The 115343-nt window shown below is 72.2% G+C and carries 104 protein-coding genes and 1 pseudogene (2 of these 105 running past the window's edge); 51 read left to right on the top strand and 54 right to left on the bottom strand.

The window, feature by feature from the left end; genetic code table 11:
• Window positions 1-892: the 5' portion of a serine/threonine-protein kinase gene (locus DB32_RS14275; RefSeq protein ID WP_053233009.1), read on the bottom strand. The gene continues 881 nt to the left of window position 1, outside the view; 892 of the gene's 1773 nt are visible here — the first part of the coding sequence; its start codon is at window positions 890-892; its stop codon lies off the left edge, out of view.
• Window positions 893-965: 73 nt separating this feature from the next.
• Here DB32_RS14275 and DB32_RS14270 point away from each other — a divergent pair, with 73 nt between their 5' ends.
• A complete protein-coding gene (locus DB32_RS14270; RefSeq protein WP_053233008.1) occupies window positions 966-2321 on the top strand; it encodes a flavin monoamine oxidase family protein in 1356 nt (451 codons plus the stop codon).
• On the opposite strand, the gene DB32_RS14265 is transcribed toward DB32_RS14270, so the two are convergent.
• A complete protein-coding gene (locus DB32_RS14265; protein ID WP_053233007.1) occupies window positions 2300-2791 on the bottom strand; it encodes a GNAT family N-acetyltransferase in 492 nt (163 codons plus the stop codon). The genes DB32_RS14270 and DB32_RS14265 overlap by 22 nt on opposite strands.
• Window positions 2792-2866: 75 nt before the next feature.
• Between DB32_RS14265 and DB32_RS14260 the strand changes: the two genes are divergently transcribed.
• Complete coding sequence (locus DB32_RS14260) at window positions 2867-3778, top strand: LysR family transcriptional regulator (RefSeq protein WP_053233006.1); 912 nt, start codon at window positions 2867-2869, stop codon at window positions 3776-3778.
• A 3-nt stretch (window positions 3779-3781) separates the two neighbouring features.
• Here DB32_RS14260 and fabD read toward each other — a convergent pair whose 3' ends face one another.
• The 5 genes from fabD to DB32_RS14235 form a co-directional block, all read right to left on the bottom strand.
• The gene (gene fabD / locus DB32_RS14255) at window positions 3782-4741 is read right to left on the bottom strand and encodes an ACP S-malonyltransferase (RefSeq protein ID WP_053233005.1); all 960 of its coding nucleotides are present in this window, start codon (window positions 4739-4741) and stop codon (window positions 3782-3784) included.
• 1 nt (window position 4742) lies between these two features.
• A complete protein-coding gene (locus tag DB32_RS14250) occupies window positions 4743-5360 on the bottom strand; it encodes a hypothetical protein (RefSeq protein WP_053233004.1) in 618 nt (205 codons plus the stop codon).
• 19 nt (window positions 5361-5379) lie between these two features.
• A complete protein-coding gene (locus DB32_RS14245; RefSeq protein ID WP_053233003.1) occupies window positions 5380-5820 on the bottom strand; it encodes a DUF6918 family protein in 441 nt (146 codons plus the stop codon).
• Window positions 5821-5922: 102 nt separating this feature from the next.
• Window positions 5923-7407 carry a hypothetical protein gene (locus DB32_RS14240; RefSeq protein WP_053233002.1) on the bottom strand — a complete coding sequence of 495 codons (1485 nt, stop codon included), beginning with the start codon at window positions 7405-7407 and terminating at the stop codon, window positions 5923-5925.
• A gap of 17 nt (window positions 7408-7424) precedes the next feature.
• Window positions 7425-9911, bottom strand: a complete 2487-nt coding sequence (locus DB32_RS14235) for a hypothetical protein (RefSeq protein WP_053233001.1) — start codon at window positions 9909-9911, stop codon at window positions 7425-7427.
• Between the two features lie 161 nt (window positions 9912-10072).
• On the opposite strand from DB32_RS14235, the gene DB32_RS14230 reads away from it, so the two are divergent.
• Window positions 10073-11245 carry a winged helix-turn-helix domain-containing protein gene (locus DB32_RS14230; RefSeq protein WP_053238813.1) on the top strand — a complete coding sequence of 391 codons (1173 nt, stop codon included), beginning with the start codon at window positions 10073-10075 and terminating at the stop codon, window positions 11243-11245.
• 4 nt (window positions 11246-11249) lie between these two features.
• On the opposite strand, the gene DB32_RS14225 is transcribed toward DB32_RS14230, so the two are convergent.
• The 12 genes from DB32_RS14225 to DB32_RS14170 all read right to left on the bottom strand — a co-directional run bounded on the left by DB32_RS14225 (window position 11250) and on the right by DB32_RS14170 (window position 23626).
• Window positions 11250-12101 (bottom strand): class I SAM-dependent methyltransferase, encoded by an 852-nt coding sequence (locus DB32_RS14225; RefSeq protein WP_169791448.1) that lies wholly within the window; start codon window positions 12099-12101, stop codon window positions 11250-11252.
• Window positions 12102-12303: 202 nt separating this feature from the next.
• Window positions 12304-12597 carry a 4a-hydroxytetrahydrobiopterin dehydratase gene (locus DB32_RS14220; protein WP_053232999.1) on the bottom strand — a complete coding sequence of 98 codons (294 nt, stop codon included), beginning with the start codon at window positions 12595-12597 and terminating at the stop codon, window positions 12304-12306.
• 38 nt (window positions 12598-12635) lie between these two features.
• Window positions 12636-13973, bottom strand: coding sequence for a DUF58 domain-containing protein (locus DB32_RS14215; RefSeq protein WP_053232998.1), 1338 nt, complete (start codon window positions 13971-13973; stop codon window positions 12636-12638).
• A complete protein-coding gene (locus tag DB32_RS14210) occupies window positions 13970-14929 on the bottom strand; it encodes an AAA family ATPase (RefSeq protein WP_053232997.1) in 960 nt (319 codons plus the stop codon). Before DB32_RS14210 ends, DB32_RS14215 begins: the two co-directional genes overlap by 4 nt.
• Window positions 14930-14941: 12 nt before the next feature.
• Entirely contained in the window at window positions 14942-16231 is a 1290-nt protein-coding gene (locus DB32_RS14205) for a DUF4350 domain-containing protein (RefSeq protein ID WP_157069038.1), read from the bottom strand.
• On the bottom strand, window positions 16228-17904 hold the full coding sequence (locus tag DB32_RS14200) for a DUF4129 domain-containing protein (protein ID WP_053232995.1): 1677 nt from the start codon (window positions 17902-17904) through the stop codon (window positions 16228-16230). Before DB32_RS14200 ends, DB32_RS14205 begins: the two co-directional genes overlap by 4 nt.
• A 6-nt stretch (window positions 17905-17910) precedes the next feature.
• The gene (locus DB32_RS14195; protein WP_053232994.1) at window positions 17911-18180 is read right to left on the bottom strand and encodes a hypothetical protein; all 270 of its coding nucleotides are present in this window, start codon (window positions 18178-18180) and stop codon (window positions 17911-17913) included.
• A gap of 54 nt (window positions 18181-18234) precedes the next feature.
• On the bottom strand, window positions 18235-19029 hold the full coding sequence (locus DB32_RS14190; RefSeq protein WP_053232993.1) for a hypothetical protein: 795 nt from the start codon (window positions 19027-19029) through the stop codon (window positions 18235-18237).
• 51 nt (window positions 19030-19080) lie between these two features.
• Window positions 19081-19890 (bottom strand): hypothetical protein, encoded by an 810-nt coding sequence (locus DB32_RS14185; RefSeq protein ID WP_157069037.1) that lies wholly within the window; start codon window positions 19888-19890, stop codon window positions 19081-19083.
• A 182-nt stretch (window positions 19891-20072) separates the two neighbouring features.
• Complete coding sequence (locus DB32_RS14180) at window positions 20073-20432, bottom strand: hypothetical protein (protein ID WP_157069036.1); 360 nt, start codon at window positions 20430-20432, stop codon at window positions 20073-20075.
• Window positions 20433-20677: 245 nt separating this feature from the next.
• Window positions 20678-21415: a hypothetical protein gene (locus DB32_RS14175; RefSeq protein WP_053232990.1), complete on the bottom strand. Its 738-nt coding sequence runs from the start codon at window positions 21413-21415 to the stop codon at window positions 20678-20680.
• A gap of 537 nt (window positions 21416-21952) precedes the next feature.
• Entirely contained in the window at window positions 21953-23626 is a 1674-nt protein-coding gene (locus DB32_RS14170) for a CTP synthase (RefSeq protein ID WP_053232989.1), read from the bottom strand.
• Between the two features lie 450 nt (window positions 23627-24076).
• On the opposite strand from DB32_RS14170, the gene DB32_RS14165 reads away from it, so the two are divergent.
• From DB32_RS14165 to DB32_RS14155, 3 genes are all read left to right on the top strand, one after another.
• Window positions 24077-24679: a 3-hydroxyacyl-CoA dehydrogenase NAD-binding domain-containing protein gene (locus DB32_RS14165; RefSeq protein WP_053232988.1), complete on the top strand. Its 603-nt coding sequence runs from the start codon at window positions 24077-24079 to the stop codon at window positions 24677-24679.
• Window positions 24680-24760: 81 nt separating this feature from the next.
• Window positions 24761-25648 (top strand): hypothetical protein, encoded by an 888-nt coding sequence (locus tag DB32_RS14160; protein WP_053232987.1) that lies wholly within the window; start codon window positions 24761-24763, stop codon window positions 25646-25648.
• 38 nt (window positions 25649-25686) lie between these two features.
• A complete protein-coding gene (locus DB32_RS14155; RefSeq protein ID WP_053232986.1) occupies window positions 25687-26010 on the top strand; it encodes a hypothetical protein in 324 nt (107 codons plus the stop codon).
• Window positions 26011-26014: 4 nt separating this feature from the next.
• Here the strand turns inward: DB32_RS14155 and DB32_RS14150 are convergent, their stop codons facing one another.
• A complete protein-coding gene (locus DB32_RS14150; protein ID WP_053232985.1) occupies window positions 26015-27130 on the bottom strand; it encodes a metallophosphoesterase in 1116 nt (371 codons plus the stop codon).
• Window positions 27131-27238: 108 nt separating this feature from the next.
• Here DB32_RS14150 and DB32_RS14145 point away from each other — a divergent pair, with 108 nt between their 5' ends.
• Window positions 27239-28948 (top strand): metallophosphoesterase family protein, encoded by a 1710-nt coding sequence (locus tag DB32_RS14145; protein ID WP_053238812.1) that lies wholly within the window; start codon window positions 27239-27241, stop codon window positions 28946-28948.
• Window positions 28949-28982: 34 nt separating this feature from the next.
• Entirely contained in the window at window positions 28983-30497 is a 1515-nt protein-coding gene (locus tag DB32_RS14140; protein WP_157069035.1) for a tetratricopeptide repeat protein, read from the top strand.
• On the opposite strand, the gene DB32_RS14135 is transcribed toward DB32_RS14140, so the two are convergent.
• The 5 genes from DB32_RS14135 to DB32_RS14115 form a co-directional block, all read right to left on the bottom strand.
• Window positions 30487-30903 (bottom strand): DUF7793 family protein, encoded by a 417-nt coding sequence (locus tag DB32_RS14135; RefSeq protein ID WP_053232983.1) that lies wholly within the window; start codon window positions 30901-30903, stop codon window positions 30487-30489. The genes DB32_RS14140 and DB32_RS14135 overlap by 11 nt on opposite strands.
• The gene (locus DB32_RS14130; protein WP_053232982.1) at window positions 30900-31364 is read right to left on the bottom strand and encodes a DUF7793 family protein; all 465 of its coding nucleotides are present in this window, start codon (window positions 31362-31364) and stop codon (window positions 30900-30902) included. Before DB32_RS14130 ends, DB32_RS14135 begins: the two co-directional genes overlap by 4 nt.
• 8 nt (window positions 31365-31372) lie before the next feature.
• Window positions 31373-33406: an excinuclease ABC subunit UvrC gene (gene uvrC / locus DB32_RS14125; RefSeq protein WP_053232981.1), complete on the bottom strand. Its 2034-nt coding sequence runs from the start codon at window positions 33404-33406 to the stop codon at window positions 31373-31375.
• A gap of 68 nt (window positions 33407-33474) precedes the next feature.
• Window positions 33475-34074 (bottom strand): 5-formyltetrahydrofolate cyclo-ligase, encoded by a 600-nt coding sequence (locus tag DB32_RS14120; protein ID WP_053232980.1) that lies wholly within the window; start codon window positions 34072-34074, stop codon window positions 33475-33477.
• Window positions 34075-34078: 4 nt separating this feature from the next.
• Window positions 34079-34390 carry a cell division protein ZapA gene (locus tag DB32_RS14115; protein WP_053232979.1) on the bottom strand — a complete coding sequence of 104 codons (312 nt, stop codon included), beginning with the start codon at window positions 34388-34390 and terminating at the stop codon, window positions 34079-34081.
• 207 nt (window positions 34391-34597) lie between these two features.
• On the opposite strand from DB32_RS14115, the pseudogene DB32_RS50255 reads away from it, so the two are divergent.
• Both DB32_RS50255 and DB32_RS14105 read left to right on the top strand, forming a co-directional pair.
• A pseudogene (locus tag DB32_RS50255) lies at window positions 34598-34699 on the top strand (zinc-ribbon domain-containing protein); the annotation flags it as partial.
• 1117 nt (window positions 34700-35816) lie between these two features.
• Window positions 35817-38792, top strand: a complete 2976-nt coding sequence (locus tag DB32_RS14105; RefSeq protein ID WP_053232977.1) for a tetratricopeptide repeat protein — start codon at window positions 35817-35819, stop codon at window positions 38790-38792.
• A gap of 881 nt (window positions 38793-39673) precedes the next feature.
• Here DB32_RS14105 and DB32_RS14095 read toward each other — a convergent pair.
• From DB32_RS14095 to DB32_RS14085, 3 genes are read right to left on the bottom strand one after another with little or no spacing between them, the layout of a single operon-like run.
• Window positions 39674-41059, bottom strand: coding sequence for a 5'-deoxyadenosine deaminase (locus DB32_RS14095; protein ID WP_240481200.1), 1386 nt, complete (start codon window positions 41057-41059; stop codon window positions 39674-39676).
• Complete coding sequence (locus DB32_RS14090) at window positions 41056-41481, bottom strand: cytidine deaminase (RefSeq protein WP_053232975.1); 426 nt, start codon at window positions 41479-41481, stop codon at window positions 41056-41058. The genes DB32_RS14095 and DB32_RS14090 overlap by 4 nt, the downstream gene beginning before the upstream one ends.
• Window positions 41478-42323 (bottom strand): purine-nucleoside phosphorylase, encoded by an 846-nt coding sequence (locus DB32_RS14085; RefSeq protein ID WP_053232974.1) that lies wholly within the window; start codon window positions 42321-42323, stop codon window positions 41478-41480. The genes DB32_RS14090 and DB32_RS14085 overlap by 4 nt, the downstream gene beginning before the upstream one ends.
• Before the next feature lie 88 nt (window positions 42324-42411).
• On the opposite strand from DB32_RS14085, the gene DB32_RS14080 reads away from it, so the two are divergent.
• The 6 genes from DB32_RS14080 (at window position 42412) to DB32_RS14055 (ending at window position 46711) form a co-directional block, all read left to right on the top strand.
• The gene (locus DB32_RS14080; RefSeq protein ID WP_157069034.1) at window positions 42412-42675 is read left to right on the top strand and encodes a NifU family protein; all 264 of its coding nucleotides are present in this window, start codon (window positions 42412-42414) and stop codon (window positions 42673-42675) included.
• Window positions 42676-42751: 76 nt separating this feature from the next.
• Entirely contained in the window at window positions 42752-43015 is a 264-nt protein-coding gene (locus DB32_RS14075) for a hypothetical protein (protein ID WP_053232972.1), read from the top strand.
• On the top strand, window positions 43012-44001 hold the full coding sequence (locus DB32_RS14070; protein WP_053238810.1) for an RluA family pseudouridine synthase: 990 nt from the start codon (window positions 43012-43014) through the stop codon (window positions 43999-44001). The genes DB32_RS14075 and DB32_RS14070 overlap by 4 nt, the downstream gene beginning before the upstream one ends.
• Window positions 44002-44039: 38 nt before the next feature.
• The gene (locus tag DB32_RS14065) at window positions 44040-45755 is read left to right on the top strand and encodes an OmpA family protein (RefSeq protein ID WP_169791447.1); all 1716 of its coding nucleotides are present in this window, start codon (window positions 44040-44042) and stop codon (window positions 45753-45755) included.
• Entirely contained in the window at window positions 45752-46429 is a 678-nt protein-coding gene (locus DB32_RS14060; RefSeq protein WP_053232970.1) for a hypothetical protein, read from the top strand. The genes DB32_RS14065 and DB32_RS14060 overlap by 4 nt, the downstream gene beginning before the upstream one ends.
• Before the next feature lie 9 nt (window positions 46430-46438).
• Window positions 46439-46711, top strand: coding sequence for a hypothetical protein (locus tag DB32_RS14055; protein ID WP_053232969.1), 273 nt, complete (start codon window positions 46439-46441; stop codon window positions 46709-46711).
• Between the two features lie 3 nt (window positions 46712-46714).
• On the opposite strand, the gene DB32_RS14050 is transcribed toward DB32_RS14055, so the two are convergent.
• Window positions 46715-47065, bottom strand: coding sequence for an ArsR/SmtB family transcription factor (locus DB32_RS14050; protein ID WP_053238809.1), 351 nt, complete (start codon window positions 47063-47065; stop codon window positions 46715-46717).
• A 171-nt stretch (window positions 47066-47236) separates the two neighbouring features.
• Between DB32_RS14050 and DB32_RS14045 the strand changes: the two genes are divergently transcribed.
• Together DB32_RS14045 and DB32_RS14040 are read left to right on the top strand one after the other, a co-directional pair.
• Window positions 47237-50962, top strand: coding sequence for a tetratricopeptide repeat protein (locus DB32_RS14045; protein ID WP_053232968.1), 3726 nt, complete (start codon window positions 47237-47239; stop codon window positions 50960-50962).
• 2 nt (window positions 50963-50964) lie between these two features.
• Window positions 50965-52185, top strand: a complete 1221-nt coding sequence (locus DB32_RS14040; RefSeq protein ID WP_075097518.1) for a DUF6986 family protein — start codon at window positions 50965-50967, stop codon at window positions 52183-52185.
• Between the two features lie 2 nt (window positions 52186-52187).
• On the opposite strand, the gene DB32_RS14035 is transcribed toward DB32_RS14040, so the two are convergent.
• Complete coding sequence (locus DB32_RS14035) at window positions 52188-52877, bottom strand: CAP domain-containing protein (RefSeq protein ID WP_053232967.1); 690 nt, start codon at window positions 52875-52877, stop codon at window positions 52188-52190.
• A gap of 80 nt (window positions 52878-52957) precedes the next feature.
• On the opposite strand from DB32_RS14035, the gene DB32_RS14030 reads away from it, so the two are divergent.
• A complete protein-coding gene (locus DB32_RS14030; RefSeq protein WP_169791445.1) occupies window positions 52958-54508 on the top strand; it encodes a CapA family protein in 1551 nt (516 codons plus the stop codon).
• Here DB32_RS14030 and DB32_RS48185 read toward each other — a convergent pair whose 3' ends face one another.
• Window positions 54509-55237 (bottom strand): hypothetical protein, encoded by a 729-nt coding sequence (locus DB32_RS48185; protein WP_169791444.1) that lies wholly within the window; start codon window positions 55235-55237, stop codon window positions 54509-54511.
• A gap of 160 nt (window positions 55238-55397) precedes the next feature.
• Here DB32_RS48185 and DB32_RS48180 point away from each other — a divergent pair, with 160 nt between their 5' ends.
• From DB32_RS48180 to DB32_RS13990, 7 genes are all read left to right on the top strand, one after another.
• On the top strand, window positions 55398-56357 hold the full coding sequence (locus DB32_RS48180) for an alpha/beta fold hydrolase (RefSeq protein WP_169791443.1): 960 nt from the start codon (window positions 55398-55400) through the stop codon (window positions 56355-56357).
• 35 nt (window positions 56358-56392) lie between these two features.
• Window positions 56393-58072 (top strand): fatty acyl-AMP ligase, encoded by a 1680-nt coding sequence (locus tag DB32_RS14015; protein ID WP_053232963.1) that lies wholly within the window; start codon window positions 56393-56395, stop codon window positions 58070-58072.
• Between the two features lie 40 nt (window positions 58073-58112).
• Complete coding sequence (locus tag DB32_RS14010) at window positions 58113-58361, top strand: acyl carrier protein (RefSeq protein ID WP_053232962.1); 249 nt, start codon at window positions 58113-58115, stop codon at window positions 58359-58361.
• Between the two features lie 44 nt (window positions 58362-58405).
• Entirely contained in the window at window positions 58406-58648 is a 243-nt protein-coding gene (locus tag DB32_RS14005; RefSeq protein WP_053232961.1) for an acyl carrier protein, read from the top strand.
• 147 nt (window positions 58649-58795) lie between these two features.
• A complete protein-coding gene (locus tag DB32_RS14000) occupies window positions 58796-59206 on the top strand; it encodes an acyl-CoA thioesterase (protein ID WP_053238808.1) in 411 nt (136 codons plus the stop codon).
• The gene (locus DB32_RS13995; RefSeq protein WP_053232960.1) at window positions 59193-59927 is read left to right on the top strand and encodes a carbohydrate-binding family 9-like protein; all 735 of its coding nucleotides are present in this window, start codon (window positions 59193-59195) and stop codon (window positions 59925-59927) included. The genes DB32_RS14000 and DB32_RS13995 overlap by 14 nt, the downstream gene beginning before the upstream one ends.
• A 102-nt stretch (window positions 59928-60029) precedes the next feature.
• Entirely contained in the window at window positions 60030-60941 is a 912-nt protein-coding gene (locus tag DB32_RS13990; RefSeq protein WP_053232959.1) for a hypothetical protein, read from the top strand.
• A gap of 469 nt (window positions 60942-61410) precedes the next feature.
• On the opposite strand, the gene DB32_RS13985 is transcribed toward DB32_RS13990, so the two are convergent.
• Window positions 61411-63822, bottom strand: a complete 2412-nt coding sequence (locus DB32_RS13985) for a serine/threonine-protein kinase (protein ID WP_053232958.1) — start codon at window positions 63820-63822, stop codon at window positions 61411-61413.
• A gap of 152 nt (window positions 63823-63974) precedes the next feature.
• Between DB32_RS13985 and DB32_RS13980 the strand changes: the two genes are divergently transcribed.
• Both DB32_RS13980 and DB32_RS13975 read left to right on the top strand, forming a co-directional pair.
• Window positions 63975-65024, top strand: coding sequence for a PP2C family protein-serine/threonine phosphatase (locus tag DB32_RS13980; protein WP_083457371.1), 1050 nt, complete (start codon window positions 63975-63977; stop codon window positions 65022-65024).
• A 505-nt stretch (window positions 65025-65529) separates the two neighbouring features.
• Window positions 65530-66612 carry a putative metal-binding motif-containing protein gene (locus DB32_RS13975; protein ID WP_157069031.1) on the top strand — a complete coding sequence of 361 codons (1083 nt, stop codon included), beginning with the start codon at window positions 65530-65532 and terminating at the stop codon, window positions 66610-66612.
• An 8-nt stretch (window positions 66613-66620) separates the two neighbouring features.
• On the opposite strand, the gene DB32_RS13970 is transcribed toward DB32_RS13975, so the two are convergent.
• Window positions 66621-67184, bottom strand: coding sequence for a hypothetical protein (locus DB32_RS13970; RefSeq protein ID WP_157069030.1), 564 nt, complete (start codon window positions 67182-67184; stop codon window positions 66621-66623).
• 59 nt (window positions 67185-67243) lie between these two features.
• On the opposite strand from DB32_RS13970, the gene DB32_RS13965 reads away from it, so the two are divergent.
• Entirely contained in the window at window positions 67244-67768 is a 525-nt protein-coding gene (locus tag DB32_RS13965) for an O-acetyl-ADP-ribose deacetylase (RefSeq protein ID WP_053232955.1), read from the top strand.
• A 116-nt stretch (window positions 67769-67884) separates the two neighbouring features.
• Here DB32_RS13965 and DB32_RS13960 read toward each other — a convergent pair whose 3' ends face one another.
• Genes DB32_RS13960 through DB32_RS13940 form a run of 5 tightly spaced genes read right to left on the bottom strand, consistent with a single transcriptional unit; the run spans window position 67885 to window position 73089 of the window.
• Entirely contained in the window at window positions 67885-68550 is a 666-nt protein-coding gene (locus DB32_RS13960; RefSeq protein WP_053232954.1) for a hypothetical protein, read from the bottom strand.
• 11 nt (window positions 68551-68561) lie between these two features.
• The gene (locus DB32_RS13955) at window positions 68562-69338 is read right to left on the bottom strand and encodes a methyltransferase domain-containing protein (protein WP_053238806.1); all 777 of its coding nucleotides are present in this window, start codon (window positions 69336-69338) and stop codon (window positions 68562-68564) included.
• Window positions 69335-70249: an ROK family protein gene (locus DB32_RS13950; RefSeq protein WP_053232953.1), complete on the bottom strand. Its 915-nt coding sequence runs from the start codon at window positions 70247-70249 to the stop codon at window positions 69335-69337. Before DB32_RS13950 ends, DB32_RS13955 begins: the two co-directional genes overlap by 4 nt.
• Before the next feature lie 18 nt (window positions 70250-70267).
• Complete coding sequence (locus DB32_RS13945) at window positions 70268-72616, bottom strand: hypothetical protein (RefSeq protein ID WP_053232952.1); 2349 nt, start codon at window positions 72614-72616, stop codon at window positions 70268-70270.
• 50 nt (window positions 72617-72666) lie between these two features.
• Window positions 72667-73089, bottom strand: coding sequence for a hemerythrin domain-containing protein (locus DB32_RS13940; protein ID WP_053232951.1), 423 nt, complete (start codon window positions 73087-73089; stop codon window positions 72667-72669).
• 150 nt (window positions 73090-73239) lie between these two features.
• Between DB32_RS13940 and DB32_RS13935 the strand changes: the two genes are divergently transcribed.
• Window positions 73240-73692 carry a hypothetical protein gene (locus DB32_RS13935; RefSeq protein WP_157069029.1) on the top strand — a complete coding sequence of 151 codons (453 nt, stop codon included), beginning with the start codon at window positions 73240-73242 and terminating at the stop codon, window positions 73690-73692.
• Here the strand turns inward: DB32_RS13935 and DB32_RS13930 are convergent, their stop codons facing one another.
• On the bottom strand, window positions 73693-75186 hold the full coding sequence (locus DB32_RS13930; protein ID WP_053232949.1) for an amino acid permease: 1494 nt from the start codon (window positions 75184-75186) through the stop codon (window positions 73693-73695).
• 415 nt (window positions 75187-75601) lie between these two features.
• On the opposite strand from DB32_RS13930, the gene DB32_RS13925 reads away from it, so the two are divergent.
• On the top strand, window positions 75602-76063 hold the full coding sequence (locus DB32_RS13925; protein WP_053232948.1) for a hypothetical protein: 462 nt from the start codon (window positions 75602-75604) through the stop codon (window positions 76061-76063).
• Between the two features lie 201 nt (window positions 76064-76264).
• Here DB32_RS13925 and DB32_RS13920 read toward each other — a convergent pair whose 3' ends face one another.
• Window positions 76265-77005, bottom strand: coding sequence for an amino acid ABC transporter ATP-binding protein (locus DB32_RS13920; RefSeq protein ID WP_053238805.1), 741 nt, complete (start codon window positions 77003-77005; stop codon window positions 76265-76267).
• 8 nt (window positions 77006-77013) lie between these two features.
• Complete coding sequence (locus DB32_RS13915) at window positions 77014-78525, bottom strand: ABC transporter substrate-binding protein/permease (RefSeq protein WP_205627053.1); 1512 nt, start codon at window positions 78523-78525, stop codon at window positions 77014-77016.
• An 83-nt stretch (window positions 78526-78608) separates the two neighbouring features.
• Between DB32_RS13915 and DB32_RS13910 the strand changes: the two genes are divergently transcribed.
• Window positions 78609-79214, top strand: coding sequence for a glutathione S-transferase family protein (locus tag DB32_RS13910; protein ID WP_053232947.1), 606 nt, complete (start codon window positions 78609-78611; stop codon window positions 79212-79214).
• A gap of 88 nt (window positions 79215-79302) precedes the next feature.
• Entirely contained in the window at window positions 79303-80835 is a 1533-nt protein-coding gene (locus tag DB32_RS13905; protein ID WP_053232946.1) for a long-chain-fatty-acid--CoA ligase, read from the top strand.
• 6 nt (window positions 80836-80841) lie between these two features.
• Here the strand turns inward: DB32_RS13905 and DB32_RS13900 are convergent, their stop codons facing one another.
• Window positions 80842-82047 (bottom strand): hypothetical protein, encoded by a 1206-nt coding sequence (locus DB32_RS13900; RefSeq protein WP_053232945.1) that lies wholly within the window; start codon window positions 82045-82047, stop codon window positions 80842-80844.
• Window positions 82048-82116: 69 nt separating this feature from the next.
• On the bottom strand, window positions 82117-83229 hold the full coding sequence (locus DB32_RS13895; protein ID WP_083457370.1) for a M20/M25/M40 family metallo-hydrolase: 1113 nt from the start codon (window positions 83227-83229) through the stop codon (window positions 82117-82119).
• Between DB32_RS13895 and DB32_RS46700 the strand changes: the two genes are divergently transcribed.
• Together DB32_RS46700 and DB32_RS13885 are read left to right on the top strand one after the other, a co-directional pair.
• Entirely contained in the window at window positions 83228-84064 is an 837-nt protein-coding gene (locus DB32_RS46700) for an AraC family transcriptional regulator (protein ID WP_053232943.1), read from the top strand. The genes DB32_RS13895 and DB32_RS46700 overlap by 2 nt on opposite strands.
• 65 nt (window positions 84065-84129) lie before the next feature.
• Window positions 84130-84525: a VOC family protein gene (locus DB32_RS13885; RefSeq protein WP_053238803.1), complete on the top strand. Its 396-nt coding sequence runs from the start codon at window positions 84130-84132 to the stop codon at window positions 84523-84525.
• Between the two features lie 49 nt (window positions 84526-84574).
• Here the strand turns inward: DB32_RS13885 and DB32_RS13880 are convergent, their stop codons facing one another.
• From DB32_RS13880 to DB32_RS13870, 3 genes are read right to left on the bottom strand one after another with little or no spacing between them, the layout of a single operon-like run.
• A complete protein-coding gene (locus tag DB32_RS13880; protein WP_157069026.1) occupies window positions 84575-85180 on the bottom strand; it encodes a hypothetical protein in 606 nt (201 codons plus the stop codon).
• 43 nt (window positions 85181-85223) lie between these two features.
• Window positions 85224-87770 (bottom strand): response regulator, encoded by a 2547-nt coding sequence (locus DB32_RS13875; protein ID WP_053232941.1) that lies wholly within the window; start codon window positions 87768-87770, stop codon window positions 85224-85226.
• Window positions 87770-93430 carry a HAMP domain-containing protein gene (locus tag DB32_RS13870; protein ID WP_275935474.1) on the bottom strand — a complete coding sequence of 1887 codons (5661 nt, stop codon included), beginning with the start codon at window positions 93428-93430 and terminating at the stop codon, window positions 87770-87772. Before DB32_RS13870 ends, DB32_RS13875 begins: the two co-directional genes overlap by 1 nt.
• Window positions 93431-93746: 316 nt before the next feature.
• On the opposite strand from DB32_RS13870, the gene DB32_RS13865 reads away from it, so the two are divergent.
• From DB32_RS13865 to DB32_RS13840, 6 genes are all read left to right on the top strand, one after another.
• Window positions 93747-94076, top strand: a complete 330-nt coding sequence (locus tag DB32_RS13865) for a hypothetical protein (RefSeq protein ID WP_240481198.1) — start codon at window positions 93747-93749, stop codon at window positions 94074-94076.
• The gene (locus DB32_RS13860) at window positions 94073-94342 is read left to right on the top strand and encodes a DUF5985 family protein (protein WP_275935473.1); all 270 of its coding nucleotides are present in this window, start codon (window positions 94073-94075) and stop codon (window positions 94340-94342) included. Before DB32_RS13865 ends, DB32_RS13860 begins: the two co-directional genes overlap by 4 nt.
• Complete coding sequence (locus tag DB32_RS13855; protein ID WP_053232940.1) at window positions 94339-94608, top strand: DUF5985 family protein; 270 nt, start codon at window positions 94339-94341, stop codon at window positions 94606-94608. Before DB32_RS13860 ends, DB32_RS13855 begins: the two co-directional genes overlap by 4 nt.
• A 200-nt stretch (window positions 94609-94808) precedes the next feature.
• Window positions 94809-96821 (top strand): FUSC family protein, encoded by a 2013-nt coding sequence (locus tag DB32_RS13850; RefSeq protein WP_053232939.1) that lies wholly within the window; start codon window positions 94809-94811, stop codon window positions 96819-96821.
• A 74-nt stretch (window positions 96822-96895) separates the two neighbouring features.
• The gene (locus tag DB32_RS13845; protein WP_053232938.1) at window positions 96896-97564 is read left to right on the top strand and encodes a TetR/AcrR family transcriptional regulator; all 669 of its coding nucleotides are present in this window, start codon (window positions 96896-96898) and stop codon (window positions 97562-97564) included.
• Between the two features lie 5 nt (window positions 97565-97569).
• Complete coding sequence (locus DB32_RS13840) at window positions 97570-98799, top strand: oxygenase MpaB family protein (RefSeq protein WP_240481352.1); 1230 nt, start codon at window positions 97570-97572, stop codon at window positions 98797-98799.
• Here the strand turns inward: DB32_RS13840 and DB32_RS13835 are convergent.
• From DB32_RS13835 to DB32_RS13805, 7 genes are all read right to left on the bottom strand, one after another.
• The gene (locus DB32_RS13835; protein ID WP_053232936.1) at window positions 98777-100429 is read right to left on the bottom strand and encodes an ABC1 kinase family protein; all 1653 of its coding nucleotides are present in this window, start codon (window positions 100427-100429) and stop codon (window positions 98777-98779) included. The genes DB32_RS13840 and DB32_RS13835 overlap by 23 nt on opposite strands.
• 19 nt (window positions 100430-100448) lie before the next feature.
• A complete protein-coding gene (locus tag DB32_RS13830) occupies window positions 100449-100874 on the bottom strand; it encodes a hypothetical protein (RefSeq protein WP_053232935.1) in 426 nt (141 codons plus the stop codon).
• A 151-nt stretch (window positions 100875-101025) separates the two neighbouring features.
• A complete protein-coding gene (locus DB32_RS13825; protein WP_169791442.1) occupies window positions 101026-101907 on the bottom strand; it encodes a hypothetical protein in 882 nt (293 codons plus the stop codon).
• Between the two features lie 162 nt (window positions 101908-102069).
• Window positions 102070-102891 carry an SDR family oxidoreductase gene (locus tag DB32_RS13820; protein WP_053232933.1) on the bottom strand — a complete coding sequence of 274 codons (822 nt, stop codon included), beginning with the start codon at window positions 102889-102891 and terminating at the stop codon, window positions 102070-102072.
• 61 nt (window positions 102892-102952) lie between these two features.
• Window positions 102953-104203, bottom strand: a complete 1251-nt coding sequence (locus DB32_RS13815) for a metal-dependent hydrolase (protein WP_053232932.1) — start codon at window positions 104201-104203, stop codon at window positions 102953-102955.
• Between the two features lie 15 nt (window positions 104204-104218).
• Entirely contained in the window at window positions 104219-105259 is a 1041-nt protein-coding gene (locus tag DB32_RS13810; RefSeq protein WP_053232931.1) for a hypothetical protein, read from the bottom strand.
• 47 nt (window positions 105260-105306) lie between these two features.
• Complete coding sequence (locus DB32_RS13805; RefSeq protein WP_053232930.1) at window positions 105307-106197, bottom strand: isoaspartyl peptidase/L-asparaginase family protein; 891 nt, start codon at window positions 106195-106197, stop codon at window positions 105307-105309.
• Between the two features lie 55 nt (window positions 106198-106252).
• On the opposite strand from DB32_RS13805, the gene DB32_RS13800 reads away from it, so the two are divergent.
• Window positions 106253-106840, top strand: a complete 588-nt coding sequence (locus DB32_RS13800; protein ID WP_053232929.1) for a HEAT repeat domain-containing protein — start codon at window positions 106253-106255, stop codon at window positions 106838-106840.
• A 72-nt stretch (window positions 106841-106912) separates the two neighbouring features.
• Here the strand turns inward: DB32_RS13800 and DB32_RS49510 are convergent, their stop codons facing one another.
• Entirely contained in the window at window positions 106913-108130 is a 1218-nt protein-coding gene (locus tag DB32_RS49510) for a hypothetical protein (protein WP_053232928.1), read from the bottom strand.
• A gap of 129 nt (window positions 108131-108259) precedes the next feature.
• Here DB32_RS49510 and DB32_RS13790 point away from each other — a divergent pair, with 129 nt between their 5' ends.
• The 9 genes from DB32_RS13790 to DB32_RS13750 form a co-directional block, all read left to right on the top strand.
• Entirely contained in the window at window positions 108260-109369 is a 1110-nt protein-coding gene (locus tag DB32_RS13790) for a hypothetical protein (protein ID WP_053232927.1), read from the top strand.
• A 56-nt stretch (window positions 109370-109425) separates the two neighbouring features.
• Window positions 109426-110004: an RNA polymerase sigma factor gene (locus DB32_RS13785; protein ID WP_169791441.1), complete on the top strand. Its 579-nt coding sequence runs from the start codon at window positions 109426-109428 to the stop codon at window positions 110002-110004.
• On the top strand, window positions 110001-110747 hold the full coding sequence (locus DB32_RS13780) for a hypothetical protein (RefSeq protein ID WP_157069025.1): 747 nt from the start codon (window positions 110001-110003) through the stop codon (window positions 110745-110747). The genes DB32_RS13785 and DB32_RS13780 overlap by 4 nt, the downstream gene beginning before the upstream one ends.
• 43 nt (window positions 110748-110790) lie before the next feature.
• A complete protein-coding gene (locus DB32_RS13775) occupies window positions 110791-111366 on the top strand; it encodes a hypothetical protein (protein ID WP_053232924.1) in 576 nt (191 codons plus the stop codon).
• 182 nt (window positions 111367-111548) lie between these two features.
• A complete protein-coding gene (locus tag DB32_RS13770) occupies window positions 111549-111887 on the top strand; it encodes a P-II family nitrogen regulator (RefSeq protein ID WP_053232923.1) in 339 nt (112 codons plus the stop codon).
• Window positions 111888-111962: 75 nt separating this feature from the next.
• Entirely contained in the window at window positions 111963-113369 is a 1407-nt protein-coding gene (gene glnA / locus DB32_RS13765) for a type I glutamate--ammonia ligase (protein ID WP_275935472.1), read from the top strand.
• A gap of 54 nt (window positions 113370-113423) precedes the next feature.
• Window positions 113424-114257, top strand: coding sequence for a class I SAM-dependent methyltransferase (locus DB32_RS13760; RefSeq protein WP_053232921.1), 834 nt, complete (start codon window positions 113424-113426; stop codon window positions 114255-114257).
• Window positions 114258-114413: 156 nt separating this feature from the next.
• Window positions 114414-115289, top strand: a complete 876-nt coding sequence (gene asd, locus DB32_RS13755) for an archaetidylserine decarboxylase (protein ID WP_053232920.1) — start codon at window positions 114414-114416, stop codon at window positions 115287-115289.
• Window positions 115286-115343, top strand: partial view of a class I SAM-dependent methyltransferase gene (locus DB32_RS13750; RefSeq protein ID WP_053232919.1) — the 5' end (the start) only. The gene runs 2048 nt beyond the window's last position; 58 of the gene's 2106 nt are visible here — the first part of the coding sequence; the start codon lies at window positions 115286-115288; its stop codon lies off the right edge, out of view. The genes asd and DB32_RS13750 overlap by 4 nt, the downstream gene beginning before the upstream one ends.

Below are 115343 nucleotides of genomic sequence, written 5' to 3'. Positions count from 1 at the left end.
GCACGTCGATCGACGGGGCGATCGGGTTCCAAGCGCGCAGCGCGCGCTCGATCGCGTCGCGCAGCTCGTCCATCGTCGCCCAGCGACGGTCGCGCTCGCGCAGCAGCGCGCGATCGATCGCCGCGGCGAGCGCCGAAGGCGCGGAAGGCGCGCGGCTCGCGAGCGGAGGAGGACGCCCTTCGACGATCCGGAACGCGACGTCCGCGACGCGATCTCCCTCGAACGGAAGACGTCCCGAGAGCGCCTGGTACCAGACGACGCCCATCGACCAGACGTCGGTCTGCGGGCCGACCTCCTTGGGCGCGACGAGCTGCTCGGGCGACATGTGGCTCGGCGTGCCGACGACGAGACCGGTCGCGGTGTAGTCGCCGTCGTCCTGCTCGAACGACTTCGTGAGCCCGAAGTCGATCAGCTTCGGCACGATCTCGTCCGAGCCGCGACCGCGCGACGCGAGATGGATGTTCGACGGCTTCACGTCGCGATGCACGAGCCCCGCGCCGTGCGCCGCAGAGAGCGCGTCCATCACCGGCACGAGCAGCTGCGCGGCTTGCGCCGGCGGCAGGGGCCCTCGACGTCGCAGGCACGTCATCAGGTCCTCGCCGACGAGGAGCTCCTGCACGAGATAGAGCCAGCCACGATCGAGATCGCGATCCGCGTCGAGCACCGTGACGACGTTCGGATGCACCAGGCGCGCGGTGTGGCGCGCCTCGCGGAGGAAGCGCGCCGTCGCGGCCTCGTCGTGCTCGGGCGCGGCGAGCAGCTTGATCGCGACGCGTCGCTCGGTCGCCTCGTTCTCGGCCTCGAACACGACGCCGAACGCGCCTCGCCCGAGCTCCCGCACGACGCGGTACTTGCGTGCGATCCTCGCGCCTCGCTCGAGCCCGAAGTGCATGCGCGCCGTCGAGGATACCAGTCCTGACCGGGCGCTTGCGGCGCGCGCGCGCATGCTCTTTCATTCGCCGCGCATGGCGACCCGAGCACGTGTCCTCGTCATCGGCGCCGGCCTCGCCGGCCTGCGCACCGCCGACCTCCTCGTGCGCCGTGGCGAGACCGACGTATTGGTGCTCGAAGCGCGCGATCGCGTGGGCGGTCGCACGCTCTCGCGCGCGCTCGGCAAGGCGACGTTCGATCTCGGTGGGCAGTGGATCGGCCCCTCGCAACGGCGCGCGCAGGCGCTGGTGCGCGAGCTCGGGATCGCGACGTTCCCGACCTACGACACCGGCGCGAAGGTGCTCGATCTCGCGGGCAAGCTCTCGCGCTACGAGGGCACGATCCCGCGGCTCGATCCGCTCTCGCTGCTCGAGCTGCAGGTCGTGCTCTCGCGCATCGACGCGCGCCGCAAGGCCGTGCGCACCGACGCGCCGCACGAGTCGCCGCGCGCGGCGGAGGACGACTCGCGCACCGCCGCGTCGTGGGCGCGCACGCGCGTCCGATCGCCGCACGTTCGCGCGCTGCTCGAGGCCTCGGCGCGTGTGGTGTTCGGCGCGGAGCTCGGCGAGATCTCGCTGTTGCACTTCTTGTTCTACGCGCAGGCGGCGGGCGGGCTCATGCCGCTCGTCGAGATCCAGGGCGGCGCCCAGGAGACGCGCTTCGTGAACGGAGCGCAGGAGATCTCGACGCGCATCGCGAGCTCGCTCGGCGATCGGGTGCGGCTCTCCACCCCGGTGCGGCGCATCTCGGTGCGCGGCGGCGACGTGATGGTCGACTCCGATCGCGGCACGTACCTCGCAGAGCGCGTGGTGGTCGCGGTGCCGCCGGTGCTCGCGCGCACGATCGAATTCGATCCACGGCTGCCGGCGCAGCGCGCGCATCTGCTCGAGCGCGCGTTCCAGGGCAGCACGATCAAGTGCCTCGCGCTCTACGATCGCCCGTTCTGGCGCGAGCGCGGCTTGTCCGGCGAGGCGGTGAGCGATGGGGGACCGCTCGCCGTCGCGTTCGACAACACCTCGCACGACGGCGCGCAGCCGGCGCTGCTCGGGTTCTCGGTGGGTGCGCTCGCGCGAGAGCACGCGGCGCGATCGCGCGCGGATCGCCGGCGCGTGGTGCTCGAGAGGTTCGCGCGCTGGTACGGCGAGGAGGCGCTGCGCCCGGTCGAGTACGTCGAGCACGACTGGAGCGAGGAGCCGTGGAGCCGCGGCTGTCCGATCAGCCTCTTCGGCACCGGCGCGCTGAGCGAGAGCGGCGCCGCGCTGCGCACGCCGTGCGGGCCGATCCACTGGGCGGGCGCCGAGACCGCGCGCGAGCACCACGGGTTCCTCGAGGGCGCGCTCGAGAGCGCGGAGCGCGTCACCGACGAGCTTCAGAGCGCCTTCTGCAGGTAGACGACGTCGAGCCAGCGGTCGAACTTGCGCCCGACCTCGCGCAGGCGCGCGACCTCGACGAACCCGTGCGCGGCGTGGAGCGCGATGCTCGCGTCCTGGTCCGCCGACGCGCCCGCGATGATCGTGTGGTGGCCGAGCGCTCGCGCGCGCTCGATCAACGTCGAGAGCAGCTCGCCGCCGATGCCCGTCCCTCGCCGATCGTCGCGCACGTAGATCGAGTCCTCGACCGTGCGCGCATAGCCGCGGCGCGGGTTGTACGTCGAGAGCGAGCCCCACGCGACGATCTCGCCCTGCTCTTCCACGACGAGCACCGGGTGCATCGGTCCGTGCGCGTCGAGCCACGCGTGGCGCTCGTCGAGCGTCTCTTCCTCGAGCGCGTACGTGCAGGTCGAGGTCCTCACGTAGAAGTTGTAGATGCGCGAGATTGCCGCGGCGTCCGCGGGTGTCGCGTCCCGGATCGTGCGAGCCATGTGCGGAGTCTGGTGATGGCGCGTGCGATGCGTCCAAGACATCGTTCGCATCGGATCGATACCCGGAGGGTATGGATGGAGCTGCGGCACCTGCGCTACTTCGTGGCCGTCGCGGAGGAGGGGAACGTCGGTCGCGCCGCGCGACGGCTCCACATCACGCAGCCACCGCTGAGCCGACAGATCCAGGAGCTCGAGGCGGAGATCGGCGCGCCGCTCTTCGAGCGCATGCCGCGCGGTGTGGTGCTCACCGCGGCGGGCGAGGAGCTGCTGCGCAGCGCGCGCGAGCTGCTCGCGTCGGCGGATCGCGCCGTCGATCGCACGCGGCGCGTCGCGAGCGGCGAGCTCGGTCACCTGCGCGTCGCGTTCGTCGACACGGCGACGTACGACGGCGCTCCGATCGCCGTGTTCCGGCGCTTTCGCCAGCGATTTCCGGGCATCGCGCTCGAGCTGCTGCCCTCGACGTCGATGGCGCAGTGGCAGGCGCTGCGCGATGGGCGCATCGACCTCGGGTTCCTCTATCACCTGCCGCCGAAAGATCGCGGCATCGCGTCGCGCGCGATCAGCCGCGACGAGGTCGTGCTCGCGATCCCCAAGGGGCACCCGCTCTCGCGCTGTCGCAGCGTCTCGGTGAAGCAGCTCGACGGCGAGCCGATGGTGTGGTTCCCGCGCGCGATCAGCCCGGCGTACCAGGACGCGATCCTCGGGCAGTGTCAGGCGAAGGGCGTGACCATCCGGATCGTGCAGGAGGCGATCACCGACGCGACCGTGCTGAGCCTCGTCGCGGGCGGGATGGGCATGGCGTTCGCGGTCGGCGCGACACGGCATCGGAAGCCGCCGTCGGTCGTGACGCGCCCGATCCGCGACCTCTCGATGCCGCTCACGGTCTCGGTGGTGTGGCGGCGCGACGAGCGCAGCGCGGCGGTGCGCTCGTTCCTGCAGGTCGTCGACGAGGTCGTCGCGAGCGCCCGCCGCCGCGCCGTGAAGTGACGCTCAGGCGCGCGCCGAGGCGATCGCCTCGCGCGCCGCGACGAAGTCGCTCGGCGTCTGCACGCTCACCGACACCGCGCGATCGGTCGTGCGCTTGATCATGCCCGAGAGCGCGCTGCCGACGCCGATCTCGACGAAGAGCGTCACGCCGTCCTCGACCATGCGGAGCACCGACTCGTCCCAGCGCACCGGGCGCGAGACCTGGCGCACCAGCGCGTCGCGCGCGACGTCGCCCTTCGTCACCGGCGCCGCGTCGACGTTCACGTAAACCGGCACGCGCGGATCGACGAACGCGATCGCAGCGAGGTGCGGCGCGAGCTTCTCTTCGGCGGGCTTCATCAGCGACGAGTGGAACGGCGCGCTCACCGGGAGCGGCATCATGCGGCCGCCCGCGGCTTTGCACTTCTCGCCCGCGAGCTCGACCGCGCGCGTCTCGCCCGCGATGACGATCTGCCCCGGCGAGTTGTAGTTCACCGGCTGCACGATCCCGTCGATCGAGCGGCAGATCTCCTCGAGCGGCGCGCGCTCCATCTTGAGCACCGCCGCCATCGCGCCCTGCCCGACCGGCACCGCTTCCTGCATGAGCTCGCCGCGGATGCGCACGAGGCGCACTGCGTCCTCGAACGCCATCGTGCCCGCGGCGACGTGCGCGCTGTACTCGCCGAGCGAGTGCCCCGCGACGACGTCGGGCGTCTCGGCACCGCTCTCCGACAGGAGCGCGCGCAGCAGCGCGACCGAGCTCGTCAGCACCGCGGGCTGCGTGTTGCGCGTGAGGCGCAGCTGCTCGTCGGGCCCCTCGAAACAGAGCTTCGAGAGCGCTTCGCCCAGCGCGCGATCGGCCGCCTCGAACACCGCGCGCGACGCGTCCGACGCGTCGAACGCCTCGCGGCCCATGCCGACCTTCTGCGAGCCCTGTCCCGGGAAGACGAACGCCACCTTCCCCTTCGCGATCGACTTGCTCATCTCAACCCTTGAAGTCGTGCTTCTTCAGGCGCTTCAGCACGAAGAAGCTCACCGGGATCCGCACCGGACCGAGCGCGAGATACGCCTTGCCGAGCAGCAGATCGGGATCGTCCGGATACACCTGCACGATGTAGTCGCGCAGCGGCGGCCCGAAGATACCGTTGCCCCCGAGCCCGTAGTCGAGCAGCAGCGCGTTCGGATAGCGGCTGTCGCGCGCCTGCGGATCGACCGCGTGCACGCGATAGAAGCCGTGGCGCTTCGGCGCGGCGTCGCTCGGCACGTACTCGTGCGGCGCCTCGTCGCCGTTCTGACGCACGACGATGTTGTAGCCCTGCACGAACGGCGAAGGCCCGTCGCTGCGCGGCGGACCTTCGTAGAAGCCCTTCGTGAACTTCCGGATGCCGATGAGCTTCGTGAGCCCGAGCGCGTTCGCGCCCGCGAACTCCCAGCCGACGAGATCCTCGAAGCGCGGCGCAGTGCCGCGCATCATCAGCGTCTCGCGCTCGCCCTGGCCGATCTCGCGGAGGATCTCGATCCACGAGTAGCGCTTGCGCGGCTCGATCGCGCCTGTGGTCGGGTTCGACGGGACGATCGCCGCGGAGCCGGTGTCGGTGCTCATGGGCGCGGAGAGTATCCGATCAGCCCGCGTGCTTCTCGATCAGCTTGCCGAGGCGCGGGACCGCCGACTCGACGTTCTTCTTCGCGGTGCCGCGCAGGCGCTCGTAGGTCGCCTTCACGACGCCGCTCTTGGTGCGCTTGGCCTTGTCGTCGGTGATCGCGAGCAGCCCGTCGGCGACGCGCCCCGCGTTCGACGTGAAGTGATCGCTCACGCCGCGGGACTGCGACTTCGCCTCTTGGTAGACGGGGTCGAGCGCCTTCGCGAACTCGGGCAGCAGATCGGTGACGACCTGCTTCACGAACCCCGGGCGGATGCTCTTCACCGCGGCGTAGCCGGCCTTGATGGCCATGCCCGAGATGCCGCCCTTGTCCTCGACCTCCTGGTCGATGAGCACGAGGCAGTCGTCGACCACCTGCGCCTTCTTCGCGTCGCTCGTCAGGACCTCGGCCAAGGCTGCCATCGCGATTCGTCCTCCAGGTAGGCGGCGCCAGTGAAACCACGGATCACGCGGTGCGTCCAGCGCGCGGCTGCGCGCGCTCACCGCATCACGAGGGCGTGCGTGTCAACGGGCGCGCCCGCGGCGCGGCGGTGCGCCCTCCTCGGGACATCCGTCGGAGTCCTCGAAGCCGTCGCGATCCTCGGCTTGCTCCGGGCACTGATCGGACTCGTCGGGCACGCGGTCGTCGTCGAAGTCGGTCTCGGGACATCCGTCCTCGTCGGCGAGACCGTCGGTGTCCTCCGCGGCATCGGGGCACGGGTCGCGCGCGTCGTCGATGCGGTCGCGATCGCGATCGTCCTCGGGGCATCCGTCGTTGTCGCGATCGCCGTCGCGATCCTCCGCGACGCCGGGGCACGAGTCGTATCCGTCGGCGATGCCGTCGCCGTCGTCGTCGCCGTCGGGGCAGCCGTCGTCGTCCTCGTGGTCGTCGCGATCCTCGGCCTCCGTCGCGCAGCGATCCTGCTCGTCGGGGATGCCGTCGCGATCGTCGTCGAGATCGGGGCAGCCGTCCTCGTCGGCGCGGCCGTCGCGATCCTCCGCGTCGCTCGGACAGGAGTCGCGATCGTCGGCGAGCCCGTCCTGATCGGCATCGCCGCGCGGGCGCGGCTCCCACTGCACGCCGCCGAGGACGCGCACGACCGGAACGCCGATCGCGTACATGACGCCGACGCCCGCGCCGAGCGTGAACGTGAGATCACCGACGCGCGCGTAGCCCGCGGCGCGCACCTCGGTGGGCGCTTCGTCGTCGAAGACGAGACCGAACGTGGTCTGCATCTGGATCTCGACGAGCGCGCCCCAGACCTCGTCGAAGTCGTACGCGGCGGCCGCGCCCCACGCGAACTCCGACACGCGACGGCTCTCGAGGATCTGCGCGTCCTCGCGGATCTGCGCGCCGACGTTGAGCGCCACGCGCAGTCGCTCGATGCCGAAGCCGAGCACGACGTGGCCGCCGCCCGCGACGCTCGGCTCGCCGACGTAACGTCCGGGCGCGATCGCCTGCGCGACCGGGAACGTGACGTAGCCGACGACGCCGAGCCCGAGGTGCGCGCCGGCGCCGAGCTGCTCGTCGAAGATCTTCACCTTCGCGTGGATGCGCGGATCGCCGAGCGTCGTCGCGCTGCCCGAGAGGATGCGACGCGGCGCGCCGCCCTCGGTCCACTGGTGCCCGTCGCCGAACGTGTAGGCGATGAACGGGACGTTGACGCCGATCTGCACGCGATCCGCGAACGCGATCGCGGCGGTGAGCTGGAGCACGAACGTGCCCCCGACGACGTCGAGCTCGCGGCCGGTGCACGCGGCGGACGTGCCGGTGAGGCAGTCGTAGTCGTCGAGCGCGAAGGGGCGGTGGCCGTAGTCCGCGAGCAGGCCGATGCTGGGCTCCCACTCGCGCCCGATCGCGAGCGAGTCGACGCCGAGGAACGTGTCGGGCCCGGGGCTCTGGTAGAAGCGGTACGCCGATGGCTCGCCGAGCACGGCTTGCGCGTGCGCGGTCGAGGTCAGCGTGAGGAGCGTGAGCGCGAGGATCGAAGCGAAGGACTGCGGTCGCATCTGCGGCGGAGGTTAGATCACATGACGCCGTCGCACCGCACGTCTCGGACGATGCTCACGTTGTTGCCCTCGCGGCACTCGCCCGCCTCACCGGCGGGGTCGGCGACGATCCACACGTCGGTCGCGGTGGTCGGCGGCGAGGCCCACACGCACGAGAGCGGCTCGCACGCGCCGGGGCGCAGATCACCGGTCGTGATCGCGCTGCAGATCGCGGTGCCGCCGGCCGCGGGATCGCCCGCGTAGAACGTCGCGCTCACGCCCGCGCCGATCGGCGATGCGCCGCGGTTGCAGAGCGTCGCGCGCAGCGTCGCGGTGCCGCCCGTCGCGTCGCAGAGGCGCGTGTCGCCGCGCGAGGTGAGATCGGGCGCGGCGCCCGGGATCGCGTCGCCCTGCACGTTCGCGCGGAAGTTGTTGAGCTCTTCCTCGCGCCAGTTGAGGCGCACGTCGGACGTGCGCGGGATCGTTCCGTCGTCGCCCACGTTCGTGACGTGGTAGGCGTGCTGGTTCCAGATCATGCGCGAGCGCACCCAGCGATCGCCGCCGTCGCGGAACACGCGGATGCCGCGCGTGCCGATCGGGCGCGACGCGCGACAGGTGTTGCCGGTGCCCGGGGTGCCCGCGGGAGGCACCTCGCACACGAACGCGGCGGCGGCGCAGCCGGCACCGACGCAGCACTGATCATCGGTGGTGCAGCGACAGAAGCCCGCGTCGCACACGCCCGAGACGCAGTCCGCTCCGTCCGCGCAGCGCAGCCCCGCGAAGAGCGGATCGGTGTTACGCGGGCCGAGGCCGAACGCGCTGCAGTCGCGGCCGAGCTCCGCGGAGCCGCAGTTGAAGTTGTCGCCCATGACGATCTCGGCGTTGAAGTCACCGTCGACGTCCGCGATCACCGGGTTCTCGTACCAGGTGCACGACGAGCGCGACTGGCTGAAGAGCACCGCGCCGCTCTCGCCGTCGTACACGCGGACGAAGCACTCGTCGCCGTAGACGACCTCCGCGCGCCCGTCACCTTCGAAGTCGAACACGCTCGAGCCGGTGACGTTGCTCGACTGATCCTGCGAGGGCTGCGTCCAGAGCACGCCGGTCGTGCTCGCCGACGTGCACTCGCCGCCGGGTCGCGGCGCGGCCGTGCAGTCGGGATCGAACACCGAGTACGCGCTGCCGCCCGCGCTCGCGAACTCGGGGAGACCGTCGCCGTCGAAGTCGGCGATCGTCGGAGGGCCACCGCTGCCGCCGCCCGGGAGCGCGATCGGAGGCAGCACGATCGTTCCGTCGAGCGTCTGGATGCGCGCGTTGCCGGCCGTGATCACCGCGACCTCGGGCGCCTCGGCGGGCCACGACGCGGTGCCGGGGAACGCGCCGAAGTCCGCGATCGCGACGTGGCCGTGAGGCTGACCTCCCGTCGCCCACGTCTCTGCGACCCACGTGCGCGACGTGCGATCCCACGCCCACACGCCGTGCCCGCCGACGAGCTCGACGTCCGCGTCGGCGTCGACGTTCGCGACGACCGCGAACGTGCCCGAGCCGTAGTTGAGGAGCGCCGCGCTGCTCTCGTCGATCAGCATGCCGTTCGCGTCGAGCACGATGGCGCCGCGCAGCACCTCGGGGCGTCCGTCGTCGTCGAGATCGTAGATCGACGGGCCGGCCCATCCGCCGCCGACCGGCTCGTAGGGGCTGCCGTCGGCGCGCGTCGACCGCCACAGGACGCGCCACGCGCTCGTGTCCTCGTCGTACGTGAACGCGACGAGCCCGCCGCGCGTCGCGGGCGTCTCGCCGTCGGTCGGCGGCTCGGCCTTGTACGCCACGATCTCGGCGCGACCGTCGCCGTCGAGATCGCCCACCGCGACCGGCGCGCTGTGCGCGACCATCTGCAGCGATCCGAGCTCCGCGATCTGCGTGCACGTCTCGCCGTCGAGGATGCGGATCACGCCCGTCGCGACCTCGGACGAGCCGTCGACTCCGTCGTCGAACACCGCGACGATCGACGGGCGGTGCGGCTCGTCGGGCCCGCGACCGATCGCGAAGTCGACGACCATCGGCGTCGAGAGCACGTGCAGGTGCGCGGGGAACGGATCGCCCGCCGGCGCGGCGGTGAACTCGCACTGCACCGACGGCGCGAAGGTGCCCGCGGCGACGAGGCGCGAGCACGTCGAGTCCGCGACGTAGCCCGCCGGCACGCCGTACGGCACGCAGCGCATGTGCGTGGGCTCGCAGTAGCTGTCGCCGCTGCACTCGCCGGACGACGCGCAGGGCCCGAGGTCGGGCGCGCAGACGCTCGCGACGCAGAGCTCGCCGTCGTCGCACGCGGGCGAGCACGATCCGATGGCGCCGTCGTCGCGCGACGCGTCGAGCACGCCCGTCGTGGTGCACGTTCCGTCGACGCAGCGCTGGCCGGCGCGACAGTCGTTCGTGGAGTCACACGCGCCGATCGGCGTGTCGCCGCACTCGCATCCGGCGAGCGAGAGGAAGCAGGCGAAGAGAACGAAAGAGCCACGGCGAGACATCACGCCCCAGCTTCGCAAGACGAGTGCCTCGCGCGGAAGCGGTCACGCGCGCGTGATGTGAGCGATGCAGGGTGCCTGCGAACGCCGCTGCGCAGTCCGAAGCGGCCCATCGATCCGGCCTGCGGTCCCCAGCGCCGGTGACGCTAGACTCCACCGCGTCGATGCCGACGACCACGCTCTCTCGCGACGAAGCGCGCGCGTACCTCGTCTCGCAGCTCGGGCTCGCGCGGCCGCGCCGCGAGCGCGGTGGACGCGGCGTGCGCGCGATGCTCGATGCGCTGCGCTGCGTGCAGCTCGATCCGCTCGACCCGATGGGCACCAACGCGGACCTGGTCGCGCTCGCGCGCATCGACGGGATCGCGAAGGGCGACCTGTACGCGCACACCCTGCCCGGCCACGCGTTCGAGCACTTCGCGAAGGAGCGCTGCCTGCTGCCCGCGCGCGCGTTCCCGCACTACCGCGATCAAGCCGCGGAGACGCCGTGGTGGCGGCTCGGGGATCGGCTGCGCCGGCTGCCGGACGGCGTGCTCGACGCGGTGCGCGAGGAGATCGCCGCGCGCGGTCCGATCACGGCGGGCGAGCTCGAGGATCGCGGGCGCGTCGAGCCGATCGACTGGAGCGGCTGGAAGGGCACCGGACGCGCGGCATCGATGGCGATCGAGGTGCTCTGGACGCGCTGCGAGATCGTCGTCGCGGGGCGGACGACGCGCGCGAAGCTCTGGGACGTGCCGCGGCGCGCGCTGCCCGATCAGCACGACGTCGACGTCGCGGGGCACGGCTTCGCCGCCTGGGCGCTGCGCGAGCGCGTCGAGGCCGCGGGCCTGCTCTCGCGTGCCGGCGGCGCGACGTGGTCGATGCTGCGCGACGCGCGCACCGACGGAACGATCGAGCAGCTGATCGACGAGGGCGCGATCGAAGAGGTCGCCGTCGAGGGCGCGCGACGCACGTACCTCGCGCCGCGCGGGTTCCAGGAGCGACGCGTGATCGCGCCCGACGATCGCATGCGCATCCTCGGGCCGCTCGATCCCGTGCTGTGGGATCGCGACCTGGTGCGGCACGCGTTCGGGTTCGACTACGTGTGGGAGGTCTACAAGCCCGCGGAGGAGCGGCGCTTCGGGTGGTACGTCGTGCCGCTGCTGCACCGCGGGCGCTTCGTCGGACGCCTCGAAGGGCGCGTCGACGGGACCACGCTCGTGATCGAGCGCCTGTGGCGCGAGGAGGGCGTCGCGCTCGACGAGGACGCGCTCGACGCTGCGCTCGAGCGACACGCGATCGCGTGCGGATGCGATCGCGTGGTGCGCCGTCCGGGCGCGCGACGACGCGCGAAACGCTGAGCGATCAGGGCTTCACGAAGATGCGGCTCGTGCTCGGTCGCGCGAGCAAGCGGCCGACCTCGGTGCGCACCACGTCGCGCAGCCGTGTGGTCGCGTGCGCGCGCATGATCGGCGCGGGCTCGAGCCCGACCGCGCGCGCCATGCGCTCGAGCGTCTCCGGGGTGAACCCGTTCACGTGCTCGAGCGGGTGCACCCAGCGCATGTGCTCGAACGTGCGCGGCGGACCGTCGATGCCGCGCGTGTCCGGCGTCTCGATGAGGATCACGCCGCCCGGCCGCATCGCGGCGACCAGCGAAGACAACACGCGGCGCGGCTCGACGAGGTGCTCGAGCACCTCGCTCATCAGGATCGCGTCGACGCGCCCGCCGATGTCGGCGAGCGCGTCCTCGAGCGTCGGGTGCACCGCGCCGCCGCCGTCGCTCGCGCGCTCGCTGCGGGTCACGCTGGGATCGACCCCGACCGCGCGCAGCCCGAGCGCCGACGCGATGCGCAGCGCGCGCCCGTCGCCGCAGCCGAAGTCGAGCAGCCGCATCTCGCTCGGCGCGCCCGCGAGCGCGTGCATGCTCAGCAGGTCCTTCACGACGTGGCGCCCGACGGCGAACGGCTCGCGTCGATCGGCGGGGACGTGCTCCGCCTCGAACCGCTCGATCTGCATCGCGTCGATCCAGCTCCCGTAGAGGAGCGCGAGGCCGTTCGCGTCGAGCACGCGCGCGTGATAGCGCAGCGCGCACGCGTGACAGCGCACGAGCTCGAAGCGCTCGTCCGCGAGCACCGCGAGCGGATCGCCCGCGTAGTGATGCGCGGCAATGAACGCGCGGACCTCGGGGTCGCCGAAACGACCGGCCCAGAGTGTCATGCGACGGTCGCCGTCGCAGAGCGGACAACGCCGTCGTTCTTCCATCCCGAACGCGGCGGGGTGCAGGCCCTGGGCGAGAGGGTCCCGTGCTCGCTCGATCCGGATGATCTCGGCCCCCATGAGCACGACGATGGGCGCCGCGATCACGCGGAAAAAGCCGCGAACAGCGGTGGTGCAGCGCGCCCCGCCGCGCCCACGCGGATCACACCCAGGAGAAGGACTCGATCGCGCGCGCGAGCTCGACGTCCGCGCGCGTCACGCGGTTGCCCGCGTCGTGCGTGCGCAGCACGAGCTCGACCGTCGCGTAGACGTTGTGGATCTCGGCGTGGTGATCGCGCTGCTCGGCCTCGTACGAGAGGCGCACGAGGAAGCTCATCGCCTCGCGATGATTCTGGAACCGGAACGTCTTGCGCAGCGCGTCGCCTTCGTGCGCCCAGCCGGGGAGGTCCCGGAGCGCGCTCGTGATCTCGTCTGCCTGGAGCGGTGTGCGTGCCATGCGACGAACATGCACGAGCGCCGCATCGCGCGCGAGCGTCAGAGCGCGCTGCGCGACTTGAGCTCGAGGTAGCGTCCGACCGCCGCGACCGCGAGCTCTCCCGGCGGCGCCTCGACGACGCCGATCCCGGCGCGCCTCAGGTGGGCCTTCACGGCGGCGCGCTCCGCGACGAGATCGGCCGCGGCGGCGCGCACGTACGCGTCGTGCTCGCGCGCCGCGGGCGCGGACGCGAGCTCCTCGGCGACGGGATCGCGCATCGTCACGCAGATCGGCAGGTGCTTGCGGCGGAGCACCGCTGCGTGCGTCGCGAGCGGCATGGCGTGCGATTCGTCGAGCAGGTCGCTGAACACCACGACGAGCGCGCGCTTCGGCACGCGCGCGCGCACGAAGTCGACGAGACGACGCACGTCGACGTGCGTGAGCTCGGCCTGCACCGCGAACACCGCCTCGAGCAAGCGGCGGTATTGCGCAGCGCCACGCCCCGGCGGGACGAACGCGCGCACGTCATCGGAGAACACGACGAGCCCGACGCGATCACCCTGTCGCAGCGCGACGTACGCGAGCAGCAGCGCCGCGTGGATCGCGTGATCGAGCTTCGTGGCCCCGTCGCCCGCGCGGCTCGCCATCATGCGCCCCGCGTCGATCGCGAGGAGCACTTGCTGGCTGCGCTCCTGCTGCAGCACGCGGGTGATCGGGCGATGTCGCTTCGCCGTCGACTTCCAGTCGAGGTCGCGGAACGGATCGCCGTGCACGTACTCGCGCAGCTGCTCGAATTCACCGCCGCCGCCGAGCACGCGCACGCTGCGCATCCCCGGCGCGGCGACGCGCGAGAGGCGCATCGCGAGCTCGCGGCGTCGCGTGCCGAGCACGTTCGGATAGACGCGCGTCTCCTCGCTCGCGGCGATGCTCGCGATGGCGGCGCCGAGGCCGAGCCCGCCCTCGATGCGCACGTGCAGGTCGCCGAAGCGCGCGACGCCGCGCGCGGGCGGCACGACGTCGTACGCGAGCTCGCGCCGCGCATGCGCAGGGATCTCCGCGACGAGCTCGTCGGGGTCCGCGTGCCAGCCCTCCGGCAGATCGTCGCGCACGGTCACGCGGATCGCGTGCTCGCTCGCGTTGTGGAGGCGGATCACGACGCGGTTGCGCGCACCGAGCACGAGCCGCGCGTCGTGGTGTCGCTCGGCGTGCGGCGCGCGCGCTGCGAGCCGGCGTGCGTCGATCGCGGCACCGATCACGAGCGCAGCGTCGAACGCGAGGGAGCCGACGAAGCCGAGCGTGCCACCGCCGAGCGCGAGCGGGATGCCCGCGAGCGCTGCGGGCGCGAGCCGCGCGCCGGGCGCCCATCGCGTCGTCGTCGCGCGCTCGTCGTCGCTCAACGCGGCACCTCGACCGTCGCGGCGACGCGTTCGATCACCTCGCTCGCCGAGAGGCCGTCGAGCTCGACCTCGGGCGCGAGCACGAGGCGGTGTCCGATCACCGGACGCAGCGCGCGCCGCACGTCGTCGGGCGTCACGAACCGACGCCCTTCGAGCGCGGCGTACCAGCGCGACGCGACGAGCAGGTGCACGCCCGCGCGCGGTCCGGCGCCGAGCAGGATCGCCGGCGTGTGGCGCGTCGCGCGCACGAGCTCGCGCACGTAGCCCCGCACGCGATCCTCGATCAGCACCTGATGGCCGAGCTCGCGCACCGCGGCGATCCGCTCGCGCGTCGCGACGCGATCGATGCCCGCCGCGGCGACGTCGACCGAGCCGACGCCGACGCTCGCGTGCGCGAGGATCCGATCCTCGTCCTCGACGCTCGGGTACCCGACGACGATCTTGAGCAAGAAGCGATCGAGCTGCGCCTCGGGCAGCGGGTACGTGCCCTCCTGCTCGACCGGGTTCTGCGTCGCGAACACCGTGAAGTCCGCGCCGAGCGCGTGGCGCTGACCGTCGAGCGAGACCTGTCGCTCCTGCATCGCCTCGAGCAGCGCGCTCTGTGTCTTCGCGGGCGCGCGGTTGATCTCGTCTGCGAGCAGCAGCTCCGTGAAGATCGGCCCCTTCGTGAGCTGGAAGCGCCCGCGCTCGAAGTCGAACACGTTCGTGCCGAGGATGTCGCTCGGCATCAGATCGGGCGTGAACTGGATTCGCCCGAACGCGAGACCCATCGTCGCGGCGAGCGCGCGCACCATCAGCGTCTTCGCCGTGCCGGGCACGCCCTCGAGCAGCACGTGCCCCTGCGCGAGCAGCGCGACGAGCATCCCCTCGATCGCCTCGTCCTGCCCCACGACCACCTTGCGCACCTCGCGCGCGACGTCGCGCTTCAGGCTCGCGAGCTCCTCGACGTGATCCATGCGCTCCGTCCTCTACACCCGATCGCGCGTCGCGCGCGCGACCTCCGCGTCGATCTCGCGCGTCCGCCGCGTGAGATCGATCGTTCCTTCTCGCGCCGAGGTGATCCGACGCACCGCGTCCGCCGCGTCGTGACGCTTCCTGCGCGCGAGCTCGTCCGCGAGACGCTCGTGCGGGATGCCGTCGAGCCGATGGTGCGCCGCGATCCGCGAGAGCGCGTGGCGCGTGATCAGCACGAGCGCGCCCGCTGCGTCCTCCGACTTCGCGAACAGATTGCCGACCGCGCCCACGAAGCTCGCGGTGGTCGCCGGCGCGCGCTCCACGTCGCGCTGCGTGTCTCCGAAGCGCGCTCCCGCGCGCCACAGGAAGAACAGCAGCACGACCAGCAGCTGCAGCGCGACCGGGAGCAACCCGATCTCCGCGACCCAGCGCATGAACGAGCGCGGCGCGCCGATGCCGAGGTGGTACTCGTCGAAGTAGACGGGACCCTCGTGCGACGCGAGCAGCCGCGCGAACAGCGCGGCACCTCCCGCGCTCGCGAGATCGCGGTTCTGCAGCGCGCTCGCCGACGCGAGCGCGATCACCGTGCCGCGCCCGCGCGCGACGGACACGCCTGCGGTGCGCTCCTCGACGCGCAGCAGGATCGTCGCGCTCGCAGGATCGTCGACGTGCACGGACGCGGCGCGACGCAGCCCGACGGGCGCCATCCCGCGCAGCGAGCCTCCGACCGCGTGCGCCCAGGTGATCGGCGGCGCTGCGTCCTCGGGCGCGAGCTCGTCCGCCGCGCGCGTCGGATCGCGCGCGATGCGCCCGGTGACGTCGCGCACCTCCTCGCCGTCGTCTTCCTCGGCGCGCTCCCACGCGCGCACGATCATCCCGAACGCGCCAGTGCGCCCGAAGCACGCCTCACCGGCGGGCCCGCTCAGCGCGACGCCGAGCTCGCGCGGCAGGTACTCGTCCGCACCCGCGACGACCAGCGTCCCACCGGCGTCGACCCAGCGCACCAGCCGCTCGCGCTCCGGACGCGACAGCGATCGAGCGCCGAAGTGATCGCACCCACCGAGCGCGACGAGCATCCCGCCGTCCGGGAGCGCCCCGAGATCTTCCGACCAACGACGCACCGGCACACCGCGCTCGTGCGCGAAGAGATAGAGACCACGCGCGCCCTCGGGCCCCGCGCCGTGCGTCGAGTACGAGAGCGCCCAGCGCCCTCGGTCCGCCACGCGCGCGCAGACGAGCCCGCTCGCGCCGAGAGCGATCACGATCGCGAGCGCGACCGCGACGCGACGCAGCACCACCCTCACGCGTGCCCTCCGCGCGCATGCGCGACGATGCGCTCCGCGAGGTCGCGACACGCACGATAGTCGTGCTCGCTCGCGGGCTCGCGCCCGTACCACGTGCGGTCGAACCGACGCGTGAAGTCGCGGAAGTCGACGCGCGCCTCGCCGTCCGGCATCTGCCGGAGGTACTGCCCGTTCGTGAGCGTCTTCTCGAAGCGGATCAGGCGTCGCCGATCGAGCGCGACCAGCGTCGCGAGGTAGAGCGCGCGCAGCGCCTCGCGATGTCGTCCTTCGGCCGCGAGCCGAGCCGCGTCGTCGACCCACTCGTCGGGCGCACGCTCTCGCGGGTCGGCGACCGCGTCGGGCGTGAGCTGCGGCGCCTCGACCACGCGCGCGCCGCGACGCAGCGGTCGCGTGACGTGCAGCAGGATCGCGACGAGCAGCGCCACGACGATCGCCATCGCGAGGAACACGAGCGGCCCCGGGAGCGGGATCTCCGGCGCGCGCGGTGTGATCGGCGCCTCGATCGGATCGCGATGGCGGAAGAGCCACTCGAGCAAGCGCTCGATCAGCTCGCGCACGCCGCGCCCGCGCGCGTCGCCGTGGTCCTGGAACTCGGGGCGCGCGAGGATCGCCGCGGCGTCTTCGCGCGCCCGTGCGTCCTCTTCGCTGTCCTCGGCGACCACCTCGGGCTCGGGCTCGCTCGGCGCAGCGCTCTGCCCGAACCCCGGCGGCAGCGGTGGAGGCGGCGGCAGCGCCTGCGCGTCGACGCGGCCCGCCGCGAGCGCGACCGTGATCGCGATCCCCGCGGCGATGCGCGCACCGGCACGCCGCGGGCGCGATCGCGCGATCGCGTCGTCGATCGCGATGCGCAGATCCAGCCCTTCCTCGCGCACGCGCGCCTCGACCCACGTGAGCGCGGAGAGCGCCGCCCGCAGCGGCTCGATCGCGACGAGCACGATCATCGCGACCACCACGAGCACGAACGTGTTGCGCACCGACAGGAACGCATCGAGCGTCGCGACGTCGAGCCCGAAGAACGATCGCGCGAGCAACATCCCCACCGCGATCGTCGCGAGCGCATTCACGTACAGCCCGAGCGCGCCGACCAGCACGAGCAGCTCCGCGATCATCCCCACGAAGCGCTGCCCGCTCGAGTCGCCGATCGCGCGGCGCAGCGCCGCGACGCCTGCCTCAGCAGCGCATGCGCTGCGCGCGAGCCACGACGGTGCGATCGCGCCGCGCACCGCGAAGAGCGGCAGAACCAGCACCACACCGAGCGGCCCCGCGAGCGCTCCGATCGCGAGCGCCCAGCCGCCCGCCCACAGCCCGATCGCCGCCCATCCCGCGGTGCGCGCCACGTCACGCGCGCGTCCCGCGTCGGCAGGGATCGGCGCGTCCGCCCACAGCCGCACGACGTGCGCCCGCGCGACGCGACCCAGCGAGACTGCGCGCGCCCACCACGCCAGCGCCGCCGCGAGCACGAGCAGCGGACGCAGCGCGCGCACCCCTTCGATCGCCTCGAGGTACCACGACGCGATCACCGCCACGGCGACGAGCGCGCCCGCGCCCCACGCGCGCGCCGCGAGCACGACACCGCCGGCACGCGCGAGCGCGAACGCGCGATCGAGCCGATCGATCGCGCCGGCGGGCGAGAGGTCCCGGCGCCCGATCGTCTCGCGATGCGACGCGTCCATCGGCGCTCAGCGCGGCAGCGCGATCTCGACGAGCGCCCACCACATCAGCGTCGCGCCACCGAGCACGACGCCCGCCGCGACGCGTCCGCGCCACGCGCTGGACGCCGCGCGCTGCGTCGCATCCGTCGCGTTCCCCGCGAGCGTCGCGAGGCACTCGACGCAGTGGTTCACGCCTTCGATCTTCGTGCTGCACTCCGCGCAGACGCGCGCGCGGCACTTCACGCAGACGCCGATCGCCTCGCGCGCGGGATGGTTCCGGCAGGCGACGATCTGCACTCGAACCTTGTAGAAAAACCGGCGCGACCGGTCAATCGCGCGCCGAGCGGAGCCCTACATCCGCGAGGCGCTCGCGACGCACACGCCCGAGCCCGGCGGCGAGTACGCCTGCGCCACGCAGCGCCCTTCTTCGAGCGGACAGCTCGACGCGTCGTCGATGCGGCACACGCGCACGCACGTGCGCGACGGCACGCCACCGCAGAAGAACCCCGGCCCGCAGTCGCGCGCCTCGACACACGGCGCGCCCACGCCACCCTCGCCCGCCCAGCGGCACACCGTGCGCGCGGGATCGGTCTCGATGTAGCAGCCCTCGCCCGGCGCGCAGTCGCGCTCCGGCGCGAGCACGTCGCACGCGCGGGGCGGACCGCAGCGTCCCCACTGCGTCGGCACCCCGGTCACGAGCACCGCGTCGGCGCGACAGTCGACCTCGCGCTCGTCGCCGCACACGCCGCGATCCGCGGGACAACAGATCCGCGCGCACACGCCTTCGCCCGACGCGCCCACGCCGAAGCACGCGAGCGCGGGCGCGCACTCGTCGTCGCTCGCGCAGGTCTCGGCCTCACGGCGATCACCGACGCCCTGCACGCACTCCGCGACGCGATCGACCAGCGCGCACACCCCGGCGTCGCCATCTCCGCACGAGCTCGGCGCGCGCGGATCGCACACCGACGATCCACACGCGCCCCCGCCCGCATCGCCGCCGCTGCTCGCGTCGCTCGTGATCGTCCCCGCATCGATCGCGGCGGCGTCGCTCGGATTGACGCCGCCCTCCGCGAGGGCGGCGTCCCGCAGCGTGCCCGCATCGCGCTCGTCGTGCGGCGCCTCCCCGCACGCGCCCAGCGCGAGCATCAGAAGGGGCAGGATTGCGACCGAGCGGCGAATACGATCAGCCTTTCGCGATCAGGAGCCCGACGGCATGGGGACGCACACACCGTGCGTCTCGGGGAACGTGTCGACCCCGCCGCACACCATGCCGTCCGCGCAGTCGCCGTCCTCGTCCATCCTGCAGATCGGCGCGCAGATCGCAGTCCCGCCAGGCGGGGTCACGCACGCGCTGCCGGCCTGACAGAGGTTGCCCGCGCCGCACGCGCCGCCCGGCGCGACGCTGCCCGCCGTCCGACAATCGGTGGAGCCGTCCATGCTGATGAACACGCAGCCCTCACCCGCTTCGCACCCGCTCTGCGGCACGACACCGCAGCCGGAGGGCAGCTCGCAGATGCCCAGCGGCATCGCGTTGCCGTACTGCGTGCACAGCTGCCCGCTCCCGGCGGCGCAGTCGCTCGCGCGTCCCTCGCAGCAGTAGCGGCGGCACACGCGGTCGTCGCTGCAGCCGAAGCCCGGGAGACACCCGGTCACCTCCGCCGGATCGCACGCCTCGCCCTCGTCCGCCGTGCCCGCCTCGGAGCAGAACGTCGTGGGCTCGCCGCCTTCCTCGATGATCGCGATGTAGCAGCCCTGCGTGGCCTGCGGGCAGTTCTGGAGGATCACGTCGCACGCGCCTCCCGCGATCGAGCAGACGCGACCTCCGCCGCCGCCCCCATCGCCTGCGTCGGTGCCGCCACCGCCACCGCCGTCGGTGCCTCCGCCCGTCCCGGAGTCGACGCCCGAGTCCATCAGGCCCGGGCGATCGTCATCATCGCCGCCGCACGCGACGAGCGTCACTGCCACGACCAGCGCGAGCAAACCGCGCTGCCATTTGCGTTCAAGCACCATCCGAGCCTCCGAGCAGAAAGTCGTCGTCATCGAAATCGGACTCGAACGTATCGCGGCTGTCAACGATGCAGGGCGCGCAACAGCACGGAGCGGGCCACCAGCGAAAACCCTTGGTTCACGCTGGCGAGGTCTGACTTCGCTGTCGCGATCGAGCGGTTCGCCGCGGTCGCTGCGACGAGTCAGCGGCAGCGTTGGCGTGTGGGCACCCACTCCGCGTCGCACTCGGCGACCACGCACCTCGCAACTTCGCCGTCGGCACCGCAGGCAGGCGCGACCTCGCCGCGCCATCGGCCGGGGAATCCGATCGCGCACGTGCTCGGGTCACCCCAGCACGCCTCGACGTTTCCCGCCGTACGATCGATCTCCGCAGCCTCCGTCCCGTCGCAGTCGTAGTCGAAGTCGATCGCCGCCGGCGCACCCGCGATCGCCGTCGAGCCCGCGTCGCCGAACCCATCCCCGTCGGCGTCCTCGTAGAGCGTCGTCGGCGCGCACGCGTCCTCGCGATCCATCGGCGCGTCGGGCCTCGCGCCGTCGAGCATGCTCTCGAGCGTCGACGTGCTGCCGTCCGGGAGCACGCACAGTTTCGCCTGCTTGCGCGCCGAGACGCGATTCCGCGCGCCGCGCACGGCCTCCGGCGCCACGGAACGCGGCGCCGCGTGCGGACGCGACGCCCGCGGCGCGGAGACGCGACTTCCGCCAGGAAATCGCCCTCCGGCGCCGCGGAGCGCGATGTTCCCGCCGAACACGCAATGCTGCGGCAAAAAGCGCGATTCCGCGGAACGACTCAGCTCTCGGGCGCGTCCGGATTGCTCGCCGTGCCGCGGCGCCGGAGCATGGGCAGCACGTGGTCCGCCAGCGTCCCCAGGCGCGCGAGCTCGAGCAGCGCGATCGTGATCGAGGACGCTGCGGCGATGCTCTCCTCGGCGCGCTCGAACGCCGCGTTCTTCTCGAGGAGCGCCTCCTGGTTCTCCTTGCCCTCGCGCTCGAGCCCGGCGACCGCCTCCGCGAGCGCGCGCGCGAGCGGCTCGATCCGATCCGCGAAGAGCTCTCGATCGATCTTCACACCCTCGCGCCGCACCTTCAGCTTCACGCCGCTGCGCAGCGCGTCGGCGACGGCGCTCGCGAGGCGCGCCAGCGGCTTCGGATCCTTCGTGGCGGGCTCGGAGAGCTTCAGCGCGGCGAGCCCCGCTGCGCCGTACACCGGCAGCAGCGTGTCGCGGAGATCGACGAGCGTCGGGTACAGCTCCGCGACCGCCTCGTCGCGCGCAGCACGCAGCGGCACGTCGTCGGCGAGCTCCGCCTCGTTCGCGTCGTCCTTCTCGGTCAGCACGGCCGCGTCGGCGACGACGAGGCGCCCGAGCAGCTTCAGCGCGAGGGCGATGTCGGGCATCGCCTCGCCGCGCTGGAGCAACGGACGCATGCGTGGCTCGAGCGCCGCCTGGATCCGATCGGCGTAGGTCGTGATCGCCTCGGCGACGCTGCGCGCGGCGTTCTCGTGCGTGAGCACCATCTTCGACGGCATGTTCGAACCCTCCCTTCGAACGAGTGACCACGCTCTAGCACGAGAGCTCCGCGGGCGATCGCATCCCGCGTCACCGCGACGCGCGTGGTCTCGAGATCGCCTACGCCGCGCAAAGCCGCTCGTCTCGACACCGCCGCGCCGCGCGAGACCGCGCGTCTCGACACCACCGCGCCGCGCAAGACCGCGCGTCTCGACACCGCCGCGCGGCGAGACCGCTCGTCTCGACACCACCGCGCGGCGAGACCGCTCGTCTCGACACCGCCGCACCGCGCGAGATCGCTCGTCTCGACACCGCCGCACCGCGCGAGACCGCTCGTCTCGACACCGCCGCACCGCGCGAGACCGCTCGTCGCGACACCGCCGCACCGCGCGAGACCGCTCGTCTCGACACCGCCGCACCGCGCGAGACCGGTCTGCGATCAGGCCGCCGATCGAGAGCAAGCGGGGCTGGGGCCCCGCGCGCAGCGTTTGGGGAGGGGGCCCCGATCGGGCTTTGCCGGTCGGGGGGAGGGGTCTTCCAAGACCCCTCCCGCGAGCTCAGTGCACGAGCTTGCTGGTCGCGCTCTCGCTGACGTCGGTGCGCGTCTCGGTGCGCGAGCGCGCGTCACGGCGCGAGAGCGACGCGCGGACGAAGCGCGTGAAGAGCGGGTGCGCCGCGTGCGGGCGGCTCTTGAACTCGGGGTGGAACTGGCATCCCACGAAGTGCACGTGCTTCGGCAGCTCGATCATCTCGACGAGCCCGAGCTCCGGCGAGAGCCCCGACATCACCATGCCGGACTGCTCGAGCCGCTCCTTGTACGCGTTGTTGAACTCGTAGCGGTGGCGGTGGCGCTCGCTCACCTCGCTCGAGCCGTACATCTCGGCCGCGAGGCTGCCCGGCACGAGCGCGCAGCGGTACGCGCCGAGGCGCATCGTGCCGCCCTTCGCCTTCACGCCGCGCTGATCGGGCATGAGGTCGATCACCGGATCGCCCGCGTTCGGATCGAACTCGGTCGAGTTCGCGCCCGCGACACCGCACACGTGACGCGCGAATTCCACGACCGCCATCTGCATGCCGAGGCAGATGCCGAAGAACGGGATGCCGTTCTCGCGCGCGTGGCGGATCGCCTGGATCTTCCCCTCCGCGCCGCGCCCGCCGAAGCCGCCGGGCACCAGCACGCCGTCGACGCCCGCGAGCTCGCGCTCGACGTTCGACGCGTCGATCGTCTCGCTGTCGAGGTACTTCACCTCGATCTTGCACTCGTTCGCGAGGCCGCCGTGCGAGAGCGCTTCGTGCAGCGACTTGTACGAGTCGCGCAGGTGCACGTACTTGCCGACGAGCGCGATCGTCGCGATCCCGCGCGGCGGGTTCTTCATGATCTCGACGGTGCGGTGCCACGCACCGAGATCCGGCGGACGCGACCAGATGTTCAGCCGCTCCGTGATCTGCTCGTCGATCTTCTCCGCGTGGAGCGCGATCGGCAGCTCGTAGATCACGCTCACGTCGGGCGCCGAGATCACGGCGCCGACCGGCACGTTGCAGAAGTGCGCGATCTTCTCCTTGATCGACCGCGAGAGCTGCTTCTCGGTGCGGCAGATCAGGATCTCGGGCTGGATGCCGAGGCCGAGCAGCTCCTTCACCGAGTGCTGCGTGGGCTTCGTCTTGAGCTCGCCCGCCGCCGCGATGTTCGGCACGAGCGTGACGTGCACCGAGATCGCGTTCTGCGGGCCCGCCTCGTGGCGCAGCTGGCGCACCGCCTCGAGGAACGGCAGCGACTCGATGTCGCCGACCGTGCCGCCGACCTCGACGATCGCCACGTCGGCGCGCGAGGCGACGTCGATCACGCGCGCTTTGATCTCGTCGGTGATGTGCGGGATCACCTGGATCGTCGCGCCGAGGTACTCGCCGCGCCGCTCCTTCGAGATGACCGCGTCGTAGATGCGCCCGGTCGTGAAGTTGTTCGCGCGCGTCATGCGCGTCGACGTGAAGCGCTCGTAGTGACCGAGATCGAGATCCGCCTCGGCGCCGTCGTCGGTCACGAAGACCTCGCCGTGCTGGTACGGCGACATCGTGCCGGGGTCGACGTTGATATAGGGGTCGAGCTTGACGTTCGTGACCTTCAGGCCGCGCGCCTCGAGCAGCGCGCCGATCGACGCCGCCGCGAGCCCCTTGCCGATGGAGCTGACGACGCCGCCCGTCACGAAGATGTACTTGGTGCGTCGGGTGCTCATCGGTCGTGGTCCTCCGCGAGAGGTCCGGTCGCGGACCCTCGTCTCGTTCGAGCTGGTGTCGTTCCGGGCCGGGCGTCCCGGGAACGAGCGCTGGATGTCTCCGTCGAACGCCCGCGAGGAGCGGCCGACGTCGCCGTGCTGTAGGTCAGTGCCGTGGAGTCGACGAGGCGGGTCGGGGAGGTGCCTCGTCCGGCCGTTTCTCCTGGAACGCCAGGAGACACGGCGCTGCAAACACGGAGCGCGACTGTACGGAGGCGTGGACCGACGCGCAAGCCAACCCCGGTCGGGGACCGTGATTGACATCGCGTTTACAGGGCTCGAGGAGCAGGACCCGACGAGCACGACGTAGAACGTCGCGTTGACGTCACGCCACCAGCGTCTAGATCCCGGTGTGAACGTGTAAACTGCTCCGGGCGATCGCGACGCACTCGATAGAAAGAACAGAGCGGCATGTCCTTCAGCACCGTGAGCGTCGTTGGCTCGGGCCCAGTCGGTTGCCGCATCGCGCTCGCGTGCGCCGTCGAAGGCATGCCCGTTCGTCTGCTGCGCGCGTCGCGCGGCGATCTCGCGGCGATCCGGACGCGCGTGACGCGCCGGCTCGGGATCGCGGTCGAGCGCGCCGAGATCACGATCGCGCAGCGCGCGCGCATCGAGTCGCACGTCGAGGTGACGCACGATCTCTCGCGCGTCGCCGACGTCGATCTCGTGATCGACGCGACGCCCTCGGATCCGCGCACGCGTCGCGCGCTGCTCGCGACGCTCGAGGCGCGGATGAGCGGCGGCGCCGTGCTCGCGACGGCCTCGCCGCCGGAGCGGCTCGCGGAGATCGCGGAGGTGCTGCGCCGTCCGGATCAGCTCGTCGCGATCCAGTTCCGCGGCGAAGCGCACGATCTCGGGATCGAGCTCTCGGTGCTCCCGGAGACCGCGCCGGGTGTCGTCGCCGCGGCGCGTGCGTTCTGCGCGCTGCTCCGTCACACGCCGCTCGAGCAGCAGAGCCAGGCGCCGCGCGTCGGCTACCGCGAGTGGCTCTCGCAGCCCGTCGCCGCGGAGTGAGCTGAACCTTCTCGCGCGCCCGCGCGTCTTGACGCGCACGTTCGCGGCGTAGTCCGCTGAGCGTGCGGAGGGGACGGGCGCATGAGGACGACGGTGCTGGCGATCGCGGCGGCGGTCGCGATGCTCGCGATCACACCCGAGCGCGCGAGCGCGCAGTACGGCGGCATCATCCCGCGGCACTGCGGGATGAGCGCGGGCTACGAGACGTACGGTCCGCTCACCGTGGGCTCGGTCGTCGTGCTCGCGATGCACACGCCGTGGGCGGGTGATGCGAACTGGACGCCCGAGATGAACGGCTTCGTCGGGCGCACCGCGCGCGTCACGCAGCTCGCGGGCGTCGACACCGCGGGCTGTCCCGGCGTGCGCGTCGACGCGGACGGCGGCCAATACTTCTGGCGGATCCGCGATGCCCAGATCGCGGGCGGCTTCGCGATGGACATCCCGCGCGGCTGCGACATGAGCGCGGCCCAGTACGGACCGATCGGCCCGGGCACGATGGTGATGCTCGGCATGCACGCGCCCTGGCGCGGTGATGCGAACTGGGCGGCCGAGATGAACGCGTGGGTCGGGCGCATGGCGCGCGTCACGTCGCTCGAGGGTGTCGACGGAGTGGGCTGTCCGGTCGTGCGCGTCGACGTCGACGGCGGGCAGCACTACTGGCGCGTGCGCGACATGCAGCTCGCGGGGACGAGCATGCCGATGGGCGTCGGCGCCGCGCTGCCGCGCTGGTGTGGGATGACCGACGCGAGCACGTCGTACGGCCCGATCGTGCCGGGCGCGGTGATCGTGCTCGGTCGTCACTCGCCGTGGAACGGCGACACGAACTGGGCGGTCGAGATGGAGCGCTACGTCGGCGTGCGCGCGCGCGTCACGCAGCTCTCGGGCATCGACACGATGGGCTGCCCGGGGGTGCGCGTGGACGTCGACGGCGGCCAGTTCTTCTGGCGGCTCCGCGACGTGGGCTTCTGACCGGAGTCCCTCGCGCTTCGCGGTGATAGGGAGATCGGATGGCCCGGACGTCCGATCCCCTCGCAGCGCACCTCGGCAGGACCGGCACCCGCCTCGCGTACGGCGAGCCCGTCTCGATCGGCGGTGTCGACACCGTTCCGGTCGCGATCGTCGGCTACGGGTTCGGCAGCGGCGAGGACACGCAGGGCCATCGCGGCGGAGGCGGGGGCAGCTGGGCCGTGCCGCTCGGCGTCTACGTGCCGGGCGCGCGCGGGAGGCCGACGTTCCAGCCGAACCCGATCACGCTGCTCGCCGTCGGCATCCCCTTCCTCTGGGTCGCCGGCCACGCCATCCGCGAGATCGTGAGCGCGCTGAAGAATTGACCCGCTAGCGCTCGGGATCGCGGAACGTCGGGAGCTCGCGCGCGGGGCCGTCGAGCGTCGCGAGATCGTCGAGCCCCTCGGGCGGAGCCGGCGGCGACGAGAGATCGTCGGTCTCCGACGGCGGCGGAGGCGGCGACGAGAGCCCGCGGCCCTGCTTCTTGAGCTCCGCGAGGTACTTGCGGGCTTCGCGGATCTCGCGCTGCAGCTCGCGCTTGAACACGTAGTCCTGGCGCTTCTGCGTCAGCTCGGGCGACGGCTTCCGGCCCACGTGCGCGACTTGCTCGTCGTGGTGCTCGTCGAAGTCGTGCACGTCCGCGCCGAGCTCGAAGATCGCGAGCTCGCGCCGACCGCGCTCGCCGATGCGCAGCGGCATCACGGCCGCGCCGATGCCCGCGCCCACGTAGACGGCGCCGAGCGGCGCGCCCGCGCGCTTGCCGTAGAGGCCGTGCACGTACTTGTGCCCGACGATGCGGCCGAGCGCGAGCTCGTGCAGGCGCGCGAGCGTGACCTGCCCCGCGTGCGTGTGCCCCGCGAGCACGAGCGGCACGCCGTGGTGCCACAGCGCGTCCGCTTCCTCCGCGATGTGCGAGAGGCCGAGCGACGGCAGATCACGGCGCAAGCCCTTGAGCGCCTTCTCGCGATCGCAGTGGCCCGTGTACGAGTCGTCGAGCCCGACGACCTGGATGCGCTGGTGGTCGAGCGTGATGACGGTGTGCTGGTTGCGCAGCACCTCGACGTCCGCCTTCTTCAGCGCGCGCGCGACCTCGGGCGCGCCCGACCAGTAGTCGTGGTTCCCGAGCACCGCGATCGTCGGCGCCTGGAGCGCGCCGAGCGTCTCGACGAGCTGATCGAGATAGAGCTGGCTGTGGCACACGAAGTCGCCGGTGATGACGACGAGGTCCGGCTTCGCCTCGTTCGTGAGCTCGACCGCGCGGCGCTGCACGGCCATCGGCGTGACGCGACCGAAGTGCAGGTCGGTCAGGTGCGCGACGCGCATGTGCGCGAGCTGCTCCGCGTGCTTGGCCGTGCCCTGGAAGCGACGTACCTCGATGCGCGGCTTGCGCGCCACCGCCTGCTTGCGCTGGTCGTCCAGCGCCTCGTTCGTCTCTCGGGGGCTCATGGAGCGGTGGGCCTGCCATCCCCGCGCCGAGTCGATGCGGACCGCATTCGCAACAGGAGCGATTGTAGGGACCGAATCGGCTTCCGTCGATCCGGTATGATCGCGCTCATGCTGACCTTCAGCCGCGATCCGCAGGTCGCCGAGAAGCAGATGCAGGCGATCATCTTCTCGCTCACGACGTTCGGGCACATCGACGGTGACTTCGATGATCGCGAGCGCGCGTTCGTGAAGGAGTTCATCGGCAAGCTCGTCACGCACCGGGTGGCGACCGGCATGCCCGACGCGACGACCGAGGTGAAACGCGACGTGGCGGAGCGCTTCACCAAGCACTTCCACGAGACCTTCGAGAACATCGAGCGCTGGGTCGCGGAGGTGATGAGCGAGCCGATCAGCAAGGACGACTCGCGCGACGCAGTGGTGCACGCGAAGCTGAAGCTGCGCTGCTTCGAGCTCTTCAAGGGCTTCGATCGCGCGAGCCAGGAAGCGGTGCTCGAGACGGTCGACGAGTTCATCCTCGCCGACGGCCACTCGCACCCCGCCGAGACGAAGTTCCGCAGCGAGCTCGCGGCGCTGCTCGGCGCGAGCGACGAGGTGCCGCTCGAGATCGTCGACGACGCGACGGGCGTGCCGGCGCGGCTCTCGGAGCCGATCGATCTGAAGCTGCGCGTCGAGCGCGGGGACAAGGCGGATCACCCGTTCTTCAAGCAGTTCGAGCACCACTACTCGAGCCAGCCCGACCGCATCCAGAAGCAGGTGCAGGCGGATCTCGCGCTCGTCGATCGGATGATCGAGGTGCTCGAGGAGCAGCGCGCGAAGGGCGCGGGGAAGCTCGAGGGCAAGAAGACGGTGCAGGAGCTCGAGGGCGGCGACGCGTTCCTCGACGGGCACGTCTACGTGATGCCGATGAAGCCCGGGCGACGCTACGAGCTCGTCGTGCTCGGCGATCTGCACGGCTGCTACTCGTGCCTCAAGGCCGCGATCATGCAGACGCGCTTCTTCGAGAAGGTCGAAGCGTTCCGTCGCGATCCGCAGAACGCGCCCGAGCCGAAGCTCGTGCTGCTCGGCGACTACATCGATCGCGGCATCTTCAGCCTCAACGGCGTGCTGCGCACGGTGATGCAGCTCTTCGTGACCGCGCCGGATCACGTCGTCGTGCTGCGCGGCAACCACGAGTACTACGTCGAGTACAAGGGACAGATCTACGGAGGCGTGAAGCCCGCCGAGGCGATCAACACGCTGAAGCCGTACCTGCCGCTCGACGTGTTCCGTCGCTACATGGCGCTCTTCGAGGCGATGCCGAACGTGCTGCTCGCGGGCAGCACGATGTTCGTGCACGCGGGCATCCCGCGCGATCGACTGATCAAGGAGCGCTGGAAGGACCTCTCGTCGCTCAACGATCAGGACATGCGCTTCCAGATGATGTGGAGCGATCCCGCGCACGCCGACGTGATCCCCGCGGCGCTGCAGGAGCAGACCGCGCGCTTCCCGTTCGGGAGGCTGCAGCTGCAGGCGTTCCTGTCGCGCATCGGGTGCAACGCGCTGGTGCGAGGCCACGAGAAGGTCGAAGCGGGCTACGAGCGGGTCTACGACGATCCGAACGGGACGCTGATCACGCTGTTCTCCGCGGGCGGCGCGGAGAACCAGGATCTGCCGGAGGGCTCGAGCTATCGCGGCGTCACGCCCAAGGCGATGCTGGTGACGCACCAGGACGGGGCGACGGAGATGGCGCCTTTCGATCTCGACTGGCGTTCCTACAACGACCCTGCGCACAACGCGTTCTTCAAGAACCCCATGGAGATCGAGCATCGCGTCGAGTGACGGAGACGCGCGCGCCGCTCGGGCGATCGCGGTGGTGATCGCGATCGTGGTGGGCGGCGTCGCGCACGTGGCGCGCGCCCAGGAGGGCGCCGCCGAGGCGGAGCGCGCGATCACGCTGCTCGAGCGCGCCTGCGAGGACGATGACGCCGCGGCGTGCGAGGCGCTCGCGGATCGTGAGGAGAGCGACCCGCGGCAGCGCATCGTGTGGCTCGGACGCGCGTGCGAGGGCGGGCGGCTCGCGGCATGCGAGCGATGGGGCGCGGCGCTGCGCGAGAGCGACGCGGAGCGCGCGGCGAGCGCGTTTCGTCGCGCGTGCGACGGCGGGGTGCTCCCGGCGTGCAACGGGCTCGGGCTGATGCACGAGGACGGCGCGGGCATCGCGCGAGACGTCGAGCGCGCGCTCGCGCTGTTCCGGCGCGCATGCGAGGGCGGCGTGGCCCTCGCGTGCAACAACGTCGGGCGCTTCGTCGAGGACGGGATCGGCGGGGCGCGGGCGGACGCGGTCGCAGCCGCGGCGCTCTACCAGCGCGCGTGCGAGGGCGGCGCGCCGGTCGGGTGCAACAACCTCGGGCTGCTGCACGAAGAAGGTCGCGGCGTCGCGCAGGATCCGACGCGCGCGAGAGAGCTCTACGAGCGCGCGTGCGAGGGCGGCGCGATGCTCGGCTGTTACCACCTCGCGATCGTGCTCGACGAAGGACGCGGCGGGCCTCGCGACGCACGGCGCGCCACCGAGCTGCTCACGCGCTCGTGCAGCGAGGAGGTCGCGATCGCGTGCACCACGCTGGGCGCGCGCTTCGAGGCCGGACGCGGCGTGATGCAGGATCTCGCGCAGGCGTCCGCGCTCTACTCGCGCGCGTGCAACGAAGAGGATCGGCTCGGCTGCGTCGCGCTCGGATCGATGATGCAGGACGGGCGCGGCGTGCCGCGCGATCTCGTCGGCGCGGCGAGGCTCTTCGCGCACGCGTGCGACGCGGGCGAGCTCGCGGGGTGCACGCGGCTCGGGCTGATGCACCAGTCCGGCGAGGGCGTGGAGGAGGACGCGGGACGCGCGGTGACGCTCTTCCGCCGCGCGTGCGAAGGCGGCGAGCTCCGCGGGTGCAACAGCCTCGGGTTCATGTTCGAGCGCGGCCTCGGGGTGAGCACGGACGCGGTGCGTGCGCGTGACCTCTATGCGCGAGCGTGCGACGGCGGCGTGCTGCGCGGGTGCAGCAACCTCGCGGTGCTGCACCTCCGCGGCGAGGGCGGCGTGCCGCAGGACGCGGCGCGCGCGGTCGCGCTCTTCGAGCGCGCCTGCGACGGGCGCAACGGGCTCGCGTGCACGAACCTCGGGGCGCTCGTCGAGAGCGGCGGCGCGGGCATCGCCGCCGATCCGGCGCGCGCTGCATCGCTCTATCGCCGCGCGTGCGAGATCGGCCACGCGCGCGGCTGCGCGCAGCTCGCCGAGATGCTCGACGCAGGACGTGGCGTGCCGCGTGACGCCGAGCGTGCGAGCGCGCTCCGCGCCCAGGCGTGCGGCCAGGGCTACGAGCGCGCGTGCGTCAGCCGTTGACGGAGCGCACCCACTCGAGCGCGCTCTCGTACGTCGCGAAGACGCGCGTCGGCGCGGACGGTCGCGTGAGCCCGAGGAACACCGACGCCGCCGCGCGCCCGAACACGGTCCCGCCCACGAGCGCGAAGCACGTGATCAGCGCCGGGTCGGGCACGCTCGTGTAGACCTTGCGCGCGCCGGGCCGCTGATCGACGAGCCGATCCATGAACACGATCGCCCCGCCGCGCGCGCCGCGCGCGCGCCAGTGCGCGTGCTGCAGCTCGACGCTCTCGCGCGCCGTGCGCTCGTCGTCGATCGAGCGCTCGTGCGGGACGATCGCGATCACGCGTGGCTCGATCTCGTAGAAGTGCGCGTTGCTCGTGCTCCCGAGCAGCGCCCATCGCGTGACGTCGGGCTCGAGGCTCACGATGCGCGCTCCACGAGCGTGCGATCCGCGCTCTGGTTGATCTGGCCGCACCACGCGAGCGCCGCGTCGAACGTCGCGAACAGCTTGATGGGCATGCTCGGCCGCGACAGCCCGAGGAAGAACGACGCCATCGCGCGCGTGAGCATCGTGCCTCCGACCAGCGCGGTGCACGTGAGCACGTCGCCCATCGACTGATACACGACGCGCGCGTCTTTGTTCTGCGACGTCATGCGATCGAAGAAGATGACGATCGCGCCCTTCTTGCCCGCCGCGCGGAAGACGTCGCGCTGCATCGAGGCGTTCTCGCGCGCCGTCGCGCCGTCGTCCTGCGAGCCCTGGTGCGGGATCGCGACGAGCACGTCGTCGTCGAGCCGGTAGTACGCGGTGTTGCGACTGTCTCCGACGTGCGTGAGCGCGTGGCTCTGGACGAGCGAGCGAACGAGATCGTCGGGCTCCGGCATCGTGTTCCTCAGGATGCCTCAGTCTCCCACTCTTCGAACGCGTTGGAGAGCGCGACCTCCTCGGCGTCCGCGCCCGCCTCGTCGGCCGTCGTCTCGTGCGCCGCGACGCGCATCGGGTCCGCGTCGGTGCCGCTCTCCTGCTCGATCGGGTACTCGCCGAGCTCCTCGGCCGCGCGATCGATCTCGCCCTCGCTCGCGACGACGCTCGTGCTGAGGTCCGGGCGGAACGCCGCGTGGATCGCCCTCGCCTGCTTCGGCGATGCGCCCGCGGCGACCAGCGCGGTCTCGTCCGCGTCGATCACCGCCTTGAGCGAGCCGAGGTTCTTGAGCAGCGCCGCGCGCGTCTTCGGGCCGATCCCGGGCACGTCGTCGAGCCCGCTGCGCAGGCGGCGACGCCGGCCGAGCTTCTTGCGCAGCTCGTTCGACACGCGGTGCGCCTCGTCGCGCACGAGGCCGAGGAACCATCGCGCCGCGCTGCGCTCCCGAAGCACGATCGGGTTCTTCTGCCCGGGCAGGTACACGCGCTCCTGGCGCTGCTCGCCGCCGAGCTCCTTCTCCTTCGCGAGGCCGCAGACCGGAAGATCGCGGATGCCGAGCTCGTTCAGCACCGCGACCGCGACGCCGAGCTGTCCCTTGCCGCCGTCCACGACGAGCAGATCCGGCAGCTCCCACGCGGCCTCGCCCGCGCGCCCGAGCCGGCGCGTGAGCACTTCCTTCATCGCGCCGAAGTCGTCGCCGCCGGAGACGCTGCGCACGTGGAAGCTCTTGTAGCGACGTCGATCGGGCTCGCCGTCACAGAGCGCCGTGATCGCCGCGACGGTGTCGGTGCCGCCGGTGTGCGAGACGTCGACGCACTCGATGCGGCGCGGCGGCTTCGGCAGGCGCAACAATCGCTGCACCTCGGCGAGGCGCGCGTCGAGGTCTTCCTTCTCGCGCTGCTTCTCCTTGAACGCGTGCGCCGCGTTCTCGCTCGCCATGCGCAGGAGCGCGGCCTTCGCGCCGCGCTTCGGCACCACGATGCGCACGCGCCGCGCGCGCCGCTCGGTGAGCACCGCGGCGAGGCCCTCCATCGCCTCGACCTCGGTGGGCAGCACGATCTCGTCGGGCAGGTGCGCGCCCTGCGCGTAGTAGGCCGAGACGAACGACGCGAGGATCTCGTCGTCGGGCAGACCGACCGATCCGAGATCGAACGTGCGCACGTTCGTCATGCGCCCGTTGCGCACCATGATCAGCGCGAGCTCCGCGCGATCGCCCTGCACGTAGAGGCCGATCACGTCCTGATCGACGTCCTCGAGCGAGTCGATGCGCTGATCGTCCTGCACGCGCTCGACCGCGCGCAGCTGATCGCGATACGCGGCGGCGCGCTCGTACTCCATGCCGCCCGCGGCGTCGCGCATGCGCCCCTCGAGATCGCGCACCAGCTCGTCGTGGCGACCGTCGAGGAAGAGCGCGACGAGGCGCGCCTGCTCGAGGTACTCGTCGCGGTTCACGTCGAGCACGCACGGCGCGGGGCAGCGCTTGATCTGGTACTGCAGGCACGGCCGCACGCGCGACTTGAAGTCGCCCTCCTTGCACGTGCGCAGCTTGAAGAAGCGGTTGACGAGGCGGAGCGTCTTGCGCGCGGCCGTCGCGGAGTCGTAGGGCCCGAAGTACTGCGCGCCGTCCTGCTTCGGGCGGCGCACGACGTGGAGCTTCGGCCAGGGCTCGCGCGTGTCGAGGCGCAGCGAGAGGAAGTCCTTGTCGTCGCGCAGCTTGAAGTTGTAGCGAGGCTTGTGCTCCTTGATCAGCGCGTTCTCGAGGAGCGCGGCCTCCTTCTCGTTCTCGACGACGAAGGTCTCGAGGTCGCCGATCTCGCGCGGAAGGCGCGCGATGAAGAAGCGCGTGTCGCTCGAGCTCGGCTGGAAGTAGCTGCGCACGCGCGAGCGCAGCGAGCGCGCCTTGCCGACGTAGAGCACGCCCCCCTTCTTGTCGCGGAAGACGTACACGCCCGGCGCGCTCGGGAGCGCGTCCAGCTTGGCGTCGACGATCTCGGGAAGGGCCACGAGCGCGAATATGGGGCGCGCCGTCGTGATGCGCCTCCGAGCGCGAGGCGCATGCTGACGTGCTCGTGTCAGGTGGTGACGTCGATCGCGCGCTCGTCGGTGACCACCACGTGCACGCGCTCGTCGCCCGCGGTCTCGGGCACCTCGGCCACGAGCTGGAAGTCGAACACCACGCCGATGCGCGTCGCGCGCGTCAGCCGCGGCAGCAGATGATCGTAGTAGCCCGCGCCGTACCCGATGCGCGCCCCGCGCTCGTCGAGCACCAGCGCCGGCACGATCACGAGATCGACCTCGCCCGGATCCACGAGCGGCGCGTCCTCGGGCGGCTCGGGCACCCGCATCGAGCCCGACTCGACCGGCACCACGTCGCGCGCCCACTCGTGCACCGCGAGGCCGCTCTCGGTCACGCGCGGCGCGCACACGCGCTTGCCCGCGTTCCACGCCGCCTTCGCGGGCGTGCTCGTGTCGACCTCGGTGCGCATCGACAGGAAGAGCATCACCGTCTTCGCGCCCGCCCACTCGTCGCGCGCCAGCACGCGCTCCCAGATGCGCTCGCTGCGCGCCGCCCGCGCCTCCGCGGGCAGCGCGCGACGCACGCCGCGCATGCGCGTACGGAGCTCCGCCTTCACGCGCCTCCGAAGCGCGTCTTCTTCTGCGCTCGGCGTCATCGGTTCAGCCCTCCGAGTCGCTCGCTGCGTCGGTCTCGAGGCGCCGGTCGATCCGCGCGATCGCCCGCGCGAGCGCGTCGCGCGTGCTCGACTCGAGCTCGCGACGGCGGTTCTCGCTCTGCACCAGCTCGTCCGCCAGCCCCAGCGCGACCACCGCGAGGAGCTGCGCCGGCGTCGCGCTCTTCGTGGCCTTCGGGCCGAGCGCGGCGATGCGCTCGTTCACGAGATCGGCGAGCCGACGCAGGTGCTCCTCGTCGGCGTCGGACGCCATCCGATAGCGCGCGCCCGCGATCTCCAGGGTGACGGTTCTCTTCACGGAATCCGCACGAACCTACGGGGGCCGCCGAGCCCGCGTCAAGGATGGTGCTGCCCCGCCGAAGAGGGAGGTCCAGCCCCGAGCCCGCGAGGTTCGCTGGCCCGGCGCCCGAAGGCCCGTGATACCCTCGCTCCGCGTCTCACCTGCCGCATCGGCGCGCGTCCGAGCGCGCCTCGCCGGGGACGGCTCACCGAGGAATCCCGCGGAATGATCAAGGTCGCCTGCCTCTCCTGCGCCGCCCCGTACGACCTCGACGAGCGCCGCCTGCCTGCGACCGGGCTGAAGATGCGCTGCCCCAAGTGCGGCACGACGTTCCAGGTCTTCCCCGACGGGCGCGTCACCGAGGCCGCGGCCGCAGCGCCCAAGAAGACGCAGGTCGGCGTCGCACCTCCGGCGCCCGCCGTCGCGAAGCCCGCACCTCCCGCGCCCGCCGTCGCGAAGCCCGCACCTCCCGCGCCCGCCGCCGTCGCCGCGCCCCCGAAGCCCGCTGCGCCGCTCGACGATCTCGACCTCGATCTCCCCGCGCCCGCCGCGCCGAAGCGCGCGCCGATCGCGATGGGGCCCACGCCCGCGCAGCCCGCGACCGCGCCCGCCGCGCCGAAGCGCGCGCCGATCGCGATGGGCCCCACCCCCCCGCAGCCCGCTGCGCCCGCGAAGCGCGCCCCGATCGCGATGGGCCCCACGCCGCAGGCCTCTCCTGCGCCGCAGGGACGCGCGCCCGTCGCGCCCGCGTTCGACGCGTCGCTCGATCTCGATCTCCCCGCCCCGCGCGGCGCCGTGAAGCCCGCGCCCGCCAAGCCCGCGGCGCTCGACGACGATCTCGACCTCGATCTCCCCGCCCCGCGCGCCGCCGCGAAGCCGCCCCCGCGAAGCCCGCCCCGCGAAGCCCGCCCCCGCGAAGCCCGCCCTCGACGACCTCGACCTCGACCTCCCCGCGCCGCGCAGCGCCGCGAAGAAGCCCGCGCCGATCGACGACGGCTTCGATCTCGATCTCCCCGCGCCGCGCTCCTCCGCGAAGCCCGCGCTCGGCGGCGACGTCGACCTGCCCGCGCCGCGCGCCGCGACGCCTCGCAAGCCGCTCGCCCCGGCGTTCGCGCCCGCTCCCGCGCCCGCGCGCGGCGCGCTCGACGACGGCCTCGATCTCGATCTGCCCGCGCCGCGCGGCGCGTCGAGCGGTCTCGAGCTCGATCTCCCTGCGCCTCGCGCCGCCGCGCCCCAGCCCGCGCGCGGACCGGCGCTCGCCGACGCGTCGCGCACGCCCTTCGACGACGACCTCGACCTCCCCGCGATCCGCCCCGAGGCCGAGCTGCCCGCGCCGAAGGGCGCCTTCGATCTCGAGCTCGATCTCCCCGCGACGCGCGAGCCCGCCGCCGCGCGCCCCGCGCTCTCGGCCGCCGACGACGCGTTCGGCGATCTCGATCTCCCGATGCCCGGCGGTCGCAGCGCCCCGCCCGGCGCCGGCGCGCTCAGCTTCGGCGACCTCGATCTCCCCGCGCCGCGCGACGGCGGCGTCGACCTCCCCACCCCTGCGACCGGCCGGGCCGACCTCCCCACCCCTGCGACCGGCCGGGCCGACCTCCCCGCGCTGCGCGCCGACGCCGATCTCCCGATCCCGCGCGCCGGGCACTCCGATCTCCCGCTGCCCGGCGCCGACTCGTCGTTCGGCGACCTCGAGCTGCCGATGCCCAACGCGCCCGCCGGGCGCGCGTCGCTCCCGTCGGACGACGAGCTCGAGCTCCCCATGCCCGCCCCGCGCGCCGGCCAAGCCACGCGCGGCCACGGCGAGGTCGACCTCGGCGGCGGCGGCGACGACGAGATGGAGTTCGCCGACATCCCGCAGGCGAGCCCCGGCAGCGCGCCCGCGACCCCCGGCGTCGCGCCGACCGCGCGCCAGTCGACGCCGCGCGCCCGCGACAAGGCCGCGACCCCGCCCAAGCGCGGCCGCACCGCCGCGATCCTGATCGGCCTCATGGTGCTCGTGGTCGGCGCCGGCGCGGCGCTCGGCCTCACGCCGCTCGGTCCGTTCGGCATCTTCGCGCTCGAGCCGTTCCTGCCGGGCGCAGGAGATCCCGCGACCGTCGCGCGCGTGATCACCGACGCCGACGCGCTCGTCACCCACGACGTGCGCAGCGACTCGTGGCGCGCGCTCGAGCAGCTCAGCGTCGCGCGACGCGACGCCGGCCTCCACCGCGAGCTCCTCGCGCGCAGCCTGCTGCACGAGTCGCTCTACCAGATCCGGTTCGGCGCCGACGCCGGAGGCGCGACGCGCGCTGCCGCGATCCGCGAGCGCCTCACCCAGCGCGAGGTCGACGACCCGCGCGCCGCGCTCGCGCTCGCCGCCGATCAGCTGCGCGGCGGCAACGCGGCCGTGGGCTCGCGCATCGCGACGGCGCGCCAGCACACGCCGGCCGACCCCTTCGTCGACATCGTCGAGGGCGAGGCCGCGCTCGCCGACGGACGCCCCGCCGACGCGGCGACCGCGTTCCGCGCCGCGCTCGATCACGGCGGCGGCGCTGCCGCGCAGTGGGGCCTCACGCGCGCGCTCACGAGCGGCGAGGACCAGGCCGCGATCGACGCCGCGATCGAGGCGACGCTCGCCGCGAGCCCGATGCACGCGGGCGCGCGCGTCACCAAGGCGCGCCGCCTCTGGGAGAACGCGTCGGACGAGGCAGGCGCGCTCGCGCTCGCGCGCCAGGTCGCGGGCATGGAGCCCGTCGACGGACAGACGCTGCGCGCCTCCGCCGCCGATCGCGCCGACGCGCTCGTGCTGCTCGGCCGCATCCACGAGCGCCGCGGGCGCATCCACCAGGCGCTCCAGTCGTACGAGGCCGCGCGCGAGACCGACGGTCGTCGCGTCGAGGCCGCGCTCGGCGCCGGCCGCATGCTGCTCGAGCAGAGCCCGTCGGAGGCCCTCGCGCGCTTCGAGGCGGTGCTCGGCGTCGAGGGAGCGGCCGAGGTGATCGTGCAGCCGAGCGGGCGCACCGCGCAGCAGGAAGCGCAGCTCGGCGCGGCGCGCGCGAAGCTCTCCGTCGGACGCGTCGAAGAGGCGCGCGGCAACCTCGAGACGCTCGCCGCGCAGCGCCCCGAGGACCCCGAGGTCTTCCTCTGGCTCGGCCGCGCGGAGCAGCAGCTCCAGCACCCCGAGGCCGCGGAGCAGCAGTTCCGCGAGGCGATCCGCCTCGGCCCCTCGGTGTTCGAGAGCTACCTCGCCCTCGCGCGTCTCTACGTCGACGTCGATCGCGGCGCCGACGCGCTCGCGGTGCTCGAGCAGGCGCGCACCCAGGTGCCGGAGAGCGCGGAGATGCGGCAATCGCTCGGCATGTTCGAGCTCGGCCGCAACCGCCTGCCCGAGGCGATCCGCGAGCTGCGCCGCGCGCTCGAGCTCGACGCGCAGCTCCCCGGCGCGAGCTTCGGGCTCGGCGTCGCGCTGCGTCGCTCGAACCGCCTCGACGACGCCGCCGAGGTCTTCGAGCGGCTCGCGACGATCGACCCCGGCCACCCCGGCCTCGCGCTCGAGCGCGGCCTGCTCTACGAGGCGCGCGGCGAGTCCGATCGCGCCGTGCGCTTCTACTCCGACGCGCTCGCGGAGTCGCCCGACGACCCCGAGCTCCTGCTGCGCCTCGGCGCCGCGCAGGTCGCCGCGAATCAGATCGAAGCCGCCGAGGAGTCGCTCACGCGCGCGCAGCGCCTCACGCCGAGCTCGGCCGAGGTCGAGCACTTCCTCGGTCGCGTCGCGTTCGCGCGGCAGAACCTCCCGACCGCGAGCCAGCACTTCGAGCGCGCGCTCGCGCTCGACGCGACGCGCGGCGAGTTCCACCTCTACGCGGGCTGGGCCGCGCTCGAGGAAGGCCAGATCGGGCGCGCGCGCGAGCGCGTGCAGGAGGCCATCCGCCGCGATCCGACGCTCGGCGACGCGTACTGGATCCGCGGCGCGGTCAGCCTGCGCACCGGCGCGGTGCGCGACGCGCTCGTCGACCTGCAGCGCGCGATCGAGCTGCGCCCCGAGCGCACCGAGGCGATCGCGCTGATGGGCGAGTGCTACGACCAGGTCCGCCAGCTCCCGCAGGCGATCGCGGCGTACGAGCGCGCGGTCGCGGCGCGCGACACCCAGGGCGAGTGGTGGTACCGCCTCGGGCGGCTGCGCCTCGATGCCGGGCAGCGCGCGGAGGCGGCGCGCGCGCTCGCGCGGGCGACGTTGCTCGGCGAGGCGGCGACGCCGCAGCCCGGATGGCTCGCGGACGCGCATCGCCTCCAGGGCGACGCGCTGCGCCTGGGCGGCGAGCGCGCGGGCGCGATCGAGCACTACCGCCGTTACCTCGAGATCGCGCCGGCGAGCGCGATCGATCGCAGCGAGGTGCGCGACGCGATGATGGATCTCGGAGCGGTCCCGCCCGGCGAGTGAAGGACGCCGCGGAGCGCGGCCATCGATGCTCCGTGGAACGCTGGGGACGGGACGACGAGCACACGCGGACGTTCGACGTGGAGCGGGTACGCGCCGTGAGCGCGCCCGCCGTGTCGAACGCGCCGCCTTCCGAAGGCCGACTGCGGATCGTCGAGGTCGACGAGGGGCGCGCGACGAGGCGCGATCCGCGGCGCGAGTAGCGCTGGCGAGCACGCGCAGGCGGCACGCGGACGAGCACGGGGGCGTGCACGTGCACGAGCACGGTGCGCGACGCGTCCGGCGCGGTCACGAGCGCCGCTCGGGGACGCGAAATGCGCTCGATCACGCGCGAGAACGACGCGAAGAGCGGCCTCGCGAGCTCGAGATCGCGCGTCCGATCGCGCGACTTCGATCGAAATTCGTGTCCGCTCGCGTGATCTCGGCGCGAGAATCCGTCGTTTCACCGAGCAATTCGGCAAGTTTTCAGATTGGGGTCACTCCACCCCAATCGAGACCCCCGAGCTGGCCTCCCGAGCCCACCGAGCTGGCCTCCGATGGCCCCGAGCTGGCCTCCGCTGGCCCCGAGCTGGCCAACCGAGCCCGCCGAGCTGGGCTCCGCTGGCCCCGAGCTGGCCTCCGATGGCCCCGAGCTGACCACCGGACGCCCCGACGGTGACCTCGCGAGGCTCCGCGCGAGCCGCGCGACCCATCGTCGCGGTCCTGACGAGCCTCCGCCGCGACCGTCCGCGCCCACGCGCGAGGCTCGCGTCGACCGACCCACGCTCACGCCGACCTCGCCCGCGCCGAGCACGACCGTGCTCGTGCACGTGCTCGTCCCGCGTGCTCGTCCACGTGCCACCTGCACGTGCTCGGCCGTCAGCCGACTCTGCGCGCCTCGGAAGTCAGCGAATCTCCGCGCGCTTCCGGAGCCGCCACGCCTCGCGTCGCGCCTCCTCCCGCACCGCGCCCTCTTCCATCGCGCGCAGCACCCCGCCGCGCACGACCGCGCGCCCGTCGACCAGCACGTCGGTCACGTCGCTCGCGGTCGCGGAGTACACCAGCCTCGCGACCGGATCGCCGCCCGCCTCGCCGTCCTCGTACGGCTCTCCGCTCGGGAGCGGCTCGCAGTGCAGCCCGTCGAGCCGCACCACCGCGAGGTCCGCCTTCTTGCCGACCTCGATCGAGCCCACGTCCGCGTCGATGCCGAGCGCCTTCGCGCCGTCGATCGTGAGCATCGCGAGCGCGTCGATCGGCGCCAGCGCGGCCGCGTCCTCGCGGCGCACCTTCGCGAGCAGCGCCGCCTGACGCAGCTCGGTGAACGGGTCCATCCGGTTGTTGCAGGGCGCTCCGTCCGCGCCGATCCCCACGACGAGCCCGGCCTCGCGCATCGCGACCACGTCCGCGATGCCGCTCGCGAGCTTCAGGTTCGCGCTCGGACAGTGCGCGAGGCGCGTGCCGCGCTCGGCCATGCGCTTCATCTGCGCGCGCCCGAGCTGAACGCCGTGCGCGAGGATCACGTCGGGCCCCGCGATGCCCCAGCCCGCGAGCACGTCGACGTCGTCCTTGCCGAGGATCTTGCGCACCTCGTCGCGCTCGCCCTTGTGCTCGCTCGCGTGCGAGTGGATGCGCGCGCCCCTCTCGCGCGCGAGCGTCGCGGTGTCGCGCAGGAGGCCCTCGCTGCACGAGAGGATGAAGCGCGGACCGAACGCGTAGCCGAGCCGTCCGCCCTCCGCGCGGTGCCACTTCGCGCAGAGGCGCTCGCTCTCGCGCAGGCTCTCGCGCGTCGTCTCGCGCAGGCCCTTCGGCACGCCCTGGCCGCGATCCATCATCGCCTTGCCGGAGAAGCCGCGCATGCCGGACTCGGCCATCGCCTCGAACACGACGTCCTCGTGGTGCACCGTGCCGATGTCGAGGATCGTCGTGGTGCCCGCGCGCATCATCTCGGCGAGCCCGAGGCGCGCGCTCGCGCGCAGCGAGGCCTCGTCGTGCGCGGCCTCGAGCGGCCAGATGCGGCGCCGCAGCCAGTCCATCAGCGGCAGGTCGTCGGCCATGCCGCGGAAGAGCGCCTGGCAGAGGTGCACGTGCGCCTGCACGAAGCCCGGCACGACGACGCACCCATCGGCGTCGACCACGCGCGCCTGCATGCCGGCCGTCGCGATGGCCCCGCGTGGCTCGATCGCGACGATGCGATCGCCGCGCACGACCACGTCGCCGCGCAGCACGCGACGCGCGGGGTCCATCGTGATCACCGTGCCGCCACGGATCACGACGTCGATGTCGAGGGTCACGCCTTCGCCCTTCCGCGCTCGAGCACCGAGGGTCCGAACGCGCCCGGGAGCAGCGACGCGACGTCGCTCTCGATCGCCGCGCCGCGCTCGGGGTAACAGCGCACCGGGAACGACGGCGGGAACTCCGCGAGCACCTGCCGGCACATGCCGCACGGCGTGGCCGCGACGTCGCCCGGCGACGCGACCGCGATCGCGCGGAAGCGCTTCACGCCCGCCGCGACGGCAGCCGCGACCGCGCTGCGCTCGGCGCAGAGGCAGAGCCCGTAGCTCGCGTTCTCGACGTTGCAGCCGACGAAGACGCGCCCGTCCTCCGCGAGCAGCGCCGCGCCGACCGTGAAGCCCGAGTACGGCGCGTACGCGCGGCCGCGGATGTCGTGCGCGGCGCGCGCGAGCGCGTCCCAGTCGATCGCCGGCGGGCTCAACCGCTCTCCTTCGCGAGCGCAGCGAGCACGCCGCGCAGCAGCGCCACGAAGCGGTCGCGCACCCGATCCGCGACCTCCTGCACCTCGGCGTGATCGAGGAGCTGCGCGGAGAGCCCCGCGCCCTTGTTCGTGATGCACGAGATGCCGAGCACGCGCGCGCCCGCGTGGCGCGCCGCGATCGTCTCGAGCACGGTGCTCATGCCGACCGCGTCGGCGCCGAGGCGCTGGAGCATGCGGATCTCGGCGGGCGTCTCGTAGCTCGGCCCGAGCAGCCCCGCGTAGACGCCGCCGCGCAGCGGGATGCCGAGCTCGCCGGCGACCTTGCGCGCGAGGCGGCGCAGGCCGGGATCGTAGGCCTCGCTCATGTCGGGGAAGCGCGGGCCGAGCGCCTCGTCGTTGGGCCCGAGCAGCGGCGTGCGCCCGGTCATGTTGAGGTGATCCTCGATCAGCATGAGATCGCCGGGCTCGAGCGCGGGGTTCGCGCCGCCCGCGGCGTTCGTCACGACGAGGACCTTCGCGCCGAGCCGCATCATCAGGCGCAGGCCGAACACGACGTCGCCGGGATCGTGCCCTTCGTAGAGGTGCACGCGGCCCTGCATCGCGACGCACGGCACGCCCTCGGCGCGGCCGATCACGAGGCGACCGGCGTGGCCCGCGACGCCGCTGACCGGCATGCCGGGGATGTCTTCGTAGGGGATGCGCGTCGCGCCCTCGAGCGTGTCCGCGAAGCTGCCGAGCCCCGAGCCGAGAACGAGCGCGACGCGCGGGCACGCGTCGGTGCGGGCCCGGACGGCGGCGACCGCCTCCTCGAGCCGCGCGGCGGAAGAGACCGCATGAGCCATATCCGCGCATCGAAGCCCGGTCGCGCGCGGAGGTCAAGCGATTGGATCCTTCGCGCGGCCGTGTTCAGCGAGGTATGCTCGCGCCGTCTTGAGCCCTCGCGCCGACCTCGAACGGATGATCGACGAGATCCTGCGGCCGCTGCTGGAGGCCGATGGAGGCGGCATCGAGCTCGTGTCGTTCGACGGCGACGAGCTCGTGCTCTCGCTGACCGGCGCGTTCCGGGGGGATCCCGGCGCGCCCTACGTGCAGCAGCGCATCGTGCGGCCGGCGGTGCGGAAGGCGCTGGGGCGCGACGTGAAGATCAAGTACGTGGTCGCGCGCGACGAGCGCGTGTCGCCGAGCCGCAGTTAGCTCGCCGAGCCGCAGTTAGTTCACTCTCCCGCGCGCACCGCGTTAGGATGCGAGTCGCTTTCGGAAGCAGGAGCCCATGGCGCTGATCGAGACCGAAGAGGCTGCACGTCGTCTGGCACGCGCGATCGCGAGCGATCTCTCGCTCTACAACGAGGAGAAGATCGTGCAGGGCATCCAGAGCGACAACCTCTTCGAGGTGCTCGCCGAGGAGATCGAGGAGGGCCGCGCGCTCTTCAAGAGCCGCGTCGCGCCCGAGCTCTACGCGCGTGGCTTCTACGATCGCGCGATCATCGACATCCTCGTGCGCTCGAAGGGCCACGTGCAGTCGAAGATGTGGTGAGCGATCCGAGCGCTCCGTTCGATCTCGAGATCTCGGAGGCGCACGACGGAGACCGGCTCGATCGCGTGCTCGCCGCGATGTGCCCGTCGATCTCGCGCTCCACGTTCCAGCGCTGGATCGACGAAGGGCGCGTGACGATCGCGGGCGCGCCGGTGATCTCGAAGACGCGGGCCAAGGCGGGCGCGAAGGTGCACGTGGTGCCCGCCCCGCCGCCGCCGAGCGATGCGACGCCGCAGGACATCCCGCTCGTCGTGCTGCACGAGGACGAGCACCTCGCGGTGATCGACAAGCCCGCGGGGCTCGTGGTGCATCCCGCGCCGGGCCACGCCGACGGCACGCTGGTGAACGCGCTGCTCTTCCGGTTCGGGATCACGATCGACGAGCCGGCCGTCGCCTCGAGCGACGACGACGACGCGATCCCCGTGGGGCCGCCGCGGCCCGGCATCGTGCACCGGCTCGATCGGTTCACGAGCGGCGTGATGGTCGTCGCGCGCACGCCCGCGGCGCGCGAAGGCCTGACCGCGCAATTCGCGACGCACTCGATCGAGCGCGCGTACCTCGCGATCTGTGAGGGCGAGCACCCGCCGCGCGCGACCTACGACACGCTGCACGGCCGTCACCCGCGCGATCGCAAGAAGTTCAGCGGCAAGGTCGTGCGCGGGAAGCGCGCGGTGACGCACGTCGAGCGCGTCGAGGGCCTGCACGGCGCGACGCTGGTGCGGTGCCGGCTCGAGACCGGACGCACCCATCAGATCCGCGTGCACCTCTCGGAAGCGGGGTTTCCCCTGCTCGGCGATCCGCTCTACGGGCGCGCGCCGCGCGATCCGTTCGTGCGCGAGATCGCGGAGACGCTCGGAGGACGGCAGGCGCTGCACGCCGCGGTGCTCGGCTTCGTGCACCCGATCACGAAGGCGACGATGCGCTTCGAGACGCCGCTGCCGCCGGACCTGCGCGACGCGCTGGAAGCACTGCGCAGCCGCGCATGACTTTCATCGCGACGCGATGCGCGGTTAGCATCGCGCTCGTGATCTCTTCTCTTCGCGCGGCGAGCCGGGGGCTCGGGCGCGCGCTGATCGCAGCGCTCGTCGCCGCCGCCTTCGCGGGCGCTCCAGCCGTCGCCGAGGCGCAGCCTCCACGCGGCTTCGATCTGCAGCTCTACACACCGCCCGCCGCGGTCGGCTCGACGTTCGTCATCGATCGTCCGGGCGTGCCGCGGCACCTGAACGCGGTGTTCGGCATTGCGGCGAGCTACGCGGGCGAGCCGTTCGTGCGCGTCGACGCCGACGGCTCGACGCAGGCCGTGATGTCGCATCTGTTCCAGGGCGAGCTGCTCGCGGCGATCGGTCTGTTCGAGTGGATCGAGCTCGGGCTCGCGCTGCCGGTCGCGGTCGCGGAGGTCGCCGACGACCCGCTCGCGCCGCAGCTCTCGCGCTCGCTCGTCGCGGGCCTCTCGGATCTGCGCCTGTCGATGAAGATGCCGATCGTGCGCGGCGCGTTCTCGCTCGCAGGACGGCTCGTCGTCGGGCTGCCCACCGGCGACTCGGGCGCGTATCTCGGGATGGGCTACTGGACGACGCTGCCCGAGATCGTCGCGGCGTGGGATCTCGGCGTCGTGCGCCTCGCGGGCGAGCTCGGCTATCGGTTCCGCCAGCGTCGATCGCTGCCCGGCTTCGAGCAGGACGACGAGCTGCAGATCGCGCTCGGCGGCGAGGTGCCGATCGTGCCCGAGGTCTCGATCGTCGTGGACACGCAGGTGCGCGTGGGCACGGGCGGTCGCACGGTGCGCGAGAACGAGGTGCCGTGGGACGCGAACGCGGGCGCGCGCATCGCGCTCGGCGACGGGATGACGCTCGAAGCGGCGGCGGGCTTCGGCATCCACGGCGGGTATGGCGCGCCGATCGCGCGCGGCGTGCTGACGTTCCGCTACGCGACCGAGCGCGATCCCTGCGTGGGCGGCCCCGAGGACTTCGACGGCTTCGAGGACGGAGATTTCTGCGCCGATCTCGACAACGATCGCGACGGGCTCGAGGACGTCGTCGACGCGTGCCGCAACGATCCCGAGGACGTCGACGAGTTCGCCGACGACGACGGCTGCCCCGACACCGACAACGACGCGGACGGAGTGCTCGACGCGAACGACGCGTGCCCGATGCTCTCGGAGGACGTCGACGCGTTCCGCGACGACGACGGCTGCCCCGAGCCCGACAACGACGAGGACGGCGTCGCCGACGGCAGCGATCAGTGCCCGATGGAGCCCGAGGACGCCGATCGCTTCCAGGACGAAGACGGCTGCCCCGAGCCCGGCCCGAACGCCATCGCGGTGACGGTCACCGACACGCGCATCCTGATCTCCGAGCGCATCTACTTCGAGTTCGACACCGACACGATCCGCTCGGTGAGCACGCCCTTGCTCGATCAGGTCGCGGAGGTCATCGGTCAGCTCTCGCCGGAGCTCCGCGTGCGCATCGAAGGTCACACCGACGATCAGGGCGTCGCGCAGTACAACACCGACCTCTCGTTCCGTCGGGCGCGCGCGGTGGTCGAGTACCTCGTGTCGCGCGGCGTGCCGCGCGAGCGGCTCGAGTTCCGCGGGTACGGCTCGCAGCACCCGGTCGCGCCGAACGACTCGCCCGAAGGGCGCGCGCTGAACCGGCGCGTCGAGTTCACGATCCTGCATCCCACCGACAGCGCGGCGCCCGAGGCGCGACGGCGCAGAGGGCGCGAGGGCGGCGAGCGATGATCCGTGGTGCTCGTGCGCTGATCGCCGCCGCGCTGATCTCGAGCGCGGCGGCGTGCGGCGGAGGTGCCGCGACGGCGAGCCCCGAGCAGGCGCTCGCGTCGTTCGCACGTGCGCTGCGCGAGGGTGATGCGTCGCGCGCGTACGCGCTGACGTCGGAGGGCTATCGACGCCGGGTGCGCGAAGAGGACTTCGCGCGCTGGATGCGCGAGAGCCCCGACGAGATCCGCGCGCTGGCAGAGGCGCTCGAGCGCCCGGCGGGGCCGGCCGAGCAAGAAGCGACGGTCGCGATCGAGGGCGAAGATCCGGTGCGCTTCGTGCGCGATCCCTCGGGATGGCGCGTCGCGAGCGACGTCGTCGACTACTACGGGCAGCACACGCCGCGTCAGGCGCTGCGCTCGTTCGTGCGCGCGATCGGGCGGCGTCGCTGGGACGTGGTGCTGCGGCTCGTGCCCGCCGCGGACGCCGAGGGGATGAGCGAGGAGACGCTGCGCGCACGCTGGGAGGGCGAGTCGCGCGAGGAGATCGAGCGGCTCGCGGCGGGGCTGCGCGCGGCGCTCGACGGAGGCGCGCCGATCGAAGAGCGCGGCGATCACGCGGTGATGCCGTGGGGCGAGCGCTACCGCGCGCAGCTCGTGCGCGAGGACGGCGTCTGGAAGATCGAAGATCCGGACTGAGGAGCGGCGATGAAGAACGTGCAGAGCGTCGTGACCGGGATCGCGCTGGTGATCGCAGGCGTGTCGATCGGCGCGCTGCTCTCGGGCCAGCCAGCAGCCGGACAGAGTGCCGAGCGTTGGCACTCGTGCATCGCGGCCGACCTCGACGCGGTCGACGGCAACAACGCGCGCGCGATGCTCGAGGCGAGCGGTGACCAGCGCGTGATGGTCCCGCGGGACTACGTTCCCGTGGGCGGCGGCGGGCGGCAGGCGTCCGCCGTCGTGATCCTCTGCCGTCGCTAGCGGCTAGAGCGAGCCGACCAGCGCCTTCAGCCTTCGCAGCCGATGCACGTCCGCGCGGTACGGGTTGCGCGGCGCTTCGCCCTCGCTCGCGTGCACCAGGCCGGCCTCGCGCAGCACGCGCAGGTGCTCGGAGACGGTCGACTGCGCGAGGCCGAGCTCACCGACGAGCTCGGTGCACGTGCAGCCGTCGCGCACGCGGACGCGGCGCAGGATCATCACGCGCGTCGGATGGCCGAGCGCCTTCGCCAGTCGGGCGAGGTCCTCGTCGGCCTCCGGGCCCTCGACCGGGCGGAGATCGGGCGCCGGCTCGGCGCGCACGTCGTCGGGATCACGCGAAAACACCGCGTCCTTCATCGACACGGGACGATAACAAAAGCGCGCTCGCGCGCGCAATGAAAGCGAATCGGGATTCTGCACATCGCCGTAAAACGATAGACGCGCACACCTGCCGCGTCGGTCGGGCGGGCTCCCCCCGCGCGCGCGAATGAGGGGCGCGCGCGCGACCCCTTTTGGTAGGATGCCGCCGTGGCGAAGCCCCCCGGCACCAGCTCGGCGCACGAGCTCGACACGCGGCTCCTGCGGTTCCGCACCCGTCCGGGCAGCGAGGACGCGAGCCGACTCGCCGCCGATCTCCTCCAGGCCGACCGCGCGGTCGACGCGATCGACGTGACCGCGGCCGGGCTGCGCGGTGCGCCGGACGACCTCTCGCTGCTCGTGCTCGATGGACGGGCGCACTACGCGGCGGGCGACCTGCTGCGCGCGCAAGCGGCGTTGCTCAAGGCCGCGCGCATCGCGCCGGCGCAGAAAGAGCCGTTCCGCTGGCTCGGCGAGGTGCTGCTGAAGCGCGGCGATCCCCAGCGCGCGATCAAGGTGCTCGAGCGGGCGCGCGCGATCGACGCGGACGACCGCACGGTGCAGGCGCTGCACCAGCGCGCGGAGCGCCTCGCGCGCATCGCGGACAGCGAGGCCGACGCGGATCTCGGCGTGCCTTCTCTCGCGTCCGACGGCGACCTGCCCGAAGAGCGCACGGTGGTGCGCGCCGAGGTCTCGGCGCAGCTCGCGAACAGCACGCGGCCGCCCTCCCCCGCGCCGGTGCGACGCGCGGAGCACGATCTCCCGGAAGAAGAGGACTCGCCGACCTCGCTGATGGATCGGCAGGACATCGTGAAGGCGCTGCAGCCCCTCAAGGGCGCGCCCGCGACCGCGACGCGTCCGCTCGAGCCCCGCGGAGACGAGCCGCGCGCCGCGACGCCGGGCCTCGGCGCGCCCGATCGTCCGGTGACGCGCCCGCACAAGGCGACGCTCCCGCTCGGCGCGGGGATCGTGCCCGCCGCGCGGCCCGCGCCCGCTGCGAAGCCGACGCCCGCGCCCGCCGTGAAGCCGATGGCCGCGGCGCCGATGCCCGCCGCACCGATGCCCGCCGCGTCGCGACCGACGCCGCGGGGGCCTGCGTCGGCGATGCCACCGCCGCTCGCACCGCGTGCGACGCCGCCCGCGCCGACGCGACCGGCCGAGCCGCCTCGCGCATCGACGCCGCCGCCGCTGAGGCCCGCGGAGCCGCCGCGCGCGTCGGCGCCGCCCGCCCTGCGATCCGCCGAGCCGCCGCCCCCCGAGCCGTTCGCTGCGCGTCCGTCGCCCGTGCCGGCGCGCCGAGCTCTCGACGACGTGCCCGCCGCGCCGCCGCGCCTCGCCGAGCCCGTCGTCTCCCCCGCGCCGCCTGCCGCCGAGAGCGTGCGTCCGCCGCTCGCGCGCGCGTCGTCGCGTCCGCCCGCGCCGGAGCCCGAGGACGCCGAGCTCGTCGCGCCCGACGACGATGCAGTGCCGCGGCCGGCGCCCGACTTCGAGACCGGTGAGCGCGCCGGCCACCCCGAGGACGTCGACGAGATCCTCGGGATGCTCGAGTCGCAGGGCATCTTCGAGCCGCCGACCGGCGACGTGGCCGCGTGGGCGCCGCGCAAGGAAGCGGGCGTCACCGGCACGCGCATCGGCGTGTGGATGGCGGCCGCGTGGGTGCTCACCGCGGGGCTCGCCGCGGGTGGCTGGTTCGGCTGGCAGAAGTACGTCGAGCAGCGCCACGCGCGCGCCGCCGAGCTCGTCGCGCAGGCGCGCGAGGAAGCGCGCATCGGCGACCACCAGCGCCTCGTCGACGCCGAGCGCCACCTGCGCGAGGCGCGCGAGCTCAACCCGAACGACGCGACCAACTCCACGGTGCTGCTCTTCGTGCAGGCACAGCTCGCGCTGGAGGACGGCGCGTTCGAGGTGGGCTATCTGCGCCCGGCGATCGCGCGCGCCGAGCGCATGGAGGCCGACGCGCAGTGGCTGCACGCGGCGCGCGCGGTGATCGCGGCCGGCGAAGGCGATCGCGAGGCGGCGCGCACCGCGATCGGGCACGCGCTCGAGAACGGCGGCGCGGAGCAGGCGGGCATCCTCTACGTCGCAGGGCGTCTCGAGCAGCGGCTCGGCGTGGACACGGCGCTCGAGCACCTGCAGCAGGCCGTCGAGCGCGACGCGCAGCTGACCGCGGCGGCGATCGCGCTCGCCGAGGCGCGCCACGACGAGGGCCGTCCCGAGGAGGCCGTCACGCTGATCGATCAGGTCCTCGCGCGCGACGCCGAGAACCTCCGCGCGCAGCTGTGGCGCGCGTTCCTCACGGCCGACGATCGCGATCCCGGCGAGGCGATCGCGGCGCTCGCGCCGATCGAGGCGCGGCTCGAGCACGGCGCGCCGACGGATCGTGTGCTCACCGAGCTCACGCGCGCGCGGCTGATGCGTCGCCAGGGCGAGCACGAGCGCGCGGCCGAGGCCGTCGATGCGGCGCTCCGCGCGGGCGCGCAGGAGCCGCGCCTGCTCGCGCTGATGGCGCGCGCGGCGATGAACGCGGGGCGCCTCGTGCAGGCCGAGTACGCGGCGACGGCCGCGGTGCGCGGGAGCCCGTCGAGCGTCGATTTCCGGAAGCTTCTCGCGAACATCCACCTCGAGCGCCGCAACGGCGAGCGCGCCATCGCGACGCTCGCGCAGCTGCCGGCCGACGATCCCGACGTCGTGCTGATGACGGGTCGCGCCGCGATCCTCGTGGGCAGCGACGAAGCGCTCGCGGGCGCGGGCGCCGCGCTCGATCAGTACGTGCAGGAGCACGAGGACGCGAACGTCGAGCTGCGCGCGCTGCGCATCCGCATCGGCGTGCAGACGGGCGACCCCGCGCCGATGCTCGCGGCGGCGCGACAGCTCGCGCGCGACAACCCGGGGGATCCGGTGGCCAGCCTGGCGCTCGGCGAGGCCGCGCTGCGCGCGCGTGATCCCGAGACCGCGGCGCGCGCGCTCGAGCAGGTCGTGCAGGCCTCGCCCGACGACGCCGAGGGCCACTATCTCCTCGGCCGCGCGCGACGCATGCAGGGCGACGGCGAGGGCGCGAAGCGCAGCCTCGAGCGCGCGATCGCGCTGCGCTCCGAGCACGTCGACGCGAAGATCGCGCTCGGCGGGCTGCTGCTCGACATGGGCGAGGACGAGGCCGCGGAGCGCCTCTACGGCGAGCTCTCGCGCGCGGCGGGCAGCGCGGGCGGGCTCTCGCTCGCGGCGGCGGGTCGGCTCGGGCGCGTCGAAGCGCTGATCGGGCTCGGTCGCCTCGACGACGCGCAGGTGCAGATGGAGGGCGTGCGCGAGGGCGATCGCGAGACCGCCGCGGCGCGCTTGACCGGCGCGCGCCTCGCGCTCGCGCGCGGTCGAGCCGGCGATGCGATCCGCGATCTCCGCGCGCTGCTCCCCGCGGAAGGAAGCGGACAGCAAGCGTCGCCGACGGTGCTGGCGCTCTACGGCGACGCACTGCTCGCGGCGGGTCAGGTCGAGCCCTCGGCAGCCGCGTACGAGCAGGCGCTCGCGACCGACTCGGAGCTGCCCGAGGCGCTGATCGGACGCGCCGAGCTGTACGTGCGCGGCGAGGCCGAGCGCGATGCTGCGCCGCTCCTCGCGCGCGCTCGCGCGTCGCTTCGCACGCGCATCCGCCCGCCGCGCCTGCAGGCGCGCTTGACGATGCTCGAGGGGCGCGTCGCGCTGATGAGCCGCGACATGGACACCGCGCGCACCAAGCTGCGCGAGGCCACCGCGATCGCCGGCGTACCGGTCGAAGCGTTCTTCCATCTCGGCGAAGCGCTCGCGGGTGAGAACGCGCCCGAGGCGCGCGCCGCGTACGAGCGCTACCTCGCGCTCGCGCCCGAAGGCAGCTTCGCGAGCCGCGCCCGACGCGCCATCCGTTGATCATGCTCGAGGACGATCCCGACATCGCGCGATCGCTCGCCGCGCTCGCGCCGACGAAGGCCACGCCGGTGCGGCGTCAGCCGATCCACGTGGTGTACGCGGGCGCGCCGCGCTTCACGGCGGAGCTCTCGACGAAGCTCGGCGCGATCGCGCTCCGCGCCCTCGACGAGCACGCGAGCGACCCGCTCGAGCTCGCGCGCGCGCTCGGCAACGATCCGCGCTCGGCGGCGCGGGTGCACGAGCGCGTCCGTCAGAAGCTCGAGCGCGAGCCGGTCGAGGACTTCCGCATCGACTTCGAGGACGGCTACGGGCCGCACTCCGACGACGAAGAGGACGCGGACGCGCGCCGGGCCGCGGCCGAGCTCGTGCGAGGGCTCGATGCCGGCACGCTCCCGCCGTCGATCGGCATCCGCATCCGCCCGCTCGAGGGCGAGAGCGCACGTCGCGCGCTGCGCACGCTCGAGCTCTTCGTGACCGAGGCCGGGCGCTTGCCCTCGCCGTTCGTCGTCACGCTCCCCAAGGTCGAGTCGGAGGACGCGCTGCGTCTGCTCGCGCGCGCGCTCGATCGCCTCGAGGCGCAGCTCGGCCTCGCGCGCGGCGCGATCACGATCGAGGCGATGATGGAGACGCCGCGTGCGCTGCTCGACGCGCGCGGCGCGTGCCCGCTCTCGCGATGGCCCGACGCATGTGACGGTCGGCTCTCCGGCGTGCACCTCGGCGCGTACGATCTCTCGGCGTCGATCGACGTGCCCGCGCCGCACCAGACGCTGCACCACCCGATCTGCGTCGACGCGCTCCTGCGCGCGCAGCTCGCGCTCGCGGGCCGCGACGTGCACGTCTCCGACGGCGCGACCACGCGGCTCCCGCTCGCGCCCAAGAACGCAAGCCACGACGACGCACGCGCCGCGGTGCACGGAGGCTGGCGCGAGCACGCGGAGCACGTGCGCGAGGCGATCGCGCTCGGCGTGTGGCAGGGCTGGGATCTCCATCCCGCGCAGATCGTCGCGCGGCTCGGCGCGCTGCACGGGTTCTTCCTGGGCTCGCTCGCGGACGCGACGGCGCGCATGGCGAACTTCCGCGCCGAGCGAGAGCGCGCGACGCGCGTCGGCGCGACGTTCGACGATGCGGCCACCGGGCGCGGCCTGCGAGGGTTCTTCGCGCGCGGTCTCGCGTGTGGCGCGCTCACGCGAGACGATCTCGCTGCCGCGGGCCTCGACGGCTGATCTCAGTCGGCGAAGTCCTGCGTCCAGTACGGCCCGTTGCCGCCGCACGCGACGTGCCCGATCCCGATGCGGCCGAACTGCTCGCCGAGGATGTTCGCGCGGTGGCCCGAGCTGTCCATCCACGCATCGTGCACCGCCTGCGGCGTCGGCTGGCCTCGCGCGATGTTCTCGCCGATCGCGCGCCAGGAGACGCCCTGCGCGTCGATGCGATCGCGGAACGTGCGCCCGTCGAGCGAGTCGTGCTCGAAGTAGCCCTGATCGCACATGTCCTGCGAGTGCAGGCGCGCCGCGCGCGTCAGCCCGGGATCGCACTCCAGCGGTGAGAGCCCCGCGCGCGTGCGCTCCTCGTTCGTGATCCGCAGCTGCTCCTGCTCGATCGGATCGCCGCACTCCGGCGGCGGCGGGTCCGTGCAGCGATGTCGGCCCGCGACGACGCCGCACACGCGCGCGTCGTCCGCGCAGCGCTCTTCGCGCACGGCGCCACCCTCGCACCAGCGCGCCGTCGTCCCGTTGCACGCGCCGATCTCGCCGAGCGTCTCGCACTCGTCGCCGGTCGCTGGGCCCGCGTCCGCGCCTCCCATCGCTCCGTCGAGCGACACGCGCGGCCGATCGTCGTCGACCGATCCCTCGCAGCCCGTCATCACCACCACGAGCACGATCGCGCACACCGCGACGCTCCTCGAGCACGACATCGATACCACCTCGCGCGCGCGAGCATAGGGTGGCTCGCTCTCCGCGCGGAAGAGGGCTCGGCTCGGTGTACCGTCGCGGCGTGCGTGCCCTCGCCTGCCGCGCCGTCGTCCTCGCCGCGCTCGTGCTCGCGCTCGCGCCGGTGCGCGCGCAGGACGCGGACGGCCCCGAGCTCGCGCTGGGCGGCGACGTCATCTTCGACGGCCACATCACCTACGCGATCGAGCGCTTCTTCGGCGACGCGCCCGGGCCCGCGCTGCGCGAGCTCCTCGCCGAGACGACGCCCGCGCTGTCGCGCGCGGACCTCGCGATCGTGAACCTCGAGACGCCGGTCGGACCGCGCACCCACGAGCGCGGCCCCGAGCACGACGCGCCCACGTTCGCCGCACCGCCCGAGCTGCTCGACGCGCTCGCGCAAGCGGGCGTCGACGCGCTCACCGTGGCGAACAACCACGCGTACGATCAGGGCGTCGCCGGCCTCGCGAGCACGCTCGAGCACACCGCGCGCGCTCGGCTCCCCGCGATCGGCGCAGGGCGCGATCTCGACGACGCAGCGCGCGCGATCGTGCTCGACGCGCGGGGACATCGCATCGCGATCGCGGCGTTCAGCGAGGGCACGAACCGGCGCGTGCGCGACGGAGATCCCGACGCGCCGCGCATCGCGATCGCGAGCGACGAGCGCATCGATGCATCGGTGCGCGCGGCGCGGCGCGATGCCGACTTCGTCGTCGTGAGCCTGCACTGGACGAGCCCGCTCGACGATCGCCCCACCCGCACGATGCAGCGCTTCGCGCGCGTCGCGGCCGACGCCGGTGCCGATCTCGTGTACGCGCACGGCCCGCACCAGCCCGCGCCCGCGGGTCGGATCACGACGAGCGACGGGCGTGTCGTTCCCGTGCTCTGGTCCCTCGGCAATCTCGTCGCCGTCATGGACGTCGACGACGATCGCGTGCACGCGCCCGAGCCCTCCGTGCGCGACGCGATCGTGGCGCGAGTGCGCACGCGTCGCAGCGATCACGGCCGCCTCGAGGTCGCGTCGATCGCGAGCGACGCGTACTGGATCGCGACCCCGCAGCGCGCGTGGTGGAGCGACCCCACGAGCGCGATGGTGCGCCCGCTCTCGCTGCGTGCCGAGCTCGCCCGGATCGCGCGCGCGGCGTGCGGCCCGCGTTGTGATCGCTACGCCGCGTCGTACCGCGCGCGGGAGCGCATGCTCGCGTCGCTGCTCGGCGCGGAGACGCCCGTCGAGAGCGCCTCGCCCGAGCTCGCCTCCACGACGCCGATCGCGAGGCCGCGGAGCGCTCCGCGCATCGAGCACGAGCCTCCCACGATCCCACCCGAGCTCGCGCGAGGCGTCGCGCTGCGCATCGAGTTCCCGCACGACGGCGCGGTCGAGTCCTCGGTCGATCGCGCGCAGATCCGAGCGATCGCCGATCTCCTGCTCGCGGATCGCAGCCTGCGCGTGGAGATCGTCGCGCGTCCCGCGCGGACCGAGCGCGCCGGGATCGCGCTCCAGCGCGCCCACCGCGCGCGCGGCCTCGTCGCGATCCTCGGCCCCTCGCGCGCCCGCTTCACCCTGCGCGACGCGCCGCCCGCCGCGACCGCGTCGATCACGCTGCGCGTGTCGCGCTGATCAACGGAGCGGCACGGCCGCCGAGAACGGCGAGACCTGTCCGTACGCGTCGACGAACGCGATGCGCCCGCTCGCGCCCTCGCCCTCCGGCGGCGCGACGGTCCCCTCGGGCGCGCTCGCGCACCGCGCCGGCTCGCTCCACACGACGACCTCGCGCTGCCCCTCGATGGCCGGCTGCCACGCCGCGGGCGCGCCATCCTCGCCCCACGCGACGACGATCGCGACGATCCCCGCCGGCACCGGGAATTCCAGCGTCGCGCGAACCTCCGTGCGCGGCGTGCGGCGCGACGACATCCCCGTCGCCGCGACCCGTCGCAGCTCGCTCACCGAGGGCCGCGTCGGCACGCCCGGCAGCGGCGAGCGCCCCACCGCGATCGAGCTCGTCGCGCCCAGCGCCGGCGCGCTGAACGTGCCCGGCGTCAGCCGCGTCGCGGCCGCGAACCGCACGAGCCCCGGCGCGAGCTCGCGCGCCACCAGATCCTGCGTCCGGCGCCCGCGCACGAGCTGGACCCCGCTCGGCATCGCCACGTTCTCGCCGCTGCTCGAGCCGACCATCGCCACGACGATGCCGCCACCGTCGCGCGGAAGGCTCGCGGTGACCGGCGTGAGCACGCGCGGCGCCAGCCCCTGCGGCGCGCATCTCGCGTCCGCGCGCGTCGCCCAGCCCGCGGCGACGGTCCACACCAAGCTGGCCAGAACGACGAACGACGACACGGCTCGAAGACGCATGGCCTCGACCTTCGGCGATCGAGCAGCCCACATCAACCCCGTCGTTCTCCGCGAAGCGCTCGACGCAGTGCGTAGCGAGCCACGCGCTCCGGCGCGGCTCTCAGGCCCGAAACATCATGAATTCCGCTCGGCACGCGACGTGTATCATCGTCGTGCCATCGTGCCGCACAGGTTCATGCAGCTCTCGGATCGCTTCCTCGTCGGCCAGCTCCAGCTCCGCGGCTTCACGAGCCGCCGAGTCCGTACGAGCGCCGGCCACGTGCACGTGCTGGAGGCCGCCGGCCGCGGCTCGCTGCCGCCGCTCCTCGTGCTCCACGGGTTCTCCGCCGCCGGCCACCTCTACGACGGCGTCATGCTGCGGATGCGCCCGCACGCGCGACGCATCGTCGCGCCCGACATGCTCGGCCACGGCCTCAGCGACATGCCCGCGGCGGGCCTCTGCGAGAGCGCGTGCCGCAGCGCGCTGCTCGAGACGATCGACCGCATCGTCGACGAGCCCTGCATCGTCTTCGGCAACTCGCTCGGCGGCGCGGCCGCGCTCACCCTCGCGATCGACCGCCCCGAGAAGGTGCGCGGCCTCTTCCTCGTCGCCCCCGGCGGCGCGCCGATGGACGCCGCCGAGCTCGGCGCGTTCGTCGATCGTTTCCGCCTGCGCACCCACGACGAGGCGCTCGACTTCGTCGACCGCCTCTTCGCGAAGCCGCACCCGATGCGCCAGGTGCTCGCGTGGGGCACGCGCAAGCAGTTCGGCCGCCCCGGCCTGCGCGACCTGCTCGAGCGCGTGAAGCCCGAGGATCTCCTCTGCCCGCGCGAGCTCGGTCGCCTCCGCATGCCGATCCAGGTCGTCTGGGGCGCCGCCGACCGCATCCTGCACCCGACGCACCTCGACTTCTTCCGCCGGCACCTGCCCGCCCACGCGAAGCTGCAGGTCGTCGAGCACTACGGGCACACGCCGCACATGGATCACCCCGAGGAGCTGCATCGACGGCTGCTCGCGTTCGCTCGGCTCGTGCACGCGCGCACGCCGCAGCGCGAGGTCGTCACGAGCCCGGGCGTCGAGCTCTCGGCTTCGGCCGAACGGCCGGAATTGCCGGGCATTTCGGCCTCCGTCGCTCCTTGACAGCCTCTTCACCGCCCCATAGAAAGCGCGCGCCCATGACGGCCTATCCCTCGACGCTCGTCGAAGCGCTCGACCGCCTGCCGGGCGGCGAGGCGCGCGGCTTCCGGTTCTACGGAGCCGATCGCCAGGAGCGTTACTTCCCGTACGAGGCGATGCGCGCCGAGGCCCACCGTCGGGCCGCGTTCCTCGCCGCGCTGGGCATGCGGAAAGGCGACTGCGTCGCGCTCGTGCTCCCCGAGAACCACGAGTTCGTGCTGAGCTTCCTCGGCGCGAGCGTCGGTGGGTTCGTCCCGGTGCCGATCTTCCCGCGCGCGTCGTTCAAGGGCGCGGATCAGTACGTCGACACGCTCGAGCACATCGTGAAGGCCTCGCACGCGAAGGCCGTCATCTGCATGCAGCAGAACCGCGACATCGTGGATCAGCTGCGCGGCCGCGAGGGGCTCGAGAACCTGCCGATCCTCGACACCGAGACCGGGTTCACCGGGCAGGCGCCGCCCTTCGCGCCGCCGGTCGTCACGCCCGACGATCTCTGCTTCCTCCAGTTCACGAGTGGATCCACCAACCGCCCGAAGGGCGTGATGGTGAAGCACCACAACCTCGTCGCGAACACGACGTCGTTCCTCGGGCCCCACGGCCTGGCGCGCACGCCGGACGACGTCGGGGTCTCGTGGCTGCCGCTCTTCCACGACATGGGCCTGATCGGCTTCGTGCTCGGCACGCTGATCGTCGATCTGCCCGTCGTGCTGATGCCCACGCCGACGTTCGCGCGCATGCCGCGCATGTGGCTCGAGCTCATCACGAAGCACCGCGGCACGATCACGTACGCGCCGAACTTCGCGTACCAGCTCGTCACGAAGCGCTGCAACGAGAAGGACCTCGCGGCGCTCGACCTCTCGAGCCTGCGTGTCGCGGGCTGCGGCGCCGAGCCGATCCGCGCGCGCACGCTGATCGAGTTCGCCGAGAAGTTCCGCCCGGCGGGGTTCAAGAGCCACGCGCTCCTGCCGAGCTACGGCATGGCGGAGAGCTGCCTCGCGATCACGTTCCACCAGCGCAGCACCGAGATGATCGTCGATCGCGTCGACGGCGCGGCGATGAAGAGCGGTCGCGCGACGCCGAGCGCCTCGCCCGACGCGCTCGAGCTCGTCTCGTGCGGCGTGCCCTTCCCGGGCCACGAGCTCGCGATCGTCGACGAGAGCGGCCAGCCAGTCGGCGAGCGCGTCGTCGGTCAGATCCTCAGCAAGGGCCCGAGCGTCACCGAGGGCTACTTCGAGAACCCCGAGGCGAGCGCCGAGTCGTTCAAGCACGGCTGGCTCTGGACCGGGGACCTCGGGTACGTCGCGGATGGCAACGTGTACATCTGCGGGCGCGTGAAGGACCTGATCATCCTGAACGGCGCGAACCACTACCCGCAGGATCTCGAGTGGGCCGTCGGCGAGATCGAGGGCGTGCGCCGCGGGAACGTCGTCGCGTTCAGCGTGATGAAGGACGGCGTCGAGCAGCTCGTGATCGCCGCCGAGGGCAACAGCGGCGACGCCGCGCGCCTGCGCACCGAGATCGCCGAGGCGATCCAGAAGAGCTTCGGCCTCACGCCCGCGCACGTCGCGATCTGCGCGGTGGGCGCGCTGCCCAAGACGTCGAGCGGCAAGGCCCAGCGTCGCAAGACCCGCGCGATGTGGGAGAGCGGCGAGCTCGAAGAGCATCCGGTGTCGGCCTGAGCGGCCGATCGCCTCCGGCCAGATCGAGAGAAGAAGACCGATGAACCGTTCCGAGCTGATCAAGACGTTCCAGCGGATGGCGAGCGAGATCGCCGAGAAGGACTTCAGCCACGTCACCGAGGACGCGAAGATCGCGGCGCTCGGCATCGACTCGCTCGGCATGCTCGAGCTCGTCGGTCAGATGGAGCGCGAGCTCGGCGTGCAGATCCCGGACGAGCAGCTCGTCGGCATCCAGACCGTCCGTCAGCTCCTCGATCTCGTCGAGAAGCGCGCGGTCGCGGCGCGTTGAGCCCAGACCCGTAGCGCCCCAAGCGGCGAGAAAGAGCAGTCGCGATGTCGGACAGCGACCTGAGGGAGAAGCTCCGCGAGATCATCGCCGAGGTGAGCGAGGTCGACGAGATCCCGGACGAGACTCCCTTCAAGGAGCTCGGGATCGACTCGATGATGGCGATCGAGATCGTCGCGGAGGTGGAGCGCACCTTCAAGCTCTCGATCCCCGAGGACGAGCTCAAGAAGATGACGCACTTCACGGCGGTATACGACCTCGTGAAGAGCAAGCTCGCCGCCGCGGCTTGAGCTTGCGGGAGGGGTCTTGGGAAGACCCCTCCCCCCGACCGGCGGAGCCGGATCGGGGCCCCCACCCAAACACTGCGCGCGGGGCCCCAACCCCGCTTGCTCTCGAGCGCCGACGCCGTCGTGAACCGAGGTCGCTTCGTTCCCCACGTGCCGGACGATCGCACCGCGGTCGTCCGGCATCGTGCTCGTGTGGGCTACGTCGACACCGACAAGGCCGGTGTCGTGCACCACACGGTCTATCTCGTGTGGATGGAGGCCGGGCGCATCGAGTACCTGCGCGCGCGCGGCGTCGACTATCGACGCTTCGAGGTGGAGCGCGGGCTCGCGATGCCGGTCGTGGAAGCGAACCTCGCGTATCGCTCGCCCGCGCGCTTCGACGACGAGGTCGTGATCGAGACGTGGGTCTCGTCGGTCACGCGCGCGCGGATCGTGTTCGAGGCGCGTGTGCTGCGCGACGGCGAGGTGCTGTGCGAGGGCGCGATCACGACCGCCGTCGTGCACCTCGCCGAAGCACGACCGGTGAGCGTGCCGGAGGAGCTCCGTGATGCGTGCTCGTGAGCTGGTGATCGCGGCGTCGCTCGTCGCGAGCGGATGCACCTGCGCGACGCCTCCGCCTCGCACCGAGATCCCGACGCTGCGCGTGCCGCGCGCGAGCGCACCGCCCACCCTCGATGGTCGCCTCGACGACGCGACCTGGCGCGACGCCGCGCGGACCGAGCGCTTCGTCGACACGATGGACGGCTCGCACGCGCAGCCCGAGGTCACCGCGCGGATGGCGTGGGACGACGACGCGCTCTACGTCGCATTCGAGGTCGACGATGCGCTGCTGCGCTGCGATCTCGAGGGGCACGACGCGCACCTCTGGGAGCAGGACGCGGTCGAGCTGATGATCGATCCCGACGGCGACGGGCGCAGCTACGCGGAGCTGCAGGTCTCGCCGACGCACCTGGTGTTCGACACGTGGTTCGATGCGCGGCGCGTGCCCCAGCCCTTCGGTCACGTGACGTGGTCGAGCGAGCTGCGCTCCGCGGTGTCGACCGACGGCACGCCCAACGACGACGCAGCGGACGACGGATGGACCGCCGAGATCGCGATCCCGTGGAGCGCGTTCGAGCGCCTCGGCACGCCGGCGTCGCGCCCTTCGCGCGGCGACACCTGGCGCATCGCGCTGTACGTGCTCGACGTGCGCGCGCAGGGACAGCTCGGCGTCGGATGGTCCCCGCCGCTCGTCGGCGACTTCCACGTCCCGGACCGCTTCGGACGCGTGACGTTCGAGTGAGGTCGAGCACCGCGCGGGCGTGGATCGGTCCGGCACGCGCGCTGACCGCGCCACGGCGCGCGTCGTGCGAAACCATCGCGGGCGCGGCATGTCTCAGCCGGCATGCGACACGTCCTCTTCCTCGGTCTGACCGCGTGTGCCTCGACGCTCCCTGCCGCGTCGGAGACGGCTGCGTCCACGCAGCCGCCCGCAGAGGAGGCAGCGCCTCCGGCCGACGAGCGAACGACGCAGGCGCGGGGCCTCCGTGCCGACGAGCTCCTCGAAGCGGCGGGGGTCGCGACGTTCCTCGAGGACCACGAGCTGCACGTCGCCGCGGTGGACGAGGCGGCGATCGAGCGCTGGCTGTCGCGGAAGCCGAGCGCGGTGTTCCTCTACACCGAGCGATCGCTGGAGATCGCCGAGGGAGCGAGCTTGCGCGGCGAGTGCCAGCGAGTCGCCGTGTGGGACGACGTCGTGGTGAACCAGCTCTCGATCGTCGTGTCACGGCACGGCGACGAGCGCGTCGTGGTCGACCTCGGACAAGAGAGCGTCTCGGTCGTCGAGCAGCGGCTCGAGCAGCGGCGCTGGCAGGCGAGCGGTGTGCGCCGGCTCCCCGTCGGCGTGATCGCGTGGGACGATGCGCACGTCGCCTACGCCGAGGGCGCGGAGATCCACGAGCTCGCGTGCGTGCCGACGCTCCGCCCCGTCCCGTGCGTCGAGGATCGGTGGGACGGCCCGCGCGGTCACTGCGTCGACCACGCGCTCGTCGTGCGCCCGTGGCGCGCGCCGACGGTGCTCCACGTGGGCGGCGTGATCCCCGGCCACCGAGATCCGATCCCCGAGATCCCCTCGGAAGAGTGCGAGGTCACGTGCGCGCCGAGCGCGTGCGACGAGGCGCTGCGCACCGCGCACCTGCCGCGCGCGCCGCTCTACGCGGAGCAAGATCCGGTGTTGGCGGTATTCCGCACGCAGACTGCCTGTCGCGCGTTCGTGGCATCGCGCGGACCGCGCACGCCGGACGCCGCGACGTGGTGAGCGTGTGATGCGCGCAGGCGGCGATCTCGGTCCGACCCAGCGCCGGCGAGCTCGGTCTCGATGGGTCCGACCCATCGACGCCGACTTCCAGCTCGATCGGCATGGGTCCGACCCATCCACGCCGACTTCCAGCTCGATCTCGATGGGTCCGACCCATCCACGCCGACTTCCAACTCGATCTCGATGGGTCCGACCCATCGCGGGGCGAGCTCGAAGTCGATCTCGATGGGTCCGACCCATCACCCGACGACTTTCGAGTCGATCTCGATGGGTCCGACCCATCACCTCACGACTTTCGAGTCGACCTCCGATGGGTCCGACCCATCACCTGACGACTTTCGAGTCGATCTCGATGGGTCCGACCCATCACCGCCGAGCCTGAACTCGATCTCGATGGGTCCGAGCCATCACCGGCGATACCTGACGGGCCCGACCCAGCACCGGCGATCCGAAGATCGCGCCGGCGTCCTCAAGGCGTGACGGGATCGGCGCTCGCGCCCTCGGGCGCGCGCACGTCGAGCGTGCCGGTGTCCTGGGGCCTTCGCGCCGGCTGCTCGCCCGGATCGAGGATCTCGCGCAGCTGCGCCACGCGACGCCGCAGCGTGACGAGCTCCTCCATCGCGCGCTCGCGCGCCGCTTCGGACTCGCGCAGCTGGTTGTCGAGCGACTCCGCGCGCGCGGTCACCTCGCGTCGCGCGGCGCGCGAGATCTCGAGCTGATCCTCGAGCTGCTCGACGCGCCCGCGCGTCTGCTCGAGCTCGCCCTCGAGCTCCGCGGTGACGCGCTCCGAGTCGATGCGCAGCTCGTCGATGTGCCGCGTCAGGTCGCGCACGCGCGTGAGCTCGGTGTCGAGCTGCCGGCGCTGCGTCAGGAAGGTCTCCTGCATCGTCGCGAGCGCCTCGCGCGTCTCGTCGAGCGACGCGCTGAGCGACTCGCGGTCGCCGATCAGCTGACCGATCTGATCGCCGAGGATGCGGATCTGGCCTTCCGCGGTCGCGAGCTGATCCGCGAGCTGCTGGCGCGTGAGGCGGTTCTGCTCGTAGCGCTCGAGCAGCGCCGCGTGGTCGGCGTCGAGCGCCTCGAGGCGCGCCGCTTCGACCATCAGATCGGCGCGCGCGGCCTGGGCCTCGGTGCGCGCGCGGCTGATCTCGAGCTCCTGCAGCTCGGTCTCGCGGACGAACACGTAGACGAGCGCGCCGAACGCCGCGCCGAGACCGACGAGGAGCGGCACGAGCCACTGCAGCACCGCGCGACGTCGCGCGCGTCGCTCCTCGGGCCGCGTGAGCACCGCGAGCTCTCGCGCGAGCTCTTCCGCGCTCGGCCGCTGATCGGGATCCATCGCGAGCCAGCGCTCGAACGAGGGCGCGAGCCAGCGCAGCTCCTTCGCGCGCGGCAGCGGCGGACGCTCGCGCGCGCGCCGCTCGATGAACGCCTCGATCGCGCCCGCGGGCACGTCCTCTTCCGTGTCGGGCTCGAGCGCGTTGCGCAGCGTGAGCGCGAGCGCGAACACGTCCGCCTTCGGGCCGATCGGTCGCTCGTCGTCGACGTTCGCGTAGTGCGACGCGACCTCGGGCGCGAAGTACACCGGCGTGCCGCCGATCAGCGCTTCGTGCTCCTTCGCCGCGACGCCGAGATCGAGCAGCACCGGGATGCTCTCCTCGTGCTCGCCGTCGGGGCCGAAGCCCTTGATGCGCGCGAGGAACACGTTGTCCGGCTTGATGTCCTGATGCCGGATGCCGTTCGCGTGCAGCGCCGCGAGCGCGCGCGCGAGCGGCTCGAAGATGCGCCGCGCCTCGGCGCGCGCGAGCGGACCGCGCTGCATGCGCTGGTCGAGCGTCTCGCCCTCGTACCACGGCATCACGAACCACAGCCGATCCTCGTGCCAGCCGTGGTCCTTGAACTGCACGACCGACGGGTGGAACACCGCCGCGATCAGCTTGAGCTCGCGCAGCGCGGCCTCGCGCGCCGCGGTCGAGAGCGAGGGCTCGCGCAGCATCTTGAGCGCGACGCGGTGCCCGGGGACGTCGGCGTCGTCCGCCATGTACACGTCGCCGAACGCGCCGATGCCGACGCGCTTCACGACGCGATACCGCGCGCCGATCAGCGTGCCCGGTGGGAGCGCGGCGAGCGACTCGCCCTCGGCGGTGCGCGTCGCGCTCCCCTGCGCGCCCTTCGCGAGCGCGAACGCGTCGACCAGCGGACCGCCGCGCGTGGCGTGCGGATCGGGCGCGTGCGCGCCGAGCAGGTCGAACGCGCGTGCGGTCGCGCGCGCCAGGCGCAGCTCGACGTCGACCAGCGGCTGCTCGACGACGCACGCGATCTCGGCGGGCGAGAGCTCGCGCGCGAAGCGCAGCTCCACGAGCTCGGCATCGTCGCCCGACAGCGAGCGCCGCACGCGCTGCAGCGCGTCGGCGTAGCCGCGCGTCGCGTCGGGCGGATCGCGGAACGCGAGCGCCTCGCGACCGCGCGCGGACACCGGTCGCTGCGCCTCGAGGTCGAGCGCGATGCGCCGCGCGAGGCGGTAGACGTGCGCCTTCGGGCCCGGCTCGCGCACGAGCTCCGACGCGGGCATCGCCGACACGAGACGCCTCAGCTCACGGAACGCGTCCCCGGCGCGCTGCGGGTCACCGAGCCTCAGCGCGAGGTACTGGCGCAGGCCGAGCGCCCACGGTCCGAGCAGGCGTCGACGGAGCGCGTCGGGCGACGTCGCGAGGACGCCCGAGAGCTCGACCGACGCGAGGCTCGCGACCGACGACATCCGCGCCCCACCCTCTTCCCGGCGCGCCTCCGCGTCCTCGCCGCGCCGTCGCACGACCAGCGGCACGACCGTCTCGTCGGGCCCGGGCCGGAGCGGCGATCGCGCCGTGGGGCGGGAGAGCACCCGCAGGAGAGTTACGCGCCCGCGAAAAACACGCAAGAAACCGGTCGGGCTGCGCAGGAGTGTCCTCACCGACGTGGGAGGGCTTACCGCAACGGGACCGAATTGGGCTCCCACCGCACCGTGAGACCTTGTTAGGATGCGAATCGCCCCGGATGACGACTTGGATCATCGCAGGCGTCGCTGGCCTCGTGCTGGCGGCCGTTCTCTTCCTCCTGCTCGGCAGGCGCCGTGACGGAGGCGCGCGCGAGCCTGCTGCCGTCGGCGTGGGCGCGGCGGGGCTCGCCGCGGGCCCGATGCCGCGTCGTCGCGACGCGACGGGCGAGGAGAACGGGACGAAGCTCGCGTCGAGCCCGCCGCCCGGAGCGTCGGCGCACGCGAACGCGAATTCGAACGTCGGCAGCATGGAGATCGAGATCTCCGAGACCGGGCTGCCCGGAGAGATCGAGGAGGACGAGCCCACGGGGCCTCAGCCTCGGATCCTCGTGACCGCGGTCGGCCAGACCGACGCGGGCCGGCGCCGCAAGCACAACGAGGACGCGTACCTCGTGCTGCAGGCGCACTCGCTCTTCGCGATCGCCGACGGCATGGGCGGCTACGCGGCGGGCGAGGTCGCGAGCCAGATGGCGATCGACGTGATCACCGCGTCGTTCGAGACCGGGCACTTCGGCGGCTCGCCGATCCCCGGGCTGCCGCGCCGCGGCGACGAGCTCGTGCGCGCGATCCAGAGCGCGAACGCCGCGATCCTGAAGCAGGCGCGCGCGAACGAGGCCCAGGCGGGCATGGGCACGACGCTCGTCGCGGCGCGCTTCTCGCCGAACCGCAAGCGCGTGTACATCGCGCACGTCGGCGACAGCCGTCTCTATCGACTGCGCGACGGCGAGCTCACGCAGCTCACGACCGATCACACGCTCGGCGCGATGGGCATCCAGGGGCCGAGCGCGAACAAGCTCAGCCGAGCGGTCGGCGTGTTCGACGAGGTCGAGGTCGATCTCAACGTCGACGAGCCGCACAACGGCGACTACTACCTGCTCTGCTCCGACGGGCTGTCGAAGATGGTCCCCGAGGACGACATCGCGAAGCTCATCCGCAGCACGCACGACGATCTCGACGCGGCGGTGCGGAAGCTGATCAGCGATGCCAACGAGCGCGGCGGCAAGGACAACGTCAGCGTGATCCTGATCCGCGTCGACGAGCCGCGCTGAGCTGCCCCGGGGGGCTGAGTTTCCCCGGGGGGCTGTGCGCCCCCCTGTCGACCCCCGAGCTGCGCGCGGGTCCTCAGCCCGCTTGCGATCTCGCGCGCTGCGCCGCGCGTCGAGACGTCGCGCTGAGTTTCCCCGGAGGGCTGTGCGCCCCCCTGTCGACCCCCGAGCTGCGCGCGGGTCCTCAACCCGCTTGCGATCACGCGCTGCGCCGCGTGGCGAGACGTGCCGCGCTGGGTTGCCCCGGGGGGCTGCGCGCCCCCCTGTCGACCCCCGAGCTGCGCGCGGGTGCCCAACCCGCTTGCGATCGCGCGCGCTGGGCGGCGGGTCGAGACCTGCGCCGCGCGCTTCGCGACGAACCAGCCTTCGTCGCGTCGGCGGGCGGGGGTTTCCGGGCGCGTGGTGGTCTGTGATAGCCTCGCATTCGACGCGCGATGTCCGCGCGATTTCACCGCCTCCGACGCGCATCGCGTTGCGATCGTGCCTCGACGGGCAGAGGTGCTTGGCCGTGCCGACGCAAGCTGAGAAGGCCGTCTCGCTGGTCTCGTCGATCGCTGCCCTGCTCGTCGTGACAGGCGCGCTGGCGGGCTGCGGTGGCGGGGGCGGCGACGATGGTGACGACGTGGACGCCGGCACGCGCGACGCGCAGGTCAGCGGCATCGACGGCGGACGACGCGACTCGGGGCCGCCCGTCGATGCGATGGCGCCGCCGTCGTGCGAAGGCGTGAGCTGCGAGCCGTTCGAGTACTGCTTCGAGGGCGAGTGCGCGCCGTACCCGCCGTGCGCGGGCGACGGGACCTGCCGCGCAGGCTCGACCTGCCACGCGCGCTACTGCGTGCCCGACGACGTCGACGTCGACGGTGACGGCTCGCCGGCGGGCGAGGACTGCGACGAGACCGATCCCGAGAAGAGCCCGCTGCTCGACGAGATCTGCGACGGCGACGACGAGGACTGCGACACGAACGTCGACGAAGGCGACCCCGCGGCGATCTGCGAGTACTACCCGGGCGGCGGCGTGTGCATCGACGGCTCGTGCGGATGCCCGAGCGGCACGTTCGATCTCGATCGCACCGTGCCGGGCTGCGAGTGCGCCGCGATGCCCGACCTCGGCCAGGGCGTGACGTGCGAGACCGCGATCGACCTCGGTGACTTCCCCGACTCGCCGGGACGCACGCACGTCGTGACCGGCAACGTGCTGCCCGACGATCGCGTCGTCTGGTACCGCTTCACGGCGACCGACGTCGCCGACACGACCTGCGACAACTTCCACGTGCGCGCGCAGCTGATGACGAACCCCGACGACACGTTCGAGATCACCGTGTCGCGCGGGAGCTGCGGCGGCGTCGCGTGCCCCGGGCCGGCCACGCCGACGATCGACTACTCGTGGGCGACCGACTTCCGCGGCGACGTGGGAGGCGTGGTGTCCGGGCAGTGCCCGTGCTGGGCGTCGCCCACGGCGCCGAGCGATGCGGCCGCGCACTGCACCGACGACACCGCGACGTTCTTCGTGCGCGTGCGGCGTCGCCCCGGCGCTGCGCTCAGCTGCGCGACCTACGCGCTCGAGATCTCGAACGGGATGTACGACAGCTGAGCGCTCGCTCAGGGCAGGTCGACGGTCAGCGCGCCGCCGAACGTCCACGCGCTCTCGGAGAGCGAGCTCGTCGCGGGCAGGCCGAAGTACCAGCCGTGATGGACGCGCGCTTCGACGGCGACGCCGGTCACGATCGTGACGCCGATGCCACCGCCGATGCCCGCCGACCACGCGTCGACGAGGCCGTCGCCGCGGCTCGGCAGCTGGAGCCGCGAGCCGGTGATCTCGAGGTGCGGCACGAACCCGAGCTCCGGTAGATCGGGGCGCAGCGTGAGCAACACGCCGCCGCCGAACGCCGGCGCGTCGCTCATGCCGCCATCGGCGAACGCGACCTGGAGGAAGCCGCCGGCCGCGAGCGGTCCCGCGACGTTGAACGCGACCTCGGCGCGCACCAGCGGGCGGAACGCGAGCGACCCTGCGTCGTCGCCCGCGAGGGCGCCGCCGCTCACGGAGACGTGACCGCTCTCGGGATCGACCTCGGGCGCGTCCTCGGCGTGCGCCGCGCATGGGACCGCGATCCCGACGAGCGCGGCGCCGAGCACGGCGCTCCACCTGGACGTACTGCGGCCCATGTGGGCGCGAGCCTTACCACGCGTGCCCACGACCTGCAAAAGCGCACTACGCTGCGCGCATGGCGATCACGGTCGAGCGCGGTGACATCACCGAGGTCGAGGTCGAGGCCATCGTCAACGCAGCGAACGAGACGCTGCTCGGCGGCGGCGGCGTGGACGGAGCGATCCATCGCGCCGCCGGGCGCGAGCTGCTCGACGCGTGTCGCGCGCTGCCGATCGTCGAGCCGCCGCGCGTGCGGTGCCCGGTCGGCGAGGCACGCATCACACCGGCGTTCGGCAAGCTGCGCGCGACGTGGGTGATCCACGCGGTCGGGCCGCGCTATCGCGGCGTGTCGGAGGACGCGCGACTGCTCGCGTCGGCGTTCCGCTCGTCGCTCGCGCTCGCCGAGGCGAACGAGGCGAAGAGCGTCGCGCTGCCCGCGATCTCGTGTGGCGTGTTCGGGTATCCGATCGACGCAGCGGCGCGCATCGCGATCGGCGTCGCGCGCGAGCGCGCGTGGCGCATCGACGCGATCCGCTTCGTGCTCTTCAGCGACGACGTGCTCCGCGCCTTCCAGGACGCGCTCGCGAAGAGCGCCCCCTAGGAAGGGCCGAGGCCCTGCGCGCGCGCCGCTGCCCCCCGACCCCGGCGCGCGCGCAGGACTCCGGGGATAGCGCACTGCGTCGTAGCCGTCGCTCGCCCGACCGGGTGATCCCCGCGTCAGGGTCGCCGCATGCGTGGGCGCGCGACGGTCTCGTCGAGCGTGTCCGACCAGCCGTCGTAGTGGATCCGCGCACTTCCGTCGTCGTAGGTCTGGAGCACGGTCGCGCGATACCAGGTGCCGTTCCACTCGACCCAGACCGGCGCGCCGACGCTGAGCGCGTCGCTCGGCGCGAGCGCGGTGCCGGGCGTGGTGTACGCGCCGGGCACCGACGCCGGCGCGTCGCTCCCTCTCACGAGCACGATCACCGCCGCGATCGCGACTGCGAGCAGCGCGAGCAGCACGAGCACCGCGCGCCCTGCGCCCTTCCCCGCGCGCGGGCCCGGCGGCGTCGCGCCGCGCGGCAGGATGCGCATCGGCCCGACGTCCTCGTCCCACGAGCTCGACCAACCGTCGTAGTGGATGCGCCACTCGCGCGGGCCGACGACACCGACGACCGTCGCGTCCCACCACGAGCCGCGCCACTCGACGATCACCTTCTCGCCCGCGCGATACGCGCTGTGCGGTGCGTCGATGATCTCGCCCTTCCGCGCGCGCTCCGCATCGGCGAGCGCGCGGTCGCGCGCCTCGCTCGCGGCGTCGCGCTCGGCGCGCAGCGCTTCGACCTCGCGCTCGAGCGCCTCGTTGCGATGACGGAGCGCGTCGCGATCGTCGCGGAACGACATGCGCTGCGATCCTACTCCGATCGCGCGGCGCGGAAGAGGACGCGCTCGAACGGGAAGAAGAACGGTCGCTCGTCGGGCAGGCGCGCGCGGAGGAGCTCGCGATATCGCGCTTCGAACGGCGCGTGGAGCTCGCTCGGGAGGCGCGCGAAGTACGCCGTGAGCAGCGTGCCGCGCGTCCAGTCCGCGACCGCGTCGCGCGTGTCGAGCACGTGCGGATGGACCTGTCTCCGCACGTGCACGTCGACGAGACCGAGCGTGTGGAGCGCGCGCGCGTAGTCGGCGATCTCGAGCACCGGCGAGACGCGCGTCCATCCGGCGAGCGCGTCGCGGAACGGAGGCTCGAGCGCGACCTCGGCGGCGACGGTGTGGGAGGGATGACGTTCGTTCGCGGGCACCTGCACCGCGAGCTGTCCACCGGGCGCGAGGAACGACGCGAGCCGCGCGAGGAGCGCGGGATGATCGTCGACCCAGTGGAGCGCGGCGTTGGAGAAGATCAGGTCGAGCGGCGCGTCGGGCGTGAACGACTCGATCGAGCCACGCGCGAACGAGAGCCCGGGCGCGAGGTGCGCCGCGCTCTTCGCGAGCATCGTCTCGCTCGAGTCGATGCCGAGCGTCGTCGCAGCCGCGAGCGTGTCGTGCAGCACGCGCGTGAGCTCGCCGGTGCCGCACCCGAGATCGACGGCGCGCATCGCCGCGCGCGGACGTACGAGCGCGAGCAGATCGTGGAACGGCTGCGCGCGCTCGCGCGCGAAGCGCGCGTAGAGGTCGGGGCGCCACTCGCTCGTCATCGCGCGCCCTCGATCGGCCAGAGCCACGCCGCGCCGCGCACGCCGCTCGAGTCGCCGTGCTGCGGAGGCACGATGCGCGTCGTGACCACGTCGCTGAACACCCACGCGGGCAGGCGCGCGGGCAGGTCGCGATAGAGCTGCGCGATCGACCCCACGCCGCCCCCAAGCACGATCACGTCGGGATCGACGAGGTCGATCACGATCGCGAGCGAGCGCGCGAGGCGATCGACGTAGCGCGCGAGCGTGGCGACGCACGCGGGATCGCCGGCGTCGGCGCGCGCCGCGATCGTCGGCCCGTCGATTCTCTCGCCGGTGTGCGCACGGTGATCCTCGGCGAGCGCGGGCCCCGAGCACCACGTCTCGACGCAGCCGTGACGCCCGCAGTAACACGCGCGGCCGGGGCGCTCGTCGTCGCGCGGCCAGGGCAGCGGTGTGTGGCCCCACTCGCCGGCGACGCCGTGGCGACCATTCAGCACGTCGCCGCGCACCACGACGCCACCGCCGACGCCGGTGCCGAGGATCACGCCGAAGACGATCTCCGCGCCCGCGGCCGCTCCGTCGCTCGCTTCCGAGAGAGCGAAGCAGTTCGCGTCGTTCGCGATGCGCAGCGGACGACCGAGCGCGACCGAGAGATCGCGATCGAGCGGGCGGCCGTTGAGGCACACCGTGTTCGAGTTGCGGAGGAGCCCGGTCGCGGGCGAGAGCGCGCCCGGCGTGCCCACGCCGACGCTCGCACCCGCGCAGCCCGCGTCGCGCTCGACCGTGCGCACGAGCTCCGCGATCGCGCCGATGATCGCGTCGTACCCCTCGCGCGCCGGCGTCGCGACGCGCCGGCGGACGGCGATGGTCCCGTCGTCCGCGAGCGCGATCGCTTCGATCTTCGTCCCGCCGAGGTCGACCCCGATCCGCATGGCGCAACGGTAGCCGGCTCAGGGCTCGTCGTCGCCGTCGTCGTCGTCGTCGAGCTGCGCCCAGCGCGCTTCGAGCAGCGCGGCGCGCCGCTCGAGGCGCTCGGCCCACCACGGCTCGCCGAGCTTCTCGGTCTCCGCCGCGACGCCGTCCGCCATCTCGCGCTCGAGCTCTTCGAACCGCGCGACGAACGTGCCGCCCTCGTCGCCCTCGATCTCGAGGTCCGACGTGTCGCTGCGGAAGTCCGCGAGGTGCGCGCGCAGCTCGAAGAGCGCAGCCGCCGCGTGATCGAGATCGGCGCGGGCGATCGCCGAGCGGAAGCGGCCGCGCGCGAGCGTGAGGAACGCATCGATCGCGTCCTCCCAGCGCGTGAGCCACGTCCACAGCACGTCGAGCACGCGGCCCGAGAGCTCGAACACGCGCTCGCCGTCGCCGAGGTCCTCGTTCACCTCGATCGCGCGCACCAGGGCCTCGTGCGCGCGGCGGTGTGCCTCGTCGAGCGTCTCGCTCGTCGCGTCGCCCGACTCGAAGAGCGCGTCGGCCTCGGCCTGCCAGAGATCCGCGATCCGCTCCCAGATCTCGTCCTCGCGGCGGCGGCCGTCGGGCACGCGATCGTAGAGCGCGAGCGCGCGCCGCAGCCACGCCTCGCCGACCTCGGGATCGCTGGTGCGCAGCGCGACGGCGATCGCGCGCTCGGCCTGCTCCTCGGCCTGCATCGGATCGCTCGGCTCGGGGAGATCCTGCGCCGGGAGCTGCACCCGACCGCCGGGACGGAAGCCGCTGCGCGCCGCGCGTCCCGCGGCGGCGAGACGGCCGGTCTGCTTCGCGAGCATCGCGCAGCGCTCGATCGCGCGCACCCAGCGCTCGTGATCGCGCGCCTCGAAGTACGTCGCGAGCTCCTCGAAGAGCGCGAGCGCGCCCGCGAGATCGCCCTCGAGCTCGAGCGCGCCGGCGAGGATCTCCTTCGCCTCCATCGCGAGCGCGCGATCCTCCGAGGTGATCGCGTGCTCGAGCCAGCGGCGCGCGAGCGCGATCGTGCCGCGCTCGATCTCGCGGTCTCCACCGCTGCCCGACGAGCACAGCGCGCTGCGATCGACGAGCGCAGCCACGAGGTCGAGCGTGTCCTCGTCGGGCGCGACGAGCGCTCCGTCGACCCCGAGCCGCGATGCCGAGAGAATCTCGGCGTCGCTCGGGGGGAGCAGCGGATCCGCGACGAGCGCCGCGATCACGCGCGCGTCGGCGTCGTCGGTGATCGACGCGCGCAGCCGCGCGAGGCGCGCGCCGCGCGCCGCCTCGGACCACGGCGCCTCATCGAGGAGCTCGCGCACGCGCGCGGCGTCGACGGGATGCATCGCCTCGAGCGCGTCGGGGCGCAGCGCCGCGAGCACGTCGAGCATCTGCTCGTGCGCGGTCACGCGCGCACGCAGCGCGAGCTTCTCCGCGTCGCGCGCGAGCGCGAGATCGGCGAGCCGATCGAGCAGCATCAGCACGCGCCCGCCGTCCTCGAGCAGCGCGGGCCGCGGCAGCGGATCGCTCGCGAGCGCGGCGCGGGCGGCGAGGGCCTCGCCGACGCGATCGACGAGCGCCTCGAGCGTCGCGACCGTGGGCTCGCGGAGCCGCGACTCGAGCTCCGCCTCGAGCGCCTCGTCCCACGGGAAGAAGAGCGTCGACGCGATGTCCCACGCGAGCAAGCGCCCCTCGCGCTCGGGGTGCCCCGCGACGCGCGGCGCGAGCTCCGCGACGAGCGTGCGCACCGGCGCGACCTCGAGCCATCCCGTCAGCTCGTCGAGCAGGCGATCGATCTCGACGTCGGGCAGCCCGCCGTCGCGCACCAGCGCGTGGTAGTCGCGCACCGCCTGGCGCGCCTCGCCGAGCTCGCGCGCGGCGAACGCCCAGCTCGCGCGCTGCCTCAGCCACTCGAAGCGCTGCGTGGGGCGCGCGCCGAGGTACCCGAGCGGCAGCTCCGACGCGGCGAGCATCGACGCGCCGTGCGCGTACCAGCCGAGCTCGACGAACGCGCGCGACAGCGCGATCGCGCGCTCCACCTCGAGCTCCAGCGCGCGGCGGACGTCCTCCGGGAAGCGCACCGCGCGCCGCAGCGCGGGCAGCGTGCGATCGACGCGCTCGCGGAACCCGAGCAGCGCGTGCACGCGCGGGCGCTCGACGTGGCGCACGCCGAGCCCGCCTCCGCGCACGCCACCGAACCCCGCGCCGAGCTCGCTCTCGGCGCGCACCAGCGCTTCGATCCCGTCGAGCGCCTGCCCCGACTCGAGCGCGCGATCGGCCTCGCGGAGCGCGGCATCGACCACCTCGTCGGGCGCCGCCCCCGCACGGAACGACGCGAGCGCCTCGTCCAGCGTGCTCGCCATGAGGCGCGCGCTCTAGCACCTCGCGCGGGCGGGGGCGAGAAGCGAGGCCCTCAGCGCACCAGCGCGTCGACGACCGGGTAGAGCTGCTTGTTCTCCGTCGCCATGCGGCGTCGCAACATCTCGAACGTCTCCAGCGTGGAGACCACGAACGCGCGCGGCTCGATCGAGATCGCGTGCGCGCTGGACCAGCGCGCCTCGTACGCGTCGAATCCCTCGTACACGGGACCGAGCTCGCGGACGAGACGCTCGGCGAGCTGGCGCACCTGCGGATCGTCGTGGCGCAGCAGCTCGGGATAGAGCGCGTCGTTCTCCATCGCGGCGTGAACCCGCAGCTTCCCCGCGAAGCGCGCGACGAGGCGCCGGCAGACCGACGCGTCCTGCTCGAGCACCTCGACCCGGAGATGCGTGCCGATCTCCACCGCGAGCTCCTGGAGCTCCTGGTGCTGCCGCCGGAACTGATCGCTTCGTCGCATCGCTCGGCTCCCCTCGAGCGACCTACGAGCGAGCCGGCGCGGTGGATCGCGGATGGCGCGGATCACCTGCGAAACGAGGGCGAAAACGCGACATGTAGCGGTCGTTCGCACCCGTTGACAGCGATCGATCGCGCGAAGAATCTCGCCCGCATGACCCTGGGGGACGCGCTCGCGGCGCCGGTCGATCCGGCGCGCGAGAGGACTGGGATCCGCATCGAGATCGAAGCGTGGCCGCGCGTGCGGCTCACGTGGCCCGCGGGTGTCCGTCACGACGCGGAGGTCGCGGACGCGCTGCGCGCGCTCGAGGCGATCGCGCAGCGGGGTCGGCCCTTCGTGCTGCTCGTCGACGCGCGCGACGCGCGGCCGCCGACGCGGGTGCAGCTCGGGATGATCCTCGACGCGATGCGCCGCATCGGTCCCGACGCGCGCTGCCTCGCGCACGCGGTGGTGACGCGCTCGATCCCGGTGCGCGCGTTCGTCGACTCGCTGCGCTGGATGCGCCTCACGCCGTCGGCGTGGGCGTACTTCGACGACGAGGCGAGCGCGATCGCGTGGCTCGATCGCGAGCTCCCGCACCGTCGCAGCGATCGTCCGAGCGCGTGATCAGCCGCCGGCTTTCTTGCCGAGCACCGAGTTGCGCCAGCCGTAGGCGAAGTAGAGCGCGAGACCGATCACGAGCCACACCGCGAAGCGCTCCCACGCCGACGCAGGCAGGCCCGCCATCGTCCAGAGGCACGCGACCGCGCCGAGCGGCGCGACCACCCACACGAACGGCACGCGGAACGGGCGCGGTCGGCTCGGGTCGACGACGCGCAGCACCATCACGCCGATGCACACGAGCAGGAACGCGAAGAGCGTTCCGATGTTCGTGAGGTCGTACGTCGCGTCGTCGTCGGCGACGAGCGCGCCCACGCCGACGAGCAGGCCGGTGAGGATCGTGAGCGTCCACGGCGTCTTGTACTTCGGGTGCACGCTGGCCATGCGCTTCGGGAGCAGCCCGTCGCGCGCCATCGCGAGCAGGATGCGCGGCTGGCCGTACTGGAAGACGAGCAGCACCGCGCTCAGCGAGATCACCGCGCCCGCCGCGACGAGCCACTGCACGACCGGAAGGCCCGCGGTCTCGAGCGCGTGCGCGAGCGGATCGGACACGCGCATCGAGTCCCATGGCGCGAGGCCCGTCATCACCGCGCCGACGACCACGTAGATCACGGTGCAGATCGCGAGGCCGGCGAGGATGCCGATCGGCATGTTGCGCTGCGGGTCCTTCGTCTCCTCGGCCGCAGTGGAGATCGCGTCGAAGCCGATGTACGCGAAGAACACGATCGCGGCGCCCTGGTGAATGCCGGTCCAGCCGTTCGGCGCGAAGGGCGTGTAGTGCGCGGGATCGACGTGCATCGCGCCGACGAACACGAACAGCGCGAGCACGACGAGCTTCACGATCACCATGACCGTGTTGGCGCGCGCGCTCTCCTTCACGCCGATCAGCAGCAGCCACGTCACGACGCCGACGATCAGGAACGCGGGGAGGTTGATCAGGATCGGGATGCCCGCGACGTGCGGCGCGGTCTCGAGCAGCGCGCGCACCTCGGGGTGGCTGCTCGCGGCGACGTCGAAGTAACCGTGGATGAGCCAGCCGGGCATGTGGATGCCGAAGCCCGAGAGCATCGAGTCGAGATATCCGGCCCACGCGATCGCGACGGCGACGTTGCCGACCGCGTACTCGAGGATGAGATCCCACCCGATGATCCACGCGACGAGCTCGCCGAGCGTCGCGTAGGCGTACGCGTACGCGCTGCCCGCCTGCGGGATCATCGACGCGAGCTCCGCGTAGCAGAGCGCCGCGAGGCCGCAGACGACGCCGAGCAGGACGAACGACACGACGACCGCGGGGCCCGCGCCGTACCGCACGACCTCGCCGGTCTCGCGCACCTCGCCCGCGACGGCGGTGCCGATCGAGCTGAAGATGCCCGCGCCGATCACCGCGCCGATCGCGAGGAAGATCAGATCGCGCGCGCCGAGCGCGCGATGCAGCGAGTGCGGGGAGTCGCCGGGCTCGAGGTCGGCGATCGGCTTGCGCGAGAGAAGACGCCTGAGCATCGAGCCGCGCAGGATAGCCGAAAGAGTATCCAAGTCGGCTCGCCCACTCCGGGCCCTCCCGTCCGCGTGCTCCGCACGCTCCCCTTGCGGGCCCTGCGCGAGCGAGCACTCCAGCTGCCCCGAGTGCGCTGACGTACGGGTGAGCACGGTCACGCGCGCGAAGGAGGACGTGCGGACCTGCCGTCGCGGGAGGACGCCATGCCCGCCGGACCGCACGACGCGGCGAGCGAGGTCCTCGCGCGCACGCGGCAGCTGACGCGTCGCTACGCGCCGCCCGAGGGCGCGACGGCACGACAGCGCGTCGCTGGACGCGCTCGATCGCGATCTCGTGCGGCACATCTCGCTCGAGGACGACGTGCTCTTCCCGATGCTCGCCGATTGACGCGAGCCGCGAGGTCGTGCGCACTCTCCGCGCATGCGCGCCGTGATCGCGATCTCGATGTTCCTCGTCGCGTGCTCCGCGTCGTCGGGCCCGTGCGAGGGGGATGTGTGCGAGTGCCGTGGCGGCGAGCGCTGCGACTACGCCTGCGGTGTTCCAGGGTGCTCGGGCCTCTGCCAGTCGCTGTCGGACTGCGACGGTCGCTGCGGCGATGCGTGCGATCTGACGTGCGCGGACGTGTCGACGTGCACGCTCACCTGCGACGACGCGTGCGTCGTGACCTGCGAGCGCCTCTCGACGTGCGACGTCGAGTGCGGCGCGGACTGCGACGTCGTGTGCGAGGACGCGAGCACGTGCCGCGTGCGCATGATCTCGGGCGTCGCGCGCTGCGCGCGGGTGAGCGAGTGCGACGTCGCGTGCATCACGCCGGCGGGCGACGTCGACGCGACGGATTGCGGCGGCGGCGTCTTCGGCTGCGGCGAGTGCGCGGTGCCCTGATCGGCGCGCGACCCGCGGACGGGCCAACGTCGCGCCCGCCGCGCCGCGGTGCCCGCTCCGCCGTGCCGCTGCGCCCACTCCGCCGCGCGCGTCGCGCCGCCGCTCAACACCAACCCCGCCGTCGAAGAGCAAGCGGGGCTGGGGCCCCGCGCGCAGCGCGAAGCGGCCGGGGGTCGAGGGGGGGCGGAGCCCCCTGGGAAACTAGTCCTCGAGACCGAGAAATGCGCGGGTGCGCGAATCCTTGGGGCTCGCGAGCACCTCGCCGGGCGCGCCGTCTTCGATGACGTTCCCCTCGTACAGCACGAGCGCGCGATCGCAGAGCTTCTCCGCGAAGCGCATCTCGTGGGTGACGATCACGAGCGTGAGCTTCGCTTCCTCGGTGAGCTGATCGAGGAGCTCGACGAGATCGCCGACACGCTGGGGATCGAGCGCCGACGTCGGCTCGTCCATGAAGAGCACCTTCGGGTCCATCGCGAGCGCGCGTGCGATCGCGCAGCGCTGCTGCTCGCCGCCCGACATGCTGCGCGGCATCGCGCTCTCGCGGTGCGACAGCCCCACCTTCGCGAGCAGCTCGCTCGCGCGCGCCCTCGCTTTCTCGGGCGCATCGCCGCGCACGTGGATCGGCGCCTCGCACACGTTCTCCAGCGCCGTGCGGTGCGGGAACAGGTGCCACTGCTGGAACACCATGCCCGCCTGCGCGTGCAGCACCTTCAGCGGGGCCGCGTTCTTGCGCAGCGTGCCCGGCGCGAGGTGCGCATCGGCGACCCGCACGCTCCCGCCTTCGAACGGCTCGAGCCCGATCATGCAGCGCAGCATCGTCGACTTGCCGCCGCCGCTCGGCCCGACGAGCGCGACCGCCTGCCCCGCCGCGATCTCGAACGAGATCTCGCGCAAGACCGTGCGCTCGCCGTAGCGCTTCACGATCTTCGTCACCTCGATCACGGGCGCGCTCATCGCGACTCCTGCCTCGCGAGCTTCTGCTCGAGGTGCTGCGACAGACGCGAGAGCGGATAGCTCATCGCCATGTAGAACGCGGCGCAGAGGAGCCCGGGCAGGAGCCAGCTGCGCACGTCGATCGCGGTGATCGTCATCCGCTTCGTCAGCTCGACCACCGTGATCACCGACACGAGCGAGCTGTCCTTCAGCAGCGCGATGAAGTCGTTGGTCACGCCGGGGAGCGCGATGCGGAACGCCTGCGGCACCACGACGCGCCGCAATGCGAGCATCGTGCCCATGCCGAGCACCTTCGCGGCCTCCATCTGGCCCGGCGGGATCGCCTGGATGCCGGCGCGATAGATCTCCGCTTCGTACGCCGCGTAGTTGAGCCCGAGGCCGACCACCGCCGCGACCAGCGCGTCCGACTCGATACCCGCGTGCCAGCCGAGCGCCTGGCGCACCGCGGGCATGATCCCGAAGTAGAGCAGGTAGAGCTGCAGCAGCACCGGCGTGCCGCGGAAGAGCTCGACGTAGAACGTCGCGGGCACCGCGAGCGCGCGCGGCCCGTACATGCGCGCGAGCGCGAGCAGCAGCCCGAGCCCGATCGCGAGCACCATCGCGGACGCGCTCACGAGCAGCGTGACGATCGCGCCCTGCAGGAAGAGCCACACGTGGTGCAGCGAGAAGTGCGCGTGGCCGTGCACGCGCAACATCGCGCGCGTGTCGTCGTCGGTCCACGTCGCGAGGCGCGCCTGGCGCTCGTGGTCGATCTCCCAGCGCGAGAGGATGCGGCGCAGCTCGCCGCTCTCGGCGAGGCGCGCGATCGCGCGATCGATCGCGTCGCGCAGATCGCCCTCGCCCTGACGCGCCGCGACCGCGTAGAACCCCTCGCCGCTGTCCTCGACCAGGCGCAGCGAGGGCCGCACGAGCCCGTATCGCGACGCGATGATGTCGTCGAGCAGCACCGCGTCGAGGCGCCCGCCCTCGAGATCCGCGTAGGGCTCTTCCACGCCCTCGTACGCGACGACCTCGACGCCCGCCGCGTTGAGCATGTCCCACGAGAACGAGTTCGCGAGCGTGCCCACGCGACGTCCGCGCAAGGACTCGAGGCTCGTCACGCTCGTGTCCTCGGCGCGCGCGACGAGCTGCGCCGCGAACACGAAGTACGGGCGCGTGAAGAGCACGCTGTCGGCGCGCGCGGGCGTGACCTCGAGCCCGTTCATCGCGACGTCGAACGAGCCGCGCTCGAGCGAGGGCACGAGGTTCGACCAGTCGTTCTGGACGAACTGCGCGCGCACGCCCATCTCGCGCGCGATCGCGTCCGCGAGCTCGACCTCGAACCCGATCAGCGTGCCCGGGCGCGCGGGATCCTCGAACACGTAGGGCTCGCCGCCCTGCACGTCGCCGCCCCAGCGCAGCACGCCGGTGCGCCGCACGCGCTCGAGCCCCGACTCGCTCGGCTCGTCGCACGACGCGAGCAGCGCCGCGATCAGCGCCAGCCCGAGGAACGCCGGAGATCGCCGCATCGTGGCGCGAGAGGTATCGCAGTCCTCCGGCGCTGGGAAGAGGCCAGGGGCGGCTATAGGACGGGCCCAGGAGGCGACGAACGATGATCACCGTCCACGGCAACCCGCACAGCACCTGCACGCGCAAGGTCCTCACGACGCTCGAGGAGAAGGGCGCGAAGTACGATCTGCGCGTCGTCGATCTCGCGACGAAGCAGCAGAAGTCGAGCGAGCACCTCGCGCGTCAGCCGTTCGGCGTCGTGCCGGTGCTCGATCACGACGGCTTCGAGCTGTACGAGTCGCGCGCGATCGTGCGCTACCTCGACCGCGCGCTCCCCGGCGTGTCGCTCACGCCGAGCGACGTGCGCGACTACGCGCGGATGGAGCAGTTCATCTCGATCGAGCAGTCGTACTTCAGCGGCCCGACGATCCAGCTGCTCTACCAGGCGCGCGGAGGTCAGCCCGACGCGAAGATCGTCGACGAGAACCGCGCGAAGCTCGCGCACACCGCGGACGTCCTCGAGCGCCGGCTCGGCGAAGCGAAGTACGTCGGCGGCGCGTCGTTCTCGCTCGGCGACATCTCGTTCATGCCGTACTTCGCGCTGCTCGAGCGTCTCGGGCACGGCGACATCGCGTCGTCGCGCAAGAACGTGTCGCGCTGGTGGACGGACGTGTCGGCGCGCGAGAGCTGGAAGAAGGTGAGCGGCTGATCGCGCAGCGTCTTCGGGTCTCCCATCGCGACAGCGCGCGGTGTTACCATCGCGCGCTCTTCACCCGAACGAAACAGGGGGATTCTCGATGACGCTGAACATCGCCACGCTGCTTCGCGAGAGCGCCAAGCGGTACGAGGCCAAGCCCGCGATGGTGCTGGGCGACGTCACCCTTCCGTACGCGATGCTGCACGGGATGGTGCAGCGCTTCGCGGGCGGCCTCGCGAAGCTCGGCGTGCACCGCGGGCAGCACGTCGCGCTGATGCTGCCGAACGTGCCGCACTTCACGATCGCGTACTACGGCGGTCACTACGCGGGCACGCCGATCGTGCCGCTCAACGTGCTGCTGACCGCCGACGAGATCGCGTACCACCTCGACGACTCGGACGCGGTCGCGCTCGTCGTGTGGGAGGGCTTCCTGCCGCAGGCGCAGGCCGCGTTCGCGCGCACCGACGCGTGCAAGCACCTCATCGTGTGCAAGGCGGATCGCACCGACCTCTCGGCGCCCGAGGGCGCGGTCAACTTCACGGCGCTCGTCACCGGAAGCGATCCCGTCACCGACGTCGCGGCGACGATGCCCGACGACACCGCGGTCATCCTCTACACGTCGGGCACGACCGGCCGTCCGAAGGGCGCGGAGCTCACGCACTTCAACCTGTTCTTCAACGCGCACTTCGTCCGTACGCAGCTCTTGCCGATCACGCACGAGACGATCGCGCTCGGCGTGCTGCCGCTCTTCCACTCGTTCGGGCAGACGTGCATCCAGAACGCGACGCTCGCCGCGGGCGGCACCGTCGTGCTGATGCCGCGCTTCGATCCCGACGGCGCGATGCAGATCATGCAGAAGCACCGCGTGAACCTCTTCGCCGGCGTGCCGACGATGTTCTTCGCGCTGCTGCACCACCCCGAGTCGGCGAAGTACGACCTCGCGTCGCTGCGCCACTGCATCTCGGGCGGATCGGCGATGCCGGTCGAGGTGATGAAGGCGTTCGATCAGAAGTACGGCGTGAACACGCTCGAGGGCTACGGCCTCAGCGAGACGTCGCCGGTCGCGTCGTTCAACACGCTCGACAAGCCGAAGAAGGCGGGCTCGATCGGCGTGCCGATCTGGGGCTGCGAGTTCCGCCTCGAGGACGATCAGGGCAACGTCGTGACCGAGAACGACAAGCCCGGCGAGATCTGCATCAAGGGCCACAACGTCATGAAGGGGTACTGGAAGCGCCCCGAGGCGACGGCCGAGGCGATCAAGGACGGCTGGTTCCACTCGGGCGACGTCGCGACGCGCGACGCGGACGGCTACTACTTCATCGTCGATCGCAAGAAGGACATGATCATCCGCGGCGGGTTCAACGTGTACCCGCGCGAGATCGAAGAGGTCCTGTACGCGCACCCCGCGGTCGCCGAGGCCGCGGTGATCGGCATCCCGCACGCGAGCCACGGCGAAGAAGTGAAGGCCGTGATCGCGAAGAAGCCGGGCCACGAAGCGGTCGGCGCCGAGGACATCATCGCGTACTGCAAGGAGCGGCTCGCGGCGTACAAGTACCCGCGCGTCGTCGAGTTCCGCGACGCGCTGCCGAAGGGCCCGACGGGCAAGATCCTGAAGCGCGAGCTCCGCGCCTGAGGGAGCTCAGGGACACGCGCCGTCGTCGGGGGGCGGCGGCGCGTACGGCAGCGTGACGTTCGCCGTGATGATCCAATCGGACGGCGCGGGCGGCAGCCCGAACGGCGTGTCGCTGTAGAAGACGTCGTCCGCGATCGTCAGGCTGCGCGTCGTGGTCGGGCTCACGATCGCGATGCCGTTCGTGCCGGTGTAGTGGAGCGTGCTCCGGACGATCCACGCGTGATCGATCGCGTCGCCGGGCTCGTTGCCGAGCATGAAGCCGGTGCCGACGAGCGTGCTGTCGCCGAGGTACGCGAGCGACGAGACGCCGTGCACCCGCCAGTTGTGCTTGCCGGGGTTGGTCAGCGTCGAGCGCGCGACGACCGCGCGCTCGACCTCGTGGAAGCGCACGGTCGCCTCGGGGCCGGCCGAGCGCAGCACGCTGTGCGCGACGATCACGTCCTCGCTGTGCAGCGGCGCGATGAGCCCGGTGAAGAGCGCGTAGCGCGCCGCGATCACGTCGGCGCCGACGATCGCGATGCGGCGGCCGTGCAGGAAGAACGCGGTGTCGCTCGAGCGCACGTCCACGCACTCGATCGTCACGTCGCTGACCATCAGATGCTCCTGCGGCGCGCGCGACGGTGCGTTGAAGTCGATCGGCAGCGCGATCTGGATCGTGTCGAACGTCCCTCCGGCGATGCGGATCCGCTGCTGGCTCCACGCGATCGTGAGCGCCTCGATCGAGGCGTCGGCGTCGAGGAGCACCTCCACGTCGGAGCCTCGGACCGTGTAGAAGCCGGCGTGGTCGCCGTGCACGCGGACGGTCACGTTCGAGAAGCCGTCGAGCGCGGCGCGCAGCTCCGAGTCGGTGTCGACGTCGATCACGGTCGTCGTGATCGGGAGCGCCGGCCACGCGAGCGTCGCGAGCTCGGTCGGGAGCGCACCGAGATCGCGCGTCGCGCACGCGCAGGTCGGCTGACCCGCGTCGGGCTCGCTCGTCCCTGCGTCGACGCCCGCGTCGAGCGCTGCATCGAGACCGGCGTCTGCGCTCGCGTCCTCGCCCGCATCGACGTCGCCGGATGGACCGGCGTCGGTGTCCTCGCACGACTCGGGCGCGGACGACGTGACGAGACCGGCGCCGAGATCCGCGCAGCCAGCGCTGACGAGAGCGACGAGGACCGCGAGCGTGCGACGCACGACGCGGACCGACGCGAACGATCGAGGGCTCGACATGCGGCGCCATGTCGGCGCGTGTCGGTGCCGCTCAACGCTCCACGACGTGTCGACGCCGAGCGCGCGCGCTCAGGGCGCGTCGAGCGCCGTCGCCGCGGCGGCGACCACCGAGCGCACCACACGAGACGCGAACTCGAAGTCGAGCTGCGACGTGACGTCGGGGCCCGCCGCGCAGTGGTAGCGGTCGTATCGGAAGTTCGCGGTGTCGGTCACCATCAGCGCGGGATACTCGCGCTGCCAGAACGCCGCGTGATCGGAGCGACGCAGGTCGGCAGCCGCGGGCGAAGCGAGCAACGAAGCCGGCACGTCGAGGCGGATGAACGGCAGACCGATGCGGTCCGCGTGCGCCTCGAGCGCGTCGATCGCGGATCGCGATCCCGGATCGCCCACCACCGCGATGAAGTCGCCGCGCGACTCGCGCTCCTCCACCTCGCGCGCTGCCTCGCGGAACACGACGTCGACGCCGACCGGGAGGCTCTGCGAGCCCGGCGTGTCGTCGGTGTACCCGATCATCTCGAGCACGAAGGCGACGTCGATCACCTCGTCCGCCTCGCGCGCGCGCGTCGCGTGCGCGATCGAGCCGATCAGACCGCGCTCCTCCTCGTCCCAGCACGCGACGACCAGCGTGCGAGCGTGATCGCTCTGCGCGAGCACACGCGCGACCTCGAGCGCGCCCGCGACGCCGCTCGCGTTGTCGTCCGCGCCCTCGCAGCCCGCGACGTGATCGTAGTGCGCGCCGACGATCACGCGGCGCTCGGGCGTCGTCGTGCCGAGGCGCGTGCCGATCACGTTGATGCCGGTGCCGTAGTCGTGTCGCTCCACGTCGAAGCCGAGCGCCTCGAGCCGCGACGCGCAGAGGTCCTGCACCGACTGCCAGTGCGCCGACTCCGGCTCGCGCGGCTGCGCGATCCTCTCGACGTCGGCCTCGTAGCGCGCGCGCTCGACGCAGCTGGCGAGCGCGAGCGGCGAGCCCGTGCCGCACTCGGGCAGCGGCCCCGCGTCGGTGCCGCCGTCACGGCCGGCGTCGAGCCCTGCGTCGTGTCCCGCGTCGACGGCGACGTCGTCGTCGGATCCACACGCCACCACGAAGAGCATCAGCAACGAACGAGCGATCACGCGCATCCGCGAAGAGGACCACGAGCGTCGACGTCCGTCGAGCATGCTAGACGTGGCGAGGCGCATGGCCCGACACGCGTCCACCGAGATCGACTACCGCGCACGCATCGCGCGCGCGCAGCGCGCGATCGAAGCGCGCCTCGACGCGCCCCCCGTCCCCGCCGAGCTCGCCGAGCTCGCGGGGTTCTCGCTGCATCACTTCCATCGCGTGTTCCGCGGTGTGGTCGGTGAGTCGGTCGAAGAGCACGCGCGCCGCCTTCGTCTCGAGCGCGCTGCGCGACGCCTCCGCGCGTCCGAGCTGCCCGTCGTGCAGATCGCGCTCGAGGCGGGCTACGGATCCCACGAGGCGTTCACGCGCGCGTTCCGCGATCTGTTCGGGATGCCGCCCTCGCGCTATCGCGGTGAGTCGTCGCTGCGCGCGGTGGGATCGATCCAGGAGCGCGCCGTCGAGCTCCGGGACATCGCGCCGTTCGACGTGGTGGTTCGGCGTCACGTCGGCTCGTGCAGCATGCTCGACGAAGCGTTCGGGCACGTCTTCGCGTGGGCCGGGGCGCGCGGCGTGGTGCCCGGCGCGGCGCGCGTCGTCGGCCTCTATCACGACGATCCCGAGGTCACCGCGCGCGATCGCCTGCGCAGCGACGTGGGCATCGAGACCTCGCTCGCGCCCGGCCCCGCGAGCGGCCTCGAGCGACGCACGATCCCCGGCGGACGCTACGCCGTCGCGCTGCACGTCGGGCCGTACCACACGATCGGCTCGACGTACCTCGCGCTCCTCGGGCGCTGGGCGCCGACGACCCGCGCCGAGCTCGCGCCCGAGCCGGTGATCGAGCACTACCTCACGCCGCAGGACACACCGCCCGACCAGCATCGCACCGAGGTCTGGATCCGCCTCCGGTCGTGATGCGCACGGACGGTCAAGCGTCGCGCGCGTCGCGGTGCTCTCCTCGGGCGCAGGAGGACCCGACGATGATCGATCACCTGAGCACCTACGCGACCGACTACGCCGCCACGAAGCGCTTCTACGACGCGGTGATGCCCGCGCTCGGCCATCGGTGCGTCATGGAGCTCACCGCGAGCTGGAACCCGGAGTGGCCCGAGCAGCGCATGTGCGCGTACGGACCGGGCGAGAAGCCGATCTACTGGGTCATCGAAGCGCGCGGGTCGTCCACCCCGCGGCACGTCGCGTTCGTCGCGGGCACGCGCGCCGCGGTCGACGCGTTCCATCGCATCGGGCTCGAGGCGGGCGCGAAGGATCACGGCGCGCCGGGGATCCGCGCGCACTACCACCCGACGTACTACGGCGCGTTCCTGCTCGATCCCGACGGCAACAACGTCGAAGCCGTCTGTCACGCGCCCGGCTGAGCACGTGACGCCGAGGAGCGCATCCTGCGCTCCTCGGCCGATCGTCACGTCACGACGTCGCGCGCTGCGCGACGTCGCGCTGCACGTGCAGCACGCGATTGCGCATCGCCTGCACCTGATCGCGCAGAGCGCTCGCCTCGCGCACCAGATCGGGCCAGTTGCCCTCGCGCGCGAGCCCCGCGATCGCCTCGGCCTCGGTGATCACCGAGTCCATGCGCCCGCGCACCTCGTTGAGGGCCGGCAGGAGCTCGTCCGCGGTCGCGCCCTGCGCCTGCCGCTCCGCGACCTGCGCCACCGGCCCGTGCACCTCGCGCGCGGCCGCGCCGAGCTTCGTGAACCGATCGAGCAGCGTCTGCAGCTCCGCCGCGCGCACCTGCATGCGCTTCGCCGCGCCGAGCACGTGCTCCATGCTCGTCTGCTGCGTGTCGCGCGCGCCGTTCATCGCGGCGAGCAGACCGCCCAGCAGACCACCGAGGCGCTGCTCCGACTCCGACGCATCGGCGAGCAGCTTCTTGCTGCGCGCCAGCGTCTTCTCGGAGCTCACCTCGGTGCGCTGCAGCTCCGACGCGAGCCGCTCGTAGCGCTCGAGCTCGCGCTCGAACTCCAGCGCCGCCGCGGCCAGCGCGCCTTCCGCCTTCTTCGCTCCCGTGCTCATCGACACGCTCCCTCGCCCGAGATCCTAGACCCGAAGGAGCTTGTTACGCGCTGCCGAACGAGCGACCGCCGAGGTTCGCCACGAGCGAGACGAGCTTCGAGAGGTCCACCGGCTTCTCGACGTGCCGCTGGAAGCCCGCGGAGAAGGCGCGCTCGACGTCCTCGCTGCGTGCGTACGCCGTGAGCGCGACCGCGGGCGTGCGCCCGCCGCGGGACGCCGGGAGCTTCCGGATCGCGCGGATCAGCGAGTACCCGTCGCGATCCGGCATGCCGATGTCGCTCACCAGGACGTCGGGGCACGCTGCCTCGAACAGCGAGAGCGCCTCGCCCGCGCTCGACGCGCTGCGCACCTTCGCGCCGCGCGCGCCGAGCACCTCGGCGACGAGCGTGCGTGCGTCCTCCTCGTCGTCGACCACGAGGATGTCGAGGCCATCGAGCCGCACGTCCGGCGTGCCGTGCAGCACGACCGGCTCGCGATCGAGCCCGGTCACGCCGTGCTGCAGCGTCGGGCGCGATCCGATCGGGAGCTCCACGAGGAACGTCGCGCCGCGCCCGAGCCCTTCGCTCAGCGCGCGCACCGTGCCGCCGTGCGCAGCCGCGAGCTGCTTCACGATCGCGAGGCCGAGGCCGAGGCCGCCGTGGCGGCGCGTCGTCGATCCGTCCGCCTGGCGGAAGGGATCGAACACGCGCGGCAGGAACGCGGGATCGATGCCCTGGCCGCTGTCGATCACCTCGATGCACGCGATCTCGCCCTGGCGCTTCGCACGCAGCGCGACGCGTCCGCCGCGCGGCGTGAACTTGATCGCGTTGGCGAGCAGGTTCCACACGATCTGCTGGAGCCGCTCGGGATCCGCGACGAGCGTGACGTCCTGCGCGACGTCGATCTCGAGCGCGATCTCCTTCGTCTCCGCGCCGGGCCGCACCGACTCGACCGCCGCGGAGAGCGGATCGGCGAGCTGCAGCGCGCGCGGCTCGAGGCGCAGCTGGCCGCTGATGATGCGCGAGACGTCGAGGACGTCCTCGATGATCCGCGCCTGCGACCGCGCGTTGCGCTCGATGATCGTGAGCGCGCGATCGAGCTCCGCCGGCGCCTGCGCGCGCGCGATCGCGGTCCACCCGATGATCGCGTTGAGCGGCGTGCGCAGCTCGTGCGAGACCGTCGCGAGGAACTCGTCCTTCGCGCGGTTCGCGACCTCCGCCTCCTGGCGCGCGGCGCGCTCGCTCTCGAGGAGACGCGCGCGCTCGGCCTGATGGTTCTCGAGGTCCTGCCTCGCGCGCACTTGCGCGGTCACGTCGACCGCGAACACGAGCAGCTCGTCCGCCGCGCCGATCGGCGTGCGGAGGCGCTGCGCCGTCACGTCGAGATAGCGCGTGTCGGGCGGCTCGCCGGGACGCCAGTCGACGACCAGCGGCAGCTCGCGCGAGCTCACCATCTCGCCCGAGCGGTACACGTGATCGAGCACCGCGAGCGCGGCGCCCGTCATGCCGAGCGTCGCGAGGCGCACCCCCGTACGGCCCGCGTCGTTGAAGAACTCCTTGAACGCCGGGTTCGCGAACTCGGAGCAGTGATCGGGCCCGCGCGTGATCGCGATCAGCGCCGGCGACGCCTCGAGCACGTCGCGCAGGCGCGTGCGCTCCTCGTACTTCGCGACCGCCCACGACGCGCGCTCCGCGACCGCGAGGAAGAGCCGCTTGTCGCGCTGCGCGAACGCGCCGGTGTGGCTCGACGCGAGGAACGCGACGCCGAGCACCTCGCCGTCGTTCGTCAGCGGCACGCCGAAGATCGCGCGCGTGTCGCCGCCGCGGACCCACGGGCTCACGACGATCGGCGAGCTCGCCGCTTCGCCGATCTCCCACGGCTGTCCGGTCGCGGCGATGCGACCCGCGAAGCCCTCGCCGATCTTCTCCGACGCCCGCGCGAGATCGTGCTGCGCGATGCGCCCGACCGCCGCGCGGAGGCGCAGCTCGTCGCGCTGTCGCAGCAGGATCGCCGCGGAGTCGACCTCGTCGGTCGCGCCCGCGAAGATGTCGAGCAGCTCGTGCAGGAACGCGTCGAGGTCCTGTCGCTCGAGCACCGCGGTCGCGATGCGCTCGAACGCGACGAGCCGACGCACCGCCTCGTCGCGCTCCTCGGTGCGGAGCGCGAGCTGCGCGCGACGCACCTCTTCGCGCTGGCGGAAGAGATCGACGAACGCCTTCACACGCGCGCGCAGGATGTCGGCGTCGAAGGGCTTCGTCATGTAGTCGGCGGCGCCCTTCGCGTAGCCACGCCGCGCGTAGAGCTCGTCGCGATGGATCGCCGTCAGGAAGATGATCGGGACCTCGCGGCCGTGATCGAGCTTGCGGATGTGCTCGGCGACCTCGAAGCCGTCCATCTCCGGCATCTGCGCGTCGAGCAGCACGACCGCGAAGGGCTCGTGCGTCACGCGCTCGAGCGCCTCCCGCCCGTTGCGCGCCTCGACGAGGCGCACTCCGAGCGGGCTCAGCACCGCCGAGAGCGCGATCAGGTTCGCGGGGGTGTCGTCGACCAGCAGCACGCTGGGACGGATCGCGGCGAGCGGATCGCCGTTGCTCACGCGGATGTCGGGCATCACGACGGCACGCTCGCTGCGCTACGGCGCTTCGGGAGCCAACGGTGCACGACCGCCAGCAGGTTGTCGGGGTCGACCGGCTTCGTCACGTAATCAGTGGCTCCCGCTTCGATCGCCTTCTCGCGATCACCCTTCATCGCCTTCGCGGTCAGCGAGACGATCGGTAGCGTCTGGAACTGCAGGATGTCTCGGATGGCCCGCGTCGCGGAGAGGCCGTCCATCTCGGGCATCATCGTGTCCATCAGCACGAGATCGACGTCGGGATGCGTCTGCAGCATCTCGAGCGCGATCCGACCGTTCTCGGCGTGCAGGACGTGGATGTTCCGCGCCTCGAGGATCGTCCGCAGCGCGAACAGGTTCCGCACGTCGTCGTCGACGAGCAGGACCTTCGTCCCCGCGAAGCTCGCGTCCTCGGGCAGCATCATCACGGTGCCGTCGACCACGCTCGGGCCGTCTTCGAGCGCGCGGACCGACTCCGCGCCGGCGTAGCTCGCCGGGATGTAGAGCGTGAACGTGCTGCCGTGATCGATCTCGCTCTTCACCTCGATGGTGCCTCCGAGGAGACGTGCGATCTCGCGGCTGATGGTGAGGCCGAGGCCCGTGCCGCCGTACTTGCGGCTCGTCGTTCCGTCGGCCTGCTGGAACGCCTCGAAGATCAGCTTCTGCTTGTCGTGCGCGATGCCGATGCCGGTATCCGTCACCGCGAAGCTGACCACGTTCTCGCCGCGATCCTTCGGCGCGCGGCCGATGGTGAGCGTGACGCCGCCCTGCGCGGTGAACTTGAACGCGTTCGACAGCAGGTTCTTGAGGATCTGCTGGAGACGCGAGATGTCGGTGTAGAGCTCGGGCGGCACGCCCTGCTCCATCCGGATGTCGAACGAGAGCGACTTCTGCTGCGCGACGTGCCGGAACGTCTGCTCGAGGTAGTCGCGCACCTCGTCGGTCGGCGCGATGCGCGGATCGATCGGCATCTTGCCCGCCTCGACCTTCGACAGATCGAGGATCTCGTTGATCAGCGAGAGCAGATCGTTGCCCGACGTGTAGACCGTCTGCGCGAACTTCACCTGCTCGGGCGTCAGGTTCCCCTGCACGTTGTCGGCGAGCATCTTCGACAGGATCAGCAGGCTGTTCAGCGGCGTCCGCAGCTCGTGCGACATGTTCGCGAGGAACTCGGACTTGTACTTCGAGATCAGCTGGAGCTGCTCCGCCTTCTCTTCCAGCGAGCGGCTCGCGAGCTCGACCTCGTTGTTCTTCACCTCGAGCAGCTTCGCCTTGTCGTTCAGCTCGGCCGCCTGCGCCTCGAGCTCCGCGTTGGACTTCTTGAGCTGCTGGAGCAGCTCTTCCGTCCGCATGCTCGACGAGATCATGTTCAGGATGACGCCGATGGAGTCCATCAGCTGATCGAGGAACGTGAGGTGGTTCGCGCTGAACGTCTTGAACGACGCCAGCTCGATGACCGCCTTCGTCTCGCCCTCGAAGAGCACCGGCAGCACGACGACGCTGCGCGGCGGCGCCTCGCCCATCCCGGTCGCGATGTAGATGAAGCCCTCGGGCACGTCACCGAGCAGCACGCGCTTCTTCTCGAACGCACACTGACCGATCAGGCTCTCGCGCAGCTTGTACTTGTTCGCGAGGCTCTTACGCCCGCCGAACCCGTAGCTCGCGATGAGGTGCAGCAGCGGCTCGCGCGGCTCCTCTTCCTCCATGAGGTAGAAGGCGCCGTGCTGCGCATCCACGAGCGGCGTCAGCTCGCTCATGATCAGCTGCGCGACCGAGACGATGTTGCGCTGGCCCTGCATCATGCCGGAGAAGCGGGCCAGGTTCGTCTTCAGCCAGTCCTGCTCCTGGTTCTTGTCGGTCGTGTCCTTCAGGTTCCCGATCATCTGGTTGATCGTGTCCTTCAGGGCAGCGAGCTCTCCCTGCGCCTCGACCGTGATCGAGCGCGAGAGATCGCCCTTCGCGACTGCGGTGCTGACTTCGGCGATCGCGCGGACCTGCGAGGTCAGATTGCCGGCGAGCTGATTGACGTTGTCCGTCAGATCGCGCCACGTGCCGGCGGCGCCGGGCACCTTCGCCTGACCGCCCAGCTTTCCTTCGATGCCGACCTCGCGCGCGACCGTCGTCACCTGGTCGGCGAAGATGCGCAGCGTGTCGGTCATGTTGTTGATGGTCTCGGCGAGCGCGGCGACTTCGCCCTTCGCTTCGAGCACGAACTTCTGGCTCAGATCGCCGTTCGCGACCGCGGTCACGACCTTCACGATGCCGCGCACCTGCTTCGTCAGGTTGGCGGCCATGTGATTGACGTTGTCGGTCAGATCCTTCCAGACGCCGCTGACGCCGCGCACCTCGGCCTGACCGCCGAGCTTGCCCTCGGTGCCGACTTCCTTCGCGACGCGGGTCACTTCCGCAGCGAAGGAGTTCAGCTGGTCGACCATCTTGTTGATGACGTCCTTGATCTGAAGAATCTCGCCCTTCACGTCGACGGTGATCTTCTGAGTCAGGTCGCCATTCGCGATCGCCGTCGCGACCTTCGACACGTCGCGCAGCTGGACCGTCAGGTTCGACGCCATCGCGTTGACGTTGTCGGTCAGGTCCTTCCAGGTGCCGTAGACGCCCTTCACGTCCGCCTGGCCACCCAGCTTGCCCTCGGTGCCGACCTCCTTCGCGACGCGGGTCACTTCCGCAGCGAAGGAGTTCAGCTGGTCGACCATCTTGTTGATGACGTCCTTGATCTGAAGAATCTCGCCCTTCACGTCGACGGTGATCTTCTGAGTCAGGTCGCCATTCGCGATCGCCGTCGCGACCTTCGACACGTCGCGCAGCTGGACCGTCAGGTTCGACGCCATCGCGTTGACGTTGTCGGTCAGGTCCTTCCAGGTGCCGTAGACGCCCTTGACGTCCGCCTGACCGCCGAGCTTGCCCTCGGTGCCGACCTCCTTCGCGACGCGAGTGACCTCGGCCGAGAACGAGTTCAGGGTGTCGACCATCGTGTTGATGGTGTTCTTGAGCTCGAGGATCTCGCCCTTCGCGTCGACCGTGATCTTCTGCGAGAGATCGCCCTTCGCGACCGCGGTCGTGACCTTCGCGATGTTGCGCACCTGAGTCGTCAGGTTCGCCGCGAGGACGTTGACGTTGTCCGTCAGGTCCTTCCACGTGCCACTGACGCCCTTCACGTCCGCCTGACCGCCGAGCTTGCCCTCGGTGCCGACTTCCTTCGCGACGCGCGTGACCTCCGCGGAGAACGAGCGGAGCGTGTCGACCATCACGTTGATGGTGTTCTTCAGCTCGAGGATCTCGCCGCGCGCATCGACGGTGATCTTCTGCGAGAGATCGCCGTTCGCGACTGCGGTCGTGACGTTCGCGATGTTACGGACCTGAGTGGTCAGGTTCGCCGCGAGGACGTTGACGTTGTCCGTCAGGTCCTTCCACGTGCCGCGCACGCCGCGCACCTCGGCCTGACCGCCGAGCTTGCCCTCGGTGCCGACCTCCTTCGCGACGCGAGTCACCTCGGCAGCGAAGGAGTTCAGCTGGTCGACCATCTTGTTGATGACGTCCTTGATCTGGAGAATCTCGCCCTTCACATCGACGGTGACCTTCTGGGTCAGATCGCCGTTCGCGATCGCCGTCGCGACGCGCGACACGTCGCGCAGCTGGACGGTCAGATTCGACGCGAGACCGTTGACGTTGTCGGTCAGGTCCTTCCAGGTGCCACTGACACCCTTCACGTTCGCCTGACCGCCGAGCTTGCCCTCGGTGCCGACTTCCTTCGCGACGCGCGTGACCTCGGCGGCGAACGACGAGAGCTGATCGACCATCACGTTGATGGTGTTCTTCAGCTCGAGGATCTCGCCCTTCGCGTCGACGGTGATCTTCTGAGTCAGATCGCCATTCGCGACGGCCGTCGTCACCTTCGCGATGTTGCGGACCTGGGCAGTCAGGTTCGCCGCGAGGCCATTGACGTTGTCGGTCAGGTCCTTCCAGGTGCCGCTGACGCCGCGCACCTCGGCCTGACCACCGAGCTTTCCTTCGTCGCCGACTTCCTTCGCGACGCGGGTCACTTCCGCAGCGAAGGAGTTCAGCTGATCGACCATCCGATTGATGACGTCCTTGATCTGCAGAATCTCACCCTTCACGTCGACGGTGATCTTCTGAGTCAGGTCGCCATTCGCGATCGCAGTCGCGACCTTGCTGACGTCGCGCAGCTGCACGGTCAGGTTGGACGCCATCGCGTTGACGTTGTCGGTGAGGTCCTTCCAGGTGCCGTAGACGCCCTTGACGTCCGCCTGGCCACCCAGCTTGCCCTCGGAGCCGACCTCCTTCGCGACGCGCGTGACCTCGGCCGAGAACGAGCGGAGCGTGTCGACCATCGTGTTGATGGTGTTCTTCAGCTCGTAGATCTCGCCGCGCGCGTCGACGGTGATCTTCTGCGAGAGATCCCCGTTCGCGACTGCGGTCGTGACCTTCGCGATCGAGCGCACCTGCGCGGTCAGGTTCGCGGCGAGGCCGTTGACGTTGTCGGTCAGATCCTTCCAGGTGCCGCTGACGCCCTTGACCTCGGCCTGACCGCCCAGCTTGCCCTCGGTACCGACTTCCTTCGCGACGCGCGACACCTCGGAGGCGAACGACGAGAGCTGATCGACCATCACGTTGATGGTGTTCTTCAGCTCGAGGATCTCGCCCTTCGCGTCGACGGTGATCTTCTGCGAGAGGTCGCCCTTCGCGACGGCCGTCGTGACCTTCGCGATGTTTCGGACCTGCGCGGTCAGGTTCGCGGCGAGGCCGTTGACGTTGTCGGTCAGGTCCTTCCAGGTGCCGCTGACGCCCTTGACGTCCGCCTGACCGCCCAGCTTGCCTTCGTTGCCGACTTCCTTCGCGACGCGCGTGACCTCGGCGGCGAAGGAGTTCAGCTGATCGACCATGCTGTTGACGGTCGTGCCGATGCGGAGGAACTCACCGCGCACCGGACGGCCGTCGATCTCGAGGACCATCTTCTGCGAGAGGTCTCCGCGCGCGACCGCCGTGATGACGCGCGCGACCTCGTTCGTCGGCGCGACGAGATCGCCGATCAGCTGGTTGACCGACGTCATGCCGGCCGCCCACGAGCCCTTCGCCGGTCCGACCGACGCGCGCTCGTGCATCTTGCCTTCCTGACCGACGACGCGGCTGATGCGCACCAGCTCCGTCGTCATGTGCTCGTTCAGGCCGATGATGTCGTTGAGCAGCTCGCCGGCGCGTCCGAGGATGCCGGTCTTCTCGTACTCGAAGCGGACGGTGAAGTCGCCCTGCTTGAGCGCCTTGAGGACGTCGACGAGGTGATCGACCTCGGCGCGGCTCAGCGCCGACAGGCGATCCCACTCCGTCACCGGCACCGCGCTGCCGACGGCGTTGTACATCGTGTCGGCGCCCGGGAGCTCGTAGCGGCCCTGTCGCGAGCGCGATGCGGCCGTCTTCGCCGACGTCGGAGCACGTGCCGGCAGATCGCGCGACGCCGCCGCGGCGCGGCCCTTGCCATCGTCACGCCCGTTCGCGGCCGCGCGCGCGGCCGTGTGGCCGTTGATGCTGCCGTTGGCCTCGTGCGCGGCGGTACGGCTCTTCACCGCCTTCGCGGGCTTGCGCTTGGTGCGCTTCTCGCTCCCGTCGGCGCTCTCGCGGCTCCCCATCGACTCCCTCCGAGTGGCGCCCGGGGGCAGCGGAGATCCAGCCTCCGTCCTGCTCTCACGGGCTCCGAGGCGAGGGACCTAGCTCCCGCATCTGCGGCCACAACCCCCGCCGGGGCGCGGGCGCACATCACTACTCCGGGGGGGGGTTGTGACCTGACTTCGGGTGCCCAGATCCGCGACACCTGTAGCAACCCGCACCATCACGCGGCCTCGGCCTCCGCCCCGGCTACCCCGCACATCCCCGGCAGCGGCTCCTTTCGTGGCATCTCCCATCGGCATCCCCGACGACGTCCATCGGTTCCTCGTCGAGCACATCGTGTCGGTCGAGCAGCTGGAGATCCTCCTTCTGTTGCGCGGCCACGCCGAGCGCGACTGGAACGCCGAGGAGGTCGCCAAGGAGCTCCGGATCGCGTCGATCTCGGCGGGCAATCGCCTCGCTGATCTGGCGGCGCGCGGCTTGCTGACCGAAGCGAGTCCAGGTCGCTTCCGCTACGCGCCCAACGATCCTGCGATGCACGCGGCGGTCGAGGGCCTCGCCAAGGTCTACCCGGAGCGCCGGGTGAGCGTCATCGAGATCATCTTCTCGAAGCCGAACGACGTCATCCGGACGTTCGCGGACGCGTTCAAGCTGCGGAGGGACAAGTGACGTCGATCGTGCCGGTCGTCGTGTACCTGCTGTGCGCGGCGACGAGCCTCACCTGCGCGGTCCTGCTCGTGCGCGGGTATCGCGGGAGCCGCTCGCGCCTGTTGCTCTGGAGCAGCATCTGCTTCGTGAGCCTCGCGCTGAACAACATCCTCCTCTTCGTCGATTTCCTCCTCGGGCCCAACTACGACCTCTCGCTGTGGCGCACCGTGATCGCCGCGATCGGGATGGCGATTCTGGTCTACGGACTGATCTGGGAACCGCGATGATCGAGCACCTCCGCGATCTGCTCTACGGTGCGCTCACGATGGCGAGCATCGTCGCGTCGCTCGCGTTCCTGCGCTTCTGGCGCGAGAGCCGTGATCGCTTCTTCGTGATGTTCTCCGCGGCGTTCGCGCTGCTCGCGGTGAACTGGGTCGCGGTCGCGTTCGTGCCCGCCGACTACGAGGCGCGCGCGCTCGTCTACCTCGTCCGCCTGAGCGCGTTCCTGATCATCATCGGCGCGATCGTCGACAAGAACCGCGCATCGCAGTGACGCCGCTCGCGCGCCAACGCGGCGCCCAGTCGAGGTGGACCTCGACTCGGGCACTGCGTCAGCCCCTTCCTTTCCGGAGGGCGCGTGCGGCGCGCCCTCCCCTCGTCGGGCAAAGCCCGCCGAGCCTCCCTCCCGCCCGAAACCCGAGACCCACTCGCGTCGAGGCTCGACGCGAGTGCTCTTCGGGCTAACTACGCTTCGTGCTCGCTGCGAGGTGGAACGCGCTGCGCGCGTGGGTCCCCGCGCCGGTGCTCGCGATGGCGCCGGACCTCCAGAAGGGCGTGCGCGCCGCCATCGCGACGCTCGTCCCGTTCCTCCTCGTCGACGTGACGCAGGACGAGGCGCTCGCGTGGACGGCGCTCGGCGGCTGGCTCGGCACGCTCGCCGATCCCGGCGGCACGCGTCGCGCGCGCGTGCAGCTCGTGGTCGCGTTCGGCGCGCTGGGCGCGCTCGGCATCGCGCTGACCGAGCCGATCGCGGGCATCGCGGAGCTCGCGGCGGCGACGCTGGGCGTCACGTGCTTCGGCGCCGCGCTGCTCGGCGCGCTCGGCGCGCCGGGCGCGACGCTCGGAACCCTCCTCGCGATCGTGGTGGCGATCGCGACCGCGCGGCCGAGCGCCTCGCCGCTGCGCGACGCTGCGTTCTTCGCGGCCGGCGCCGCGCAAGCGCTCCTGCTCTCGACGGTCGTCTGGCCGATCGGGACGCACGTCCCGCTGCGACGTGCAGTCGCTCGGGTGCAGGACGCGCTCGCCGCGTACGCGGATGCGCTGCGCGACGCGGGGCTCGCGGGCACGCCCGACGGAGACGCGTGGTGGTCGACGATCGCGCGCACACACCGCCGCGCGTGCCGTGCGGCGATCGAGGATGCGCGGGCGGTGGCGCTCGCTCTGCGCGCGCGGCGCGCGGGCACGATGGCGATCGGGAGCGGGCTTCGCGCGCTGCTCGGCACGGCGGAGCAGGAGCTCGTGCTGCTCGTGACGCTCGGCGAGGAGATCGAAGCCGCGCCGCTCGACGCGCGAGGCCCGCTCGCGTCGGCGCTCGCACGCGCCGCGGAGACCAACCGCGCGATCGCGTTCTCGATCGCGCGCGGTCTCGCGCCCGACGTGCCTCGCCCGGCGAGCACCGCGGGACGGCTCGACGAGCTCCTCCACGACGTGATCGAGATCGCCTCCACGATCGATCGTCCGCGCGAGGGCGCCGATCCGGATCTCGGCGCGCTGCCGGGAGGGCGCGGGGTGCGCGCGACGCTGCTCGCGTTCCGCGACGTGCTGTCACCGCGCTCGATCGTGCTGCGCCACGCCGTGCGCGTGGGATGCGCGGCGACGGTGGCCGCGTTCGTCGGACCGATCGTCTCGCCGGATCACGCGCACTGGGTCGCGGTCACGACGATCATCGTGGTGCAGCCCTACCCCGGCGCGACGTGGAAGCGCGCGCTCGAGCGCGTCGGCGGCAGCGTGCTCGGCAGCATCGCCGCGGTCGCGATCACGCTCGCGACGCACGATCCGCGCGTCATCGCCGCGCTCATGTTCCCGCTCTCCGTGGCCGCGGTCGCGACCCGACCGCGCAGCTATCGACTCTTCACGTTCTTCATCACGCCGGTCTTCGTGCTGCTCTCGGAGCGCTTCCCCGGCGACTGGCACGCCGCGCTCGAGCGCGCCGCGGACGCGACGATCGGCGGGCTGATCGGCGTCGTCACGGCGTTCGCGATCCTGCCCTCGTGGGAGCGCGAGCGCATGCCCGACGTGCTCGCGAGCACGCTGCGCGCCGTGACGTCCTACGCGCGCGCGACGTTCGATGCGTGGGTCGCTCCGCACGAGACGAAGCGTCCGCTCGACGAGGCACGACGCGCCGTGGCCATCGCGCTCGCGAACGCGGAGACCGCGCTCGAGCGCCTGCTCGCCGAGCCCGGACAGGACGTGCGCGAGGCGTCGCTCCCGCTCGACGTCGTGACCTACGCGCGCCGCATCTCCGGCGCGATGACCGCGCTCACGAGCACTGCGGTCGATCACCCGCCGCCGCCCTCGTCGGTGGGTGCGATCGCGGACTACGTCGTGACGTCGCTCGAGCGTATCGAGCGCGCGATCACCGCGCGCGAGCCGATCCCCGCGCTCCCCCCCGCGCCGCCCGTCGATCCCGCGCTCCCCGAGCCGATCCGCGCGCGCCTCGCGTCCGCGCTGCGCCACGTCGAGCTCCTCGCCGCATCCGGGACGTGACCCCGCGCCGCATCACCAAACCGTCAGGATTGACTGGAACTGGATCCGGAAACAGGATCAAGTGACGGTTTCAGATGACCTCGAGCGACGACCGCAGCCCGAGGAACGGACGACGCACCCAGGCCGAGCGCTCCGCGACCACGCAGAGCGCGATCCTGGAGGCGACGCTCGAGTGCCTCGTCGAGCTCGGCTACGCGCGCACCACGACGAGCGAGGTCGTCGAGCGCGCGGGCGTCTCGCGCGGCGCGATGCTGCACCACTACCCCGACAAGGCCTCGCTCGTCGCGGCCGCGGTCGCGTACCTGGTCGACAAGCGCATCGCCGAGCTGCGCGAGGCGCTCGAGCGCTTTCCGCAGGGCCCCGGCTACATCGACGCGATCGTCGATCACCTCTGGGAGCTCTTCTCGAGCCCGAGCTCGCAAGCCGTGCTCGAGATCACGCTCGCCGCGCGCACCGATCCCGAGCTCTTCGAGGTCTACGCGCCGCTCGCGCGCCGCTACGAAGAAGTGATCGCGCAGGCCTCGCGCGAGCTCTTCGCCGACCTCGCGCCCACGCCCGAGCTCTTCGAGGAGGGCCGGCGCGTGATCTTCCATCTGCTCCAAGGGCTCGCGCTCGCCGACCTCGTCCGCGAGGACGACCGCGAGTCGAAGCGTGTGCTCGCCTACTTGAAGCAAGGTCTCGCGCTCGTGAGCGCGGCGTCGTCGAAGGCGTCGGGCTCGCGGGAGAGGAGGAAGCGAACGTGACCACGATGCAGCTGGTGCCGCTCGTCCCCGAGGAGCTCCCGAGCCGCGTGCGGAACCTCGAGGAGATGCGGCGCATCCACGGCGCGTACGCGGACCTCTTCGTGCGCTGCTTCATGATCGGCGACCCGCTCGCCGACGCCGCGGTCGATGCGCTCGAGGCGCTCCCGCGCGCCGAGGGCAGGCGCGTGCTCGACGACGCGATCGAGCGCGGTGACTACGGCACCGCGCCGGCCGCGGTGCGCGCGCTGTTCGAGCACCTCGACGCGCCGCCCGCGTGGGTCGACGAGCACGAGCTCGCGCTCGGGGCGCGCACGTACCAGCGCACCGGCCTGTGCGGCCCGATGGTGCTCTCCGCGTTCTCGCTGATGCGCGGCTATCACTCGGCCGCCGCGGTGAAGCCGCTCGCGTTCACCGGACGTCTCGATCAGATGGCGCGGCGACGTCTCGCGGAGACGGGTCGTTTCCTCTTCGAGGTCTCGCAGGTCGGCGGCCTCCAGCGCGGGCGCGACGGCTGGAAGACGTCGGTGCGCGTGCGGATGGTGCACGCGCACGTGCGGCGCATGCTCGCGCGCTCGGATCGCTGGGACGCGCGCGCCTGGGGCGTGCCGATCAACCAGGCCGACATGGCCGCGACGTCGCTCTCGTTCTCGGTGTCGGTGCTCTACGCGACGCGCATCATGGGCTTCCGCTACACGACGGAAGAGGCCGACTCGTTCATCCGGCTGTGGCGGTACGTGGGGTGGCTGAGCGGCGTCGACGCCGCGCTTCTGCCTTCGTCGGAGCGCGAAGCGATGGACGTCGCGCACATGATCGACGACATGCAGCCGGGGCCCGACGCGGACTCGCTCGCGCTCGCGCGCGCGCTGCGCGAGGTGACGGGCAGCCGCAAGGATCGCCCGATCGATCAGCTCATCTCGCCGATCCTGCTGCGCTGGCACGACGCGATCACGCGCGCGACGGCGGGCGACGAGAAGGCCGACGATCTCGGCGTGCCCGACGGCTGGTTCCGCTATCTCGTGCCCGGAGGTCGGCTGATCATCGAGCCGATCGAGCGTGCGCGCGAGGCGATCCCCGGCGCGACGCGCCTGCTCTCGTGGGTCGGCAACCGCAGCCACGCGTTCGCCGTGCGCAAGGAGCTCGGAGGGCGCGAGCCCACGTTCGCGCCGCCGCGCACGATCCCGTTCGCGGATCGCTTCCCGATCCTCGCGAGAGCTACGGCCGCTTCTTCCGGCTGAGCCACATCGCGAGCACGGTGTGCGCGCCGCCCCAGGCGAGCGCCATCACGAAGAAGAGCCCGCTCGCGGTCCAGCTCCCCGCCGACGCGAGCCACGCGCTGCCCATCACCAGCGAGCCCACGACGAACCCGCTGTAGATGCGGCGCCCGATCACGTCGAACGCCTGCGTGAGCGACGGCTCGCGCACGCGCACCTCGAGCCGGCCGCGCCGCAGGTCCTCGAGGATCTCCTGCGCCTGCATCGGGAACTCGGTCGCCGCGCTCGAGATGCGCGCGACGCTCCGCAGCAGCTCCGGCAGCATGCGCTCGGGCGAGTAGCGGTTCGCGAGCAGCCGCAAGAAGTACGGCTTCATCTCCTCGTAGAGATCGAAGTGCGGCGCGATCTCCTTGCCCACGCCCTCGACCGTCATGATCGCCTTGCCGACCATCAGGAAGTCGGGCGGGATCTCGATGCCGTACTTCGTCGCGCCCTGCACGAGGTCGCGGATCAGCGCGCTCACCTGGATGTCCGCGAGCTTCTTGCCGAGGTACTTCTCGGCGAGCATCGCGACCTCGGCCTCGAACGCCTGGCGATCGACCTTCCGGGTCGGCGTTCCGATCGCGTAGAGCGCGTCCGCGATGCCGCGGTAGTCCTCCTGCACCGCGGCGACCATCAGATCGATCGTCTTGTCGCGGAGCTGCGGTGTCAGGCGACCGACGAGCCCGAGATCGATGAGGCCGATCACCGGCGCGTCCGCGACGCCCATCAGGATCACGTTCCCGGGGTGCGGATCGGCGTGGAAGAAGCCGTCCTCGAAGATCGACTTGATGATGATGCCGAGCGTCGCGCGCGTGATCTTCTCGGGATCGAAGCCCTGCGCGACCGCGTCGTAGACCTTGCGGCCCTCGAAGAACTCGAGCGCGAGCACGCGCTTTCCCGAGGCCTCGCGGTAGATCTTCGGGAAGCGCACCTCGGGGTGGCCCTCGAAGTTCTTCGCGAAGCGGATCGCGTGATCGGCCTCGAGCCCGAAGTCGAGCTCCGCGGTGATCGCGCGATCGAACTCGCTGACGAGCTTCACCGGCGAGTAGATGCGCGCGTCCGGGATCGAGCGCTCGACCGCTTGCGCGAGGATGTAGAGCAGCTCGACGTCGCGCTCGATGACGGTCTTGATGCCCGGCCGCTGCACCTTCACCGCGACCTGACGCAGCTGACCATCGCTCGTCCGCAGCTGTGCGCGATGCACCTGACCGACCGACGCGGACGCGAGCGGCACCGCGTCGAAGCTCTCGAAGATCTGCTCGAGCGGCGAGCCGAGGTCGCTCTCGATCTGCTCCTTGATCGCCTCGTACGCGACGGGCGGCACGCGATCCTGGAGCTTCTTCAGCTCGGTGATCACCTCGGGCGGGATCAGATCGGGGCGCGTCGAGACGATCTGCCCGAGCTTCACGAAGCTCGGACCGAGATCCTGGATCACGAGCCGCACGCGCTCGCCGACCGACTGGTTGTTGCGCGCCTCCGACTTGCCGACGACGAGCGAGCCGAGGCTCGTGCGCGCGACGATCTCGCCGAACCCGTGTCGCACCAGGACCGCGACGATCTGGCGGAGGCGATCGAGATCGCGGACCGCGCTCAGCAGCGTGGGCGGAGCCATTCGGGCGCCGAGCGTAGCATCACGGCTCCGGCAGCGGCGCTCGATCGGGCTCGACCCACACGCTGCGCGCATGCGCGCTCATCAAGCGCTCGCGCGTGTAGAAGCGCAGCGGCGCTTCGCGATCGAGCAGCGACGGAAAGGCATGCAGGAACGCCAGCGACGACGCGCACGCGCGCTCGCGACGCGCGGCGGCGACGAGCACGAGCCACACGCGCGTCAGCGTCTCGAAGTAGCCGCGCGCCGGCGTCTCCTCGAGCCCGTGCACCTCGTTCAGTCGGATGATCGCCGCGCGCATCCGCAGGTGCGCTTCGTCGAGCGACCATCGCGACAGGTGCAGCCACGCGACGCGCAGATGCGCGCGGTGCGTCCACTGCGCGTGCGTCAGCGTCTTGCCGGTGAACGCGGCCCACAGCGCCGCATCGTCGAGACCGTCGCTCGCGTCCATGCGCGAGCGCTTAGCACGCACGCTGGATCCGGGGCGCGGCGCCGTCGTCTGCCCCTGCACGACGGCGCCGCCCCGATCCGCCCCCCACGGAAGCGGCCGAGCACTGACGAGCGCGAGGTTCGCCCCCCTCCGCGCTCTTCCCGAGCGTCGATCAGCTCGGGCAGCTCGAGGCCACCGTGAACGTGCGCGTGGTGGAGTTGAAGCGTCCGGGCACCGGCGTTCCGTCCGCGCCGCGCAGCTCGAGCGAGATCGAGTGCTCGCCCTCCTGCAGGTTCTCGATCCAGTGCGGCACCCACTGCGTGATGTCGCCTTCCTGATCGTCGATGCGCCAGTGCACGCGGTTGCCCTCGGGCCCGATCTCGGTGTTCGTCAGGAAGAAGTCGAGCAGCACGCGCTCGCCCGCGGGGTTGCAGCCCTTCGGTCGCGAGTACGTGAGCAGCGGCTGCGTCGCGTCGAACTCGAAGCCCTCGGTGCGCGTGCGGTAGTGGAACATCACCGCGCCGAACGCGCCCGCGTCCTTCACGGACTCGTGGTGCCCGCGGCTCGGGAACATCCGCACGACGTGCGTGCCCTCGGCGAGGTCGTGCCCGAGGTGCTGCTGCGAGAGCGCGTTGAGATCGAGCGGCTGACCGACGTCGCGGATCGCGATGTACGGCTCGTCGTCGATGATCAGGTGCACGTGACGCCCCTGCGGCGCCTCGAGCGGCCAGTTCGTCACCTGCACGCGCACGATCGCGTTGCCGGTGCGGATCACCTGGTTGGCGCGCGGCTGCGTGATGCGCAGCGTCGGCGTCGCACCTTCGATCGGCGCGTGCTCGCCCGCGACCACCGTGACCGGCGGCGGCGCGGGCGGCGGCGCTTCTTCGGCGCCTGCGGTGCCCTCGCCTTCACCCGCGGCGAGGCCCATCTCGTCCGCGCTGCGATCCGTCTGCGTCGGGCTCGGTGACTCGGCGCGTCGCTCGCCGCCGCCGCACGCGATGCCCAGCATCAGGCAGAGGCAGAAGAGGCTCCCTGTGAATCGTGTCGCTCGCATTGTCCCTCGTGTGTCGTCTCGAGGTCGGGGCGGGACCGCGCGCCCCGACCTCACCTGGTTCCCCGGTCCTCCCGCGACAATGCCGTCGCGGCAAGTCAGGAAACGCGCTCGAGGGTGCTCGACGACCACCGAACGGGTCACTGCGCGAGCGTCACACCACGATCACACGAAGAAATCGGGCATCAGCGTCGCAGTCGGATCGATCGCGTACTCGCTGAGATCGGTCTTGCCCACCGACGCGAGCACGTCGTCGTCGATGAAGAAGTTGCCCGTGCACTCGCGGCTCGGGCGCGTGAGGATCACGTACGCCGCGTCGCCCATGATCTCCGGCTTGCGCGAGCCGCGGATCATGTCGTCGCCGCCGAGCAGGTTCTGCACCGCCGCCGTCGCGATCGTCGTGCGCGGCCAGAGCGCGTTGAACGCGATGCCGCGGCCGCGGAACTCGCCCGCCATGCCGAGCACGCACATGCTCATGCCGAACTTCGCCATCGTGTACGCGACGTGCGGCGCGAACCAGCGCTCCTCCATGTTGAGCGGCGGCGAGAGGTTCAGGACGTGCGGGTTCGACGACTTGAGCAGGTGCGGGATGCAGGCCTGCGAGCAGACGAACGTGCCGCGCGTGTTGATCGAGTGCATCAGGTCGTAGCGCTTCATCTGCGTGTCGGGCGTGCCCGTCAGCGAGATCGCGCTCGCGTTGTTGACGAGCACGTCGATGCCGCCGAACGTCTCGACCGTCTTCTGCACCGCCGCAGCGACCGCGTTCTCGTCGCGGATGTCGCAGGCGATCGGGAGCGCCTTGCCGCCCGCCTTCTCGATCTCCTGGGCCGCCGTGTAGATCGTGCCCGGCAGCTTCGGGTGCGGCTCGGTCGTCTTCGCGACGATCGCCACGTTCGCGCCATCGCGCGCGGCGCGAACGCCGATCGCGAGACCGATGCCGCGGCTCGCGCCGGTGATGAAGAGTGTCTTGCCCTTCAGATCCGCCATGACCTTCCCTTTCCCTCGATTCGCGCTCTCGATCGAAGAGAGACGAAGCGGCGGGAGCCTATCACTCGAGCAGATCGGACGCGCGCCACGGCGTCCACGGCGGCACGAAGCGCGGACACTCGCTCGCGCTCGGCGGCACGCGCGGGATCTCCATCTCGGCGAAGCTCTCGCCGCGCTCCCGGTCGTAGCGCGCGTCACCGAGCACGATCGCGGCGTCCGTGTCGACGACGAACGGCACCCGCGCGAAGCGCAGGAACGCCGCTCCGTCGCACCGGGCGGCGATCGCGCGTAGCGCGTCGAGCTCCGCGGTCAGCGTCGACTCGAGGTGCACCGCGCGATCGAGCTCGCGCGGCGCGCGCACCAGCGGCGCGGTCGTCTCGAGGCGCGGCATGCGCAGGCACGTCGAGACCGGCACGAGCTCGGGCCACGCGCTCACGCGCATCACGTGGATCGCGTAGCGTTCGCTCGCGCGATCGATCGACGTGACGACCGCCTCCCAGCACGGCGGCGCGGTCGGCATCGGCATGCGCGCGACGTCGACGATCTCCTCGCGCGGCGCTTCGCGCGCGAGCACCGCGCGCAGCTGCGCCTCGCCGCGCGCGCCCGAGACCGCGAACGTGACGAGCACGCCGAAACTGGCACTCAGTGCCACGATCGGGCGCCACCGCGCATCGACGCGCGCCGTCGCCGCGAGCACCAACGCGCCCACGATCGTCGTGCCGAGCGCGAACGGCCACGCGACGTACGACGCCGCGGCCCACGGGAGCGCGAGCGTGATCGCGAGCACCACGCCCCACGCGATGCGCCCCGTTCGCGAGCGCGTCGCGAGCATCGCCATCGGGATCGTCGCCGCGAAGAAGAGCGGCTCGACGATGAAGATCGAGTCCGCGGCGATCCACCGGTTCTCGATCGGCCAGAACGGGTGCACGCCGTAGTTGTTCGAGAAGTCGAGCCAGAGGTGCCCGACCGCCCCGACGAGCGCGAGCACGATCAGCCACGCGTGATCGGCGCGCGACCACGCGAGCTTCGCGCGGCGCGCCCAGATCCACGCGAGGACGAGCGGCAGCAGCGCCATCAGCGGCGCGAGCGCGAGCGTGTGGGTGTGCCCGCGGTGGTGCAGCAGGTACCCGAGCCTGCCCTCGGTGATCCACGAGTACGCGAAGTCGACGTCGGGCGCGTTGTGCGCGCCCGCGCTCACGAGCCACGCCGCGCGCGACCAGCGCGAATCGACCTCGTCACCGCGCGCGCGCCGCGCCTGGACGACCAGCTCCGCGCAGACGATCCCCGCGAGCGAGTGCGTCAGGTTGTCCAAGCGCGCGCGACCCGATCAGAGGCAGACCAGGAAGGGCACCTGGCACACCGCGGGCGCGCAGCAGTCGGCCGTCGTGGTGCACGCCGAGAGCTGCGGCGCGCACGATCCGGCGTCGACACGTCCCGCGTCGCGCGTGCCCGCGTCGCGCGGGCCAGCATCGCGCCCCCCGTCGACGCCCGCGTCGCGCACGGTCGTCTCGCACGGCCCCGAGTCGACCCATCCGCACGTCTCGCTGCACGTCTGCGCGCGCGTCTCGCCCGCTGCGCAGTCCGCGCGATCGCGCCGCGTGCCGCCAGGGACGCACTCACCGGTCTCGCCGGTGCACGCGCCACCGGTGTCCCACGCGCACGCGGTCACGCATCGCTCGGTGCGCGTCCCGCAGCGCCCGCACGGCACCGAGCGCGTGGTGCCCGCCTCGCACTCGCCCTCGCCGCTGCACGGGTCGTAGTCCCACACACCGTCGATCGTGCAGAAGCGCTCCTGCTCGCCGCACATCCCGCACGCGACGGTCTCCATCTCGCCCGGCGTCGTGCATCCGTCGTCCGCGCACTCGCCCGCCGCGACGTACGCGCACGAGTCGTCGCACTCGACGGGACGCGTCTGTCCCGGCGCGCATCCGTCCGACGAGCGCGTCTCGCTGCCCGGCGTGCACTCGCCCTCGCCGGTGCACGCGCCCGTCGCTTCCCACACGCACTCCGCAGTGCAGCGCGCGGTCTGCGTCCCGCACATCCCGCACGCGATCTCGTCGGTCGTGCCGGGCGCGCACTCGCCCGTCTCGCCCATGCACGGCCCGTAGGCCCACGTGCGCTCCGAGGTGCAGAAGCGCTGCGCGCGGCCGCACATCCCGCACGCGACGTCCTCGACCGTCCCCGGCGCGTCGCACGCCTCGGGCGCGCCCGCATCGAACGGGGCCTGCCCCGAGTCGGAGCGCACGATCGCGGCATCGATGCCGCCGGCGTCTTCGCCCCCGACCGCGTCGTCGTCGCCGCATCCTGGAACGACGACGATCATCATCGAGAGCACCACGAGCGAGAGACGACCGAACGACTGGTTCACGCGCGCGCCTCCGAAAAGCGAGCCCGATGATACGCCGAGCGCGCGCTTCAGTGCCCTGCCCCCGCGTCTTCACCCTCGCGCGCCACGCCGAAGCTCATCGTCGCGGTGTTGCGCGCGATCCCGATCTCGCCGCGCCCATCGACGACGATCAGCCCGCCGCTGCCCGACACGCGCGCGCCGAAGCGCTCGATCGACACGTCCGCCGCTTGCTGCGCGGTGAGCCCGGCGCGCAGCAGATCGCACGCGTAGCGCGTGAGCCCGAAGCGATGGATCGCCTCGCCCTGCCCGGTCGCCGACGCCGCGCCCGACTCGTCGTCGGCGAACGTGCCCGCGCCGAGGATCGGGCTGTCGCCCACGCGCCCCACGCGCTTGCCCACCATGCCTCCGGTGCTCGTCGCGGCGGCGACGCGGCCCTCGCGATCGCACGCGACCGCGCCCACGGTGCCGCCTGCCCAGCCGCGCTCGGCGCGCCCCGCGAGCACCGCGTCGAGCCGTTGTCGCGCCTTCGCGGTGATCATCGTCTCGGGATCCGCGGGCGCGAACCCGTGCGCGATCGCGAAGCGCGACGCGCCCTCGCTCGCGTAGAGCACGTGCCGTCCTTCCTCGAGCACTGCGCGCGCGATGCGGATCGGGTTGCGGAACGGAGGCAGCGCGCACACCGCGCCGCCGCGCATCGTCGTGCCCTCCATCACCGACGCGTCGAGCTCGATCGTGCCCGCCTCCGTGAGGCACGCGCCGGTGCCCGCGTTGTACTTCGAGTCGTCCTCGAGCACCTCGACCGCGCGCACCGCGGCCTCGAGCGCGGAGCCGGTCTCGAGCAGCACGCGCAGCCCTTCGGCAGCGGCCACGCGACATCCCTCCGCGTGCGCGGCGCGCGACGCCTCGGGCACGTCGCCCGCGCCTCCGTGGACCACCACCACCGGCGAGACGATCCTCATCGAGACGGAGTGTAGTCGCGTGATAGTCGTCGTGTCGGGGTGCGAAGGAGCGCGATTGAGCGACGACGAAGACGAGAATTCCGAAGAGTACGTGGTGCTGTACCCGCAGGTGACCCGCGAGGACTTCGAGCGCGTCGCGTCGGAGCTACGTCTGGTCCGACACCACGTCTACGAGCCCCAGGGCGACAAGGAGCCGTACGAGCAGGTCTGGGCCGACGAGGACCAATCGACCGCGGTCCACTACGTCGAAGATCCGATCTCGGGCACGCATCATCTGTGGGTGCGCGGCTACGACACGCCGGATCTCGCGGTCGATCTCGCGACGAGGCTGCTCTCGTACTACCCGGAGCAGCTGATCGAGCTGGCTCGCGACGCGAAGACCCACGACGATCGCGTGAAGGCGATCTTCCGGCTCGCCGCGGGCTTCCGCCGGTTCGATCCCGACGCGTTCGACGTGTTCGACGGATACGTCCGCCACACGCCGGATCCGCTGCTGCAGCGCGCGACGCTGAACGCGATCGCGATGGCGGGCTGGCCGGAGCTCGTCGAGCTCGTCGAGCGCGCGACGGCAGACGAGGACGAGCAGGTCCGACAGACCGCGACGCGACTGCTCGAGTACCTGCGCACGCGACGCGACGGATGAAACGAACGGGCCCGCGATCGACGTCGATCGCGGGCCCGCTATCAATTCCGTAGCGCTACGGATTCCGTAGCGTCAGCAGGCCGCTCCCTCGGGGATGCACGTGTACACCGCGCCCTCGGGCGCGAGGCACGCCTCGCACGAGTACCCCGACTCGCATCCCGCGCGACGACAGTCGGACGGGCGGCAACGATCCGCCTCGACGCACTCGCCCCAGCACACGCCGCTCACGCTGCGCACCTGGCCCTCGGGGCACGGACCGGGGAGCGCGTCGCACGCGACGAGGCTCGGATCGCACTCGACGTACCCGCCGCACGGACCGCTGCTGAACGCGCTCTGTCCGGCGGCCGCGGCGTAGCAGTCGTTCTGGTACGTCGTGCCGTCGCAGCCGCACACCGGCGCCGCGTCGATCGCCGCGCACGAGCTCGCGTCCGGACGATCGCGGCACACGCCCTGCGCGTCGAACGCGCCGCACATGTTCTCGAGCGTCCACGCGCAATAGCGACCTTCGCCGCAGTCGACGGGCTCGGGCGTGAGGCCGCCGCACGCGACCGTGCTCGGGCACTCGCGGTGCTCCCAGCCGCACGTGCCGTCCGCCGCGCGCAGGCAGCGGCCGGTGTTGCCGCCGATCGATCCGTCGGGGCACGTGATCGCGGGCGCACCGGGCGCAGGACCGCACTCCGCGGGCTCGCACGCGTCGCCGCGCGGGCAGTCGACGATCTCCCAGCCGCACGCGCCGGCGGCGTCGCGCAGACAGCGACCGGTGAAGCCACCGACGCGTCCGTCCTCGCAGATCCACGTCGCGACGTCCGGCGCGGCACCGCACTCGCTGCTCGCGCACGTGTCGTCGGGCTGTCGGCAGCACGCGCCGCCTTCGATGCCGAAGCTCACCGAGCCCATCGAGGGCGTGCCGTCGGGGCACCGGAAGTCCGCGCGGTGCGTGCGCCCGTCACCGGGATCGCCGACGACGAACCCGCCGCACGATTCGCACTGCTCGATGGTCAGCCGCGTCGATCCGTCGGCGGTCGGCGTGCACTCGGCGGGATCGGGATCGGGGCAGTCGCGGAACTCCCACGTGCACTGCGATCCGTCCGCCGCGGCGATGCAGCGCCCGGTGTTGCCGCCGAGCGAGCCATCCGAGCACATGATCGCGGGCGCACCCGATGCAGAGCCGCAATCCGCGGGATCGCAGGTCCCTCCGATCGGCACCGGATCGCCGCAACCGCGCGCGCCCATGAGCGCGGGCGCCAGGAGCAGGAGCGCGGGGCGCCACGTCGCCCACCGATTCGTCATACGCGTCATTCGTCCTCCCAAGCTGCTCTGAGGGGCCAATGACCGCGAGCCGCCGCGCCCGTCACACGAAGTGCACGTCGTTGCGCCGGGCGAACGACGAGGGCATACCGGCTCGCGGCGCAGGGGGGGATGCGAGCGCACTGGTGGGGGTCGACGTTCGTGCTCGCGATCGTGCTCGGCGGCGCGACGGCGCCGTGCGCGCACGCGCAGCGAACGAGCGCGGACGTGCTCACGTGGAGCGCGCCCGTGGGCTGTCCCGCTCGCGACGCGGTCGCGAGCGAGGTCGATCGCCTGCTCGGCGCGCACGCACGGCGCGATGCGACGATCCGCGTGCGCGCGAGGATCGTGCGGCGCGGCACGCAGCTGGAGCTCGAGATCGAGACGAGCACGCCCGAGGGCGAAGGCGCGCGCACGATCGGAGGCACGTCGTGCGAAGGGCTCGCGCAGGCCGCGGCGCTGGTGATCGCGATGGCGATCGATCCCGAGGCCGTCGCGGCGAACGAGAGCGAGGCCGAGCCCGAGCCCGAGACCGAGCCCGAGACCGACCCCGCGCCCGAGACCCAGCCCGCGACCGAGCGTGCGAACGGCGAGCCGTCCGACACTGCCGACGCGCTGTCGTCGCCGCGGCCCCACGTCGCCGAGCCCGCGCCCGAGCCCGAGGCCGCACCCCCGCCCACGACGCCGTCGACGCCGCTCGATGTGCGCTTCGTCGCCAGCGCGCACGCGATCCTCGGCATCGGTCCGGTTCCGTCGGTGTCGCCGGGCGCGATGGTCTCGCTCGGCGTGCGTCTCGGTCTCTTCTCGGGAGGCGCGCTCGAGCTCTGGGCGTCGGGCTCGTTCCTCGCCGAGCAACGCGCGCGGCTCGCCGAGGACGACCCGCGCGGCGGCAGCTTCGGGCTCGCCGCCGCGCGCCTCCGCACGTGCCTCGCGCTCGAGGCCGCACCTCCGCTGCTCGAGCTCGCGCCCTGCCTCGCCGTCGAAGCCGGCGCGATGTGGGGCCGCGGCGAGGCCGTGCCGATCGTGCTCTCGGGCGCTGCGCCCTGGGCCGCGCTCGCCGTCGGCGGCGAAGCGCGCGTGTGGGTCGTCGGACCGCTCGCGATCACCGTGCTCGCCGAGCTCCAGATCCCGTTCGTCGCGCCGACCTTCGATCTCGAGCTCGACGGAGCGCCACGGCGCGTCCACCGCGCGTCCGACGTCGGCGCGGTCCTCGGGCTCGGCGCGCTGATCCGCCTCCCCTGAAGATCGTGTGACGGGCGCGCCGCGCCGCGGACATTGTCCGTGCGAGCATGGCCTTCGTGTCCGCCACGAGCGCGCATCCGGTCGACGTCGCGGAGCCCGCGACCACGCCGGCGGACGTGCCCTCGTTCGACGAGGTCTACGACGCGCACGTCGACTTCCTCTGGCGCAGCGCGCGCGCCCTCGGCGTGCCCGCCACCGCGATCGACGACGTGCTCCAGGACGTGTTCGTCGTCGTGCACCGACGCCTGCCCGAGTTCGAAGGCCGCGCCGCGATTCGCACCTGGCTCGCGCGCATCCTCGTGCGCGTCATCCAGGAGCATCGTCGTCGCTTCCGCCGCAAGCACGATCACGCTGCGCTCCCCGACGACGTCGTCGACGTCACGAGCGCGGGCCCTCACGAAGAGGTCGCGCGCGCCGAGGCGGTCCGCCTGCTCGGCGAGATCCTCGCCGCGATGGGCGAGGACCAGCGCACCGTCTTCGTGCTCGCCGAGATCGAGCAGATGCCCGTTCCCGAGATCGCGTCCGCGCTCGAGGTGAACGTGAACACCGTCTACTCGCGCCTGCGCCTCGCGCGCCGCGAGTACGACCGACACCTCGCGCGCCTCCGCGCGAAGGACGAATGGAGGCAGCCGTGAGCGAGCGCGAGATCGATCGTTCGCTGATCGATGCAGCGCGCGAGGGCCTCGGTCCGAGCGCGGAGGAGCGCGCGCGCCTGCGCCGTGCGGTCGCGGCGACGATCGCCGGCGGTGCGGTCGCCGGCACGGCGGTGTCGGGAGCGGCGGCGAGCGCGACCGCCGCGAAGGCGGTCGCCGCATGGAGCGCGTGGAAGATCGTGGCCGCCGCCGCGCTCGCGACGACGGTGGTCGGCGGCGCCGCGATCGCGGTGATCGCGTCGCGCGACGCGCCGTCGCCCCGCCGCGAGGTCGCGCCTGACGCGCCCGTCGATCCGCTGCCCGAAGTCCACCTCGCGCCGATCGACGCGCCCGAGCAGCCGGCGACCGAGGAGCCCGCGCCGGAGCCGCCCGCACCGGAGCGAGCGGCGCCGGTGCGCGCCGCGTCCCCCGATCGCGTGCAGCCGCGCGCCACCGGGCCCGCCCGCGATGCCCTGCTCGCCGAGACCGCGCTCCTCCGCGAAGCCCACCGCGCCCTCCGCGCGCACGACGCGACGCGCGCGCTCGCGCTCCTCGACGATCACGCCGCGCGGTTCCCGCAGGGCGCGCTGCGCGAAGAGCGCGCTGCGACCCGCGTCCTCGCGCTCTGCGAAGCGGGCCTCACCGCGGCCGCGCGCACCGAGGCCGACCGCTTCCTCGCCGCGCACCCGCGCTCGATGCACGCGGCTCGCGTGCGCGCTTCGTGCGGCGCCGCACCCATCCAGTGACCCTCGGTTGCCGCGGCGATCCCGCGGCGGCTAGCATCCGCGCATGGACGGAACGGGGGCACCGTCGGCGTCGATCGCGTGCATGTCGGGCGCGCTCGTCCTCGAGCACCGGCGCATCCTGCAGGAGATCTGCGGGCCGGCGCGCTTCGCCCGCGCGCTCGATCGCCTCCCACCCGACGCGCGTCGCGAGTACGACGAGACGTCCGCGGTGTCGTGGCCGCGCGTGACGACCGCCGAGCACGTCATGCACGCGGCCGCGATCGAGCTCGCGCGTGATCCCGTCGAGCTCCACGAGCAGGTCTCGCGCACCGCCGTCGAGCGCACGCTCACGACGCTCTGGCGCTTGCTCCTCCGGTTCACGACCGACGAGGCGCTCGTCGCGCGCACCCCGCGCATCTACGCGCGCGCGCTCAACCGCGGCGAGCTCGTGCCGCTCGTCGTCTGCCCCGGCCGTGCGGAGATCCGCGTCGTCGGCTGGCCCGACATCCCCGAGTTCTCCACGCGCGGCATCCGGATCGCGATCGAGTCCGTGCTCCGCCTCGCGGGCCGGGATCAAGTGCGCGTCATCGCCGAGCCGGGCGCTCAGGGCCCGATCTTCCACGCGACCTGGATCCCGTGAGCGAGCGCGTCTGCGACACGCAGATCCCGCGCATTTCTTCACGTATCAGGCGCGACTCAAATCGAACGTGTCCCTACGTTCGGCTCGACGAAGCACCTTCCGGTCGCCTATTTACGGCGCCGAAACGTAACCGAAACAAACCACGTTCATAGCGCATGCGCCCCACCGGAGAGAGACGAGCCATGAAGAAGGTCGAGGCCATCATCAAGCCGTTCAAGCTCGACGAGGTGAAGGACGCGCTCGCGGAAGTCGGCGTCAAGGGCATGACCGTCACCGAGGTGAAAGGCTTCGGCCGTACCGGCGGCAAGCGCGAGGTCTATCGCGGGTCCGCCTACGTGGTCGACTTCGTGCCGAAGGTGAAGATCGAGGTCGTGATTCCCGACGCGCTCGTCGTGCCGGTGCTCGAGGCGATCGAGCGCTCGGCCAAGACGGGCCGCATCGGCGACGGAAAGGTCTTCGTCTTCCACGTCGAGGAGGCGGTCCGCATCCGCACCGGCGAGCGTGGCGAGGACGCCGTCTGAGCCTGATCCCGAGCCCCGCAGCATCCGCTCCAGAGAGCACCAGACCCGGAGAGAGAGAACCGACTTATGAGCGACGTGAAGAAGGCAATCGAGCTCGCCAAGAAGAACAACGCCGTGATGGTCGACCTGCGCTTCTGCGACCTCCCCGGCGTCTGGCAGCACACGACCGTCCCGGCGGCGCGCCTCGACGAGGGTGCGTTCGAGGACGGCTTCGGGTTCGACGGCTCGTCGATCCGCGGCTTCCAGCCGATCAACGCGAGCGACATGCTGCTCCTGCCGGACGCGAAGACCGCGCAGATGGACCCGTTCACCGAGCAGCCGACGATCGTGCTCATCTGCGACGTCGTCGACCCGATCACGCGTGAGCCCTACTCGCGCAACCCGCGCTACATCGCGCAGAAGGCCGAGAGCTACCTCCGCCAGACGGGCATCGGCGACACGGCGTACTTCGGCCCCGAGGCCGAGTTCTTCGTGTTCGACGACGTGAAGTTCGAGGTCGCGAACAACGGCGGCTTCTACGAGCTCGACTCGATCGAGGCGGCGTGGAACACGGGCCGCCACGAGGGCCCGAACCTCGGCCACAAGATCGGCTACAAGGGCGGCTACTTCCCCTGCGCGCCGAACGACACGCTGATGGACTGGCGCACGGAGACGTCGCGCATGCTCACGGCGGTCGGCATCGAGGTGGAGCTGCACCACCACGAGGTCGCGACGGCCGGTCAGTGCGAGATCGACATGCGCTTCCAGTCGCTCACGCACATGGCGGACCAGCTCCTCTGGTTCAAGAACGTCGTGAAGAACAGCGCGCGCATGGCGGGCAAGACCGCGACGTTCATGCCGAAGCCGCTCTACGGCGACAACGGCTCGGGCATGCACGTGCACCAGTCGATCTGGCGCGAGGGCAAGCCGCTCTTCGCCGGCGACCGCTACGCGGGCATGAGCGAGATGGCGCTCCACTACATCGGCGGCATCCTCAAGCACGCGCCGGCGCTCTGCGCGCTGACGAACCCGACGGTGAACAGCTATCGCCGTCTCGTCCCGGGCTACGAGGCGCCGGTCAACCTCGCGTACTCGTCGCGCAACCGCTCGGCGTCGATCCGCATCCCGATGTACTCGACGTCGCCGAAGGCGAAGCGCATCGAGGTGCGCTTCCCCGACCCGTCGACGAACCCCTACATCGCGTTCGCGGCGATGCTCATGGCGGGCCTCGACGGCATCCAGAACAAGATCGATCCGGGCGATCCGCTCGACAAGGACATCTACTCGCTCTCGCCCGAGGAGCTGAAGAACGTCCCGCACGTTCCGGGCTCGCTCAGCGAGGCGCTCACGGCGCTCGAGCACGACTACGAGTTCCTCCTCAAGGGCGACGTGTTCACGCGCGACGTCATCGAGGAGTGGGTCTCGTACAAGCGCGCGAAGGAGGTCGACCCGATCCGCCTCCGCCCGACGCCGCTCGAGTTCATGATGTACTACGACGTGTGATCGCCGCTGCGATCGCGTAAGAAGACGCCCTCCTCACGGAGGGCGTCTTTTTTCATGCGCGACGAGCATCGAGACACGAACAAGCGCAACTGGGACGAGCGCGCGCGCGTCCATGCGCGCTCGAAGTTCTACGACCTCGACGGCTTCGTCGCGGGCGCCCGCGGCATCTGGTTGCATCCGTGCGAGCGCGAGGAGCTCGGCGCGATCGAAGGCCGCTCGCTCTGTCAGCTGCAGTGTCACCTCGGCGTCGAGACGCTGTCGTGGGCGCGGCTCGGCGCATCGCGCGTGGTCGGGCTCGACTTCTCGCACGACGCGATCACGGCCGCGCGTGACCTCGCGCAGCGCTGCGGGCTCGCGGATCGCGCGCGCTTCGTCGAGAGCGACGTGCACGACGCGGAGCGGGCGCTCGCGGACGAGGCGCCGTTCGACGTCGTCTACGTGAGCGTCGGCGCGATCTGCTGGCTGCCGTCGATCACGCGATGGGCGCGCATCGTGCGCGCGCTGCTGAAGCCGGGCGGCGTGCTCTACGTGCGCGAGGTGCACCCGATGATGAACGGCGTCTTCGAGCGCGACGGGAAGCTGGTGGTCGAAGGGCCCTACTTCGAGCGCGAGGAGCCGACGCGCTGGGACGACGGCACGACGTACACCGAGGGCGGCCCGAAGCTCGAGAACGTGACGTGCTTCGAGTGGGCGCACGGCCTCGGCGAGATCGTCCAAGCGCTGCTCGACGTCGGGCTCGTGATCGAGATGTTGCACGAGCACCGGGACGCTGAGTTCCAGCCCTTCGAGTCGATGACGCGCGGCGACGACGGCCTCTGGCGCCTGCCCGAGGCGTGGCGCGACCGTCTCCCGCTCACGTTCACGCTCCGCGCGCGGCTGCCCGGGTGACGTAAATACGCGTTTGACGGCCGCTTCCGGGCTCGCTTAGCATCCTCGTCGCCCCTCGCGCCCGCTGTCTTGGCGCCCACACCAGCCCCGCACCGTCCTCCGATCGCGAGAGAACGGTCGAACCGAGCGGGGAGGCAGCGAGGGAACCCCGCCCACATGCTCGCATCGCGCATCGCCGCCGAGACCCTGCGATTCCTGCCGCGCAAGCGGATCAGCCGGGTCCTCGGCCGGATGGCGTCGGCGGGTGTACCGCTCCCGCTCCTGCAGCGCGCGATCGAGCTCTACGTGCGCGCGTACGCCGTCGATCTCTCGGAGTGCGACGTGCCGAGCGGCGGGTGGACGTCGTTCAACCAGTTCTTCACGCGGCCGCTGCGCGATGGATGTCGCCCGATCGATCCCGATCCCGGCGCCATCGTCTCGCCCGCCGACGGGCTCGTGGAGGACTGCGGGACGATCGACGCGCGCGCGACGTTCCGCGTGAAGGGCCGTCCCTACGACGTCGGCGAGCTCCTCGGCGATGCGCGCGACGCGTCGCGCTACGAGGGCGGGCGCTTCGCGATCATCTATCTCTCGCCGCGCGACTACCACCGCGTGCACGCGGCGGTCGAGGGTCCGGTGCGCGTGGTGCGCCACGTCGGCGGGACGCTCTTCCCGGTCAACAAGATCGGCCTCGAGCACGTGCCCGGGCTGTTCGCGAAGAACGAGCGCGTCGCGGTGTTCCAGGAGAGCCCGTTGCACGGTGAGATCGCGACCATCCTCGTCGGCGCGATCGTGGTCGGCAGCGTGACGCTCACGTTCGATCCCGCGATGCGCACCAACGACGGGCCGCCGCGCGGCACGGTTCGATATCTGCCCGGGCGCGAGCCGACGCTCGGTCGCGGCGACGAGCTCGGCGCGTTCCAGCTCGGCTCGACCGTCATCGTGCTCACCACGCGCCGCTCGGACATCGAGCTCGCGGTGGACCCGGGGACGCCGGTGCGGATGGGACAGGCGATCGCGCGACGCGTGCGCGATGGGAGGAACGTGTCGTGACCGATCGCGAGCACGGCGACGGTCCGGACGGCGAGGGCTCGAGCCCCGACACGC

This window comes from Sandaracinus amylolyticus (assembly GCF_000737325.1).
Classification (GTDB): Bacteria; Myxococcota_A; Polyangia; order Polyangiales; family Sandaracinaceae; genus Sandaracinus; species Sandaracinus amylolyticus.
This window is presented reverse-complemented; position numbering and strand designations above follow the sequence as displayed.

Bases quoted from the DNA above. Each gene is read 5' to 3' on its own strand.
- DB32_RS13930 (WP_053232949.1), bottom strand. From the start codon at position 75,186: ATGCTCAGGCGTCTTCTCTCGCGCAAGCCGATCGCCGACCTCGAGCCC.
- DB32_RS13875 (WP_053232941.1), bottom strand. From the start codon at position 87,770: ATGCCCGACATCCGCGTGAGCAACGGCGATCCGCTCGCCGCGATCCGT.
- DB32_RS13825 (WP_169791442.1), bottom strand. From the start codon at position 101,907: ATGCGAGCGACACGATTCACAGGGAGCCTCTTCTGCCTCTGCCTGATG.
- DB32_RS14075 (WP_053232972.1), top strand. From the start codon at position 42,752: ATGGCGCTGATCGAGACCGAAGAGGCTGCACGTCGTCTGGCACGCGCG.
- DB32_RS13775 (WP_053232924.1), top strand. From the start codon at position 110,791: ATGGACGGAACGGGGGCACCGTCGGCGTCGATCGCGTGCATGTCGGGC.
- DB32_RS13835 (WP_053232936.1), bottom strand. From the start codon at position 100,429: ATGGCTCCGCCCACGCTGCTGAGCGCGGTCCGCGATCTCGATCGCCTC.
- DB32_RS14270 (WP_053233008.1), top strand. From the start codon at position 966: ATGGCGACCCGAGCACGTGTCCTCGTCATCGGCGCCGGCCTCGCCGGC.
- DB32_RS14220 (WP_053232999.1), bottom strand. From the start codon at position 12,597: ATGGCACGCACACCGCTCCAGGCAGACGAGATCACGAGCGCGCTCCGG.
- DB32_RS14265 (WP_053233007.1), bottom strand. From the start codon at position 2,791: ATGGCTCGCACGATCCGGGACGCGACACCCGCGGACGCCGCGGCAATC.
- DB32_RS13990 (WP_053232959.1), top strand. From the start codon at position 60,030: ATGCGACACGTCCTCTTCCTCGGTCTGACCGCGTGTGCCTCGACGCTC.
- DB32_RS13840 (WP_240481352.1), top strand. From the start codon at position 97,570: ATGCAGCTGGTGCCGCTCGTCCCCGAGGAGCTCCCGAGCCGCGTGCGG.
- DB32_RS13805 (WP_053232930.1), bottom strand. From the start codon at position 106,197: ATGAGGATCGTCTCGCCGGTGGTGGTGGTCCACGGAGGCGCGGGCGAC.
- DB32_RS14235 (WP_053233001.1), bottom strand. From the start codon at position 9,911: ATGTCTCGCCGTGGCTCTTTCGTTCTCTTCGCCTGCTTCCTCTCGCTC.
- DB32_RS14010 (WP_053232962.1), top strand. From the start codon at position 58,113: ATGAACCGTTCCGAGCTGATCAAGACGTTCCAGCGGATGGCGAGCGAG.
- DB32_RS14050 (WP_053238809.1), bottom strand. From the start codon at position 47,065: ATGAAGGACGCGGTGTTTTCGCGTGATCCCGACGACGTGCGCGCCGAG.
- DB32_RS13790 (WP_053232927.1), top strand. From the start codon at position 108,260: ATGCGAGCGCACTGGTGGGGGTCGACGTTCGTGCTCGCGATCGTGCTC.
- fabD (WP_053233005.1), bottom strand. From the start codon at position 4,741: ATGAGCAAGTCGATCGCGAAGGGGAAGGTGGCGTTCGTCTTCCCGGGA.
- DB32_RS14130 (WP_053232982.1), bottom strand. From the start codon at position 31,364: ATGCCGGAGCCCGACGATCTCGTTCGCTCGCTCGTCCAGAGCCACGCG.
- DB32_RS14035 (WP_053232967.1), bottom strand. From the start codon at position 52,877: ATGTCGTGCTCGAGGAGCGTCGCGGTGTGCGCGATCGTGCTCGTGGTG.
- DB32_RS14165 (WP_053232988.1), top strand. From the start codon at position 24,077: ATGTCCTTCAGCACCGTGAGCGTCGTTGGCTCGGGCCCAGTCGGTTGC.
- DB32_RS14005 (WP_053232961.1), top strand. From the start codon at position 58,406: ATGTCGGACAGCGACCTGAGGGAGAAGCTCCGCGAGATCATCGCCGAG.
- DB32_RS14175 (WP_053232990.1), bottom strand. From the start codon at position 21,415: ATGCCGTCGAAGATGGTGCTCACGCACGAGAACGCCGCGCGCAGCGTC.
- DB32_RS14145 (WP_053238812.1), top strand. From the start codon at position 27,239: ATGCTGACCTTCAGCCGCGATCCGCAGGTCGCCGAGAAGCAGATGCAG.
- DB32_RS14230 (WP_053238813.1), top strand. From the start codon at position 10,073: ATGCCGACGACCACGCTCTCTCGCGACGAAGCGCGCGCGTACCTCGTC.
- DB32_RS14015 (WP_053232963.1), top strand. From the start codon at position 56,393: ATGACGGCCTATCCCTCGACGCTCGTCGAAGCGCTCGACCGCCTGCCG.
- DB32_RS13905 (WP_053232946.1), top strand. From the start codon at position 79,303: ATGACGCTGAACATCGCCACGCTGCTTCGCGAGAGCGCCAAGCGGTAC.
- DB32_RS46700 (WP_053232943.1), top strand. From the start codon at position 83,228: ATGGCCCGACACGCGTCCACCGAGATCGACTACCGCGCACGCATCGCG.
- DB32_RS14260 (WP_053233006.1), top strand. From the start codon at position 2,867: ATGGAGCTGCGGCACCTGCGCTACTTCGTGGCCGTCGCGGAGGAGGGG.
- asd (WP_053232920.1), top strand. From the start codon at position 114,414: ATGCTCGCATCGCGCATCGCCGCCGAGACCCTGCGATTCCTGCCGCGC.
- DB32_RS13760 (WP_053232921.1), top strand. From the start codon at position 113,424: ATGCGCGACGAGCATCGAGACACGAACAAGCGCAACTGGGACGAGCGC.
- DB32_RS14190 (WP_053232993.1), bottom strand. From the start codon at position 19,029: ATGCTCGCGCTGGGCGCGTGCGGGGAGGCGCCGCACGACGAGCGCGAT.
- DB32_RS14240 (WP_053233002.1), bottom strand. From the start codon at position 7,407: ATGCGACCGCAGTCCTTCGCTTCGATCCTCGCGCTCACGCTCCTCACG.
- DB32_RS13945 (WP_053232952.1), bottom strand. From the start codon at position 72,616: ATGGCGAGCACGCTGGACGAGGCGCTCGCGTCGTTCCGTGCGGGGGCG.
- DB32_RS14105 (WP_053232977.1), top strand. From the start codon at position 35,817: ATGCCCGGCGGTCGCAGCGCCCCGCCCGGCGCCGGCGCGCTCAGCTTC.
- DB32_RS14120 (WP_053232980.1), bottom strand. From the start codon at position 34,074: ATGACGCCGAGCGCAGAAGAAGACGCGCTTCGGAGGCGCGTGAAGGCG.
- DB32_RS14055 (WP_053232969.1), top strand. From the start codon at position 46,439: ATGAAGAACGTGCAGAGCGTCGTGACCGGGATCGCGCTGGTGATCGCA.
- DB32_RS13870 (WP_275935474.1), bottom strand. From the start codon at position 93,430: ATGGGGAGCCGCGAGAGCGCCGACGGGAGCGAGAAGCGCACCAAGCGC.
- DB32_RS14250 (WP_053233004.1), bottom strand. From the start codon at position 5,360: ATGAGCACCGACACCGGCTCCGCGGCGATCGTCCCGTCGAACCCGACC.
- DB32_RS13910 (WP_053232947.1), top strand. From the start codon at position 78,609: ATGATCACCGTCCACGGCAACCCGCACAGCACCTGCACGCGCAAGGTC.
- DB32_RS13845 (WP_053232938.1), top strand. From the start codon at position 96,896: ATGACCTCGAGCGACGACCGCAGCCCGAGGAACGGACGACGCACCCAG.
- DB32_RS13900 (WP_053232945.1), bottom strand. From the start codon at position 82,047: ATGTCGAGCCCTCGATCGTTCGCGTCGGTCCGCGTCGTGCGTCGCACG.
- DB32_RS13980 (WP_083457371.1), top strand. From the start codon at position 63,975: ATGACGACTTGGATCATCGCAGGCGTCGCTGGCCTCGTGCTGGCGGCC.
- DB32_RS13940 (WP_053232951.1), bottom strand. From the start codon at position 73,089: ATGCGACGAAGCGATCAGTTCCGGCGGCAGCACCAGGAGCTCCAGGAG.
- DB32_RS14225 (WP_169791448.1), bottom strand. From the start codon at position 12,101: ATGACACTCTGGGCCGGTCGTTTCGGCGACCCCGAGGTCCGCGCGTTC.
- DB32_RS13965 (WP_053232955.1), top strand. From the start codon at position 67,244: ATGGCGATCACGGTCGAGCGCGGTGACATCACCGAGGTCGAGGTCGAG.
- DB32_RS14200 (WP_053232995.1), bottom strand. From the start codon at position 17,904: ATGGACGCGTCGCATCGCGAGACGATCGGGCGCCGGGACCTCTCGCCC.
- DB32_RS13895 (WP_083457370.1), bottom strand. From the start codon at position 83,229: ATGCGCCTCGCCACGTCTAGCATGCTCGACGGACGTCGACGCTCGTGG.
- DB32_RS14245 (WP_053233003.1), bottom strand. From the start codon at position 5,820: ATGGCAGCCTTGGCCGAGGTCCTGACGAGCGACGCGAAGAAGGCGCAG.
- DB32_RS48185 (WP_169791444.1), bottom strand. From the start codon at position 55,237: ATGCGTCTTCGAGCCGTGTCGTCGTTCGTCGTTCTGGCCAGCTTGGTG.
- DB32_RS13970 (WP_157069030.1), bottom strand. From the start codon at position 67,184: ATGGGCCGCAGTACGTCCAGGTGGAGCGCCGTGCTCGGCGCCGCGCTC.
- DB32_RS14210 (WP_053232997.1), bottom strand. From the start codon at position 14,929: ATGGATCACGTCGAGGAGCTCGCGAGCCTGAAGCGCGACGTCGCGCGC.
- DB32_RS14150 (WP_053232985.1), bottom strand. From the start codon at position 27,130: ATGAGCCCCCGAGAGACGAACGAGGCGCTGGACGACCAGCGCAAGCAG.
- DB32_RS14060 (WP_053232970.1), top strand. From the start codon at position 45,752: ATGATCCGTGGTGCTCGTGCGCTGATCGCCGCCGCGCTGATCTCGAGC.
- DB32_RS13820 (WP_053232933.1), bottom strand. From the start codon at position 102,891: ATGGCGGATCTGAAGGGCAAGACACTCTTCATCACCGGCGCGAGCCGC.
- DB32_RS14160 (WP_053232987.1), top strand. From the start codon at position 24,761: ATGAGGACGACGGTGCTGGCGATCGCGGCGGCGGTCGCGATGCTCGCG.
- DB32_RS13955 (WP_053238806.1), bottom strand. From the start codon at position 69,338: ATGACGAGCGAGTGGCGCCCCGACCTCTACGCGCGCTTCGCGCGCGAG.
- DB32_RS13830 (WP_053232935.1), bottom strand. From the start codon at position 100,874: ATGGACGCGAGCGACGGTCTCGACGATGCGGCGCTGTGGGCCGCGTTC.
- DB32_RS13950 (WP_053232953.1), bottom strand. From the start codon at position 70,249: ATGCGGATCGGGGTCGACCTCGGCGGGACGAAGATCGAAGCGATCGCG.
- DB32_RS13925 (WP_053232948.1), top strand. From the start codon at position 75,602: ATGCGCGCCGTGATCGCGATCTCGATGTTCCTCGTCGCGTGCTCCGCG.
- DB32_RS14170 (WP_053232989.1), bottom strand. From the start codon at position 23,626: ATGAGCACCCGACGCACCAAGTACATCTTCGTGACGGGCGGCGTCGTC.
- DB32_RS13880 (WP_157069026.1), bottom strand. From the start codon at position 85,180: ATGAGCACGGGAGCGAAGAAGGCGGAAGGCGCGCTGGCCGCGGCGGCG.
- DB32_RS14040 (WP_075097518.1), top strand. From the start codon at position 50,965: ATGCTCGAGGACGATCCCGACATCGCGCGATCGCTCGCCGCGCTCGCG.
- DB32_RS14180 (WP_157069036.1), bottom strand. From the start codon at position 20,432: ATGCTCGACGGCGCGAGGCCCGACGCGCCGATGGATCGCGAGGACGCG.
- DB32_RS14085 (WP_053232974.1), bottom strand. From the start codon at position 42,323: ATGGCTCATGCGGTCTCTTCCGCCGCGCGGCTCGAGGAGGCGGTCGCC.
- DB32_RS13935 (WP_157069029.1), top strand. From the start codon at position 73,240: ATGACCCTGGGGGACGCGCTCGCGGCGCCGGTCGATCCGGCGCGCGAG.
- DB32_RS13960 (WP_053232954.1), bottom strand. From the start codon at position 68,550: ATGTCGTTCCGCGACGATCGCGACGCGCTCCGTCATCGCAACGAGGCG.
- DB32_RS13995 (WP_053232960.1), top strand. From the start codon at position 59,193: ATGCGTGCTCGTGAGCTGGTGATCGCGGCGTCGCTCGTCGCGAGCGGA.
- DB32_RS49510 (WP_053232928.1), bottom strand. From the start codon at position 108,130: ATGACGAATCGGTGGGCGACGTGGCGCCCCGCGCTCCTGCTCCTGGCG.
- DB32_RS13885 (WP_053238803.1), top strand. From the start codon at position 84,130: ATGATCGATCACCTGAGCACCTACGCGACCGACTACGCCGCCACGAAG.
- DB32_RS13770 (WP_053232923.1), top strand. From the start codon at position 111,549: ATGAAGAAGGTCGAGGCCATCATCAAGCCGTTCAAGCTCGACGAGGTG.
- DB32_RS13915 (WP_205627053.1), bottom strand. From the start codon at position 78,525: ATGCGGCGATCTCCGGCGTTCCTCGGGCTGGCGCTGATCGCGGCGCTG.
- DB32_RS13855 (WP_053232940.1), top strand. From the start codon at position 94,339: ATGATCGAGCACCTCCGCGATCTGCTCTACGGTGCGCTCACGATGGCG.
- DB32_RS14155 (WP_053232986.1), top strand. From the start codon at position 25,687: ATGGCCCGGACGTCCGATCCCCTCGCAGCGCACCTCGGCAGGACCGGC.